Source organism: Acidovorax sp. JHL-9, from assembly GCF_000426205.1.
Lineage (GTDB): Bacteria > Pseudomonadota > Gammaproteobacteria > Burkholderiales > Burkholderiaceae_C > Acidovorax > Acidovorax soli.
This window is the reverse complement of record NZ_AUEX01000001.1, coordinates 57,030-168,688: the sequence shown is the minus strand read 5'-3', so window position 1 is coordinate 168,688 and position 111,659 is coordinate 57,030. Positions and strand designations below refer to the sequence as shown.

Here is a 111,659-nt window from a genome sequence, read left to right as displayed (position 1 = left end):
CGGCTATGGGTTTGCCGCCATCATCGTGGCTTTCGTGGGGCGGTTGCACCCGGTGGGCATGGTGTTTTCGGCCATCCTGATGAGCATGTTCTACATCGGCGGCGAGCTGGCGCAGTCGCGCATGGGCCTGCCCAAGTCGCTCACGGGCGTGTTCCAGGGCCTGCTGCTGTTCACGCTGCTGGCCTGCGACACGCTGATTGCCTTCCGCGTGCGCTGGGCCGGCAACCGCAATATTTCCACGGGAGGCCAGTGATGGAAGCCTATGCACTGCTGATCGGCGCCACGCTCAGCGCGGGCACCGTGCTGGCCATTGCAGCCCTGGGCCTGCTCATCAACGAGAAGGCCGGCATCGTCAACCTGGGTGCCGAAGGCCTGATGCTGTGCGCCGCCATCGCGGGGTTTGCCACGGTGGTGCACACCGGCAACACCTGGCTGGGCTTTGCCGCCGGCATGGCGGCGGGGGCCTTGCTGGCCGCCATCTTTGGCGTGCTGGTGATCTGGCTCAACACCAACCAGTACGCCACGGGGCTGGCGCTCAGCCTGTTTGGCGTGGGGTTCTCGGCCTTTGCGGGCATCCGCTACGTGCAGGCCAAGCTGCCCGAACTGCCCCAGTACGCCATTCCCGTGCTGGGCGATGTGCCGCTGCTCGGGCCCGCGCTGTTCCGGCAGCACCCGCTGGTGTACCTCACCATGTTGCTGGCGGCGGCCCTGATCTGGTTCCTGTACCGCTCGCGCGCAGGGCTGGTGCTGCGTTCGGTGGGCGAGTCGCCCGGGTCGGCCCATGCGCTGGGCTACCCCGTGCGCCGCATCCGGCTGGCGGCGGTGATGGCTGGCGGCGCGCTGTGCGGCCTGGCGGGGGCCTACATTTCCACCGTGTACACGCCGCTGTGGGTGGAGGGCATGGTGGCCGGGCGTGGCTGGATCGCGCTGGCCCTCACCACCTTTGCCACCTGGCGCCCGGCACGTGTCCTGCTCGGCGCTTACCTGTTTGGTGGCGTGACCATGCTCCAGTTCCATCTGCAGGCCACGGGCGTGCAGGTGGCCAGCCAGTTGCTGAGCATGCTGCCGTATGTGGCCACCATCGTGGTGCTGGCGCTCATTTCACGCAATCCGGCGTGGATCCGGGTGAACATGCCGGCATCGCTGGGGAAACCGTTTTATCCTGGCTCCTGAAATTTTGCTTACATTGTTGCCATCCTCTTTTTCACAAGGAAACCACATGACTGATCTGCAGAAACGCTCTTTGCTCAAGGTGGCTGCGCTCTCCGCCGTGGCTGCCGCCGCGCTTGCGGGCTGCGGCAAGAAGGAAGAGTCGGCCCCGGCGCCTGCGCCCGCACCGGCCCCCGCGGCCGAAGCGCCCGCACCCAAGCCCGAGCCTCTGAAGATCGCGTTTGCCTACGTCGGCCCCGTGGGTGATGGCGGCTGGTCTTATGCGCATGACAACGGCCGCAAGGCCCTGGAAAAAGAGTTCGGCGACAAGGTCGTGACCAGCTTTGTGGAAAGCGTGCCCGAGTCGGCCGACGCCGAGCGCGTGCTGCGCGATCTGGCAGGCCAGGGCAACCGGCTGATCTTCGGCACCACCTTCGGCTACATGGAGTCCATGCTCAAGGTCGCGGCCGACAACCCGGGCCTGAAGTTCGAGCACGCCACCGGCTACAAGACCGCCGAGAACCTGCGTACCTACGACAGCCGCACCTACGAAGGCGCCTACATGGCCGGCGTGATCGCTGGCGCCATGACCAAGACCAACACGCTGGGCGTGGTGGGCTCGGTGCCGATCCCTGAGGTGATCCGCAACATCAACAGCTTCACGCTGGGCGCGCAGTCGGTCAATCCGAAGATCAAGACCAAGGTGGTCTGGGTGAACGAGTGGTTCAGCCCGCCCAAGGAAACCGAAGCCGCCACCAGCCTGATCAACGGCGGCGCCGACGTGCTGTTCCAGAACACCGACTCGCCCGCCGTGCTCAAGACCGCCCAGGAAAAGGGCAAGCGCGCCTTCGGCTGGGACAGCGACATGACCGCCTACGGCCCCAAGGCCCACCTGGCGTCGGCCGTCATCAACTGGGGCCCTTACTACATCAAGGCCACCAAGGATGCGCTGGATGGCACCTGGGCCACGGGCCAGGCCTGGTGGGGCGTGAAGGAAGGTGCGATCGACATCGTCTCCATCGCCGAAGACGTGCCTGCCGATACCAAGGCCAAGGTCGAGGCCGTGAAGGCGGGCCTGAAGGACGGCAGCTTCCAGATCTGGAAGGGGCCCATCGTCGGCCAGGACGGCAAGCCCGTGCTGGAAAAAGACGTGGTGGCCGACGACAAGTTCCTGGGTGGCATCAACTTCTACGTCAAGGGCGTGGAAGGCAAGATTCCCGGTGGCGACAGGAAGTAAACCCCGACCGCTTTGTGATGACCTTGACCCTTGAGCAACAAAAAAAATGTCCAATGACCTCGGAAAACTGGTTCTCCGCCTGACCTTGGGGATCCTGATGCTGCTGCATGGCATCGCCAAACTCTCGTCGGGTGCCGATCACATCGCCGGCATGGTGGCCAGCCATGGCCTGCCGGGCGTGCTGGGCTACCTGGTCTATGTTGGCGAAGTGCTGGCACCTCTGCTGCTCATCGTCGGCCTGTGGACGCGTCCGGCGGCACTGGTGGTGGCCATCAATATGGTCGTGGCCATCGGGCTGGCGCATATGGGCCAGCTGGGGCAGTTGGGCAAGTCCGGCGGCTGGGCCCTGGAACTGCAGGGGTTTTTTCTGTTCACGGCGGTGGCCGTCGCCCTTCTGGGCGCGGGCCGGTTCAGTCTGGGCGGTCGGTTCAACTGATTCGGTGCACCGTTCCGCCACGCTGGGCGCCATTTCTGGAGTCTGCTGATGTTTAAAGTGCCCCCCCTTGCCCCACAGCGCCTGCAGAAGCTGCTGCGCGCGATGCCCAAGGCCGAACTGCATATCCACATCGAGGGCTCGCTCGAACCCGAGCTGATCTTTGCCCTGGCGCAGCGCAACGGTGTGCCGCTGCCCTATGCCAGTGTCGAGGCGTTGCGGCAGGCCTATGCCTTCACCAACCTGCAGAGCTTTCTCGACATCTACTATGCGGGGGCCAGCGTGCTGCTGCATGAGCAGGATTTCTACGATATGGCCCGCGCCTATCTGGCGCGAGCTGCCCTGGATAACGTGGCGCATGCGGAAATCTTCTTCGACCCGCAGACCCACACGGCGCGCGGCGTGGCCATGGAGACCGTCATCAACGGCCTGCACCGCGCCTGCGAGGATGCGCGTGCCGAGCTGGGCATCAGCGCCACGCTGATCCTGTGCTTCCTGCGCCACCTGAGCGAAGCGTCAGCCTTTGAAACGCTGGAGCAGGCGCAACCGATGCTCGGCAAGATCGTCGGCGTGGGGCTGGACAGCAGCGAACTGGGCCACCCGCCAGAGAAGTTCGCACGCGTCTTTGCCCGCTGCCGCGAACTGGGCCTGCACCTGGTGGCCCACGCGGGCGAAGAGGGTCCGCCGGCCTATATCTGGAGCGCCCTCGACGTGCTCAAAGTCGAGCGCATCGACCACGGCGTGCAGGCCGTGCACGACGCGGCCCTGATGCAGCGCCTGGCGCAAGACCGCATACCGCTCACGGTGTGCCCGCTGTCGAACCAGAAGCTGTGCGTGTTTCCCGATCTGAAAGACCACAACCTGCGCCAGTTGCTGGACGCCGGCCTGTGCGCCACCGTCAACTCCGACGACCCGGCCTACTTTGGTGGCTACATCAACGAGAACTTCACCCAGGTATTTGCCGCAACGGCCATGACCGCGCGCCACGCCTACCAGCTGGCGTTCAACAGCTTCGAAGCCAGCTTTGCCAGCCAGGCTGACAAGCGCGTGTGGGAGCACCGCCTGAAGGAAGCCTTTGAGCGCTTCGTCGAGCACGACTGAACACACAACCGAGGTCGCCGCGCAGCCCCTGCGCGGGTGCCCCCTCAGCAGGCGGCAAGGGCTTCGCGCAGTTTTGCCGCGTGGTCCAACAGCACCTCGGGCGATGGATTTTTGCGCGGCCATGACAGCGCAATGCCATCGTCTGCATGGCGCGGCACCACATGCAGGTGAAAGTGAAACACCGTCTGGTCGCCTTCGCGGCCATTGGCCTGCAGCAGTGTCAGCCCCGGCGGGTGGAAGACGGCCTGCACGGCATGGGCAACCAGCCGGGCCGTCTGCATCACGGCGGCGGCCTCCTCGACGGTGATGTCCAGCAAGGTGGCCGCGTGGCGTTTGGTGGCCACCAGCACATGACCGGGGTTGACCTGGCCCAGGTCCATGAAGGCGATGGTCAGCGCATCCTCATGCACCCGGGCCGATGGAATCTCGCCGGCCACCAGGCGGCAGAAGATGCATTGGCCGGGAGGGGACGTATCGGCAAACATGGGCATGCGGCAATTCCTTGGCGTGGTGGGTGGATGCTGCCATGGTAGCCCGCAGGGGTGCTGCAGGGGCTGCGGTAAAATCCGGCGCAAAGACCGCTGTCCCGGCGGTCTTTTGCTTTTTGTCTCCGGGACCATGTAGAGGAACACCATGTACAAAAACCTCGCCGCCGCGCTCGCGGCCGCCTGTTTTTTCGCCCCCGTTTTTTCCCAGACCCCCACCCCGTCCCAGGCGCCTGCCGCTGCGGTCGTGAAGGCGGGTTTCGTCTATGTCACGCCGGTCACTGATGCCGGCTGGACGCGCCAGCACGACGAGGGCCGCAAGGCCGTCGAGGCCGCGCTGGGCAGCCGGGTCCAGACCACCTTTGTCGACAACGTGCCCGAAGGGGCCGACGCCGAACGCGTGATCCGCGACCTGGCCGCTACTGGCCACCAGATCATCTTCACGCCCAGCTTTGGCTACATGGAGCCCACGCTCAAGGTGGCGCGGGACTACCCCGATGTGAAGTTCGAGGCCATCACCGGCTACAAGCAGGCGCCTAACGTGGCCACCGCCAATGCGCGCTACTACGAGGGGCGCTACCTGGCCGGCATTGCCGCAGGCCGCATGAGCAAGACGGGCGTGGCCGGCTATGTGGCGGGCTTTCCCATCCCCGAGGTATTGCAGGGCATCAATGCGTTCACCCTGGGAATGCGCTCGGTCAACCCGCAGGCCACCGTCAAGGTGGTGTGGCTCAACGTGTGGTTCGATCCGCCCCGGGAGCGCGATGCCGCCATGGCGCTGTTCAACCAGGACGTGGACGTGATCGCCTTTCACACCGGCTCCACGGCGGTGATGGCGGCCGCGCAGGAGCGCGGCAAGATGGCCGTGGCCTACCACTCGGACATGCGCAAGACCGGGCCGGATGCACAGATCGTGGCCGTCACCCACCAGTGGGGCGCCTACTACACCGGGCGCGTGCGCGCCGTGCAGAACGGCAGCTGGAAAAGCGGCAATGTATGGGGCGGCGTGCGCGAGGGCATGATCCGCGTGGGCGACTTTGGCAGCCGTGTGCCCCCCGCCGTGCAGCAGGAGGTGCTGGCCGCGCAGAAGGCGGTAGGGGCGGGCCGGGTCCATCCCTTCCGCGCGGGCAAGGCCGCGGTGCGCGACAACGAGGGGCATGAGGTTGTCCCCGCCGGCACAACGCTTTCGGATGCGCAGATCCTGCAGATGAACTGGCTGGCCGAGGGCGTGCAAGGCAAGTTGCCGCGCTGACGGCTGCAGAGGGTGCGGCAGCCGCTAAGCTAGCGGCCATGCCTGTATTTCGTTCTGCCCTCTTGCGCTTTGCCGACGACGGCACGGCCCTGTATGACGCCGATGGCCTGCTGGCCGTGGGCCCCGACGCCCAGGGCCGCGAGCGGGTGCTGGCCGCCGGTGCATGGCAGGATCTGGCGCCCCGCTTTGGCAGCGGGCCGGTCGAGCACCTGCCGGGCCGCATCATTGCCCCCGGGTTTGTGGACATGCACCTCCATTTTCCGCAGACCGATGTGATCGGCTCGCCGGCCGATGGGCTGCTGCCCTGGCTGGAGAATTACACCTACCCGCATGAAAAACGCTTTGCAGCGCCCGAATACAGCGCGCAAGTGGCGCGGTTTTTCGTCGCAGAACTGTTGCGCAACGGCGTGACCACCGCGCTGGCATTCGCCACATCGCACCCCGTCTCGGTTGAGGCCCTGTTTCGCGAGGCGCAGCGCCACCAGATGCGCCTGATCACCGGCAAGGTGCTGCAGGACCGCCACTCGCCCGATGGCGTGCGCGACGACACCGCGCAGAGCCTGGTCGACACCGAGGCCCTCATCCGGCGCTGGCACGGTGTGGACCGCCTGGGCTATGCCATCACGCCGCGCTTTGCCCCCACCAGCACGCCCGCGCAATTGCGCGGTGCCGGCGAACTGGCCGCACGCTATCCCGATGTGTGGATCCAGTCGCATGTGGCCGAGAACCTCGACGAGATCCGCTGGGCGCGCGAGCTCTTCCCGGCGTCGCGCAGCTATCTTTCGGTGTATGGCGACTTCGGCCTGCTGCGCGAACGCGCCGTGTATGCCCACTGCATCCACCTGGACGAGTCAGACCGCGCCCTGCTGCGCGACACCGGTGCGGTGGCGGCCGTCAGCCCCACCAGCAACCTTTTTCTGGGCAGCGGCTTTTTCGACTACGCCGAGGCCGACCGCGTGGGCATGCGCTACGGGCTGGCCAGCGACGTGGGCGGTGGCACCAGCTTCAGCCCGTTCCATACCATGCTGGCCGCCTATTACGTGGGCCGTGCCACCGTGGAAGGACAGGGGGGCAAGCGCGGCCTGAGCCTGTCGCCAGTGCACCTGTGGTGGCAGCACACGGCCGGCGCCGCCAGGGCGCTGGGCCTGGCGGGCGTGGTGGGCAACCTGCAGCCCGGTTGCGAGGCCGACTTCGTGGTGCTCAACCCCCAGGCCACGCCGCTGCTGGCGCGCCGCACGGCCCAGGCCGGCAGCCTCGACGAGCTGCTGTTCGCCATGATCGTGCTGGGCGATGACCGGCTGGTGGAAAAAACCGTCATTTCTCAAGCAAAATACGGTTCTTGCGCTGGATGATCAAGCGCTGATAGCTATCAAAAACGTAGTAATGGCGAGGAGGCCCGCACCATGAGCATCAAAAGCGACAAATGGATCCGCCGCATGGCGGCCGAGCACGGCATGATCGAGCCCTTCGAGCCCGGCCAGGTGCGTGAGGTCGAGGGGCGAAAAATCATCAGCTATGGCACCAGCAGCTATGGCTATGACATCCGCTGCGCCCCCGAATTCAAGGTGTTCACCAACATCCACAGCACGGTGGTGGACCCCAAGCATTTCGATGAGAAAAGCTTCGTCGATTTTCACGGCGACAGCTGCATCATTCCGCCCAACAGCTTTGCCCTGGCGCGCACGGTCGAATACTTTCGCATCCCGCGCAACGTGCTCACCATCTGCCTGGGCAAAAGCACCTACGCGCGCTGCGGCATCATCGTCAACGTCACGCCGTTCGAGCCCGAGTGGGAAGGCTATGTGACGCTGGAGTTCTCCAACACCACGCCGCTGCCCGCGCGCATCTATGCCGGCGAGGGTTGCGCGCAGGTGCTGTTCTTCGAGAGCGACAAGGACGATGTCTGCGAAGTTTCCTACAAGGACCGGGGCGGCAAATACCAGGGCCAGGTGGGCGTGACGCTGCCCCGGGCCTGAAAGCCGATGTGCCGGCCGGCGCTGCGCATAGCATGTGATGGATAGGCCTCTTGTGCACAGGGGGCACGGGAGACAGCCATGAAATGGGAAGGCAATCGCGAATCCGACAACGTGGAGGACCGCCGCAGCGGTGGCGGCGGGATGCCCGTGTTCGGGGGGCGCAGCATCGGCATTGGCACCATCGTCATTGTCTTGCTGGGGGGCTGGGCACTGGGCATCAACCCGCTCACCATTTTGAGTTTGCTCAGCGGCGGAGCGCCCACGGCACAGGTGCAGCAGGGCCCCGCCCAGCGCCCGCCCGCCGATGACACCATGGGACGTTTTGTCTCGACCGTGCTGGCCGACACCGAGGATGTCTGGCAGGCGCTCTTTCGCCAGGGCGGCGGCACCTACCAGGAGCCACGATTGGTGCTGTTCCGGGGGGCCACGCCCACGGCGTGTGGCACGGGCCAGGCCGCCATGGGGCCTTTTTATTGCCCGGCCGACCAGAAGGTCTACATCGATCTCGGGTTTTACGAAACGCTCAAGAACCGCCTGGGTGCACCGGGCGATTTCGCCCAGGCCTATGTCATTGCCCATGAGGTGGGCCACCATGTGCAGAACCAGCTGGGCATCAGCGCCAAGGTGGACCAGATGCGCGGCCGCGTGAGCCAGGCCGAATACAACGCCCTGTCGGTGCGGCTGGAGCTGCAGGCCGACTGCTTTGCCGGCGTGTGGGCGCACCACGCACAGAATGCACGCCAGATTCTGGAGCAGGGCGACGTGGAAGAGGCCATGAATGCCGCCGCCAAGATCGGCGACGATGCCCTGCAGCGCTCCAGCGGTGGTGCCGTGGTGCCCGAAAGCTTTACGCACGGCAGCAGCGCCCAGCGCCAGCGCTGGTTCCACAATGGATTGCAGAACGGCAGCGTCAAGGGCTGCGACACGTTTTCCAGCCGCAATCTCTGACCCCCTGGGGCACGGTGGGGGTGCCATATGGACGCCCGCCGTGCCTGCATGCAGGCGTAAAAATTCTGAAAAATGGGCGACGGCGCTTATGGGTAAAGCACCGAACGCTACTGAAAATATAGCTATTGGTGGATGCCAGTGACCACGCGTGGCAACCGCCGTGCACGGGCAACGCGCAAAATTACGCCGCTTTGGCCACCGGTGCGACAATAGCGGGCTAAATGACAAGTTCTTTTTCCAATCTATCGCTGGCCGAGCCGCTGGCGCGCGCCGTGGCCGAAATGGGCTACGAGTCCATGACGCCCATCCAGGCGCAGGCCATTCCGGTGGTGCTCACCGGCCAGGACGTGATGGGTGCCGCCCAGACCGGTACCGGCAAGACGGCGGCGTTCTCGCTGCCCCTGCTGCAGCGCCTGCTCAAGCATGAGAGCAGCTCCACCTCTCCCGCCCGCCACCCGGTGCGCGCCCTGGTGCTGCTGCCCACGCGCGAACTGGCCGACCAGGTGGCCCAGCAGATTGCGCTGTATGCCAAATACACCAAGCTGCGCAGCACCGTGGTGTTCGGCGGCATGGACATGAAGCCCCAGACCATCGAGCTGAAAAAGGGCGTCGAGGTGCTGGTGGCCACGCCAGGCCGCCTGCTCGACCACATCGAAGCCAAGAATGCGGTGCTCAACCAGGTCGAGTACGTGGTGCTCGACGAGGCCGACCGCATGCTGGACATCGGCTTCCTGCCCGACCTGCAGCGCATCCTGAGCTACTTGCCCAAGCAGCGCACCACGCTGCTGTTCAGCGCCACCTTCTCGCCCGAGATCAAGCGCCTGGCCGGCAGCTACCTGCAAAACCCAATCACCATCGAGGTGGCACGCCCCAATGAAACGGCCTCCACGGTGGAGCAGCGCTTTTACAGCGCCACTGACGACGACAAGCGCCGCGCCATCCACCAGGTGCTCAAGACGCGTGGCATCAAGCAGGCGTTCATCTTCGTGAACAGCAAGCTCGGCTGCGCGCGCCTGGCCCGCAGCCTGGAGCGCGAAGGCCTCAAGACGGCCGCCCTGCACGGCGACAAGAGCCAGGACGAGCGCCTGAAGGCCCTGGAAGCTTTCAAGAGCGGCGAGGTCGATCTGCTGGTGTGTACCGACGTGGCGGCGCGCGGCCTGGACATCAAGGATGTGCCAGCGGTGTTCAACTTCGACGTGCCGTTCAACGCCGAAGACTACGTGCACCGCATCGGCCGCACGGGCCGTGCGGGCGCATCGGGCCTGGCGGTCACCCTGGTGTCGGGCAGCGATGCCCGTCTGGTGGCCGACATCGAGAAGCTGCTCAAGACCAAGCTGGATATCGAGGCCCTCGAATACGACGAAGACCGGCCCCGTGGCCGCATCAATGACGGCCGCCGTGCCTGGCGTGAAGCGGGCGAAACGGGTGACCCGCGCGACGGGATTCCCCCGCCGACGCTGCGCGAGCGCCGCGGACCCCGTGAACCGCGTGAAAGCTACCGGGGCTTTCGTCCGGCAGTGGCCTCGCGCGATCCGTTTTTCGAGAAGCCGTACGAGGCGAGCAGTGCCACCGCAGCACCCGCCTGGGAGGCCGCAGCCAAATCACCCACACGCAGCAGTGTGTCGGCCAACATCAAGCCCAAGCGCAAGGTGGCGGCGCTGTTCAAAGCCGCTCAGCCGGAAACCTCCGGCCAGTAATCCCCTGGCCGGGCCGCGGTGCAGGCGTGGGATGCGCCGCGAAACCGGCCTGGCCGTTTTGCAGCGAGTAGGCCACTGGCGCTTGCGCAGCAAGCGTTGCATGCTATCAATCACTTTGCCAACGGTGGTCGGTGCGCACTGTGGGCCAGACTGCGCGCAGGTGCCAGCCGCTCCAGCACGGTGCCATCGACATTCCCAAAAGCGATCACACGCCCGCCCCGCTGGCCGGCAAAGCGCCGTGCCGCCTCGGCCGAGGCGAATGCGGGCAGGTTGCCCGCGCGCATGGGCCCCCGGGCGGAGGAGCCGTCCACATACATTGCTGTGTCGGCGGCAATCCAGGCACCCGTCTCCGTGTCGGTGACATAGCGGGCCACCAGGTCTCGTGCCGTGCGCCCCGGGCTGTACTGCGCCACGCTGGCCAGGTACTGGAACAGGCTCAGCGGGGAATCAAAAAAATGCGCATCCCCATTGGCGAAGATGGCCTGGGCCGCCCATGGGGCAGACCGTGCCGGGTACATGCCGCACACCGGGCAGCGTGCATCCGGGGGGATGGTGCGGGGCGCGTCCAGCGGCAGGCCGGAGGTGGGGTCGAAGGGCGTGGGCGGTGCCACCACGCAGACATCGTCGGGCAGCGGTTGTCCGGCGGCACCCAGAGCTGCACCCGGTGGAGAGAACTTCCAGGCAGCTGCTGCCACCAGTGCGCCCATGCCTGCCAGCCCGGCCAACAGGGCCTGGCGGCGGGTGGGAGGGTGTTGCAGCACGTGCATGGGCCTAGAACCTGTTCAAGATCTTTTCGGTGTCGCACAAGTACCTTGCCGGGATGGGATGCAAGGCGCGGTGCGCAGCCAATAGCGCGGCTATTGGCAAGCGCGGCAACGCCGCAGACCGCCCGGCAAGGCACTTGCCCGAAGGGTTGGAGTGAAATCGGTCGATTGCACGCCCCGGCTGCGGGCATGGGCACCAGCCCATGCCGCACATCCGAAGCATCCACTCATCCCGATTGCACTCCAATGCGATCTCCGAAAAGATTTTGAACAGGTTCCTACATGCGGGTGTCGTGCAGGGCTCCGCCGCTCAGGTCCACCATGTCGGCCGTGATCTCGGCAAAACGCAGCACCTTGCCACCATATTCGGCCGCGAATTTCTGGGCGTCGGCCTCCAGGGCAAAGCTGCCAATGGTGGGCCCCATCGAGCCATGGCGCTTGCCACCCACCACGTAAACAGCGGTTTTGGCGTCGATCCAGTGGCCCTGGGGGGCATTCCAGTCGGCCTGGCCCATGTCCTGCACATACACCGCCTGCACAGTGCGCACCTGCTCGCCCGCCAGCAAGGTGCTGAAGAGTTCGACGGTGTCGCAGAAGAAGGAGGGTTTTTCCTGCCCCGCAAAGCGCACCTGGGCCTTGGGGCCCGGGTAGTCGGCCAACAGCATGCCGTCGAGCTCGCAGCTGGTGGACCGATCGATCTCCACCGGGGCCAGGGCCTGTGCGCTGCTGGACGGGTCCTTGCAGCCGGACAGGGCGCCCAGGCCCAGCGCACCCAGCGAGGCCAGGGCGGCCCAGCCGAGCAGCTGGCGCCGCGTGCCATCGGCGGTGCCGGCACCGGCGTGGCGGCGGCAGGAACACAGATAAGGGGTCATGGTTTGAATCTCCAGCTTGCCAGGCCCAGTGGCACCACGATCCAGCCGAGCATCACGGTCCCCATGAGCCAGGGCTTGGCCAATGCTTCGGGGACGATGGTGGTCAGGCCGTACAGGGTGCGCACGTCTTCCAGCGAGAACACGTTGAGGATGCGGAACACGTCCGCAGGGTTGAGCAGCAACAGATAGGCCATGGCTGCGCCGCCATAGGCGCCGCCGGTGGCCACCAGGGCGCCCAGCAGCAGCAGATCGAACACCAGCACAAAGAAGAACCAGGTGGCGATGGCCAGGCCCGAGGCCCGCGTGCGCTCGCGCGCCAGCACCGACAGCAGCACGGCCATGCTCAGGAATGCCAGGCCCAGCAGCACCGAGCTGAGCATGAAGCCGCCATAGTGGAACATGCCCGCCCAGCTGAACTGCCGGTACAGCAGCACGGCCACCAGCCCGAAGCCCGCCAGGGTGGAGAGGGTGAGCGCTGCAGCCAGGCCCAGGTACTTGCCCAGCAGCAGCTCCAGCCGCGTGATGGGCAGCGACAGCAGCAGGTCGAGCGAGCCGCGCTCGCGTTCACCCACGATGGCATCAAAACCCAGCAGCAGCGCAATCAGCGGGATCAGGTAGATCACCAGGCTGACCAGGCTGGCAATGGTGAATTCGATGGAGCGAAAACCCACCGTGCCCTGCTGTGCGCCGCCAAAGTAGGCAATGGCCAGCGAGAACACGGTGAACACGAGGGCCACCGCCAGCACCCAGCGGTTGCGCATGCGGTCGCGAAACTCTTTCGCGGCGATGGTGAAGATTTGTGTCAGTTCCATGGGGGATCTTGAATCGGTGCGGTGCCCGGTCAGCCGGAGAAGCCGAAGAAAACGTCTTCGAGCGAGGGCTCATGGATGTGCAGGTCCCGCACGCGTGCGCCAAATGGCGCCAGCGCACCCAGCACGGCCATCTTGGCGTCGCGCGGGCAACCCAGGTCCAGCCCGACGGGGGAGGGTGTCGTGGTAATGCCGGGCAGTTGCGCCAGGGCCTGGGCCACGGGCGCGCGGTCGACCTCTGCCAGTGTCAGCGCAAAGGTCAGCGGCATCTGCGTCTGCTCGCGCAGGGCCTGCACGCTGCCCAGCGCCTGCAGCTTGCCCGTGGCCAGAATGGCCAGCCGGTCCACGCGTTCCTGCAGCTCGGCGAGGATGTGCGAGGTGATGATGATGGTCACGCCCTCGGTCTGCAGTTTGCGCAGCGTGGCATAAAAATCGCGGATGGCCTGCGGGTCCAGGCCGTTGGTGGGCTCGTCGAGCAGCAATACGCGCGGGGTGCCGAGCAGTGCCTGGGCAAACCCCAGGCGCTGGCGCATGCCCTTGGAGTATTCACGCACGGCCCGGTGTGCGGCCTGTGCCAGCCCCACGCGGTCCAGCAGCACCGGGCATTGCTGCAGTGGCGCGCCCTTGAGCCGGGCGAAGAAATGCAGCGTCTCCAGGCCGCTCAGGTTGTCATACAGCACCACGTTTTCCGGCAGGTAACCCAGGTGGCGGCGCGCGGAGCGAAAGCCGCGTCCGTGCACCGAGGCACCGCTCACGAGGATTTCGCCCCGGGTGGCGGGCACCAGGCCCAGGATCATCTTGAACAACGTGCTCTTGCCGGCGCCGTTGTGGCCGATCAGGCCAAAAATCTCACCGCGCTCCACGCGCAGGTCGATGCCGTCCACAGCGTGTAGCGCACCGTAATGCTTGTGGGCACCGCGCACTTCGATCGCCGGGGGCGCGGAGGGGTCAGCGTTGTGAGGGTTGCGTGTCACGCCAGTGGTTCCGTTGGGGGTGGTTGGGCTGCATGCGGGGCTTGGGGTCCACCACGGTGGGCACGCGCAGCACGGGAAATTGCTGGCCCACCAGGCGCAGGGCCTGCACGGCGGGGCTTGCCAGCAGCAGCTTGATGGTGGGATGGCGCCAGGTCAGGCGGTCCACCATGTCATTGGCTTCGTAGGGCACGTCGCCCACGCCGTTGCCATCGCGGTCCCAGCCCAGGTAGTTGCTCCAGTAGTTGCCGCGTTGCGTGCCCCAGCGCTCATCGCGGGAACCCACATAGCGGACCTGCTCGCGATTGCCGACGAAGTCGTTGCCCTCCACCGCATTGCGGGTGGAGCCCGCCGACAGGTGCACGCCCACGGCATTGCCTGTCACCAGGTTGTCCTTGAGCTGGATGTATTCGACGTCATAGATGAAGAAGCCACGGCCGTTGTCCGCCACGACATTGTTTTCGATCACCGAGTCCTGCATGGTGCGCAGCATGATTCCATGGTCCGTGTTGCCCCAGGCGCGGTTGTTGCGAACCACCTGGTCGCGCACCTCCATCAGCGCCAGGCCGCCCCGGTTCAGGTAGGTGTCGTTGTCTTCCCACAGGTTGTAGTAGGAGTTCATGTAGTGCGTTCCGTAGCGGCTGTGGTGCAGCTTGTTGCCCCGGAAGATGGCGTGGTGCGACACATCGATGTAGAGGGCGTCGCGCACGAAGCTGATGTGGTTTCTTTCGATGCGCGCGCCCTTGGTGTTGTACAGCTGCACGCCATTGCCGCGCTGCGACGAGTTGACATCGCGCAGCCCGGTGATGGTGTTGGACAGCACCTGCACGTCGTTGGACTTCTCGATCCACAGGCCGAACAGGTTGTAGGTGAGATCGCAGTGGCGCACCACGGCACGGTGCGCGCCGGGGTAGATGTAGATGCCGGCGTTCTGGTCCTTGAGGTTGGTGCCCGAGTCGCGCACGATGAGGCCCTCGATCACCACGTCGGGGGCGGTGACGCGGATGGTGTCGCCCTGGCTGCCGCCGCTGATGGTGGGCCGGTCCAGGCCGCGCAGGGTCAGGGGTTTGTCGATCCGCAGGTTGGCGCGGTACAGGCCGCGTGCCACCTCGATCACGTCGCCCGGCTGTGCCTTGGCCACCGTGGCAGCCAGGTCATCGCTGGGGCGCACGCTCAGGGTGGCTGCCTGGCAGGCCCCGGCGATGCACAGCGCCAGGGCCAGGCTCATGTGGCTCAGTATGTTCATGCGATGAGCCAGCCCAGGGCCTTGAGCACCAGGAAAAGCGCAGCGCCAATCATCAGGTTCTTGAACCCCACATAACTCATCATGTCCATCACACCGGCGACGCGGTACTGGTCACGCCACCAGGGGCCGTCTTTCACATAGCGGCGGCCGGAGAGGCGGATCAGCACCTCGTACACGCTCCAGCCAAACCACCAGCCGATGATAGCGCCCGAGGACAGGTGGCCCAGCGCGCCCTGCACCCAGGCGATGGTGGCGGCAATGGCCAGCGCCAGACCGGCGACCTGCAGCGCGCGCTGGCTGGTCCAGCCCTCGCGGCTCCAGGGCCACAGGTGGTCGCGCAGCTCCAGCCACAGCCAGGCGATCAGGCCCACATCCCGCTTGTGTGCGGGCAGGATGCGCTCGGTCGGCATGCGCGGATCGACGCCGTCCCTGGCCTTGGGCGAGATCTGGTCTTGCACCGTGGCGGGGTGGATGGGGATGAAGTAGCCGTTGGCGCCAATGGGCGTGATCTCCAGGCCGTCTTTTTCGCGGCGCTTGCGCTCCTTGGCCAGGGGCGGGCAGCCCTTGGTGTCGGTGTACAAAATCATGCAGTCAAGGCAGTGCAGGCACTCGCGGTGGTCGATGCGGCCATCGGCATCAATGGCCTGTGCGCCGCAGCCCACGGCGCAGGCCTTGCAGCTGTTGCAGTCCTGCTTGCGCTTGAGGCCAAACCAGCGGAAGGTGCTGGGCATGGCCAGCGAGGCCCCCAGCGGGCAGATGTATTTGCAGTACGGCCGCTCGATGAAGAGGGACACGCCCAGGATGGCGGCCACGAAGAGGCCGTAGGGCCAGGCGCGGTTCATCACACCGACCAGGAAGGTGGTCTTGAAGGGTTCGACCTCGGACAGTTTTTCCGCCAGGCCCATGGAGAACATGGACACGGTAAGCAAGAAGAAGAAAACGGCGTACTTGATCCACTTCAGGCGGTCATGCCACTTCTGCGGCAGCTGGGTCTGGAAGCGCTTGAGGCCCAGCGCCCGGGCAATCTTGTAGACGGCTTCCTGCAGCGAGCCGAACGGGCACATCCAGCCGCAGAACAGGCCGCGGCCAAACAGGAACGCCGTGACGATGATGAAGATCCAGAACAGGAAGATGAACGGGTCGGACAGGAACAGCGACCAGGTCCACTGGAACAGCAGCGCGTGGAACCAGGTCAGCACCTGCGTGATGGAGGGTTGGGCCATGTAGCCAAAGCCCACCCAGAAGATGCTGATGGCCCAGAACGTGTACTTGAAGCCGTTGACCGGCCACTTGTTCTTGTGCGTTGACAGGCGCGTGAGCTTTTCGCGCAATGCATAAACCACCGTGACGGCCACCAGCAGAGTGATGAACAGGGAAATAGGCAGCGCCTGTGACTTCCAGATGCGCACCCAGGGGGCCGCCGGTTCCTCGACCTTGGGGCGACCGCCCTCCAGGCTGCTGGCGGGCAGCCAGTACTTGGACTCGAACACCGCAAAGCTGCGGTGGCCGGTGGCACGATCGACGCGGTTGCCCAGGAAGGCCAGCTTCCAGGGGAAGGCGGCGGAGAAGGCCGAAGAGCGGATCACGAAGATGGCCGATTCGCTGTAGCGCGGGGCACCCGCGGCCTCCAGGCCGTAGAGGTTGTAGGAATCGAGGTCGCGGAAGGTGAACGAGTCGGCGCCCTGCTTGACCTGCACGCGATCGTAGATGCCGCCGCGCACGAAGCCCGAGCCCTTGAAGGACTCCACCCCGGCCGTGCGGATGATGAAAAAGGCGCTCTCCTGCGGCTGCAGACGCGAGCGCAGATTGTCATAGCCCCGCTCGCCCAGCAGGCTGCGCCCCAGGTCCGGGTGGTTGAGATCGCCAAACCACAGCTCAATAAAGGGTTCGGGGTCGCGCGGCAGGCCCACCTGTTCGGGCTTGACCAGCAGCCGCTGCACCAGGCCCAACTGGACCAGTTGCGCCCAGTCGTAACGCTGCCCGCTGGCCGTGAAACGTGCGGGCTCGCGCACGGTGGGTTCGATGATGCCCGTCTGCCGCGCCACGGCAGCACCCGACATCATCATCACCTGGTTCTGTGCGATCACGGTGACGGTGGCGCCGGAAATGGCGTCCACCCCGATCACGTTTTCTTCGGGCCGGGAAGGGCCGACCTCGATCGTGTCTTTGACCGACTTGCCCAGGTACTGGTTGTTGAAATGGACCAGGGCCGATTCGGGAATGCCCAGCAGCAGGATGGGCTCGGAATGCTTGAGCACCTGCACGCCGACAAAACGGCCCTGCAGGTCCATGCCGATCAGCGTCACCACCGGCTTGCCCGAATAGGCGGGCGTGTCGGTGATGTCGGTCGAGAGCATTACATAGCCCAGCAGCTTCTTCTGGGCGGTATCGTTGTCATAGGCCTCCACATACGGTGGCTGGCCCTTGCGTTCAGAAAAATGCCGGGCCCCGGGAAACACCTCGGCGCAAGGCAGCAAGGCGCACATGTCCTTGGCAGTGGCCAGTTCCGCCGGCAACTCCGCCTCATAGGCGCCCGCCTGGGCACGCTGAGCAAACAGCGACAGCACCAGAAAAAAAACGACCCCGAGGATCGCAAACCGTTGGCCTGGCAATGTCATCACGCTTTCCTGTCAAGGGAGGTCCGGCGCACATGCGCCGAAACCTCCCGGTAAACCCGCCTATCAGGCTTCCACGATCATGCGCGTGCGCATTTCAAGGTGGAGCGCGTGGCAGAAATGGGTGCAATAGCACCAGAACACGCCGGGCTGGTCGGCAATGAAGGTCACTGACTTGGTTTCCAGCGGGTTCACGATGAAGTTGACGTTGTAGTTCGGAATGGCGAAACCGTGCGTCAAATCCTCGATCTTGTCGAGGTTGGTCAGGATCAGCGTGACCTCGTCACCCTTCTTCAGCTTGAACTCGCGCAGACTGAAGGCCGGAGCCTGCGAGGTGATCTTCACCGTGACCTTCTTGCCGTTGCGGAACACGCCGGAGTCCTTGGCATCCTTCACCGCCAGCGGGAAGTCGTCCAGGCTGTAGACCTGCTTGGGCTTGACCAGGTCGCGCTTGAAGATGATGAAGTCGTGCGGCTCGCCGCGCACCGGGTGGTCGGCCAGCAGCACCATCTTGTCGCCCGAGATGTCGATCAGCTGTTCGTTCTCGGGGTGCAGCGGTCCCACGGGGAGGAAGCGGTCCTTGGAGAACTTGCAGCCCACGGCCAGGAACTTGCCGTCGGCGGCAATGGTCTCGGACTGTGAGGCATTGATGTGGCCGGGCTGGTAGTGCACGTCCAGGCGGTCCACCACGTATTTGGCGTTCTTGTCACCCGCATGGAACTTGATGGCCGCTTCCACGTTCCACTTCACCACCTGGCTGTCCAGGAACAGCGTGGTGTAGGCGTTGCCGCGGCCGTCGAAGGCAGTGTGCAGCGGGCCCAGGCCGATTTCGACCTCGGCGACGATGGCGTCGTCGACTTTTTCCAGCTTGCCGTCGAACCAGTCGAGCACCTTGGCCAGCTCGATCACGGTGGCGGTGGGCGAGAGCTTGCCGGCGCAGATGAAGTACTTCTGGTCGGGGCTGGCGTTCACGCCGTGCGGGTTCTTGGGCACGCTGACGTAGGCGGTCAGAGCGGTCTTGGGGTCCTTGTTGGCTTCATGCGTGCCATCGACCACGGGTACCTTGGACGAGCCAACGGTCTTGAACTTGCCGGCCTTGACGGCTTCCTCGATGCGCGCAATGTTGAAGAACAGGCAGGCGTCGCGCTCGGCGGACATCATGTCCTCATACTTGGCGCCCATCTCGACGTTGTACTGATTCGTGGCGGCGAGCTTGCCGTCGTACGAGGTGGCCGTCAGGTCGCAGTTGCCGTCGATCAGCACCTGCCAGCGCACTTCCATGGTCTCGGCATCCACGCAGGTGAACATCGAACGGTACTTGCTGGCGTCCTCGCTGCCGGTGTTGGGCAGCGGGATGGAGAACTCGGCGCCGCAGAACACACGCGTGGTGTAGTTGATGGCCGGATCGACCGGGTCGCGCTTGTCGGGGAAGATGCCGTGGAAGCCCTGCACGTTGGGCAGCTGGGTGATCTTGTCGCAGACAAAGTAGTCGAGGCGGATGCGTGCGAGGCGGCTGTTGATCTTGTCGTTGATCCAGGCGTAGCGGCCGTCGTAGTTGCCGTCCTTGTAGGAGGCGTGCGTGTGGTGGGTATCGGCCACCGTGTAACGCAGACTGCCGTCGGCCTTGGTCCCCATGATGGCCTTGGATTCGTTGGTGACACCCCAGCCCACCAGCGCATCCGGCGTGAAGCAGGGAATGCGGTGAATTTCACGGCCCGAGGGCAGGCCCAGAACACGCATGTCGCCGGTATGGCCACCGCTCCACAGACCGTAGTAGGTATCGAGCTCGCCGGGCTTGAGGTGCACATTGGCGCCGCTGTGTGCGGCAGCAGGTGCCGAGGCAGGGCCCGACGCTGCTGCTGCGGGTGCGTTGGCTGGTTTGTCGTTGCAAGCTGCTACGCCGACGGTCAGGCCGGCCAGTGCCGCGGTATTGATGAAACGACGGCGGCCGATGCTGGCGGTTTCTGGTTTGACTTCTCTCTTATCGCTCATGGTTCACCTCTTTAGGATTGGCTTGGAAAAAACGGGGGTGCCCGCGCCGGTGGTGGCGCTGCCGTAGCGGCAGGAGCGCGGGAAAAAGGAGGAAAAACAGGCTGGGCGGCTGCCGCAGGAGTTGTGGGCGGCAGCGCAAGCACGGTGTTGGGAGGTGCCCCGCCCACAAGGCACAGGGGGCAGTGCAGCGCGTCAGCAGCGGCTTGCTCGACAGCTCCGTCGTCGGTGTGGATGATGACCTTCGGGGCTCCGGAAGCGGAGCAGACGGTATCCGTCAACCTGGGCTGGACCATGGGCGCCGCGGTGGCCACGCCGAGCGACATCAGAAACCACGCCAAGACCCACCAACGGGATCGGATCAAGGCTGGATGAACAGTGCACATGGAGGTCGAATATAGATTCATTCAAAATGAATCAAATTGATCTATGTCACATGATGACAACCGAAAGAGCGGCTGCTGTCAAGCCTTCGGGTCTATATTACGCATATTGCATGAACCATTGCATCCTTCTTATGATGCTTGCCAGGCGCACCGTTTCCACGGGTGTGAATGAGGATCGGGTGCCTTGGAAAGTGTGAGCGAACCAAGCCGTTGGTCTGCAGGCCAAGGCGGCGCCTTGGTACCTTGGTGTATAGGGCGCAGCACAGCCCGTGCAGAACCTGCCAGCTGCTTCTTTTATTGACCTTCAGAACAGGAAAACCCCCATGCAAAAACTATCTGGCCTGCTCGCCATCGCGGCAATCTCTTTGGCGCTCGGTGCCTGTGGCGACAAGAAATCGACGGAAGCGGCTGCGCCGGCTCCCGCCCCCACCCCGGCTGCTGCTCCTGCGCCTGCTCCCGCCGCAGCGCCCGCACCCGTGGCCGAGAACACGGTCGGCAAGAGTGTGTTTGGAAAAACCTGCGCCTTGTGCCATGCCGCAGGCGTGGCAGGTGCTCCCAAGCCCGGCGACAAGGCCGACTGGGGTCCGCGCATTGCCCAGGGCAAGGACACGCTGTACAAGCACGCCATCGAGGGCTTCACGGGCGCCAAGGGCATGATGCCCGCGCGCGGCGGCGGCTCCACCCTGACCGACGACGAAGTGAAGGCCGCTGTGGACTACATGGCCGATCAGTCCATCTGACCGCGACGCGCCATGACATCCGCTGAATCGACGGTGTTCAGCCTGACCAGGCGCCGTATGGCCATGGCACTGCCCTTGCTGGGGTGTGTGTCGTGGGCTTCGGCGGCCCCGGTTTTCGGGGCGCCGCAACGGGGATCGCGTGCCCTCATGGGCACGCAGGTCGATATCGTGGCCGACGGCGGCGAAGCGCCCATGCTGCGCCATGCCATCGACCTGGCATATGCCGAGATGGAGCGGCTGCAGGCGCTTTTCAGCCGCTACCGGCCTGACAGCGTAGTCAGCCGCATCAGCCGTGCTGCAGGCATCCTGCCCGTCGCGGTTCCGAGCGAGGTGATGGGCGTGCTGAAAACGGCGCAGCAGATGTTCCGGCTCAGCGGCGGTGCCTTTGACATCACGGTGGGCTCCCTCAAGGGCTGGAACTTTGAAGAAGGCCACCAGACGGTGCCCGCGGCGGGTCTGGTGGCCCAACAACGGCAGCTGGTGGACGCGCGCCGCCTGGTGCTGGACGAGTCCGCGGGCACGGCCTATCTGGCCCGGCAAGGCATGGCCCTGGACCTCGGGGGCATTGCCAAGCTGCCCATCCTCGAAGCCGGCATGCGGGTGTTGCGCCAGCAGGGCGTGGGCAATGCGCTCGTCAACGGTGGTGGCGATGTCCTGGTGATGGGACAGCTGCAGGGGCGTTCATGGCGCGTGGGCCTGCGTGATCCGCGTGCACCCGAGCGCCTGCTGGGGGCGCTCTCTTTGCAGGGGCCGGCGGTGGTGGCATCGTCCGGTGACTACGAGCGCTACTTCTTCGCGGCCGGCAAGCGGGTGCACCATATTCTGGATCCCCGCACGGGATACCCTACCGTCGGTGTGCATGGTGTCAGCCTGCTGGCGCGCGATGTGGCGCAAGTCAATGGGCTGGGCGCTGCCCTGATGGTGCAGGGCGCACAGGCCGGGCAGGCACTGGTAGCGCGCCAGCCGGGGGTGGAGGCGCTGATGGTCGCGGGCGATGGCCGTGCGTGGTATTCCGCGGGCATGGCGGCCGCGCTGGCGCGTGGAGTTGCCTGAGCGCGATTGCTTCAGGCGCCAGGGGCCTGCGCCTGCTCGCAGTGCACCTGCAGCAGTTCGCGCTCGTCCAGAGAGCTGCCAAAGCGCACCGCGCTCAGGCAGCCACCCCACACGCAGCCCGTGTCCAGGCCCAGGCAGTGGGGGCGGTTCAGCCAGCCCAGGGTGGACCAATGTCCGAACGCGACCAGGGTATGGGCCGTGCCACGACCGGGCACGTCAAACCAGGGCATCAGCCCGGGGGGCGCCGCACTGGCGCTCTCGGTGCTGTCGAAATCCATCACCCCGCGCTCCGAGCAAAAGCGCAGTCGTGTGAGTGCATTCACGACCACGCGCAGGCGGTCCGGTCCGGTCAGGGAGTCGTCCCAGTGGTCCGGGGTATTGCCGTACATCTGCCGCAGGAATGCGGGCAGATCGGCGCTCCGCAAGACGCGGTGCACTTCGTCGGCCAGATCCAGGGTTTGCGCGGCATCCCAGGAGGGCAGCACTCCGGCGTGCACCATCAGCAAAGGCTTGCCCCCGTGGTCATGCTGGCGGGCCAGCGGCTGCAGGCGCAGCCATTGCAGCAGCGCATCCCGGTCCGGGGCATCGAGCACGTTGGCCAGTGTGTCGCGCCGCGAGGGTTTGCGGGCGCCATGGGCGGTCGCCAGCAGGTGCAGGTCATGGTTGCCCAGCAGGGGGCGCAGGGCATCGCCGTGCGCCATGCAGCGGCGCAGCACGGCAGCGGAGTCGGGGCCGCGGTTGACGAGATCGCCCAGCAGGAAGGCGGTGTCGCGGCTCGCCGAAAAATCGATCAGATCCAGCAGGCGCCCCAGTGCGCGGTCGCAACCCTGGATATCGCCAATACAGTAAAGTGCCATGGTGTTCTTCTTACCTTTTGATTCATGGATTTTCTGCTGATCACGCTGCTGACACTGCTCAATGGCGTGTTCGCCATGTCGGAACTGGCCTTGGCGTCCAGTCGCAAATCCCGGCTCGTTGCCATGGCAGAAGGCGGCGACAAGGGCGCGCAGGCGGCCCTGACCTTGCTCGACAATCCCACGCAGTTCCTGTCGTCGGTGCAAGTGGGCATTACCTCCATCGGCATGCTCAACGGCATTATTGGCGAGGCCGCTTTCAGCGACGACCTGGGCCTGTGGCTGCAGACGCTGGGGGTGCCGGAAAGCGCTGCCAGCGTGAGCGCCACGGCCATCGTGGTGACGGTGATCACCTTTATCACCATTGTGTTTGGCGAGCTGGTGCCCAAGCGCATTGGCCAGCTTTACCCTGAAACCGTCGCGCGTTTCGTGGCGCGTCCCATGACCTGGGTGGCCCAGGGCGCCAAGCCTTTCGTGCGGCTGCTGTCGCTGTCCACCCAGGGGGTGCTCAAGCTGCTGCGGGTGGACAACGATGCCGGCCGGATGGTGACCGAGGAGGAAATTGCCGCCAGCCTGGAGGAGGGGCGCGATGCGGGGGTGATCGAGCACCATGAGCACCAGATGGTGCAGAACGTGTTCCGTCTCGACGACCGGCCCCTGACCTCGCTGATGGTGCCGCGCACCGATGTGCAATGGCTCGATGCCGGCCTGACAGTGCTCGAAGGCCTGCGCATGGCGGGCACGGGCGGCGAGCATGGCGCCCATTCCTGGTACCCGGTGTGCCGTGCCTCCCTGGACGAAGTGGTGGGCGTGATCAGCGTGGCGCGCATGCTGGAACTGGGCCCCGAGGCGTCCGGAACCGTGGAGTCTTATGCGCAGCCTGCATCCTTCGTGCCTGAAACCCTGAGCGGCATGGAGTTGCTCGAACAGTTCCGCGCCCGGTCGGGCCGCATGGTCTTTGTGGTGGATGAATACGGCGTGGTGCAGGGCATCATGACGCCGCGTGATTTGCTGGAAGCCATTACCGGGGAGCTGCAGCCGGGCGCATCGGCCGATGCCTGGGCAACCCTGCGCGACGATGGTACCTGGCTCCTGGATGGTTTGATGCCCGTGACGGAACTCAAGGCGCGGCTCGATATTCGGGATTTGCCTGAAGAAGACCGCGGCCGCTATAACACGCTGGCAGGCCTTTTGATGGCCGAATCAGGCCATTTGCCGGCGGTTGCAGAGCGTATTGCCTGCGCCGGGTGGATATTCGAAATCCTGGACCTGGATGGCAAGCGTATTGATAAGGTGCTCGCGCAACCCGATCAACAGTTGGAGAGGATTTGAATATCCAGTACCGTTCCCGTGTTGAAAATTACGGGTGAAATCAGCCTCAATGTGACTCGGCGTGTACAAATCCGCGCATTATTCCTATAATGCAGGCTCCTTCGCAATTACCTTTAATCACACACCATGTCCAGCTACAAAGAACTCCTGAAGCAGCGTGAAGACCTTGAGCGCAAGATCAATGAAGCCCGGCGCAACGAGCTGTCTGAAGCTGTTGCGCAGGTTCGCGCCCTGGTCGCGGAGTTTGGCCTGACGGCGCAGGACGTTTTTCCCGCTGGCCGGGCGCGCAGTGCCAGCGCGGGTTCCAAGGTGGCCCCCAAATACCGCAATCCCGCCACGGGTCAAACCTGGACCGGACGCGGCAAACCACCAAAGTGGATTCAGAACGAGAACCGCGAGCAGTTTGCGATTTAATCCAGGCTGCGTATTCGCCCAAAAAAAGCCCGCCGATGCGGGCTTTTTTTATGGGCCATGCACCGCGCCAGAATGAAGGGGCGCGGCGCCTTCTCCGGGGGCAAGCGCAGGGGCGAATTGTCCCTGTGTCGGCCATGTAAATCGTGGCTTCCTGGATGGATTCCACGGCCAGTTCCCGCACGGTGTGGCATCGGTGGGTGCACCCCATGCCGTGGGTGTGCGGATGGATCGCCCGCGCCATGGTGTGTTGGCAAGCAATGGGGCATTACCCTCACCACATATATCGCCGCGAATGGCAGTCGCGGGTTCTGTACAGGCTTGAATGGAATGGGCCTGCAATGGATCGGGTTTTCTATTCAGTGCGCGCATTGCCTTTGATACCAGGTGTTACACCCTGCGCGCGATGGCGGCAATGGGGTATTCATGCAGGATGCCCGATCCGCTCGGGGCGGAATCGGAGGCAGCCCCCGCATGGGTTGGTCGGTACGCGCCCGTCTGCATGACCCCAGGCATTGCGCCGCCATGCGGCGCTGCCAGAATGGCCTCTTGTTGTCCCTCACAGGAGTTCGCCATGGCATCGTCGTCCAAGCCCGCCCGCCACGCTTTTGCGCCCACGCTGAAGAAGTTCAAGACCGCGTCCGGCAAGTCGGGGCAGTTCTATTCGTTGCCCGCACTGGCCAAGCAGTTTCCGCAGGTCAGCCGCTTGCCCGTGTCGATCCGTATCGTGCTCGAATCGGTGCTGCGCAACTGTGATGGCCGCAAGGTGACCACCGAGCATGTGCAGCAGCTGGCCCGTTGGGCGCCGCAGGCTGCGCGCAAGGACGAGATCCCGTTTGTCGTCTCGCGCGTGGTGCTGCAGGACTTCACCGGCGTGCCGTTGCTGGCCGACCTGGCCGCCATGCGCAGCGTGGCCGCCAAGCTGGGAAAGAACCCCAAGAAGATCGAACCGCTGGTGCCGGTGGACTTGGTGGTGGACCACTCGATCATGGTCGATCACTATGGCAAGAAGAACTCGCTCGATCTGAACATGAAGCTCGAATTCGAGCGCAACCGCGAGCGCTACGAATTCATGAAATGGGGCATGCAGGCCTTTGACACCTTTGGCGTGGTGCCCCCGGGCTTTGGCATCGTGCACCAGGTCAACCTGGAGTACCTGGCGCGTGGCGTGCACCAACGCAAGGACGGCGTTTTCTACCCCGACACCCTGGTGGGCACCGACAGCCACACCACCATGATCAACGGCATTGGCGTGGTGGGCTGGGGTGTGGGCGGGATCGAGGCCGAGGCCGCCATGCTGGGCCAGCCCGTGTACTTCCTCACGCCCGACGTGGTGGGCATGGAGCTGAGCGGCCAGCTGCGCGAAGGCGTCACCGCCACCGACCTGGTGCTCACCGTCACCGAGCTGTTGCGCCAGCACAAGGTGGTGGGCAAGTTCGTCGAATTCTTTGGCGAAGGCACGCGCACCCTGGCGCTGCCCGACCGCGCCACCATCGGCAACATGGCGCCCGAATATGGCGCCACCATGGGTTTCTTCCCGGTGGATGAGCGGACCATTGAATACTTCCGTGGCACCGGCCGCACCAAGGGCGAGATCGAAGCCTTTGAGGCCTACTTCAAGGCCCAGGGCCTGTTTGGTGTGCCGCTGGCGGGCGAGGTGGATTACTCGCAGGTCGTCAGGCTCGACCTTGGCAGTGTCACCCCCAGCCTGGCCGGCCCCAAGCGCCCGCAGGACCGTATCGAACTGGGCAAGGTGGCGGGCCAGTTTGCCGACCTGTTCAGCAAGCCCAATGCCGACAACGGTTTCAACCGCCCGGCCGAGCTGCTGCATACGCGCTTTCATATCCACCGCCGTGATGAAATTGCCACCGTGGCCACGCCCGACGGCCAGCCCATTCCTGCAGGCGCGCCGCGCTCCGTGGTCGAGATGGAGGCCAACAAGCCCGCCCTGGCCACCGCGCACGAACAGGCCAGCGTGGCCACGCTGCCCACCCGGGGCGCCGACCCCACGGTGGGCAACGGCGACGTGCTGATTGCCGCCATTACCAGCTGCACCAACACCAGCAACCCCAGCGTGCTGCTGGCCGCCGGCCTGCTGGCCAAGAAGGCGGTGGAGGCGGGGCTGCGGGTAGCGCCGCACATCAAGACATCGCTGGCGCCTGGCTCGCGCATCGTCACCGAATACCTGAGCGAAACCGGCCTGCTGCCGTACCTGGAAAAGCTCGGCTTTGCGCTGGCGGGCTACGGCTGCACCACCTGCATCGGCAATGCCGGCGACCTCACGCCCGAGCTCAACGAGGCCATCACCAGCAACGACCTCGTGTGCGCCGCCGTGCTGTCGGGCAACCGCAACTTCGAGGCGCGCATCCACCCCAACCTCAAGGCCAACTTCCTGGCCAGCCCGCCGCTGGTGGTGGCCTACGCCATTGCCGGCACGGTGCTCAAGGACCTGATGAGCGAGCCGGTCGGCCAGGGCAAGGGCGGCAAGGACATCTACCTGGGCGACATCTGGCCGAGCAGCGACGAAATTCACCAGCTCATGAAGTTCGCCATGAAGGGCAAGGCCTTCCGCGATAACTACGCCAAGGTGGCCAGCGACCCGGGCAAGCTGTGGGGCAAGATCAAGGGCGTGACCGGCAACACCTACGTGTGGCCGGCCAGCACCTACATCGCCGAGCCGCCGTTCTTTGCGGATTTTGATCTGGAATCTGTAGCTTCCAGCGCAGGCGGTGAAAGCGCTGCCGGCCAAAAAGGCGCGGAATCCGTACAGGGTGCCCGCATCATGGCGCTGTTTGGCGACTCCATCACCACCGACCACATCTCGCCCGCCGGCTCCATCAAGGAGAGCTCGCCCGCCGGCCAGTGGCTGCTGCAGCATGGCGTGCAAAAAGCCGACTTCAACAGCTACGGCGCGCGCCGCGGCAACCACGACGTGATGATGCGCGGCACCTTTGCCAACGTGCGCATCAAGAACCTGATGGTTGCACCCACTGCCGACGGCTCGCGCGAAGAAGGCGGCGTGACGGTGTTCCAGAACGAAGGGGTACTGCAGGGCCAGAAGATGTTCATCTTCAATGCGGCCATGCAGTACATGGCGCAGAACACGCCCACGGTGGTGTTTGCCGGCGAGGAATACGGCACCGGCTCCAGCCGTGACTGGGCCGCCAAGGGCACGCAGCTGCTGGGCATCAAGGCGGTGGTCGCGCGCAGCTTCGAGCGCATCCACCGCTCCAACCTGGTGGGCATGGGGGTGCTGCCGCTGCAGTTCAAGGGCGCCGATTCGTGGCAGTCGCTGGGCCTCACGGGCCGCGAGGTGATCGATGTGCTGCCCGATGCCGCACTCACGCCGCAAAGCGATGCCACGCTGGTCATCCACCGCGAGGGCGGGGCGCGCCAGGAAGTGGTGGTCACCCTGCGCATCGACACACCGATCGAAGTGGACTACTACCGCGCGGGCGGCATCCTTCCGTTCGTGCTGCGCCAGCTGCTCACGGACGCGTGACCGGAACGCGCACGCGCGGGCAACTCCAGGCAGATCGCCGGCTGTGCGCGGCACAATGCGGTCATGAGAAAACAGGTGTTGATCGCGGGAGGCGGCATTGGCGGGTTGGCAGCGGCCCTGGGGGCTTCGCGCGCCGGGTGGGAGGTGCGGCTGTATGAGCGTGCTGCCGCATTCAGCGAGGTGGGCGCCGGCGTGCAGCTGGGGCCCAATGTGGTGCGCCGCCTGCAGGCCTGGGGCCTGCAGCGCCCGCTGCAGGAGGTCGCCGCCATCCCCGGGCGGCTGCAGGTGCGCAGCGCGCTCACAGGCCAGGAACTGGCTGCACTGCCCCTGGGCAGCACGGCGGTGGAGCGCTACGGCGCGGCCTACGCCACCATCCACCGCGCCGACCTGCATGGCCTGCTGCTGGCGGCGGTCGAAAAATACACCGACACGCAACTTCATCTGGACCAGGCCATCGACCGTTTCACCGACGCCGACGGCGTGGTGACGGTGCGCACCAGCCGGGGCAAGGACGTGGAGGGGGATGCCCTGCTGGGGGCAGACGGCCTGTGGAGCCGCACCCGCACGCAGCTGCTGGGCGAGCAGCGCCCGCGCGTATCGGGCCACCTGGCCTACCGCGCCCTGGTGCCGCAGCACGCGCTGCCCAAGGGACTGCGCACCCGCCAGGTCACCGCCTGGCTGGGACCGCGCCTGCATGTGGTGCAGTACCCGGTGCGCCGGGGCGAGTTGCAGAACCTGGTGGTCATCGTGCAGGGCACCGCGCCGCAGGACCTGGAAAACTGGGACCACTCGGCCAATGGCGCCGACCTCGAAGCCGCCCTGCTGGGCACCTGCACCGCGCTGCAGCAGGCGGTGCGCGGCGTGGTTGATGCCGGCGGTGGCTGGCGCCTGTGGCCGCTGTGCGATCGCCCCCCTGTGCGCGGGCCCGCCGAGATGGCCCGGGGCGTGGTGGCCTTGCTGGGCGACGCAGCCCACCCCATGCGCCCTTACCTGGCGCAGGGCGCAGGCATGGCCATCGAGGATGCGGCGGAGCTGCAGCGTGCGCTGTCCATGCACGACCTGGATGTACCCCTGCGCCTGACCCGCTATGCGCTCAACCGCTGGCAGCGTAACGCGCGCGTGCAGGCCCGCTCCACGCGCAACGGCCGCATTTTCCACGCCACGGGCCCCGTGCGCTGGGCGCGCGATGTGTCGCTGCGCCTGCTGGGTGAGCGCTTGCTGGACGTGCCCTGGCTTTACCGGGGCGACGGTTCCAGCGCCAGTTCGTTATAGATGGCGCTGTCAAAAATAGCTGCTGGCGCTTGACCCATGGCGCTGGCGTGCCTTTCAGGCAGGTTCTTTGCCAGGCCCGCCGGCTGGCTGCAGCAGCGGCGATACCGGCAGCCAGCGAAACGCGACCGAGCCGAGCGCCAGCAGGGTGGCAATCGCGCCCATCACCGCACTGTAGGGCTCCAACCCCTGGCCCTGCGCCCAGTCGGCGACCCAGCCGGTGAGCCACTGCACCAGGCCCACACCCAGGAACATGGCCATGGTGAACACCGACAGCGCGCGCCCGGTCAGATCGGGCGGGTAGGACGAGCGCACATCCGAATACTGCAGCACCGAGTACCCCGACAGCACCGCAATGCACATCACCAGCGCCAGGTTCAGCGTGGCGTGGTGCACCAGCCCCAGGCACAGGTAGAGCGCCGCCACCAGCAGCGAAAAGTTGGCGATCCAGGCCCGCCGGCGTGCCGGGCCGGGGTCGATGCGGCCAAAGAAGGCCGGGGTGAACAGCGAAACCAGCGACATGGCCACGGCCATGTTGCCGCTCTCGACCAGCGTGAATGCATAGCGGTCGATCAGCATCGGCGCTATCCACAGGCCGCGCAGCGCCAGAAACGAGGCGTAGCCCACCATGCCCAGCAGCAGGATGCCCAGCGTGTGCGGCAACATGAACAGCGCGCCAAAGCGGCGCACGGCCGTGCCCCAGCGCTCGCGCGCGGGCGCCGGGCCGGCCAGGGCCGGCTCGTGCACGCAGCGCCAGATCAGCAGCCAGGCCAGCGCCGACAGCACCGCCAGCAGCATGAAGCCGCTGCGCCAGCCCGAGCGCTGCACCAGCCAGGCCAGAGGTGTGCCGGTGAGCAGCAGGCCCAGTCCGCCCACACCCATCCCCACGCCCGACAGGAAGGCAAAGCGTGAACTGGGGAAATGCCGCGCAATGAACATCGTGCAGGCCAGAAAGGCCGGAGCGCAGCCCACGCCAATCAGCAGCTGGCCCCACATCAGCCAGCCATAACCGGGCGCCCAGGCCGACAGGGCGGCCCCGGCAATGGCCAGCGGAAAGGCGCTGAGCACCGTGCGGCGCAGGCCGTACAGGTCCATGCCGATGCCCATGAAAAATTGCGTCACGCCAAACGACAGGCCAAACAGCCCCGCAAACGCGCCCAGCGATGCCGGCGAGAGCGCAAAGTCGGCCTGCAGCCCCGTGGCCATGATGGCGGTGATGGTGCGGTAGGCCTGGCTCAGCGCAAAGGCCGACAGCAGGGCCAGCAGCATGAACCACAGCGTGGCCTGCGCAGGCGCCACGGGTGCCTCTGGCGGGGAGGGGGGCAAGGGCGGTGGGTGGGGCGGGGCGGCGTCGGGATGGGGCACGGGCGGTGAAGCGGGAGTGGCGGGGTGCAAGGCGGTTGTTGCCGGGAGCCTGCAGCCTACCAGCTGGCGCGTGCGGGCGCTGTCGCCATCGCTGCGGTGGTACTTCGCATTGGATAGCTGCCAGCGCCTGCCACACCAGCGTCGGAGCCATTTTGTGCCTGCAATTTACAGGTCGGTGCGCAGCTTCCAGATTTCGGGAAACAGCACCACGTCCAGCATCTTGCGCAGGTAGCTCACGCCGCCTGTGCCCCCGGTGCCGCGCTTGAAGCCGATGATGCGCTCCACCGTGGTCACATGGCGAAAGCGCCAGAGGCGAAACGCGTCTTCGAGGTCGGTCAGTTCCTCCCCCAGCTGGTACAGGTCCCAGTGCTGCGCGGAGTGGCGGTACACGGTGAGCCAGGCCTGTTCCACCGCATCGCTTTCGGCATAGGGCAGGGTCCAGTCGCGGTCGGTGTGGCTGGCGGGCACGGGCAGGCCGCGCCGGGCCAGCAGGCGCAGGGCTTCGTCGTACAGCGAGGGCGCCTGGTAGGCCGCCTGCACCTGGGCCAGCAGGTCGGGGCGGTGGGCGTGGGGCTGCAGCATGGCGCGGTTCTTGTTGCCCAGGGCGAATTCGATGCAGCGGTACTGGTAGCTCTGGAACCCGCTGGAGCTGCCCAGGTAGGGGCGCATGGCGCTGTATTCGGGCGGCGTCATGGTGGCCAGCACGTCCCAGGCGTGCACCAGCTGTTCCAGGATCTTGCTCACGCGGGCCAGCATCTTGAACGCGGGCTGCAGTTCATCGTGCGCGATATGGCCGATGGCAGCGCGCAGCTCGTGCAGCATGAGCTTCATCCACAGCTCGCTGGTCTGGTGCTGCACGATGAACAGCATCTCGTCGTGCGCGGGTGACAGTGGCTGCTGTGCGCTGAGCACGGCATCGAGCTGCAGGTAGTCGCCATAGCTCATGCTCTGGCTGAAGTCGAGCTGGGCGTGCTCGGCGTGGACGATGGATTCGGGCAGGGCGGATGCCGGGGCGCCGCTGGTGGCGCCGGTGCTGCCGGGGGTTGGCGAAAAGGGGCACATGGCGGGTTTCCTTCTCAAGTCACGGCGTGTTGCCGGTTGAACTCGGGGCGCTGCCATTCGGCGGCCTCCAGCACCTGGTGCAAGTGTTCCACGGCATTCCACACGTCTTCAAAGCCGATGTACAGCGGCGTGAAGCCAAAGCGCAGGATGTCCTTGTGCGCGGTGCCGCCGTCGCCCTTGCCTGCAGCAGGAGCCGCGCCGGACCCGGCGCGGTAGTCGCCAATCACGCCGCGCGCGATCAGCGCCTGCACGATGGCGTAGGCGCCGCTGCCCTGGCCATTCACGCCTGCGCCTTCATCCCGCGTCAAGCAGACTTGCGAGCCACGCCAGGCATGCTCGCGTGGCGTGGCCAGCCCGAGGCTGTGGCCGGCGCAGCGCTCTTCCACGAGGCGGATGAACAGGTCGGTGAGCGCCAGCGACTTGCTGCGCAGCGCGGCCATGCCGCCCAGCGCCTCGGCGGCGGTGAACACGTCGAGCCCGCACTGCAGGGCCGACAGGCTGATGATGGGCTGCGTGCCGCACAGGTAGCGCGCGATGCCGGGCGCGGGCTGGTAGTCGGGGGTGAAGGCAAACGGCGCGGCGTGGCCCCACCAGCCGGACAGCGGTTGCCAGCAACGGCTGGCATGGCGCGGGTGCACCCACACGAACGCGGGCGCGCCGGGGCCACCGTTCAGGTATTTGTAGCCGCAGCCAATGGCGAAATCGGCGCCTGCCCCGTTCAGATCGACGGGTACCGCGCCCGCGCTGTGCGCCAGGTCCCACACGCACAGGATGCCCTGGGCATGCGCGGCGGCGGTGATGGCGGCCATGTCGTGCATGGCGCCGGTGCGGTAGTTCACATGCGTGAGCATGAGCACGGCCACCTCGCTGGTGAGGGCGGCAGCGATGTCTTCGGGCTCCACCAGCACGAGTTCGCGGCCGCGCTCCTGGCAAAGGCCTTCGGCAATGTAGAGGTCGGTGGGGAAGTTGCTGCGCTCGCTCACGATGCGGCGGCGGGCGGGGCTGTCCTCGCGGGCCATGTTCAGCGCCGCGCTCAGCACCTTGTAGAGGTTGATCGAGGTGCTGTCGGTGCACACCACTTCATCCGGGCCCGCGCCGATCAGCGGGGCCAGCTGGTTGCCCAGGCGCTGGGGCAGGTCGAACCAGCGCGCGGTGTTCCAGGACTGGATGAGGTCCGTGCCCCATTCGCGCGTGACCACATCGGCTACGCGGGCGGCGGTGGCCTTCGGCGCCACGCCCAGCGAGTTGCCGTCGAGGTAGATCACGCCGGGCGGCAGCGTGAAGTGCGCGCGCAGGGGGGCCAGCGGGTCTTGCGCATCGAGGGCGCGGCAGGCTTGGAGGGTGATGGTCATGGCGATGCAGTTCGGTTAGTTTTTTTTGGATAGCTGCTGGCGCTGATGAGATAAGCGCTAGAAGCCAAAAAGTCTTGGAATCAGTGCATCACAGAGTCCGCAGCACGGCACGCACGGGCGAGGCATCGGCGCTGGTCAGCTTGAGCGGCAGGGCGATCAGTTCGTAATCGCCCTCGGGCACGTCGTCGAGCACCAGGTTTTCCAGCACGCGCAGGTTGCGGCGGTGGATGACCTGGTGGCTGTCGAGCGTCTTGCTGTCGGCCGGGTCGATGCTGGCGGTGTCGATGCCGATCAGGAACACGCCCCGGTCGGCCAGGCGCGCGATGGTGTCGGGGGCGTAGGCGGTGAGCTGGCCGTCCCATTGCACGGGGGCCCGGGCGTAAGTGCGCACCAGCACGCGCGGAGGGAGGGTGGCGTCCACCGCGTGGGCAATGTGTTCCCAGGTGATCAGCGCGCCGCAATCGATGGCGTGGACCACGCGGCAGGGGCCCAGAAAAGGCGCCAGCGGCAGTTCCCCCACCGCTGCCCCCTGCGCGTCGTAATGCAGTGGCGCATCGGCGTGGGCACCCACATGGGGCGACATCGTGATGGCGCTCACGTTCACCGGGCAGCCGGGCGCGATCGTGGCGCACCACTGTTGCTGGTAGGGCGTGTCACCGGGAAACACCGGCGCGCCGGGGTGGACTGCGGGGGAGATGTCCCAGAGCTTTTGCATGGGCGACAAGGTAGCGCGCTGGCAAATTCGTGGTGTCGCTTTATGGCAACGCCTGGGAAAAAAGGCCGACCCAGCGAAGCAGCCCGGCTGATTTGCGCCGCGTCAAGAGAGCGCGGGTTGCCCCGGTGCCGCTGCCATTTTTACGCCGCAAGCGATAGAATGAGAATTGTTTTCATTTGAAATCTGGTGAAGCCATTGACCGATCTGTCCCGCAGCGATGCATCCGTTCCGTCCCGTGAACACTCCCTGGGCTTGGCCGATCTGCCGCTGCGCGTGGACGCCTGGGTGAGTGCGTTGCACATGGATGCCGCTCCGCAGGATGGCGATGTGCTGCTGCGGTTGCTCGAAATCGGTTTCCTGCCGGGCGAACCCGTGCGCGTGGTGGCGCGGGCCTTTCCGGCAGGCGATCCGATGGCCGTGCGCGTGGGGCGCACCACCTTTGCCCTGCGCCGGCGCGAGGCGGCGTTGGTGCGCGTCAGCACCATGGCGCCCGTTGGTGAGGTGGCGGCATGAATGCACAGGCCACCCCATTGAGCCTGGCGCTGCTGGGCCACCCCAACAGCGGCAAGACGGCGCTGTTCAACCTGCTCACCGGTAGCCGCCAGAAGGTGGCCAACTATGCGGGTGTGACGGTCGAGCGCAAGGAGGGTCAGCTCGTCACCCCCTCGGGCCAGCGTGTGCGCGTGCTCGATCTGCCCGGCGCCTACAGCCTCAATGCACTGAGCGCGGACGAAGCCGTCACGCGCGACGTGGTCACCGGCCAGCGCGCCGGCGAGGCCGCGCCCGGCCTGCTGGTGTGCGTGGTCGATGCCACCAACCTGCGGCTGGGTCTGCGCATGGTGTTGGAGACGCAGGCCATGGGCATCCCTATGGTGCTGGCGCTCAACATGAGTGATGCCGCTCGCCGCGCGGGCATCGCCATCGACCGTGCCGTGCTGGAGCATGAGCTGGGCATGCCCGTGGTGGAAACCGTGGGCATCCGCAAGGGCGGCGCAGCCGAGCTGCTGCAGTGGCTCGATGGCTGGCGCGCCCAGGGCGCGGTGCAGGCCCGGCCCTGGCAGCCCCAGGGCGTGGAGCAGGTACTGCACACGCAGCAGGAGGCGCGCCGCATCCTGCGGCTGGCGGTGCGCGAGCCCGAGGGCCTGGCGGCGGTGGACGACACCCTGGACCGCGTGGTGCTGCACCCGCTGTGGGGCACGCTGCTGCTGGCCTGCACCATGTTCCTGATGTTCCAGGCGGTGTTCAGCTGGGCGGCTGCGCCCATGGACGCCATCACCGGCACGGTCGAGGCGCTGGGCCAGTGGCTGCAGGCGCGCCTGCCCGAGGGTGTGCTGCGCAGCCTGCTGGTCGATGGCATCGTGGCGGGGGTGGGCGGCGTGCTGGTGTTCCTGCCGCAGATCCTGATCCTGTTCTTCTTCATCCTGGCGCTGGAAGACTCCGGCTACCTGCCGCGCGCGGCCTTTCTGCTCGACCGGCTCATGGGCACGGTAGGGCTGTCGGGGCGCTCGTTCATCCCGCTGCTATCGAGCTTTGCCTGCGCCATCCCCGGCATCATGGCCACGCGCACCATCACGCACTGGCGCGAGCGGCTGGTCACCATCATGATTGCGCCGCTCATGACCTGCTCGGCACGCCTGCCGGTGTATGCCTTGCTGATCGCCGCCTTCATCCCCGAGCGCACCGTGGCGGGCTGGTTCAACCTGCAGGGGCTGGTGATGTTTGCGCTCTACCTGGGCGGCATCCTCGGTGCCATGGCCGTGGCCGCCGTGCTCAAGCTCTGGCGCGGCAAAGTGCGGCCCACCCCGCTGCTGATGGAGCTGCCGCCCTACCGCGTGCCGAGCGCGCGCAACCTGTTGCTGGGGTTGTATGAGCGTGCCGCCATCTTCCTCCAGCGCGTGGGTGGCATCATCCTGGCCCTCACGGTGCTGCTGTGGTTCCTGTCCACCTTTCCCGCCCCCCCGGAAGGCGCCACGGGGCCGGCCATCGAGTACAGCCTGGCCGGACAGCTGGGCCGGGTGCTGGAACATGTCTTTGCGCCGCTGGGCTTCAACTGGCAGATCTCCATCGCCCTGGTGCCCGGCATGGCCGCCCGCGAGGTGGTGGTGGGCGCGCTGGGCACCGTGTATGCGCTGTCCGCCTCGGGTGACGATGTGGCGGCGCAACTGGGGCCGCTGATTGCGCAGCAATGGTCGCTGGCCACGGCGCTGTCGCTGCTGGTGTGGTTCGTGTTTGCGCCGCAGTGCCTCTCCACCCTGGCCACGGTGCGGCGCGAGACGAACTCCTGGGGCCTGGCGCTGCTGATGGCCACCTACCTGTTTGCGCTGGCCTATGCGGCCAGCTGGATGACCTACCGGCTGGCGCTGGCGTGGGGAGGGGGTTGACCATGTGGCAAGACATTGCGGTGGGCGCCATCGTGGCGCTGGCAGGGGGCTATGCGGCCTGGTACTGGATGCCCGCTGCGCTGCGCAGGCGTCTGGACGCTTTGCGACCGGGCCTGGGCAAGGCGCCGTCCTGCGGAGCCTGCAGCGATTGCGGGGGCTGCGCCACACCCGCGCGCCCCACCGATGCGCAGGCGCAGACACCGGAGCCGGAGCGCCAGCCGGTGTGGATGCATCCCAAGCGGTGACGGGAGAGGGGCGGACCGGTGGTCCCGTACCTGGCGGTTTTGTTACAGTGAGAAACATTTGCTGCCCGCGATCGTGATGCGATGACAGATGGTGCGGTTCTTCCTGCATCCGTTCTCGGGAGATTTCTTTCCGCTGCCGTCGCCCACTTCATGATCGCCATCCCTGCTGCGCTCACCCACTGGGTGGTTCGAATGAACCACCGCAATCGCAGCGCGTCCTGGCTGATCTTTGCGGTCGTCCTTGCCACCCATTTTCTGGAGCATGGGCATGGCGCCTGGACATGGTGGCTCATGGCGCTGCAGTTCCTGGTCTATCCGCATGTGGTGTATCTGCGGGCCCGCCATGCCGAGGATCCGCTGGCGGCGGAAATCCAGAACCTGTTGCTCGACAATTTCTGTTTTGGCCTCTGGGCCGCAGGGCTCGGGTTTCCGCTCTGGATCGCCTACACCCTGGTCATTTGTGGCGGCATCAACCTGACCGCGTTCCGTGCGTTCAAGGGCCTGTTGCAGGCCTTGGTTGCCGTGGCGGCGGGTGCGGCGCTGATGGTGGCCGTGGCCGGGTGGCGCTTTACCCCCGATACCTCGCTGCGCGTCAGCGCCATGAGCATGCTGTGCCTGTCGATCTACCTGGTCTTGTTTGCCCGCGACGCCCATACCCGCACCGTCGCGCTCAGCGCCACGCGGGCCCGGCTGCGCAAAAGCGAAGCCGCGCTGCAAAGCCAGTTGCAGGCCGTGGAGTCCCTGCAGGAGCAGCTCACCGAGCAGGCCCATCGCGACCCCCTGACCGGCCTGCACAACCGCCGCTACCTGAACACGGCCCTGCCGCGCGAAATCGACGCTTGCGCGCGTGACGGCGCCGCGCTGGCCCTGTTGCTCCTCGATCTCGATCATTTCAAGCAGATCAACGACCGCCATGGCCATGCGGCCGGGGATGATGTCCTGTGCCAGGTCGCGGCCCTGCTGCTGCAGTCCATGCGACCGAGTGACAGCTGTTGCCGCTATGGCGGGGAAGAGTTCTTGCTGCTGCTGCCCGGCATGGGCCTGCAAACCGCCGTGGAGCGCGCACAGGCCCTGCGCCAGCAGGTGGCCGAGCGGCGCTGGCTGGCCGATGGCCAATCGGTGCAGGTCACGCTGTCGATCGGGGTGGCATGCGCGCAAGACGCAGGCATGAAGCCGGCGGCGCTGATTGACCTGGCCGATCGGGCGCTCTACCAGGCCAAGGCCGACGGGCGCAACCGGGTGTGCGCAGCGCCGGCTGAACCGCAGGCACGGGCCGATGGTGTCGCCGCGGCCGTGACGCCAGTCGCGTAGCGCCGGGGGCTGGCGGGACCGTCAGGCCCAAGGCGCGCCGGAGGGATAGGGCGGCAGCCCCTGGCGCATGCGCGCCCGGTCGCAGGCTTCGCTGCCTGCCGCAAATTCGCGGCAAGGCGATGGACGCCATTCGTAGATGCCGCAGGCCGCCCGCGTGCCCACCTGGCCCGTGAGCGCTGCGCAGCGTGGCGGGCTGTGGTCGGTGCCGCGCATGCGGCTGGTTGCGCCCGTTACCTGCACTGCCAGACCATCGGGAACGTCGCCGCCCAACTCCTGCGTTTCATGCACCGAAAAATCCACGCGAAAGCTCGCACAGCAGGCACCGCAGGTGAGGCAGGGGTGGGTCATGCAATACGGCCGAGCAGAAGGTACTCCATGAGTGCCTTCTGGATTTGCGTGCGATTTTGGCTGCGGCACGCGACCTTCGGCCGCTTCACATCCGCGTTGCGGACAGGAGCCTGCGCCGAAACAGGCTGCTGGCGCTGGCGCGCCACCGTATTGCATGTCATGCAATACGGCCGAGCAGAAGGTACTCCATGAGTGCCTTCTGCACGTGCATCCTGTTTTCCGCTTCATCCCACACGACGGACTGGGGCCCGTCGATCACGTCGGCCTCGACTTCTTCGCCGCGGTGTGCGGGCAGGCAGTGCATGAACAGGGCGTCGGGCCTGGCGGCCGCCATCATCTCGGCGTCCACGCACCAGTCGGCAAAGGCTTTTTTGCGTTCTTCGTTCTCGGCTTCGTAGCCCATGCTGGTCCACACGTCGGTGGTGACCAGGTCGGCGCCCCGGCAGGCTTCGAGCGGGTTGCTGAAAAATTGATAGCTGCTGGCGCTTATTCCACCTGCACCGGCGGCCAATTTTTCATCGACTTCGTAGCCACGGGGGGTGCTCACATGCACCTTGAAGCCCAGCAGCGCGGCGGCCTGCAGCCAGGTGTTGGCCATGTTGTTGCCGTCGCCCACCCAGGCCACGGTCTTGCCCTGGATGGAGCCACGGTGCTCGATGAAGGTGAAGATGTCCGCCAGGATCTGGCAGGGGTGGTATTCGTTGGTCAGGCCGTTGATGACGGGCACACGCGAGTCGGCCGCAAAGCGCTCGATTTTTGTCTGCTCGAAGGTGCGGATCATCACCAGGTCCACCATGCGGCTGATGACCTTGGCGCTGTCTTCAATCGGCTCGGCGCGGCCGAGCTGGCTGTCGCCCGTGGTCAGGTGCACCACGGAGCCGCCCAGCTGGTACATGCCGGCCTCGAAGCTCACGCGCGTGCGCGTGCTGGCCTTCTCGAAGATCATGGCCAGCGTGCGGTCGGCCAGCGGGTGGTGCTTTTCGTAGGCCTTGAACTTCTTCTTGATGAGCGCGGCGCGCTCGAACAGGTAGGCGTATTCTTCGGCGCTGAGGTCGTTGAACTGCAGGTAATGTTTCATGGCGCTCTCGTTGCGGGCTGGCTCATTGCGCCAGCAGTGCTTTGACCAGGGGGGTGAGCTTGGCGACGATCTCGTCGGCCTCGGCGATGGTGAGGATCAGTGGCGGTACCAGGCGGATCACGCTATCGGCCGTGACGCTGATCAGCAGGCCGGCCTCGGCCGCCTGGCCCACCAGAACGCCGCAGGGTTGGGCCAGTTCCACGCCCAGCATCAGGCCCTGGCCGCGCACTTCTTTCACGCCAGGCAGGCCGCCCAGCGCGTGTTGCAGCGCAGTCTTGAGGTGCAGGCCCACCGTGGTGGCGTTGTGCAGCAGGCCGTCTTCTTCCATGATGCGGATGGTTTCATTGCCCGCCCGCATGGCCAGCGGGTTGCCGCCAAAGGTGGTGCCATGGTTGCCGGGCTGCAGTACGTTGGCGGCCTTGGGGCCTGCCACCACGGCGCCAATCGGCACGCCCGAGCCCAGGCCCTTGGCCAGGGGCATCACATCGGGCACGATGCCGGCCCACTGGTGGGCAAACCACTTGCCGGTGCGGCCCATGCCGCACTGCACCTCGTCGATCATCATCAGCCAGTCGCGCTCGTCGCACAGCTTGCGCAATTGCTGCAGGTATTCAATGCGCATGGGGTTGATGCCACCTTCGCCCTGGATGGTCTCGAAGAACACGGCCACCACGTTGGGGTTGCCTTCGGTGGCTTTCTTGATGGCGTCGATGTCGTTCACGGGTACGCGCACAAAGCCTTCGACCAGCGGGCCAAAGCCGCTGTAGATCTTGGGGTTGCCGGTGGCCGACATGGTGGCGATCGAGCGGCCATGAAAGGCCTTTTCATACACCACGATCTCGGGCTTGGCGATGCCTTTGTCCACGCCGTATTTGCGTGCCATCTTGATGGCGGCCTCGTTGGCCTCCAGCCCCGAGTTGCAGAAGAACACGTTGGCCATGCCCGAGCGCTCCACCAGCCTGGCGGCCAGCTGCTCCTGGCCGGGCACATGGTAGTAGTTGGACGAGTGGATGATCTTGCTGATCTGGTCCTGCAGCGCCGGCACCAGCTTGGCATGGTTGTGGCCCAGCGTGTTCACAGCGATGCCGCCGAGGGCATCGAGGTACTCCTTGCCGTTCACGTCCCACACGCGGCAGCCTTGCCCGTGCGACAGCGCAATCGGCACGCGGCCATAGGTGTTCATCACGTGGGGCGAGGCGGCCTCAATGAAAGCGGTCATGCAGTGGACTCCAGGCGACAGGGTGAAGGGTCGGCCGTGGTGGCCGCACCCGAAAAAAGCGAAGCACGATTCTAGGGCGAGCGCGTGCATCCGAAGATGACGATTGCGCATCACTGCAATGCCTGGGTGGAGGGGGAGGCGGCCCAGCTCTTATATAAGAGTTAGAATACTTGGCTGCGGTGCCGCACGCAGTGATCCTGCGCTATCCGCCCCCACCACTCAGACCCCCGATGGTTTCCCCCTCCTCCAAAGAAGTCTTCATCCAGGGCATCACCCACGAAGGAAAAACCTTTCGTCCCAGCGACTGGGCCGAGCGGCTGGCCGGGGTGATGAGCGGCTTTCGCCCGGGCGGAGCCAAGCCCGGCAGTCATCTGAGCTACTCGCCCTGGTGCATTCCCACCACGCTCAACGGGGTGAAATGCGTGGTGGTGAACAGCGACTTGCGCGACCACGAGCCCATGGCCTGGGATTTCGTCATCAATTTCGCGCGCGACAACAACCTGCAGGTGGCCGAGGCCTGCCTGCTGCCCGATCCGCCTGCGGCGCCCCTGCAGCGCTGACTGTAGCCCGCTGCTGGGGGGCTGGGGCTTCGCGCACTCATCTTTTGGAGTGTCGGGGACAGGGCGGCTTCGGCTGGAACCGACCCCGGTCTGTCCCCGATTCAGCAGGGTGCCAGCCAAGGCACGCTGCGCGCGCTTGGGCTTTGTCCAACAAAAAACCGCCCGAAGGCGGTTTTTTGCTTTGCTGGCAGCGCACCCGTTACAAACGGCGAACGGTATGACCCGTTCGGGCTGTTGGCCTGCCGGGGCAGGCGGTGAATTAGGCGGCTGCGGGTGCCAGGGCTTTCACCTTGGCAGACAGACGGCTCTTGTCGCGAGCGGCCTTGTTCTTGTGGAAGATGCCCTTGTCGGCCACGGTGTCCACCACGGCTTGCATCTTGGCGAACAGTTCGGTCGCCTTGGTCTTGTCGCCGGCCAGAACAGCCTTTTCGACGTTCTTGACAGCAGTGCGGTATTTGGAGCGCAGCGAGGTGTTCGCGGCGTTGATCTTGACGTCCTGACGGACGCGCTTGCGGCCCGACGCCAGGCGCGGGTTCTTCTTCTTGGGTTTAGCGGATGCCATGGTTTAGTTCCTTGAGTCTGAGGATGATGCCAGCAAAGCCAGCGATTATAGCCCAGAGCGGTTTTAAAGGCCACGCGGGGCATGGCTAGCGCGGCGGCGTCGCCAGTGCCACCGTGGAACTGGCTTTGCCAGGCCACGGGTGGCGTCCCCCCTCGGGGGGGAAGGCGCGCAGCGACTCAGGGGGGCTACACTCCCTGCGGTGTCATTGTTCAAAGCCGCCTCCACCGTCTCCCTGCTGACCCTGGCCTCCCGTGTGACGGGCCTGGTGCGCGACCTCCTGATGGCCTCGATGTTTGGCGCCAACGCGCTGACCGATGCCTTCAACGTTGCCTTCCGCATTCCCAACCTGTTCCGGCGCCTTTTTGCCGAGGGGGCCTTCAGCCAGGCGTTCGTGCCGGTGCTGGCCGCCTCCAAGGCCCAGCATGGCGAGGCCGCCACGCGCGTGCTGATCGCCAGCGTGGCGACGGCGCTGGCCTGGGTGCTGTTGCTCACCTGCGTGCTGGGTGTGCTGGGGGCCCCGCTGCTGGTGTGGCTGCTGGCCAGCGGCCTGCGCCAGAGCCCGGCCAGTTTCGATGCCGCCGTGCTGATGACGCGCTGGATGTTCCCCTACATCGGTTTCATGTCGATGGTGGCGCTGTCGGCGGGTGTGCTCAACACCTGGAAGCGCTTTGCCGTGCCGGCCGCCACGCCGGTGCTGCTGAACCTGTGCATGATCGCTGCCGCCTGGCTGGGCGCGCCGCAACTGGCGGCACGGGGGATCGAGCCCATCTACGCCATGGCCGGCGGTGTGATGCTGGGCGGCATGCTGCAGCTGGCGGTGCAGGTGCCCGTGCTGTACCGCCTGGGCCTGCTGCCGCGCATCGGCGTGACCTGGGGCGCCGTGCGCGCCGCCTGGGCCGAGCCGGGCGTGCGCCGCATCCTCACCCTCATGGCACCGGCGCTGCTGGGGGTGGGCGTGGCGCAGGTGTCACTCATGGTCAACACCCAGATCGCGTCGTACCTTGCACCCGGGAGCGTGACGTGGCTGTTCTACGCGGACCGGCTGATGGAATTCCCCACTGCGCTGCTTGGCGTGGCGCTGGGAGTGGTGCTCACGCCCCAGCTGGCCGCTGCCAAGGCCGCCGGCGACGCACTGCGCTATTCGGCCATGCTCGACTGGGGCCTGCGCATCGTGGTGCTGCTGGCCGTACCCTGTGCCGTGGCGCTGCTGACCTTTGCCACGCCCCTGGTGGCCACGCTGTTCCACCACGGCGCGCTGCTGGACAGCGACGTGGGGCAGATCGCTGTTGCGCTGGCCGGTTACGGCGCTGGCCTGCTGGGGCTGGTGGCCATCAAGGTGCTGGCGCCAGGCTACTACGCCAGCCAGGACATCCGCACCCCGGTGAAGATCGCCATCGTGGTGCTGGTCATCACCCAGTTGCTCAATGCCGCGCTGGTGCCGTTCATGGCCCATGCGGGGCTGGCGCTGTCGATCGGGCTGGGTGCACTGGTGAATGCGCTGTGGCTGCTGGTAGGCCTGCTGCGCCGCGGCAGTTACCAGCCGCAGCCTGGATGGGCACGCTTTGCCTTGCAGGTGGTGGCTGCCAGCGCCTTGTTGGCCGTGCTGCTGGTGTGGGCTGCGCAGTATTTTCCGTGGGTGCAGATGCGCGCGCACAGTGGTCAGCGTTTGGGTTTGCTGGCACTGGTGCTGGGCGCGTCGGTGGCGCTGTATTTTGGCGCGCTGTGGGCCGCCGGATTCCAGCTGCGGAAGATGTTGCGGCGCTGACGCCGCTGTGCCGCGTGCGCGCCGGAATGACCCTGCAATCCGCGCCTGGTGTGGCTTGACGCCACAGGGCGCCCACCGTACAACGCTTCCATGTCCCTGAGCTATTCCGTCCCCACTGCGCTGGAATACTTTGCCGCGCTGGTCCAAAGCGACGAGCATTTCCCGCTGCTCGAAGCCGCCGCCAGCCTGGCGCAGGACGAATACATCGATCTGGATGTGCAGCAGCTGCTGGGCGACATGGACCAGTTGGCGGCGCGCCTGCAGCGCCGCATGCCGGCCGACGCGTCCGCGCTGCAGCGCCTGCATATGCTCAACCAGTTTTTCTTTGCCGACCTGGGTTTTGCCGGCAATGTGAACAATTATTACGACCCCGAAAACAGCTATCTCAACGCCGTGCTGCGCACGCGCCGCGGCATCCCGATATCGCTGGCCGTGCTGTGGATGGAGCTGGCCCAGGGCCTGGGCCTGCACGCGCGGGGCATCGCCTTTCCGGGGCATTTCATGGTCAAGGTGCTGCTGCCCAAGGGGCAGGTGGTGATGGACCCGGTATCGGGGCAGTCGCTCAGCCGGGAGGAATTGTCCGAGCGGCTGGAGCCCTACAAGCGCCAGAGCGGCCTGGTGGACGACTACGACGTGCCGCTGGGCCTGTACCTGCAGGCGGCCACGCCGCGCGACATCATTGCGCGCATGCTGCGCAACCTCAAGGAAGTGCACCGCACGCAGGAAGACTGGCAGCGCCTGATCGCCGTACAGGACCGCCTGATCGTGCTGCAGCCCCAGGCCTGGAGTGAATGGCGTGACCGCGGCCTGGCGCATGCCGAGCGCGGCAACACGGCGCAGGCCGTGGCGGATCTGCAGACCTATCTGGCGCATGTCGAAGACGCGCTGGATGTGGATGCCATCACCGAGCGCATCAGCACCTTGCGCAGCGCGGGCCGCTGATATGGATGGGCCTGCCACCGTATGGCCTCATTGGTTCGCCTTGCCGTGCTACCGCACGGCATGCGGCTTCCCGCCTGGTTGCCCGCCTGAAAGCAGGCCCTGTGAATTGGGGCTGAAATGAAAAAGCGCTTGCCTGGCAAGCGCTTTTTGCTATTGCTGGAATGGCGATTTGTCAGGCGCCCGCAGCCTTGACGCAAAGGACGGGGCAGGACACCGTCATCAGCAGTTCCTGGGCCACGCTGCCCAGGATCAGCTTGCCCACGGCGGTGCGCCGGCGCAGGCCGATCACCAGCACGGAGATGTCGCGCGACTCCACCAGGTCGTTGATCTCGTCCACGGCGCTCTTGCCACGCACAAACTGCTTGAACTCGGCGGTGATGCCTTGCGCGGCCAGCAGCTCTTCCACCTGCTCCACCTCGAAGCCGGCGGCCAGCGAAGTATCTTCCTGCTGGCCACCGGGGCCGGCGTTCACCACCATCAGGGGTTCCTGGCGGCGCTTGGCGATTTCGATGCCCTTGTCCAGTGCGGCCCGGCCTTCGGGGCGGGGTACGTATGCGACGAGGATGGTCATGTCTTGTATCTCCTTGGTATTGTTGGAATGGCGGCTCGCCCAGGTTTGGGCAGGCCGTGCGTGACCGGGGCAGTCTGCGCTCGCAAATGGTAACGCCTGGCGCAGGTGGGGCGGTGTTGTTCCGGTGCTCAATGCGACCGGCTGCCGCACTCCGGCGGTATTCCGGGGGCGCGAACAGGTGCCAGATCTGGCGCACCGGCGTATCTGAGCGGCGCAATGGCGCGATCGCGGGCTGGCCCATGCCGGGTAGAAAGGGATATCGGCGACATGGCGCGGCGCGCAGTCGATTTGCGTGGCCGCGCGCGCCGAAGAAGTGTGACGATCTGCTGATTGGCGTGTTGGCTTGTAAGTCGCGTTGACGGTGCTTCAGGGCATCCGGTAGATTCGCGGCCACGGCGTTGCGCCATCGTGGTGCCATGCTTCACAAAATATACCGATTGGAGTTTTCGATGTCTGCATTCAAACGTGTGGTTGTTTCCTGCCTGGTGGCCGGACTGACGCTGGCGGGCCTGCCGCTCTCAGCCCAGGCGGGCATCGTGGGCACCGACCAGGTACTGGCAACTTCCGCATCGAGTGCCGACCGTGATCGGGTCAGCATTTTCCTGGCCCGTGACGATGTGCGCACCGCCCTGCAGGGTCAGGGGGTGGATGCCAATGCCGCCATTGCGCGCGTGCAGGCCATGTCCGACGCGGAAGTGGCCCAGCTCGCCTCCCGCGTGGACCAGGCGCCGGCCGGCGGTGATGTCTTGGGGGTGGTATTCACGGTCTTCATCGTCCTGCTGGTCACGGACATCCTGGGGTTGACCAAGGTATTTCCGTTCACCCGCTCGGTTCGCTGATGAATCCTCGCCGCGCTGGCTGGAGGACCCCCGCTGCGGCGGGGGTTCTTCTTTGCGCCCTGCTGTTGTCGGGATGTGCGTCGCCGCAACTCACTGCCCTGGACCAGCGCTGGCCGCCGGCCTTGCCGCCCGCAGCGTTGCTGGCCCATGTGCCGTTCTTTGCACAGGATGACCACCTGTGTGGCCCCGCCTCGCTGGCCATGGTGGCGCAGGCTGCGGGCGTCCAGGTGACGCCGGACGAGCTCACCGAGCAGGTCTATGTGCCGGGGCGTCAGGGTGCGCTGCAGCTGGAAATGCTGGCAGCCACACGCCGGCATGGGCTGGTGGCCTATCCCCTGGCGCCGCGCCTGCAGGATCTGCTGCAGGAAGTGGCGGGCGGGCAGCCGGTGCTGATCCTGCAAAACCTGTCGCTGCCGATATCGCCCCTGTGGCATTACGCGGTGGTGATTGGTTACGACCGCGCGCGCAACGAGGTGGTGCTGCATTCCGGTGTCACCGAGCGCATGGTGATGGCGCTGTCCACCTTCGAGCACACCTGGGCGCGTTCCGGGTACTGGGCGATGCGCGCGGTGGCGCCGGAGCGTTTGCCAGTGACGGCCGAGGCGGATGGCTGGGCAACGGCCGTGGCAGCGCTGGAGCGCGTGAACCCACGCGCCGCCCAGACGGCCTACGCCACGGCGCTGGCACGCTGGCCGGACCATCGGGCCAGCTTGCTGGGGGCAGGAAATGCAGCGTATGCGCAGCGCCAGTTGACGCGCGCCGGGCAGGCTTATGCGGCGGCCACGCGGGCGCATCCCGACTTTGCCGATGCATGGAACAACCTGGCGCAGGTACGGCTGGAACAAGGGCAGCGACGTGCGGCCCGCGCTGCCATCGACCGTGCCGTGGCGCTGGGCGGACCACGCCTGGCGCAGTACCAGGAGCTGCAGCAAAAAATCCGGGAACCATGAAGCGTGCTGGAGGCGACCCTCCGGAACGGGGTCGCCACCATGCACCGGAACGCTTCACCAGGCAGCGTACCGCGCAGCTTGCGTCTGCTCACGGACAGGGCGTGCGCTCCGCCGCAGACAAGATGTGATCCATTCAGGTGGATCAAGAGCAAATGACGCGCTGGCCCGTAAGCTGTTATCTTGAACAGGGTCGTTCCAGTGAATGGCCACCGCATCCATGCCCCGCCGCTCCCCCCTGTTTTCCCTGTCTGCCCTGACGCGCGCTTACCGGCGCAACCTCAAGGCCTTTGCGCGCGCCACTCAACCCGTGCGCGCCAGGGCGGTGGCCGTGCCGCGTGCGCCGTCCCCAGCCATACCCGTTGCCCGCACGCCGCGCAAGCCGCTGCCCGCCAGCGGGGAGTGGATGGCCGGCATGGCCCCCGGCCCTGCGGGTGCGCGGCGGTTTCACCTGTATGTGCCGCCGGGGCTGGCGCTGCGTCCGGGCGAAAAGCGGCCCCTCCTGGTGATGCTGCATGGCTGCGGCCAGACCGGGCGCGAACTGGCGGCCAGTTCGCGCATGAACCGCCTGGCGGTGCGCCATCGCTTTCTGGTGCTCTATCCCGAGCAGGAGCGCCTGGCCAATGCCCATGGCTGCTGGAACTGGTTTGACCGCCGAAGCGGCAAGGCCGATGCCGAGGCGGCAACGCTGCTGGCCGCGATCGACCGGGTGGCGCGGCGCCACCCGGTGGACACCACCCGCGTGGGCGTGGCAGGGCTGTCGGCCGGCGCCAGCATGGCCGCGCTGCTGGCGGCGCGCTACCCCGGCCGGTTTTTTGCCGTGGCCATGCATTCGGGTGTGGCACCCGGTTCGGCCGATTCCGCCGCCACTGCCATGGCGGCCATGCGTGGGCGGCGCGCGGCGCATCTGCCCGATCCGCCACCGGCGCTGGCCGCTGAAGGAGCGCCGCTGCCCCCGCTGCTGATCCTGCATGGTGATGGCGACAACGTGGTCTCGGTGCGCAACGCGGCGGCCACGGCCGAGCTGTGGGCCGCGGCATTGGGCGCGCGCGCCGGCGCGGTGCGCACCCTGCAGCGTGGCAAACGCCATGCGATGCGAGTGACCGAGTACAAGGCTCGCGGTCGCGCGCAGGTCACGCTGCGCGAAATCGTGGGCCTGGGCCACGCCTGGAGCGGCGGTGCGTCCGGCATGCCCTACAGCGATTCGGCGGGGCCCGATGCGTCGGCACTGGTGTGGGCGTTTGTCGCGCGGCAGTTCAGAAAATGAAGGGGCATAGCCGTTACCCCTTGTTCTGATATTGCGCGCCGGGCCGGCCGGTGGCGGCTAAACCAGCCGCGCCGCCATCAGCTCTTTCTTGAGGTAGGCGTAAAACAGCGGCGCTGCCACCAGCCCCGCCGGACCGAAAACGGCCTCGGCCACGAACATCACCGACAGCAGTTCCCACACCCCCATCTGCGTGCGCCGGCCCACCACCTTGGCATTGATCAGGTATTCGGCCTTGTGGATGAGGATCAGAAACCCCAGGCAGGCCGCTGCCGCCAGCGGCGACACCGACAGCCCCACGATGGTGATGACCACGTTGCACACCAGGTTGCCCACAATGGGCACCAGCCCCGCGACAAACGTGAACGTGATCAGCACCGGCGTGTAGGGCAGCTCCAGGCCCCACAGCGGCAACACAAAAAGCAGGAACAGCGCGGTGAGCAGCGTGTTGAACGCCGCAATCCAGAACTGCGCCGCCACGATCTGGCGGAATGCCTCGCCAAACAGGGCGATGCGCAGCCTGAGCTGCTGCGCCAGCGGGCCACGCGCCAGCACCGCGGGGCGCACGGCGGCCAGCGCGCCAATCAGCAGGCCCACATACGCAAACAGTACACCGGCCAGCCAGGCGCGCCCGGCCATGGCCAGCGCACCGGCCTTGGCGCCCAGGTAGCTGGCAATGGTGCGCTGGATCTCCGCCGCCCCTTCCGGCAGGTGGGCGGCCATGTCCGCCGGCAATTTCAGGCGCAGCTCCAGCACCGTGCGGGCCATGTAGTTCAGCAGTTCCTGGTATTGCTGCGGGGCGTTCACCAGGTAGCCGCGCGAGTGTGTGAGGCCCACTGCCAGCAACGCCAGCGGCAGCAGCATCACCAGGGCGGCAGCGGCAATCTGCGCAGCCCGCAGGCCAGAGACGGACGGATGGGCCTGGCGCCGCATGCGCCCCAGGCCTTGCGCAAACCAGCGGGTCAACGCCCGTGTCAGCAGAAACCCCAGGCACACGCACAAAAGACCCGGCAGCAGGCCGCGCCACATCACCAGCAGCAACGTGGCCGCCACCAGCAGGTAGCTGGCCACCACGACGCCCTGGCTCAAGGGTCGCGCTGGCAGCTGGGTTGGTGTGGCCTCCACCGAAGCGGAGGCGATGGGGGCCGGGGAGGGGCGCTGCGCCATGCAGGGCGACGGAACGGAGCGAGGCCAGTCGGTCAGGCCACCACCACGGCGGCACCTTCACCGCGCGCGGCAATCGTGCCAATGGCGTAGACCTGCTCGCCCGCAGCGCGCAGCGTGGCGGCCGTGGCTTGCGCCACTGCCGCGTCCACCACTACCACCATGCCGATGCCGTTGTTGAAGGTGCGGTTCATCTCGATGTCGTCGATGCCGGCCGTCTTCTGCAGCCAGGCAAACAGCTCGGTCTGGGGCCAGCTGCCTTTTTTCAGGTGGGCGGCGGTACCCTCGGGCAGCACGCGGGGGATGTTTTCCAGCAGGCCGCCGCCGGTGATGTGGGCCAGGGCTTTGATCGGGTGTTGTGCCAGCGCAGCCAGCACGTTCTTCACATACAAGCGCGTGGGCTCCATGACCGCCTGCTTGAAGGGCTTGCCGTCCAGCGTGGCCGGCAGATTGGCGCCCGCGCGCTCGATGCACTTGCGCACCAGCGAGAAGCCGTTGGAGTGCACGCCGCTGGACGCCAGGCCCAGCACCACGTCGCCGGGCTTCACATCCTTGCCGGTGAGGATCCTGGATTTTTCGACGGCGCCCACGGCAAAACCGGCCAGGTCGTATTCGCCCGCCGGGTACATGCCGGGCATCTCGGCGGTTTCGCCGCCGATCAACGCGCAGCCCGAGAGCTCGCAGCCCTTGGCAATGCCGCCGACCACGGCGGCGGCAGTGTCCACATCGAGCTTGCCGCAGGCGAAGTAGTCGAGGAAGAACAGCGGCTCGGCGCCCTGCACCAGCACGTCGTTGACGCTCATGGCCACCAGGTCGATGCCCACCGTGTCGTGCATGTTCCATTCAAACGCCAGCTTGAGCTTGGTGCCCACGCCGTCGGTGCCGGAAACCAGCACGGGCTCCTGGTAGCGCTTGGGCACCTCGAACAGTGCGCCAAAGCCGCCGATGCCGGCCAGAACGCCCTCGCGCATGGTCTTTTTGGCCAGCGGCTTGATGCGTTCGACCAGGGCGTCGCCCGCGTCAATGTCAACGCCAGCGTCTTTGTAGGACAGGGGGGTGGGGGTGGATGCAGAGGAGCTCATGGCAGGGATGGCACGGACCAGCGTGCGCGGCAGACTAAAATTTGCGCAGATTTTACGGGTTGTGCACCGCACGCCGTCCGTTCACCCTTTCTTCCCGCCCCGTTTTGCTTTTCCAGCCCATGCCGTTTCCTGTCATTCTCCCCCGCGCCGGCCTGCGTGCCCGCGGGCTGCAGCCATGAAGCAGCTGGCCCTGGACATTGGCCTGGCGACGGGCCCGACCCTGGCGCGTTTCTTTGCCGGCCCCAACGAGGCCGCGCTGCAGCACCTGCGGCTGTGGGTGGGGGAGGGCCACCAGCCGGGCACCCGTTCGCCGGTTCCCACGTACCTGTGGGGCGAGGCCGGCAGCGGCAAGACCCACCTGCTGCGGGCGGTGCACCAGGCCTTGAGTGACCAGGGAGCCAGCGTCGGCTGGCTCGATGCGTCGGTGGCCGCGCCCACAGAGTTTGATGAGCGCTGGACCGCCGTGGTCATGGACGATGTGCACCTGTACAGCACCGCCCAGCAGGCCATGGCCTTCAACTGGTTTGTGAACGCCATCAGTCCCGCCAGCGGCATGCCACGCGGGGTGCTTGCTGCGGGCAACCTACCGCCGGCCGACCTGCCACTGCGCGACGACCTGCGCACCCGCCTGGGCTGGGGCCATGTGTTCCAGCTGCAGCTGCTCGATGAAACTGCCCGCCGCGCGGTGCTGCGCCAGGAGGCCGATGCCCGGGGCGTGTTCCTGGGCGACGAGGTGATGGATTTCATGCTCAACCGTTTTTCGCGCGACCTGGGCAGCCTCATGCAGTTGCTGGACCAGCTCGATGCCTATGCGTTGCGCACCCAGCGCGCCATCACCATCCCCTTGCTCAAGGCCATGCTCGAATCGGAATGATGCCGCCATCCGGTGCGCCTCCCCTTTTGCCCTTTTTGTGAATCTGAATGACCTCTGATCCCCGCCGCCCGCGGCTTGCGCTGTTCGACCTGGACCATACGCTGCTGCCCATTGACTCCGACTACGAGTGGGGCGAGTTCACCATCCGCATCGGCTGGAACGATCCCGTGGAGTTCGCGCGCCGCAACGACGAGTTCTATGCCCATTACCAGGCCGGCACGCTCGATGTGCACGACTATGTGCGGTTTGCCACCGAGGCCGTGCGCCAGCGCGGCCCCGAGGCCGCCGCCGCCGCCCATGCGCAGTTCATGCGCGAGGTGATCGAGCCGGCCATCCAGCCGCAGGCGCGCGCGCTGCTGCGCCAGCACCAGGCGGCTGGCGATGACGTGCTCATCATCACCGCCACCAACGAGTTCGTGACGCGGCCCATCGCCCAGGCCCTGGGCGTGCCAGAATTGCTGGCCATGCGGCTGGCCCGGGATGCGCAGGGCTGGTACACGGGCGAGATCGACGGCATTCCCACCATGCGCGAAGGCAAGGTGCGGCGCATGGAACAATGGCTGGCCGAGCGGCGGCTCTCCTGGAGCGATGTCGAGAGCACCTTCTACAGCGACTCCATGAACGACGTGCCACTGCTGGAGAAGGTGAACCACCCCGTCGCCACCAACCCCGACCCGCGCCTGCGTGCGCTGGCCCAGGAGCGCGGCTGGCGCATACTGGACCTGTTCACGGCCTCTGCCAGCCAGGCTGCCTCCTGACACCTGTGCTCCGGCACCCCTGACTACCCATTACCCATGATCAAGAAGTTCATCGACAAGCTGCTCGGCAAATCCACGCCTGGCGCCTCGGGCGGCAAGCCCCATTTCGGCAAGCGCGTAGAGGTACCCGCCAGCGTGCATGGCATCAACCCCGAACTGGTGGATCGCCGCGCCGCCGACGTGGTGGCCACGCTCAAGCAGGCGGGTTTTGAGGCCTACATCGTGGGCGGCGCCGTGCGCGACCTGCTGCTGGGCCTGCGCCCCAAGGACTTTGACGTGGCCACCAACGCCACGCCCGAGCAGGTCAAGGGGTTGTTCCGGCGCGCCTTCATCATCGGCAAGCGTTTTCGCATCGTGCACGTGGTGCATGGCCGGGGGCGCGAGCACGAGGTGATCGAGGTGTCCACCTTCCGCGCCTACCTCGACAACGCTGCGGCAGGCCAGGTCAGTGGCAACGAGAAGACCAGCAAGGCCCAGCTGTCGGGCATGCAGCATGCCGTGGACGCCAGCGGCCGCGTGTTGCGCGACAACGTCTGGGGCCCGCAGGACGAAGACGCCACGCGCCGCGACTTCACCGTGAACGCCATGTACTACGACCCGGTCAGCCAGGTGGTGGTGGACTACCACAAGGGCCTGCAGGACGCCAAGAAGAAGACGCTGCGCATGATTGGCGACCCGGCCACGCGTTACCGCGAAGACCCCGTGCGCATCATCCGCGCCGTGCGCTTTGCGGCCAAGCTCAGCCCGCTGGGCTTCAGCATCGACGCCAAGACCGCTGCGCCGCTGGTGCAGTCGCAGGCCCTGCTGGCCGAGGTGCCGCAAAGCCGCATGTTCGATGAAATGCTCAAGCTGCTGCAAACGGGGCACGCCATCGCCACCATCGAGCAGCTCAAGAAGCTGGGCATGGCCACAGGCATCTACCCGCTGCTGGACGTGGTGGTGGAGCGCGCCGACACGCCCTTCGTGAAGGCAGCCCTCACCGACACCGACCGCCGCGTCGGCGAAGGCAAGCCCGTGGCCCCCAGCTTCCTGCTGGCCTGCGTGCTGTGGGACGACGTGCACAAGGGCTGGACGGAGCGCCAGAACCAGCGCCAGCACCCGCTGCCGGCGCTGCAGGATGCGATCGATGACGTGTTCGACCGGCGCATTGGCGACGTGTCGGGCCGCGGCAAGCTGGCCGCCGACATGCGCGAGATCTGGGTCATGCAGCCGCGCTTTGAAAAGCGTGTGGGCAACGGCCCCTTTGGCATGGTCGCCCAGCTGCGCTTTCGCGCCGGATTCGACTTCTTGCGCCTGCGTGCCGACGTGGGCGAAGTCGAGGAAGCCCTGGCCGAATGGTGGCAGGACTTCCAGAACGCCAGCGATGACCGCCGCGACGACCTGATGGACCAGGCCCGCGAAGAGCAGAAGGCGCGCCAGAAGGCCCAGCCCGTGGTCAAGCGGGTGCCGCGCGCTGCACCGGCAGCCGGGGCGGCGCCCCGTGCTGCGGCGGCTGGCGCTGCACCGTTGCCCGACGATGCTGCGCCGCTGGCCGATGGCGATGCGCCCAAGAAGCGCCGTCGCCGCCGTCGCAAGCCGGGGGGTGGCAATGGCGAAGGCGCTGCCTCCGCAGCCGCCGGCGAATAAGCTTTGCTGATGCAGGCTGCTGGCCCGCCCGTGGCCCCTGCGATTCCTGCGGCCGTGTCGGCCTGGATCGGCCTCGGGGCCAACCTGGGCGATCGGCAGGCCACCTTGCGCGCCGCGCTGGCCGCCGTGGCGGGCTTGCCGGGCACGCGCGTGCAGCGCATCTCGTCCCTTTACCGCAGCGCGCCCGTGGATGCGGGCGGGCCCGACTATCTGAATGCCGTGGTGCAGGTGGAGACCTCCCTGGCGCCCCATACCTTGCTGGCGCAGCTGCAGGCGATCGAGCAGGCGGCCGGGCGCGAGCGGCCCTACCGCAATGCACCGCGCACGCTGGACCTGGACATCCTGCTCTATGGCGACCAGGTGATCGATACCCCCACGCTCACGGTGCCGCACCCGCGCATGCCCGAGCGTGCCTTTGTGCTGCGCCCCCTGGCCGAACTGGCGCCCCAGCGGGTGCCGGCGCACCTGCTGGCAGCCGTGGCGGCGCAGCGTATCGAACGCATCGCGGAATCCGCCTGGGTGGATGCCCAGGGGTGACGTGCGGTGGGCGCGTGGACGCATCCAGGCGAAATCCATGGGGTATTGATGCATCTTTGCGTGCCTGGCGTGCAGCGTTAAGGTCGGCTTAAGTGGTCGTGCGGCAGACTCTCGCGTTGCCCAATTTCCATGGGCCAGGAATGTCTTGTGAACCATTTTTTTCTCGCCCAGGAGTCGGTCGCGCCGCCGGGCGGTTCTGTCGAGGTCGCGGCTGCTGACAGGGGGGAGGGGCCGCGCCCGCTGACGTCGATCTCCTGCGTCGTGCCTTGCTACAACGAAGCCGATAACCTGGAGCGCCTGCTGCCGCGATTGAGCGCTGCCTTGGCCATGCTCGCGCCGCAATGGGAAATCGTGCTGGTGGACGACGGCAGCACCGACGCCACCAGCGCGCGCATGGCCCAATGGACACGCCAGCCGGGCGTGCGTGCATTGCAGCTGTCGCGCAATTTCGGCAAGGAGGCTGCGCTCACGGCGGGCCTGCAGGCGGCTGCCGGTCAGGTCGTTGTGATGATGGATTCCGATCTGCAGCATTCGCCCGCCTTGCTCGATACCTTCGTGCGGCACTGGCGCGCGGGGGCCGATGTGGTGTACGCCGTGCGCGAGCACCGCGATGATGAGAGCGGCTTCAAGCGCCTGGGCGTGTACTGGTTCTACCGCCTCCTCAACGGGGCTGATCGCTTCGAGGTGCCGGCCGGCGCTGGCGATTTCCGGCTCATGGACCGCAAGGTGGTCAAGGCGCTGCTCGCACTGCCCGAGCGCAACCGTTTCATGAAGGGGCTGTACGCCTGGGTGGGCTTCGAGTCGGTGGCCGTGCCCTATGTGCCGGACGCGCGCGCCCATGGCCAGAGCCATTTCAACCCGCTGCGGATGGTGCGCCTGGCGCTGGATGGCCTCACGGCCTTCACGGTCTGGCCGCTGCGCGCGGTGAGCGGATTGGGCTTTGTGCTGGCACTGGCGGCGTTTGGCTATGGCGCTTACCTCAGCTTGGACTATCTGCTGTACGGCCACGATGTGAGTGGCTGGACCACCATCGTCGTGAGCCTGATGCTGTTCGCGGGCATCCAGCTGGTGTCGCTGGGCGTGGTGGGCGAGTACGTGGGCCGCATCTACGAAGAGGTCAAGCGGCGGCCGCTGTACGTGGTCCAGCGCCAACTTGGACAGGGCCTGCGGGAGGACGCATGACCGTGCAGGCCCAGCGACCGGCCTGGCGCGACGGCCTGGCCGTGCTGGCGCTCATCCTGGCCTGGCTGGCGGCCACGGCCTGGATGCGCCCATTGATGCTGCCCGACGAGGGCCGCTATGCCACCGTGGCCTGGGAAATGCTGCGTTCGGGCGACTGGTTGACGCCCACGCTCAACGGGCTGCCGTTCTTTCACAAGCCGCCGCTTTTCTACTGGATCACGGGCGCCGCGCTGTCCGTGCTGGGGCCCTCCGAGATGGCAGCGCGTGCTGCGTCCCTTGCGGGGGCCACGCTGGGGGCGTTGTCGCTGTATCTTTTCACGCGCCGCTGGTGCGGCCCGCAGGCTGCGCGCCGGGCTTTGTGGGTATTGCTGGTGCAACCGCTGTTCTATGTCGGCGGCCAGTTTGCCAACCTCGACATGCTTGTGGCGGGCTGCATCACGGCCACCATCCTGGCGCTGGCGCACGCGGCATTGTGCTTCGAACAGGGGCAGCCGCACCGCCGTGTGCTGCTGCTGGCCTATGGCCTGGCGGCGCTGGGTGTGCTGGCCAAGGGGCTGATCGGCTTTGTGATACCGACCATGGTCGTCGGCCTCTGGCTCGTTCTGCGCAGGCGCTGGCGCACGGTGCTGGCGCTGCTGTCCCTGCCGGGCCTGGCCGTGTTCCTGCTGGTGGCCGCCCCCTGGTTCGTGGCCATGCAGCAGCGCTTTGACGGCTTCGTGCATTATTTTTTTGTGGTGCAGCATTTCCAGCGTTTCGCTGCGGACGGATTCAACAACGTGCAGCCGTTCTGGTTCTACCCCGTGGTGGTGGTGGTGTGCAGCCTGCCGGGCATCTTGTGGGCGCGCCCGCTGTTGGCGCGTGGCTATTTCACGGCCAGTGCGCCGCGCAGTGAAGTGCGATGGCTCATGGTGCTGGCGGTGGGCTGTGTGCTGCTGTTCTTCTCGCTACCGCAGTCCAAGCTGGTGGGCTACATCCTGCCCGCTGTGCCACCGCTGGCGTGGCTGATCGCCGATGCCAGCGTGGTCTCTGGCGATTCCAGCGTGCGCCGGCGCTGGTGGTGGGCCACGCTGGTGCTCAGCGCCCTGCTGGGGCTGGCCGTGGTGGTCGGGCTCGCGCTGGACCAGCACCATTCCAGGCGCAGCCTGGGCCTTGCGCTGCGCGCGCAGCATCAGCCCGGGGTGCCGGTCTTCATGCTCAATACCTACCTTTATGACGTGCCGTTCTACGCGCGCCTGCAGGAGCCTGTGCACGTGGTGGATGACTGGCGCAACCCCGAGATCGCACGGCGCGACAACTGGCGCAAAGAGATTGCCGACGCGGGCCAGTTCGCCCCCGATGTGGCGGCGCGGCTGCTGTTGACACCCGAGGCTTTACCCCAGGCCCTGTGTCGCCAATCCGTGAGCTGGGTGATAGCGGCGCAGGATCAGCGCGGGCGCTACCCTTTTCTGGCGCAGACCGAGGCGGTGTACACGGCAAACGGTGAAACGCTCTGGCGCATCGATTCGCGCCAAGGCGCGCAGTTCACTGCCCTGAACTGTGCAGGAACGCCCAATGGCGACTGAGCAGGTAAGTCGCCCCGGCCACGCCGATGAGCACGCCGGCCAGCAGAACGTCGTAGCGGGCGCTGGTCCAGTGCAGCAACAAGGCGTAGAGGGTTTCGTTGATCAGGAAGCCGCCCGCCGAAATGCTGAAAAAGCGCAAGCCTGCGCGGCCCACGGAGTTGCTATGCCCGCGAAAGCTGAGCCGGTGGTGGCCGGTGAACGACACGCCCAGGGCCACAAGCCAGCCGACCACGTTGGCCAGCAGCGGTGCCCAGCCACCCAGGGCCACCAAAGCGGTGGCCACGCTCCAATGCACGGCGGCGGCGGCGCAACCGACCACGACGAACCAGCCGACGTGGCCCCGTTGTCGATGGCGGCGGTGCAGGATGGGGCGGGAGTGGGTCAGGCGATGCATGGGGCGCAGCAGCATAGCAGCTGGCGCCGCATCAGTGTGTGCGTGGACGATTTTGGCCTGAATCCGGGCATCAACCAGGCGGTGCTGGCGCTCGCACACCAGGGGCGCGTACAGGCGGTGTCCTGCATGGTGGGCGGGCCTGCCTGGGCCGAGGGCGCACAGGCACTGCGTGCCCTGGACCACTGTCGCGTGGAGGCGGGCCTGCATCTGGACCTGACCGAATGCCCGCTGCAGCCCGCGTTGTGCCAGCCCCTGGGGCGCCTGATTGCGCGGGCCTATTTGCACCGGCTGGATATTCCAGCGCTGCGCACCGAAATCCGTGCCCAGCTGGACGCCTTTGAGCAGGCCATGGGCCGTGCGCCCGCGTATGTCGACGGCCACCAGCATGTGCACCAGTTGCCCATGGTGCGTACCCTGCTGCTGCAAGAGCTGGCGCGTCGCTACCCGGCGGGCGGGCTGTGGCTGCGCGCCACCCGCAGCCCGCAGGGCGTGGCGCATGCCGATGCCCGCACGGGCTTCAAAAGCCATGTGATTGCGTCTCTGGGAGGGCGGGCGTTGTCTGCGCTGGCCCGGCGCCAGGGGCTGCGGCAAAACGCACGCTTGCTCGGGGTGTACGACTTCACCGGGGGAGCGCCGGCATACTGTGCGCGGCTGGAGCGCTGGCTGCATGCCGCGCGCGATGGCGACCTGCTCATGTGCCACCCAGGCCTGCCGACTCAGGCCCCCGATGTGCTGGCGGCCGCGCGGCAGGATGAGTGGGCCGTGCTCAGCGCCCCGGGATGGGCGGACGCGTTGGCCGCCGCAGGCGTGCGCCTGCAACCCATGGGCCAGATTTTGGGGTGACTGCCATTCAATAAACAGCTTGTGCCAGCTTCGCTGGTCAGCGCTGTCGGCATGTTTGGCCCAGAGTTTCCGGGGTATTGCCGTTGGCGGCGCCGGGCTGGACGAATCGCGGTCAATCCACCTTGGCGCCCGAGGCCTTCACCAGTTGCTGGTACTTGGCGCGCTCGCTGGCCATGAAGGCGTCGAACTGCTCGGGCGTGGTGGGCACGGGTTCGGCCAGCAGGGTGCCAAAGCGGGTCTTGGTTTCGGGCGCATTGAGCGCTGCCACGAAGGCCTTGTTCAGCTTGGCGATCACCGGCCCGGGCGTGCCGGCGGGGGCCACCAGGCCCCACCAGGTGTCGATAGCAAAGCCCTTGAAGCTGCTGGACAGCGGCGGCACGCCGGGCAGGGCGGGGCTGGCCTGCAGGCTGGTCACGGCCAGGGCCTTGAGCTTGCCGGCGCGGATGTTGGGCGCGGCGGTGGCGAGGTTGTCGATGTTGAAGTCCACCTCGCCGCTCAGCAGGGCCAGCTGGGCCGGGTTGCCGCCCCGGTAGGGGATGTGCAGGGCAAAGATGCCGGCACGCTGCTTGAACATCTCGCCCGCCAGGTGGCCCGCGCTGCCGTTGCCGCCACTGCCGTAGTTGAGCTTGGCCGGGTTGGCCTTAGCGTAGGCGATCAGGTCGGCCACGCTGTTGATCTTGAGCTGCGCCGCCTTTTCGGCGTTCATGACCAGCACATTGGGCACGCGCACCATCTGGGTGATGCCGGCAAAGTCCTTGGCCGCGTCGTAGGGCATCTTGGCGTACAGCCAGGGGTTCACGGCATGCGTGGCGGTCGCGGCGATGCCGATGGTCAGGCCATCAGGCGCCGCCTTGGCGATGGCGTCGGCGCCGATGTTGCCGCCGGCGCCGCCCTTGTTGTCGATGATCACCGTGCCCAGTGATTCGCGCACCCGCTCGGCCAGCGCGCGCGCCGTGATGTCCAGCGGGCCGCCGGGGGCGTAGGGCACGATCAGGCGGATGGGCGCGCCTGCGTCCTGCGCCAGGGCCAGGGAAGAAGAGAAAACCGCTGCGGCAGCGGCACTTGCGAAGAGGATGTTTCGGCGGTTCATGGCCCCATTGTGCAAAAAATGGAACCGCCATTGCGCAAAAAAGGCCGCGGGCCGGTGCGGTGCGCACCCTGCCGGCGGCCTGCATTGGCGCGCACCGGGGGGTGTTCAGCCGTGCTTGTCGGCCTCGGAGGTGAACGAATCGGCAAAGAACTCCTCGGGCGGCAGGCCGCGCTCTGCGCTGTAGGCGGCGCGCGCCGAGTCCACCACGATGGGCGCGCCACAGGCATACACCTGGTGGCCCGAGAGGTCGGCAAAGTCCTGCAGCACGGCCTGGTGCACAAAGCCGGTGCGGCCCGTCCAGCCATCCTCGGGCAGGGCATCGGACACCACGGGCACGTAGGTGAGGTGGGGCATTTGCGCGGCGTGCGCCAGCATCCAGTCATGCAGGTACAGATCGCCCGGCCGGCGGCCACCCCAGTACAGCGTGGTGGGGCGTGTGATGCCCTTGAACTGCATGTGCTCGATCAGTGCCTTGATGGGGGCAAAGCCGGTGCCCGATGCCAGCAGCACGATGGGCTTGTCCACATCCTCGCGCAGGAAGAAGCTGCCGAACGGGCCTTCGATGCGCAGGATTTCCTTTTCCTTCAGGGCGCCGAACACATGGTCGGTGAATTTTCCGCCCGGCATGTGGCGGATGTGCAGCTCCAGCCCCGGTGCCTCGGCCTGGGTGTGCGGGGCATTGGCCATGGAGTAGGCCCGGCGCGCGCCATCACGCAGGATGAACTCGATGTATTGCCCTGCGTGGTAGCGGAAGGTGTCGGCGGCGGGCAGCTGCAGGCGTAGCTGCATGACATCGTGTGATTTTTTCTCGAAGGTGGTCACGCGCACGGGCAACTTCTTGACGGGGTAGGCGCTTTCGTCGGTGACCTGGCGCGATTCGAGCACCACGTCGGTCAAGGGATGGGCGCAGCAGGTCAGCACGAAGCCCGCGGCTTCCTCGTCGGCCGTCAGGGCCTTGGACTGGTGCTCGCCATGGTGCACGGCGCCGCTGATCTTCTTGCACTTGCACGAGCCACAGGCACCGTCCTTGCAGCCGTAGGGCAGGCCCACGCCGCTGCGGATGGCCGCCGCCAGGATGGCTTCGCCGGCATGGGTGCTGAAAGCGCGGCCGCTGGGCTGGATGGTGATCTGGAATGCTGCGTTGGCAGTCTCGGTGCGGGTCATGGGGTGGGTATCCTTGGGCTATTCTTCCAATTGTCTTCAAACGAATGGCCCCGATTTTGCCTTTAGTACCTGATCGTCCCCTTAAGGCCTGCCGCCGCGTGGGGCTGCCGTGCATGCCTGCTGCGTGCCCGCGCCACGGTGTGCGCAACCCCCGTTCCTGGCAGGGGGCTGCATGAGCACCGTGTCCCTGACCAGCGGCCTGGGCGCGCTGCCGTCCCGGTTTCGCCGCGAGCGCCTGCTGATCGTGGGCTATGGCGATGTGGGCCAGCGCGTGGCGTGCAATCTGCTCACCGGCCCGGGGGCGCAGCGCCTGCGTGTGCTGGCGCTCACCTCCCAGGCCGAACGCGTGGGCAGCCTGCGTGCGCAGGGGGTGGTGCCGCTGGTGGGCAATCTGGACCACGCTGCCACGCTGCGCCGCCTGTCGGGCCTGGCCACGCGGGTGCTGCACCTGGCTCCGCCACCGGGCGAGGGCGGTGGGGGCGCAGCCTGGTGGCGCGATCCGCGCACGCTGGCCCTGGCCCGGGCCTTGCGGCTGCGCGGCCTGCCCATGTCGCTGGTGTATGCCTCGACCAGCGGCGTGTATGGCGACTGTGCGGGCGCCCGCGTGCCCGAAACCCGCACCGTGGCCCCAGGCACGCCCCGGGCCCAGCGCCGCGTGGATGCCGAACGTGCCGTGCGCCACCTGGGGCGTGCGGGCGTGCGCGCCAGCATCCTGCGCATCCCCGGCATCTACGCGCCCGACCGCGAGGGCGGGACGCCCGAGGCGCGGCTGCGCAAGGGCACCCCCGTGCTGGTGGCGCAGGACGACGTGTACACCAACCACATCCACGCGGACGACCTGGCGCGGGCCTGCCTGGCGGCGCTGTGGCGGGGCCGGCCGCAGCGGGTCTACAACGCCAGCGATGCCAGCGACATGAAGATGGGCGACTATTTCGACCTGGCAGCCGACCTGTATGGCCTGCCGCGCCCGCCCAGGGTGCCGCGCAGCACGGCGCAGGATGCGCTGCCGGTGATGCTGCTGAGTTTCATGAGCGAATCACGCCGGCTCGACAACCAGCGCCTGCTGGGCGAACTGGGCCTGCGGCTGCGCTATCCCACCGTGGCAGAGGGGTTGCGCGCCTGACCTGCACCGGGGCGGCGTTCAGCGCGGGTAGCTGTTGCCCTGGCTGTCGTAACAGCGGAACACGTTGCACTGCGTGATTCTGCGCGGTGGCGGTGGTGGTGCAGGCCGGGTGTAGACCGGATGGTGCGGCGGAACCAGCACCACTGCAGGCGAGGTCTGCGCCCGGGCCGCGCGGGCTTTTTCCAGTTCGGCATAGGCCTCGGGGCCCAGGCAGTCCAGGTCCACCTGGCGCTGCGCGGTTTCGACGCGCAGGTTCTGGTCATAGCTGCCGCTGGCGCTGCTGACGACCACATCGAGGTTGCGGCGCGAGCGGACGCATTCGGCGGACCGTGCGTAGTCCTGTGGGCGCGCTGCTGAGCGGGCGGTGCGCTCCGCCTGCTCGCGTTCACGCCGGGCGTCGCGGTCGGCGTCGATTTGCCGGGTGGCCGCTTCGGCCTGCCGTTGCTGCTGCTTGCGTGCCAGGGCCTCGGCAGCCTGGTCGCGCTCCCGCTGGATTTCTTGCGCGGTCTTGCGGGGCTCGACCTCGCGCACCGTTGCGGCGCCCGCGCAGGCACCGTCGGTGTAGGTGACCTGCCCGGTGCGCGCATCGGTGCAGCGCAGCACCTGCGCCTGCGCGGCCAGACACAGCAGCGCCACACCGGTGACCAGGCAGTTGCGCACCAGTGGCATGGCAGGTACTTTCACAGGTTCTCCGTTTTCAGTTGTCCTGTCCACGCGGGGCGTCGCTTCTCCCGCGGGGGTGGTCCGGGCGATTTTGGCGCGGCTCCTGGTCCCGGCGGGCTTCATCGCGCTGGGCCTGCACGCCACGCTGGTGCTGCTCGCGTTGGACCTGCTCGCGCTGGGCCTGTTCACGGCGGGCCTGGTCGCGGGCCTGATTGCGTTCCCAGTCCCGCCGGGCATCCTGCTCGCGGCGGGCATCCTGGGCCTGGCGGGCTTCGCGCTCGCGCCGGGCCTCCCGGTCACGCAGGGCTTCGCGCTCACGGTGTGCCTCGCGCTCGCGCTGGGCCCGCTCGCGTTCGCGCCAGTCATTGCGGTCGTCGTACCTGCGTCCGTAGTAGCCGGGCGGCGGGGCCACCGGGTAGCCGTAGACGGCAGCAGGACTGCCGTAGATGTAGGTGGACTGTTCGTACACGCCGTAGCCGATGGGCTGCGGCGTGTAGTAAGGGTCGCCAGGAACCACGGCGCAGCCCGTGGCCAGCGCGGCGAGCGCCAAGGCGGAAACAAGACGGGCAGGTAGGTGTGTCATGGTGATCAGACTCTGGCGGTGCACAACGCGTTCCGTGCGCTGCGTAAAGCCCTTGAAAAGCGCCCCGGCGGGGCGTTACAAATTGGCCGCCGGTACCCTCCATTAGACGCCCGAGCATGCCATTTGGTTGACCTGGCACCGCGGCCCCTGCCGGCGCGACCCGTCTGCATGGCGTGGTGAAACCCGGGTAATCCCGGTCGGGGTGCCAGAAAAAGTCTGAAAAACGCTATTTTTGTATAGCTATCAGCGCTTTTGGGGCATGCGATGGAGTCGGTTTTCATGGCGAATTGGCTTGATTTTCCAACTCTGCGGGCAGCGCCGGCCGGATGGTATCCGCCAGGTCTTCCGCCACACACTTGCTTACATGGCCGTCCGTACCGACATTGTGCGCACGGTCTTCGATATCTTGCCGCACTGCTTCTGCAGCTTCCCGCCTCGTTATCCGTTTGAATGCAAAACCGTATCAGTCCCGTGCCCCTGGTACTTGGCGCAGGTACTGGTGCAGCGCGCTGATGGCCTGGCGAACCTTGGCGGGCTGCGCATCGCGCTGGGGTGTGACGGCCCAGATGTCCAGCGTGCCGAACGACCAACCGGGCAACAGCCGTACGAGCCGCCCGGCCTGCAGCGCATGGTGCGCATCCATGCTGCCCACCAGCGCCATGCCCAGCCCCGCCTCGCACATCTGCTGGATGGAGAGCTGGTTGTTGCTGGCGATGCGGGGCTCCACGCGCAGCATGTGCGGCTCGCCCATGGGGCTGTGCAGATCGACCAGCAGTTCGCTGTGGTCGCGTGCCAGCCCCAGCCAGCTATGGGCCAGCAGGGCGTCGGGGTGCTGGGGCATGCCATGGGCCGCCACCCAGTCGGGCGATGCGCACAGCCACCACTGCATGCCGCACAGGCGCCGAGCCGCCCAAGTGGAGTCCTGCAGGCGCCCGAAGCGCACGGCCAGGTCGATGCGGGCGTTGATGAGGTCGATGGGCGCATCGTCCACCAGCAGCCGCAGCCGCAGTGCCGGATGGGCGGCCAGCAAGTCGCCCAGGGCCGGTGCGACGTGGCGCGCGAAGCCCACGGGGGCCGACAGGCGCAGCTCGCCGCTGGGGGCATCGCGCGCGGCGGCGAGTTCGGCACGCGCGTGTTCGGCGGCGGCACACATGGCCGCACAGCGGGCGTGGTAGCGCTGCCCCGCCTCGGTGAGTGCCAGCTTGCGGGTGGAGCGGTGCAGCAGCGTCACCCCGCCATCGCTTTCCAGTTTGCGCACCTGCTGGCTCACGGCAGACGTGCTCATGCCCAAAGCGCGGGCCGCCCCGCTCATCGAGCCGTGCTGCACCACGGCGGCAAACACGGCCATGCGTTTGAGGTCTTCCATGCGAATTATGGCTGGATTGTGAAGTTTAACTTCAAATAGAAGGCGATTTTTGCCATCTAGCTCAGGTTATGACAACCTTTTATTCTCACTCCATCGCCACTTCTTGTGAATGAGGAACCGTTATGAACATCGCCCTGATTGGTGCCACCGGCTTTGTCGGCTCGGCCGTGCTGAATGAACTGCTGCAGCGCGGCCACTGCGTGACCGTGCTGGCCCGCCATCCGGCTAAGCTCACTGCCCGCGAGGGCCTCACGGTGGTCGCCGCCGACGCACGGGACGCCGACCAGGTGGCCAAGGCCGCCGCTGGCCATGATGCCGTGGTCAGTGCCTACAACCCCGGCTGGAGCAACCCCGACATCCACGACGAATTCCTCAAGGGCACCCGCGCCATCATTGACGGCACCAAACAGGCCGGCGTGCGCCGGCTGCTGGTGGTGGGCGGTGCGGGCAGCCTTTTTGTGGCGCCCGGCGTGCAGCTGGTGGACACGCCCCAGTTCCCCGCCGAATGGAAGCAGGGCGCCCTGGCCGCGCGCGAGGCCCTGAACTGGATCCGCACCGAAAACACGCTGGACTGGACCTTCCTCTCGCCCCCCATCCTGCTGCAGCCCGGCGAGCGCACCGGCCAGTACCGCGTGGGCGGCGAGGCGCCGCTGATGAATGGCGAGCAGCCCGGCGGCATCAGCGTGGCCGACCTGGCGGTGGCCATCGTGGACGAGCTGGAAACGCTGCGCCATGTGCAAAAGCGGTTCACGGTAGCGAACTGAGGGCCAGCGCAGGGCGCGTGGCGGTCTGCGCGTATGCTCTGCGCCTTTTTCCGTATTCTTGCGCCCCATGACCGACTTCCACGACGACACCCCCACGCCCATCCAGGAACCGCGCCGGTGGAGCGACGGCCGCTGGACGGCGCAGGTCATCAAGAACGAGGACGACGATGGCTGGGCCGTGGCCATGACGCTGCAGGGCGAGGCCGAGCCCGCGCTGGTGGGCCCGTGGACCATGGGGCGTGACAAGAAGAACCCCAAGCCGCTGGATGTATCGGCCTTCAACACCCTGGTGAAAACGGCCAGCGAGGTGCTGCGCCGCCACGAGCAGCAGCTGCATGCGCAGCTCAACAAGAGCGTCACCATCACCGTGCAGGGCGAGCGCCTGCGTGTGGCCCTGGCCATCGTGCCCGACGAGGAGGGCGCCACCGCCACCCTGAGCGCGCACAATGCCTTGGGTGAAGAGCTGGCGCGGGTTCCGGTGCCGCCCAGTTTCCAGCTCACCGCCGCCCGCGCCACGGACTGGGCCGAGAGCGGGTTTGAGCGGCCGCGCTGAAAATCGATGCTGCCGTTGCCGGCCAATCGGGCGGCAGCCTGGTGCAGCCTCCACCCGCGCTGCGCTGCAGTGCGTGAAAGCGCCTTGGCTGCCATGAAAAATATGGCATCAAGCGCATGACCTGATGGCGCTATAGGCTGTCTTCTTGCCGGTCTGTGCTTTGCCGGGCCATGCGGGCAACGGAGGGCATGGCCGGTTCTTTCACATCCTCAGTCCAGGCTGAGCTTTTGCTTGGCCACCACATCCTTGTACACCGCCAGTTCCTCGCGCATCTGGCGGGCGAAGGCTTCGGGGGTGTCGGCCATGATGATGGAGCCGGTTTCCTCGATGCGCTTGCGGATGGCGGGGTCCTGCAGCACCTTGCGGGTGGCGGCGTTGATCCTGTCCACGATGTCCCTGGGCAGGCCCTTGGGGCCGATGAGGCCGTAGTAGGCCATGCGGTTCACGCTTTCCAGGCCCACTTCCTTGAAGGTGGGCACGTCGGGCAGGGCGGGCACGCGCTGTGGTGCGGCCACCACCAGCGCCGTGAGGCGCTTTTCCTTGATGAAGGGCAGGGCCGAAGGCAGGTTGTCGAAAATCAGCGGCACCTGGCCGGCCACGGCGTCGTTGAGGGCGGGGCCCGAGCCGCGGTAGGGCACATGCACCATGAAGGTCTGGGTGCTCAGCTTGAACATCTCCATCATCAGGTGCGTGATGCTGCCGTTGCCCGGCGAGGCGTAGGCGTACTTGCCGGGCTCCTTCTTCACGGCGGCCAGCATGCCCTTGTAGTCGCGGAAGGGCAGGTTGGGGTGGGCGGCGATCACGTTGGGCGTGGCGGCAATGTTGATGATGGGCGCGAAGTCGGTGGCGACGTTGTACGGGATCTTGGGGTTGATGGCCGGATTGGTGGCCGTGGTGGACACGGTGGCCATGCCCAGGTTGTAGCCGTCGGGGTTGGCGCGTGCGGTTTCGGCCGCGCCAATGCTGCCGCCGCCACCGCCCTTGTTCTCCACCACCACGGGCTGTCCCAGTTCGCGGCCCAGCGGCTCGGCCACGATGCGCGCGATCAGGTCGGTGGTGCCGCCTGCGGCAAAGGGCACGAGCAGGCGGATGGGTTTTTGCGGGTAGCTTTGTGCGTGGGCGGTGGTACCGAAAATGGCGAGGAGGCCCAGGACGAGGGCGCTGCAACGGATCATGCTTTTATCTCCTGTTGTTGAAATGGTGAAGCAGGTGGCAAGGAGCGCCGTATTCAGAGAACCTTTTTCTCGCGCAGGGTGGCAATGGCCTGCGCGCCCAGACCAAGCTCGGCCAGCACCTCATCGGTGTGCTGGCCCAGGGCCGGCGGGGCGTTGCGCAGCACGGGCGGGTTGCGCGAGAGGCGCAGTGGGCTGGCCACCGTGGCCACCTGCGCGATGCCGTCGCCCGCGTCACGCGGCAGGCTCACGCGCAGGCCGCGTGCCTTCACCTGCGCATCGTCAAACGCCTGGGCAATGGTGTTGATGGGGCCGCAGGGCACGGCCTTGTCTTCGAGCAGCGCGATCCAGTCGGCGGTGGTGCGCGTGCGGGTCACGGCCTCCATGGCGGGGATGAGGTCGCTGCGGTGCTGCACGCGCAGCGGGTTGGTGGCAAAGCGCGGGTCGGCGGCCCACTGGGGCTGCTCGGCCGCCGTGCAAAAGCGCTGGAACTGGCCGTCGTTGCCGATGGCCAGCAGCATGTTGCCGTCGGCGGTGGGGAAGTCCTGGTAGGGTGCCAGGCTCGGGTGGCTGTTGCCCATGCGGCCGGGCGCCCTGCCGGTGGCCAGGAAGCCCGAGGCCTGGTTGGCCAGCACGGCCATGCCCACGTCGAGCAGCGCCATGTCGATGTGCTGGCCCTGGCCGGTGCCGTTGGTGGCGTTGTCGCGCACATGCAGCGCGGCCAGGATGGCATTGCTCGCATACAGGCCGGTGAACAGGTCGATCACCGCCACGCCCACGCGCATGGGGCCGCCGCCGGGTTCGGTGTCGGCCTGGCCGGTGATGCTCATGAGGCCCGTCATGGCCTGCACCATGAGGTCGTAGCCGGCGCGCTCGGCATACGGCCCGTCCTGCCCGAAGCCGGTGACCGAGCAGTAGATGAGGCGCGGGTTCAGTGCGCGCAGGCTCTCATGGTCCAGGCCGTACTGCTTCAGGCCGCCGACCTTGAAGTTCTCGACCACGATGTCGGCCTGCTGCGCCATCTGGCGGATGAGCGCCTGGCCCTCGGCCGTGGCCATGTCGATGGTGACCGAGCGCTTGTTGCGGTTGCAGGCCGTGAAATAGCTGGCTTGGTGGGTGTCGTTGCCGGCTTCGTCCTTCAGGAAGGGCGGGCCCCACTGGCGTGTGTCATCGCCCATGCCGGGGCGCTCCACCTTGACCACGTCCGCACCCAGGTCGGCCAGCATCTGGGTGCACCAGGGGCCGGCGAGCACGCGGGAAAGGTCGAGCACCTGGATGCCTGCCAGGGCGCCTTGAGAGGAGGGGATGGTGGTCATGGGTGTAAGTTACTATGAAATGAATAGCTGTCAGCGCTTGCTGATCAATCGCCAAAAGGCAAAAACACCGCAAGTGCGGTGTTTTTGTGCCGGACTGCAAACGCTCAGTTGGCGAACGCTGCGATGCCCGTCTGTGCGCGGCCCAGAATCAGCGCGTGCACGTCGTGCGTGCCCTCGTAGGTGTTCACCACCTCCAGGTTCACCAGGTGGCGGGCCACGCCAAACTCGTCGCTGATGCCATTGCCACCCATCATGTCGCGTGCCAGGCGGGCAATGTCCAGGGCCTTGCCGCAGCTGTTGCGCTTGATGATGGAGGTGCCTTCCACGCTGGCCGTGCCCGCGTCCTTCATGCGGCCGAACTGCAGGCAGGCCTGCAGGCCGATCGCGATCTCGGTCTGCATGTCGGCCAGCTTCTTCTGGATGAGCTGGTTGGCTGCCAGGGGGCGGCCAAACTGCTTGCGGTCCAGCGTGTACTGGCGGGCGGTGTGCCAGCAGAACTCGGCCGCACCTAAAGCGCCCCAGGCGATGCCGTAGCGCGCGCTGTTCAGGCAGGTGAAGGGGCCCTTGAGTCCCTGCACTTCAGGAAACGCGTTTTCCTCGGGCACGAACACGTCGTCCATCACGATCTCGCCGGTGATCGACGCGCGCAGGCCCACCTTGCCGTGGATGGCGGGGGCCGTCAGGCCCTTCATGCCTTTTTCGAGCACGAAGCCGCGAATCGGGCCCACAGCGCCGCCTTCGGAGACTTCCTTGGCCCAGACCACGAACACGTCGGCCACGGGGCTGTTGGTGATCCACATCTTGCTGCCCTTGAGCTTGTAGCCGCCGGCCGTCTTGTAGGCGCGCGTGGCCATGCTGCCGGGGTCGGAGCCGTGGTCGGGCTCGGTCAGGCCGAAGCAGCCAATCCACTCGCCGCTGGCCAGCTTGGGCAGGTATTTCTGCTTTTGCGCTTCGGTGCCGAATTCATGAATGGGCACCATCACCAGCGAGCTCTGCACGCTGGCCATCGAGCGGTAGCCCGAGTCCACGCGCTCTACCTCGCGGGCGATCAGGCCATAGGCCACGTAGCTCAGGCCCGGGCCGCCATACTGCTCGGGGATGGTGGGGCCCAGCAGGCCCACTTCGCCCATCTCGCGGAAGATGCTGGTGTCCATCTTCTCGTGGCGGAAGGCGTCGAGCACGCGCGGGGCCAGCTTGTCCTGGCAGTAGGCGGCGGCGGCATCACGGACGGCGCGCTCGTCGTCGGTCAGTTGCTGGCTCAGGAGGAAAGGGTCGTCCCATTGAAAAGCGGCGTGGGCCATGGCGGTCTCCGATAAAAAATCATGAATGTGTGCATCGTAGTGACCGTGCTCACCTTGAGCAAACGATGAGTTTTCATCCAGATATGCGTTTGAGGAATGTATAGGCTAGAGTTCGAGCATGCGCCGCCACATCCCCTCCACCCAGGCCCTGGCCTGTTTCGAAGTCGCCGCCCGGCACGAAAGCTATACGCGCGCCGCGCAAGAGCTGTCGCTCACGCAAAGCGCCGTATCGCGCCAGATCCAGGCGCTGGAAGAATTCCTGGGCGTGCAGCTGTTTCGCCGCACGCGCCACGGCGTGGTACTCACGCCCGCGGGCGCGCACTACGGCCGCCAGGTCGCGCGCTGGCTGCAGGGGCTGGAGCGCGACACGCTGGACATGATGGCGCACCAGGGCGAGGGCGGCACCATCTCGCTGGCGGCAGTGCCCACCTTTGCCACGCGCTGGCTCATCCCGCGCCTGCCGCAGCTGGCGCAGCAGCACCCCGACATCGTGGTGCACATCGACACGCAAACGCGGCCCTTTCTGTTTGCCGACACCACCTTTGATGCCGCGCTGTACGCGGGCACCCCCGAGCAGGTCGCCCACTGGCCCGGCGTGCAGGCGCAGCTCCTGATGCACGAAGACGTGGTACCCGTGTGCAGCCCGCGCCTGCTGGAGGCCACCACGCCGCGCGGTCGTGGCCGCGCGCACCAGCCGGTGGCGCCGCAAGCCTTGACCGAACTGCCGCTGTTGCAGCAAAGCACGCGCCCCTATGGCTGGCGCCAGTGGTTCGATGCCATGGGCGTGGACGCGCCGCATGCGCTGGACGGCCCGCGCTACGAGCTGTTCTCCATGCTCGCCGTGGCCGCCACGCATGGCATGGGCGTGGCGCTGATACCGCCCCTGCTGATCGAGGCCGAGCTGGCCAGCGGCGAACTGGTGGTGGCCTGCGCGCGCCCGCTGCGCGGCGAACGCGGCTACTACCTCGTCAGCCCCGCGCAGGCCCAGCCACCGGTACTGGCGGCGTTTGCGCAGTGGCTGCTGGGCATGGCGCAGGGCATTGCGCCAAGCGATGGGCCTGCGCCATGAAGCGTGCAGCGCCGCTGCGCTTGCTGGCGGGCGCCCCGGTGCTGCACCAGGTTTTCAGCGGGGGCGCTTGCGCTGCGCTGGCCATCGGTCTAATCTGGTGGCGTCAGTGGCATGTGGCACTGCCAGTTGGAGGACGACCATGACGAACACCTACCATGCAGCGCATTTCGACCCCACCGTGGACGAAATCGATGTACTCAAGCGGCTGGAGATGGGCGAACTCATCACCCAGGACGGCGCGCTCAGGGAGCACCTGTCGGGGCGGCTGCTGGAGTGGGGTCTCATCAGCAAGAACGCGGGCGGTGAAATGGCCATCACGCCCTCGGGGCGGCAATTGATCCGGCGCCAGGACAATTAGCGCCAGGAGCCGTTGCGCCAGCGCGGCGCAGGTGCCGGGTTTTCAGCGCAGCACCAGCACCCGCGGTGCTGGGTTGTCTGCCAGGTGGGATGTGGCGCATGCAGCCCTGCGGTACAGCCGTGGGGTGTGCACAGCGTTGGGTGGGCAGATCGTTCCGCGCATCGGGTTGCGGATCGCCGAAGCGGTCAGGAGCGCGGGCAGCATGCGATGGCTGTGCGCTGCACAATCGCTCCGTTCTTTCCAACCCGCCCACCAAGGAAAATCCTTCATGAAACTGTTCATCAAGCCCGGCGCCTGTTCCCTGGCATCGCACATCGTGCTCGAAGAAACCGGCCTGCCTTACGCGACCGAGGTGGTTGACCTCCAGACCAAGCAGACCGCCAGCGGCCAGGACTTCTGGGCCATCAACCCCAAGGGTTACGTGCCCGCGCTGCAGCTGGACGACGGCACCCTGCTCACCGAAGGCCCGGCCATCGTCCAGTACCTGGCCGACCAGGTGCCCGCCAAACCCCTGGCCCCGGCCAACGGCACGCTGGCCCGCTACCAGCTGCAGGGCTGGCTCACCTTCATCGGCACCGAGCTGCACCGCAACTTCGGCGCCTTCTTCAACCCCGCCGGCACGCCCGAATGGAAAGAGGTCTCGCGCAGCAACCTGCAGCGGCGTTTTGCCTACGTCAACGACCAGCTCGCGGGCCGCGACCACCTGCTGGGCGCCGACTTCAGCGTGGCCGACGCCTACCTCTTCACCGTGCTCGGCTGGACCGGCCGCATCGGCCTGGACCTCGCACCGTGGCCCAACCTGGTTGCCTTTCGCGCGCGGGTGGCAGCGCGTCCAGCGGTGCAGGCCGTGCTGAAGGACGAAGGCCTGGCCTGACGGATATGCCGCCACCGGCAAGGCTTTGTCGGGGTGACACGGGGCGGCGGTAGTATCCGGTAACAACTACACGCCACCCCTGCATGCCCAAGGTGGGTGCAACCATGCCGAATGGACAAGAAAAACCTCTCCGAAAGCGACATCTGCGACAAGTTCATCCGCCCGGCCATGGAGCGCGCCGGGTGGAACGGTCTGGACCAGATCTTTCGGGAGTACCCGTTGCGTGCTGGGCGTGTGGTGGTGCGCGGCAGCAAGGCCTACCGCGACAAAAGCTCGGTGCTGCGCGCCGACTACGCCCTGTTCTACAAGGCCAACATTCCCCTGGCGGTGGTCGAGGCCAAGGACAACCAGCACGCCGTAGGCGCAGGCATGGGCCAGGCGCTGAACTACGCCCAGCTGCTGGATGTGCCGTTCAGCTTTGCCAGCAATGGCGACGGTTTCGTCTTCCGCGATGCGACCCTGGCCACCGGCGTGCTGGAGCAGAACCTCACCCTCGAAGAATTCCCCTCGCCACAAGAGCTGTGGAACCGCTACTGCGCCTGGAAGGGCTGGACGGCCGAAGAAAGCCGCGTGGCTGGTTTTGACTACGCCCCCCACAAGACCCCGCGCTACTACCAGCTCAACGCCGTCAACCGCGCGGTCGAGGCCATCGCTGCCGGGCAAAACCGCGTGCTGCTGGTCATGGCCACCGGCACCGGCAAAACCTACACCGCGTTCCAGATCATCTGGCGTCTGTGGAAGAGTGGCGCCAAAAAGCGCATCCTGTTCCTGGCCGACCGCAACATCCTCATCGACCAGACCATGGTCAACGACTTTCGTCCTTTCAAGGGCGCCATGGCCAAGCTCAGCCCTAACGCCAAGGGCGTGGAGCGGGTCGATGCGCAGGGCGTGGTGTCGGTCGAAGACGTGGCCCTGGCCGTCCACAAAACCACCAAGCTGGTGGACAAGAGCTACGAGATTTACCTGTCGCTCTACCAGGCCGTCACCGGCACCGAGGAAGAGCGCAACATCTACAAGCAGTTCAGCCCCGACTTTTTCGATCTCATCGTGGTGGACGAATGCCACCGGGGCAGCGCGGCCGAAGACTCGGCCTGGCGCGACATCCTCACCTACTTCGGCAGCGCCACGCAGATCGGCCTCACGGCCACGCCCAAGGAAACCAAGGACGTTTCCAGCACCGACTATTTCGGTGAGCCCGTCTATACCTACAGCCTCAAGCAAGGCATCGAAGACGGCTACCTGGCCCCGTACAAGGTCATCCGCGTCGATTTGGATAAGGACACCTTCGGCTGGCGCCCCACGGCAGGCATGGCCGACAAGCACGGCCACGCCATCGAAGACCGCATCTACACCGGCGCCGACATGAACCGCAAGCTGGTGCTGGAGCAGCGCGACGTGGCCGTGGCCGCCAAGATCACCGAATACCTCAAGGCCACCGACCGCTACGCCAGGACCATCGTCTTTTGCGAAGACATCGACCACGCCGCGCGCATGCGCCAGGCGCTGAGCAATGCCAACGCCGACCTGTGCGCCACCCAGCCCAAATACGTGGTGCAGATCACCGGCGACAACACCGAGGGCAAGCTGGAGCTCGACAACTTCATCGACCCCGAGAAAACCTACCCGGTCATCGCCACCACCTCCAAGCTCATGAGCACCGGGGTCGATGCCCAGACCTGCAAGCTCATCGTGCTGGACCAGGGCATCCAATCCATGACGCTGTTCAAGCAGATCATCGGCCGGGGCACCCGCCTGCGCGAAGACCTGGGCAAGACCTGGTTCACCATCCTCGACTTCAAGCGCGCCACCGAACTGTTTGCCGACAAGGACTTTGACGGCGAGCCCGTGCAAATCTACGAGCCCGGCAGCGGCGACCCCGTGGCGCCGCCCGATGCGCCCGCGATCTCAGATCCATCCCAACCCGTTCAGCCTGAGCCTGTCGAAGGCCACCACCAGGACCCGTTAGGCCTCTTCGCGGGCGGCGGCGAAGCCCCGGACGGCCCCAAGAAATACATCCTCGGCAACAACGTCACCGTGGCCGTGGCCCGCGAGCGCGTGCAGTACCTCAACGCCCAGGGCAAGCTCATCACTGAAAGCCTGCGCGACTACACCCGCATCAACCTGCTGAAGAAATACGACTCGCTCGACCAGTTCCTGCAGGCCTGGCAACAGGCCGACCGCAAGGCCGCCTTGCTACAAGAGCTGGAGGGGCAGGGCGTGCTGCTGGAGGCCCTGGCCGACGAAGTCGGCAAAGACCTCGACCCGTTCGACCTGCTGCTGCATGTGGCCTACGACCAGCCCCCGCTCACCCGCAGCGAGCGCGCCCGCCGCGTGCAAAAGCGCAACGTCTTCACCCAGTACGGCCCCGTGGCCCGCAAGGTGCTGGAGGCTTTGCTCGACAAGTACGCCGATGAAGGCATCGCCACCATCGAGAGCAACGAAGTCTTCAAGCTCCAGCCCTTTACCGACATGGGCAGCCCCGTGGAGCTGGTGCGCAGCTTTGGCGGCCGGGCACAGTATCTGGGCGCTCTGCGTACTCTCGAACAAGCACTCTACCAATCCAACCCGTTTTGATAAGCGATGACCCTTCAGATTGACCAAATTGAAGCCCTGCTGATCTCACGCGGCTACCGTGTGATCCACGAAACCAGCAAGAAGCGCGGATTTCGACTCGGCCAACACCAACCCGTCTATCTCAATCTCACATCGAAAACCGGTGAAACCGCGCTCATCGCGCATCCTGAATCCGGCATTGACGCACTGCGCGACCAGCGGCCAGACCTGCGGGTGAGCAGCGACTACTTCCACTCCAGCAACATGGTGCAGTTCCCAAAGCGGATGCACGGGGGCGCACAGCCCATCTCTTACGGCTGGGGACTGACGTTTGAATCCCTGCTCGCCATCGAAGCATGTCTGGACCACCTTGAGGGCAAGCCCGACGTTACATCAACGCTCAGCAAAGAAAGCCCCCACGCCGAAGCAAGCCCCGCCAAGCTACCTCTTGGCGCGGACCTACTCACCACCACATCGAGGCGGAGCGGTCACGACCAGTTCAGGGATGCCCTGCTGGACTACTGGCGTGGCTGCGCCATCACGGGCTTGACCACACCCCGCCTGCTGCGCGCATCTCACATCAAACCTTGGGCCAGCGCCGAGCCAGATGAAAAGACGGACCCCTTCAATGGTCTGCTGCTGGCGCCGCATTTCGATGCTGCCTTCGATGCGGGCCTCATCGCCTTTGACGACGAAGGTCAGCTGCTCCTGTCCCCCGAATTAAGCTCGGAGGACGCAGCACGGCTGGGCATCCGCACCGGCTTGCAACTGAGCCGTGTCGATGCCCGGCATCGGCCTTACCTAGCCTTCCATCGCCAAGAAATTTTTGTCAGTTGATATGTCCAACCTCACCCCCGTCATCAAATCCATCCAGGACATCATGCGCCAGGACAGCGGCGTCGATGGCGACGCCCAGCGCATCAGCCAGCTCACCTGGCTGTTGTTCCTGAAGGTGTTTGACGCGCTCGAAGAAGAGCTGGAGCTGACCCGCGACCACTACGCCAGCCCCATCCCCGAGGCCATGCGCTGGCGCAACTGGGCGGCCGACCCCGAGGGCATGACAGGCGACGCGCTGCTCGACTTCGTGGACAACCAGCTCTTTGCCACCCTCAAGAGCCTGAGTGCCGACCCGGCCCGCAACCCGCGCGGCTATGTGGTGCGCGGCGTGTTTGAAGACGCCTACAACTACATGAAAAGCGGCCACCTGCTGCGCCAGGTGGTTAACAAGCTGGGCGCCATCGACTTCAACCGCCAGGCCGAGCGCCACCAGTTCAACGACCTCTACGAAAAAATCCTGAAGGACCTGCAAAGCGCAGGCAACGCGGGCGAGTTCTACACCCCCCGCGCCGTCACCCAGTTCATGGTGGACATGGTCAACCCGCAACTGGGTGAAATCTGCCTGGACCCCGCCACCGGCACCGGCGGTTTTCTTGTCTGCGCCATCGAGCATTTGCGCAAGCAGGTGCACAACGCAGAACAAGAAACCGTGCTGCAAAACAGCATTCGCGGTGTCGAGAAAAAGCAGATGCCCCACATGCTGTGCGTCACCAACCTGCTGCTGCACGGCATCGAGGTGCCCAGCCAGATCCGCCACGACAACACCCTGGCCCGCCCCCTGCGCGACTACACCGCCGCCGACCGCGTGGACGTGGTGCTCACCAACCCGCCCTTTGGCGGCGTAGAAGAACCCGGCATCGAGCAAGGCTACCCCGCCGACGTGCGCACCAAGGAAACGGCCGACCTGTTCCTGGTGCTCATCAAGCACCTCCTCAAGACCAACGGCCGCGCCGCCCTGGTGCTGCCCGACGGCACCCTGTTTGGCGAAGGCGTCAAAAGCCGCATCAAAGAGCAGCTGCTCACTGAGTGCAACCTGCACACCATCGTGCGCCTGCCCAACGGGGTGTTCGCGCCCTACACCGGCATCAAGACCAACCTGCTGTTCTTCACCAAGGGCCAGCCCACGCAGCATGTCTGGTACTACGAGCACCCGTACCCGCCGGGCGTCAAAAACTACAACAAGACCAAGCCCATCCGCATTGAAGAATTCGACGCCGAAAAGGCCTGGTGGGGCACCGAGGCCGACGGCTTTGCCGCCCGCGTGGAAAACGAACGTGCCTGGAAGGTCAGCATCGACACCATCCGCGCTGCCAACTGGAACCTCGACCAGAAGAACCCCCATGTCGGCGAGCAGCAAAGCCACGACCCTGACGCGCTGCTGGCCGACTATGCCCGCCGGCAGGCCGAGGCCCAGGCCCTGCGCGATGAGCTCAAGGGCATCCTCGCCCAGTCTTTGGCTAAAACGGCCGCTAGCGCTTGAGGAATAAGCGCATGCTGCTATCAAATTTGGATTTACTGGCCACTGCCCCCGGTGGCGTCGCCAAGCTGCGCGAACTCATCCTCACCCTGGCCGTGCAAGGCAAGCTGGTGCCGCAAGAACCTGCCGATGAACCGGCGAGCAGGCTGCTACAGAATATTCGGGCGGAGAAGGATCGGCTGATTGCCGAGGGCAAGATCAAGCGGGACAAGCCGCTGGCGGTGATTGTGGAGGACGAAAAGCCGTTTGAGTTGCCTGAGGGGTGGGAGTGGTCACGGCTTGGATCTCTTGCATCAAAACTGACAGACGGCTCTCACAATCCGCCGCGTGACTCGGGAGCTGGCTACCCAATGCTGAGTAGTCAGAACGTACGGGAAGGTGGGATTATTGATTTCACCTCGCCAACTCGTTATGTGGATGAGGCTGATTTCCTGATCGAGAACAGTCGAACGACCGCGGCCCCAGGCGATGTTCTTTTGACAATAGTGGCTTCGCTGGGGCGTTCTGCTGTTGTTCCGAATGGTGCTCCTGAGTTTGTGCTTCAACGTAGCGTAGCTGTTATCCGCTCAGGTTTAAATTCGGCCTTTTGCTCACTGTACTTGCGCGCGCCTATTGCTCGGGCCTACTACGATTTGCATGGAAAGGGAACTGCGCAAAAGGGTATCTACCTAGGGAAGTTGGGCGCAATGCTGATTGCCGTCCCTCCCCTCGCCGAACAATCCCGCATCGTCACCCGCGTCGAAGCCCTCATGCGCCTGTGCGATGCGCTGGAGGCCAAGGGCCAGCTGGAGGCCGCGCAACACGCCCAGCTGGTCAGCACCCTGCTGGGCACGCTCACCACCAGCACCACGGCCGAGGAACTGGCCGACAACTGGCAGCGCGTGGCCCAGCACTTCGACCTGCTGCTCGACCGCCCCGAAGCCATCGACGCTCTGGAGCAAACCCTGCTGCAACTGGCCGTGCGCGGCCTGCTTGTGCCCCAAGACCCCACCGACGAACCCGCCAGCGTGCTGCTGCAGCGCATCCGCGCCGAGAAGAACCGGCTGCTCGCCGAGGGGAAGATCAAGCGGGACAAACCGCGAGTAGAGCCGGCAGTTGCTGTCGAAGCGTTCACGACACCAGCAGGATGGACGTGGGCATGCTTCCAGGACTTGTGCACCATTTCGGGCGGAGCGACTCCGAGCAAAGCGGACCCTAGGAATTGGGACGGGACCATTCCCTGGGTCAGTCCGAAAGACATGAAGGTTTCGCAGATTTCGGATGCACAGGATCACATTTCCGAGGCCGCGGTCAGAGGTAGTCTCGCGCTGATACCTTCCGGCAGTCTGCTGGTAGTGGTGCGAGGGATGATCCTCGTGCATTCATTCCCGGTTGCGGAGACGCTGGTCCCCGTGACCATCAATCAGGACATGAAAGCCCTGACGCCGCATGTGCCAGCCACGTTGCCGTTTCTTGCCTTGATCTGCAAAGGCATGAAGTTGGAGATTCTTTCTCTGGTGGACCGTTCCACGCACGGCACCTGCAAGCTGGAGTCGCCAAAACTATTTGGCCTTCCGCTACCCGTCCCCCCGCTCGCTGAACAAGCCCGCATCGTCGCCCGCGTCGAATCCCTGCGCCGCCTCTGCGCCGACCTGCGCCAGCGCCTGGCCGAGCGCCAGTCCGTGCAGGCCCGTCTGGCCGAGGCGCTGCTTCAGGCCGCCTGAAGGCCTGGCACGCGCGGTAGCTGTGCGCCGCGCGCATGCGCATGCGGCCCGGCGCCGATTGCTCAGTCGTCGTGCCGCTTCCCGTGCTTGCCCCCATGGCCGCGGCCGCGCCAGCCGCGGTTGCCTTGGTCGTCATCGTCGTCACGCTCGCGCTGGATGTAGACGGGCCGCGGGGCCACGTAGACGGGTTGCGGTGCATACACCGGGGCCGGCTGGACGTAGACCGGAGCCGGCTGGACATAGACCGGTGCGGGGGCGTACACGGGGGGCACCGGGACGACCGCCACGCCGGGCAGGTTCACGCCGATGCCCACGCTGACATTGGTGCCGGCGCTGGCGGCGGTGCTGAGGAGGAACAGGGCGCCGCCGATCAGGCCGCTGGCAGAGATTCGATTCATCGTCATTCGCTCTTTCATTCTTGTGCGGGAAACCGCAGCGTCAGTCAATCAGCACGTCGATGGTCGCGACCTGCGTGGCACCGAGGGTCAGGGTGACCACCAGGCGGATCGGCACCGGGCGGCTGAGCGCGTCGGGTGCGCTGGTGTCCACGGCGATGGTGGATGCTGCGGACGCATCCGCGCCCCCTGCCGTCCAGGGACCATAACCGAACAACGGCGGGCCGGAGGGCCGCGTTGACGCGCGAGGTGTAACCAACTGCACAGCTGCGCGCGGGCGTGAAAAAACCCGCAATGCAGGCGGGCAGGCGGGTTGCTGGGGCTCATGGCGCTGACGGCCAGAGCCATCTGACAAGGTCAGATGGTGCCCGGGGCCGGAATCGAACCGGCACGCCTTGCGGCGGGGGATTTTGAGTCCCCTGCGTCTACCAATTTCACCACCCGGGCGGGCAATTTGTGAAGACGCAAATTATGGCACAGTAGGGCGTATGAAATATCCGACGATTGAAGACGCGGTAGGCCAGACGCCGCTGGTGGCGCTGCAGCGCATTGGGGCCCAGGACAACGCAGCGCGGGGCAATGTGGTGCTGGGCAAGCTGGAGGGCAACAACCCGGCCGGGTCGGTGAAAGACCGGCCTGCGCTGTCCATGATCCGCCGCGCCGAGGAGCGTGGCGACATCCGCCCCGGCGACACGCTGATCGAGGCCACGTCGGGCAACACCGGCATTGCGCTGGCCATGGCGGCGGCCATCAAGGGCTACCGCATGGTGCTGGTGATGCCCGAGGACCTGTCCATCGAGCGCGCGCAGACCATGAAGGCTTTTGGCGCCGAGCTGGTGCTGACGCCCAAGAGTGGCGGCATGGAGCATGCCCGCGACCTGGCCGAGGCCATGCAAAAGCGTGGCGAGGGCAAGGTGCTGGACCAGTTCGCCAACCCCGACAACCCGCGCATCCACTACGAGACCACCGGCCCCGAGCTGTGGGAGCAGACGGGCGGGCGCATCACCCACTTTGTGAGCGCCATGGGCACCACGGGCACCATCACCGGGGTGTCGCGCTTCCTGAAAGAGAAGAACCCGGCCATCCAGATCATCGGCGCGCAGCCCGAAGAAGGCTCGCGCATTCCGGGCATCCGCAAGTGGCCGCAGGAGTATTTGCCCAAGATCTACGACGCCACGGCGGTCGATGAAATGGTCTATGTGAGCCAGGACGACGCCGAGGAAATGTGCCGCCGCCTGGCACGCGAGGAGGGCATCTTCGGGGGCATTTCGGCGGCGGGCGCCTGCTGGGTGGCGCAGCAGATCGCACAGCGCGAGAGCAATGCCACCATCGTCTTCATTGTGTGCGACCGGGGCGACCGCTATCTTTCCACCGGCGTGTTTCCTGCGTGATGCCATCGGCCATGGTGGCAACCGGTTTTTGATGAAATCGGCCTCTGACGATTGATTGATGGATAAGCGACAGTAGCTATAAAAATAAATAGTCTATGCATTACGAAGCACGCCACTGCACGCACTGCGGTACCGCCCTGCAAGCCATCATCCTGGCGGAAGATGGCGGCTACAAGGAGCGGCTGCGCTGCCCCGCCTGCGGCTGGACGCACTGGAACAACCCCACGCCCGTGCTGGCGGCCATTGTGGAGATGGACGGCAAGGTGCTGCTGGCCCGCAATGCGGCCTGGCCGGGCAAGATGTTTGCGCTGATCACTGGCTTCATGGAGGCGGGCGAGTCGCCGCAGGAAGGCATCGCGCGCGAGGTCAAGGAAGAGACCAACCTCGATGTGCGCTCCACCACGCTGGTGGGGGCCTACGAGTTTCTGCGCATGAACCAGATCATCATTGCCTACCATGTGGTGGCCGAAGGGGAGGTGCGGCTGTCACCCGAGCTGGTGGACTACCGGCTGTACGATCTGCCAGACCTCAGGTGCTGGCCTGCGGGCACGGGCTACGCGCTGGCCGACTGGTTGCGTACGCGGGGGCACGAGCCGGTGTTTTTCACGGCCGAGGAAAATGCAGAACGGCGGCGCGGGCTGGATGACCCACAACTGCAACTGCCAAAGGATTGAAGACCATGGAAATTCACAAAGAAATCGACACCCGGGGCCTGAACTGCCCCTTGCCCATCCTCAAGGCCAAGAAGGCCCTGGCCGACATGGCCAGCGGCCAGCTGCTCAAGGTGCTGGCCACCGACGGCGGCTCGCTGCGTGACTTCCAGGCGTTTGCCAAGCAGACCGGCAATGAACTGGTGGAGCAGAAGACGGAGGGGGTGGAATACATCCACGTTCTGCGACGGCGCTAGCCGGAATGGCTGCCAGCGCTTTTCTGGAAAACGCTGGCAGCTATTGAAAGTGAAGCGCGAGGGTTACAGCGCCAGGGCCTTGAGGTATTCGCGAAACTGCGCGCCCACCTGCGGGTGCTGCAGGGCCAGCTCTACCGTGGCTTCCAGGAAGCCTTCCTTGCTGCCGCAGTCGTAGCGCTTGCCTTCGTATTGAAAGGCATACACCGCCTCGTTCTGCATCAGGCGGGCGATGCCGTCGGTGAGCTGGATTTCGCCGCCCACGCCGCGCGGCTGGTTGCGGATCTCGTTGAAGATGCCGGGCGTGAGGATGTAGCGGCCGGCCACGCCCATGCGCGAGGGGGCCACGTCGGCCTTGGGCTTTTCGACAATGCGCTCGATGCGGATCAGCGGGCCGCCGGCGGGCTCGCCCGCCACGATGCCGTAGCGGTGGACCTGGTCGAGCGGCACCTCCTGCACGGCAATCACCGAACGCCCCTGCTGGCGAAACGCGGTGGCCATCTGCGCCAGCACGGCTTCGCCACCGGGTGGGCCCACCATCAGGTCGTCGGCCAGCAGCACGGCAAAGGGCTCGTTGCCCACCAGCGCCTCGGCGCACAGCACGGCATGGCCCAGGCCCAGCGAGCGCGGCTGGCGCACAAAGGCGCAGTCCATGTCGTCGGGCTGGATGGAGCGCACCAGCTCCAGCAGCTCTTTCTTGCCGGCGGCTTCCAGCTCGGCCTCCAGTTCGTAAGCGGTGTCGAAATGGTCTTCGATGGCGCGCTTGCTGCGGCCGGTGACGAAGATCATGTGGCGGATGCCGGCTGCGTAGGCTTCTTCCACGGCGTACTGGATGAGCGGCTTGTCCACCACGGGCAGCATTTCCTTGGGCGATGCCTTGGTGGCGGGCAAAAAGCGGGTGCCAAGGCCCGCCACAGGGAACACGGCTTTGCGGACGGGGGTGTTGTTGGGCTGGATCATGGTGCGTGCGGTGGGTGGTGAAAAGAGCCTTAGCCCAGGCGGGCCAGCTGGTCGCGCAGGCGGGCCAGCGTGGCGCCAAAGTCGGCGATGCGCTTTTTCTCCTGGTCGATCACGGCGGGCGGGGCCTTGGCCACAAAGGCCTCGTTGGAGAGCTTGTTGTGGGCCTTGGTGATCTCGCCTTCGATGCGGGTGGCTTCCTTGGACAGGCGGGCCTTTTCGGCGGCCACGTCGATCTCCATGTACAGGCACATACGGGCCTCGCCCACCACGGCCACGGGCGCGGCCTGCGCGGCGGCGGCCCAGGCGGCCTCGTCATCAAACACCTTGACCTCGCTGAGCTTGGCCAGGGCCTGCAGCACGGGGGCCACGCCGCGCATGAAGGCAGTATCGCCCACCACGAACAACGGCAGGCGGGTGGAGGGCGAGACATTCATCTCGCCGCGCAGGGCGCGGCAGGCGTCCACCAGGCCCTTGACGCGGCCCATGTGGGCCATGGAAGCCTCGTCGATCTTCTCGGGCTGGGCCTCGGGGTAGCGGGCAATGCTGACCGACTCGCCCTTCAATCCGGCCACGGGTGCCACCGTCTGCCACAGGGCTTCGGTGATGAACGGGATGATGGGGTGGGCCAGGCGCAGGATGGCTTCGAGCGTGCGGATCAGCGTGCGGCGCGTGGCGCGCTGCTCGGCCTCGGTGCCGTTCTGGATCTGCACCTTGGCGATCTCCAGGTACCAGTCGCAGTACTCGTTCCAGACGAAGTCGTAGATCGTGTTGGCCACATTGTCCAGGCGGTACTCGGCAAAGCCCTTGGCCACCTCGGCCTCGGTCTTTTGCAGCAGCGAGGTGATCCAGCGGTCGGCCTGGCTGAAGTGCATGTAGCTCTCGGTGCAGCCCTGGCTTGCGTCCAGCCCGCAATCCTGGCCTTCGCAGTTCATCAGCACAAAGCGGCTGGCATTCCAGAGCTTGTTGCAGAAGTTGCGGTAGCCCTCGCAGCGCTTGCTGTCGAAGTTGATGCTGCGGCCCAGGCTGGCCAGTGCCGCGAAGGTGAAGCGCAGCGCATCGGCGCCATAAGCCGGAATGCCCTCGGGGAACTCCTTTTGCGTGTTCTTGCGCACGGTGGGCGCGGTCTCGGGCTTGCGCAGGCCGGTGGTGCGCTTGTCGAGCAGGGGCTCCAGCGCGATGCCGTCGATCAGGTCCACCGGGTCGAGCACGTTGCCTTCGGACTTGCTCATCTTCTTGCCCTGCGCGTCGCGCACCAGGCCGTGGATGTAGACATGCTTGAACGGCACGCGGCCCGTGAAGTGCGTGGTCATCATGATCATCCGGGCGACCCAGAAGAAGATGATGTCGTAGCCCGTGACCAGCACGGAGGAGGGCAGGTAGAGGTTGTAGTCGTCGGTGGCCGCGTCACCCTGGTTCGGCCAGCCCATGGTGCTGAAGGGCACGAGGGCGGAGGAGTACCAGGTGTCCAGCACGTCCTCGTCGCGGCGCAGCTGCTTGCCCGGGGCCTTGGCCTGGGCCTCGGCCTCGTTGCGGGCCACGATCACGTTGCCGTCCTCGTCGTACCAGGCGGGAATCTGGTGGCCCCACCACAGCTGGCGCGAGATGCACCAGTCCTGGATGTTGTTCATCCACTGGTTGTAGGTGTTGACCCAGTTCTCGGGCACAAAGGTCACCTCGCCGCTGGCCACGGCGTCGATGGCCTTTTGCGCAATGCTCTTGCCGGTGGCGTCGCCCGCGCCCACCTTGCTCATGGCCACGAACCACTGGTCGGTGAGCATGGGCTCGACCACCTGGCCGGTGCGGGTGCAGATCGGCACCATGAGCTTGTGCTTCTTGGTCTCGACCAGCAGGCCCAGGGCTTCGAGGTCGGCCACCACGGCCTTGCGCGCCACGAAGCGGTCCATGCCCTGGTATTTGGCCGGGGCGTTCTCGTTCACCGTGGCCTGCAGCGTGAGCACGCAAATCATGGGCAGCTGGTGGCGCTGGCCCACGGCATAGTCGTTCTGGTCGTGCGCGGGCGTGACCTTGACCACGCCGGTGCCGAATTCCTTGTCCACATAGTCGTCGGCAATCACCGGGATCTGGCGGTTGCACAGCGGCAGGTTCACCATCTGGCCGATCAGGTGCTGGTAGCGCTCATCCTCGGGGTGCACCATCACGGCCACGTCGCCCAGCATGGTCTCGGGGCGCGTGGTGGCCACCACGAGCTGGCCCGAGCCGTCGGCCAGGGGGTAGGCGATGTGCCAGAGCGAGCCGTCTTTTTCTTCGTTCTCGACTTCCAGGTCGGAGACGGCGGACTGCAGCTTGGGGTCCCAGTTGACGAGGCGCTTGCCGCGGTAGATCAGGCCCTGCTCGTACAGCTTCACGAAGGTGTCTGTGACCACCGCGCTCAGCTTGTCATCCATGGTGAAGTATTCGCGGCTCCAGTCCACGCTGTCGCCCATGCGGCGCATCTGGGTGGTGATGGTGTTGCCGCTCTTTTCCTTCCACTCCCACACCTTGGAGACGAAGTTCTTGCGCGCCTCGGGAGGCGTGGGGCCCATGTCGTAGCGGCTGATGCCCTGCTCCTGCAGCTGGCGCTCCACCACGATCTGCGTGGCGATGCCGGCGTGGTCGGTGCCCGGCACCCAGGCGGTGTTGAAGCCGCGCATGCGGTGGTAGCGCGTGAGGCTGTCCATGATCGTCTGGTTGAACGCATGGCCCATGTGCAGCGTGCCCGTCACATTGGGGGGCGGCAGCTGGATGGCAAACGACGGTGCGCCGGCCTGGGGCGTGCCCGTGCCCCGAACGCCCGCTGCGCCGTAGCCGCGGCGCTCCCACTCGGGGCCCCAGTGGGTTTCCAGGGCGGCAGGTTCGAAGGACTTGGAGAGGCTGTCGAGGCCGGGTTGGGCAGTGGTGTCGCTCATGGCGGAATGGCAAATGAAAACGGCATCCCCAAAGGATGCCGTCAGGTTGACTGGGGCGGGATGTGCTGATTTTACCGGCCCGCCCGCACAGGTCGCCCATACCGTGTGGTTTTGAGTTTTTTTGGCCGCTAGCGCTTATTCATAAAGCCCCAATAGCTATCAAATGAAGAGCGACCTTGCTGTGCGCGCAAGCAGCCCTGGCGGGTCGTCGCCAGGCTGCTTTCCGCGTGCAATCAACGCAGCTTATTGCTTGACGGCTTCGACCTGGATCACCAGGCGCACGTTCTTGGGGAAGCCCCAGTCCACGCCGTAGTTGATGCCGAATGCCGTGCGGTCAATGGTGGTCTCGAAGTCGCCACCGCAGACTTCGCGCTTGAGCATCGGGTTGTCGTAGCAGGCGAACTGGTTGGCCTTGAGCGTGACGGGCTGGGTTTTGCCGGCGAGCGTCAGCTTGCCATCGACCGCAGTGACCTTGTCGCCGTTGAAGTGGAATTTGTCCGAGACAAACTTGGCCGTGGGGTACTTGGCCACGTCAAAAAGCTCGGCACTTTGCAGGTGCTTGTCAAAGGCCGCGGTGCCCGTGTTGACCGAGGCGACGTCAAGAGTGATTTCCACCTTGCCGCTCTTGCCCGCCTTGTCAAATTGCACGGTGCCTTCCTTCTTGTCGAAGCGGCCGCGGTTGGTGGTGGCGCCAAAGTGGCCGATCTCGAAGGTGGCAAAGGTGTGCGTGGGGTCAATGGCGTAGGTAGCGGGGGCTGCTTGGGCGGCAGTGGCCAGCACGGCGGTGGCGGCAAGGGCGAAAAGGGATTTGCGCATCAAAAAACTCCTGAATGAAAAGGATGGGGAAACAGGGGGAAGCGGAAGAAAAACGATCAGAGCTTGCCTACGCCGGAGAGCGCAAGCTTGAATTTCACCTGCACATCGTCGGCCACCATGGAGGTGTCGGCCCATTCGTTCTCGCCGATCTTGAACGCCAGGCGCTTGAGTGGCAGCGCGCCGGTGGCCATGGTGGTGGCGCCGTTTTGCACCAGCGTGACCGGCACCACCACGTCGCGGGCTACGCCCTTGATGCTGAGCTTGCCGGTCACCTCGAATTTGCCTGCGCCCAGGGCCTTGATGGCGCTGGACTGGAACGTGGCCTGCGGGAACTGGGGCACGTTGAACCAGGTGGGCTTGGGCAGTTCGGAGTCGGTTTCGCGCGAGCCCATGGTGGCGCTGCCGGTGTCCACCGTGAAGGCGATCTTGCTGGTGGCCAGCTTGGCGGGGTCAAAACTGACCTGTGCGTCGAACTTCTTGAAATGGCCTTGCAGTGGCACGCCCATCTGGCGCGCGGTGAACTGCACTTCGCTCTGGGCGGGCACCAGCTTTTGCTGCGCCAGTGCAGGCTGGGTCGCCAGCAGGGCGGCGCTGCCCAGGGCCAGGGCCGAGAAGAAGGAAGAAACTTGCATGGGAGGCACTCCTGAAAAATGGGGCGACGGGGATCAGCGGCGGCCCGGCAGCATGCGCTGCAGCAGCCCGTCGCGGTCGATGAAATGGTGCTTGAGCGCGGCAGCCACATGCGCCATCACGAGTGCGGCCATCGCCATGGCGCTGAGCTTGTGCAGTGGTTTCAGTGCCTCGGCCAGATCCGGGTTGACCGGGGCGAAGTCGGGCAGTTGCCACAGTCCGAGAAACACGATGGGAAAGCCTGCCGCCGAGCTGTAGGCCCAGCCCAGCAGGGGCACGGCGAAAAACAGCAGGTACAGCAGGTGGTGCGCGCCTTGGTGCGCCACCTGCTGCCACCGGGGCATGGCGTTTTGCACGCGGGCAGGCAGGTGCGGTGGCCGGTGCACCAGACGCCAGGCCAGGCGCAGCAGCGACAGCACCAGAATGCTGATCCCGGCCCACTTGTGCCAGTTGTAGAGCTTCAGGCGCTGGGGTGAAAAGGGCAGGTCGGCCATGTACAGGCCGACGCCAAAAAGGGCGACCAGCGCCATGCCCAGCAGCCAGTGCAGCAGCATGGCGGTGTGGGTGTAGCGTGGGGCGGCGAGCGCCTGGCCGGGGTCGGAGGAAGGCATGTCGGTGAAAGCGTTGGGGGGTTGTCCGTGGCGTGAGGCTGCACGGTGTGCAGCACTTGCCAGGTGGACGTCGTGCAGGAATGGCTCCAGTTTAGGGAGTCATGGGACGGCCGGGTTTCAGATGGATTGACGGTTCAATTCAAAAAAACTGAATTGATCGACTGTCTGCGCTCAAAGTTCCCCAATGCCCGTTGCGCAGAGAGGCTGGCCGCCAGGGCGGCGGCCCACTGCGCCAGTGCCGCTTCAATGCGCGAGCGCGGCCTTTTTCCAGGCGGCTGCGGCAGCTTCGCTGTCGTTGCGGTGCTCGGCCAGCTCGGCGAGATGGCGCCAGGCGCTGGCGCGCAGGCTGGCGTCGGGCAAATGCGGGGTGGCCTGGGTCAGCAGTTGCTGCGCCTTGCCCCACAGCTCGCGTTGCAGGCAGGCCACCCCCGCCAGGTATTGCAGGCGGGCATCGCGCGGGTTGGCCTGCTGGGCGGATTCGATGCGTGCCAGCCAGGGGGCATCGAGCGTATCCAGGGCCGATTCGAGGGCCCGCACCAGTTTGAGTGCATGCTGGTCGGGCAGGGCATGCGGCTGCTTCACCATGAAGTCCCAGGCCGGCTGCAGCCAAGCCCTCACCTGTGCCGGTTCGCCCCCCAGGGTTGCCAGGCGCTGGGCAGCGTGGATGGCCAGCTCCGGCATGCTGCGCTCGGACTGTTCCAGGTGCAGCCAGGTCTGTTGCAACTGGGCTGTGTCGTGCGCGCCATTGATGAGCTCGATGGCCAGGCCGCGCACAATGCTTTGCGCGGCGCTGGCCGAGAAGGCGTGGTGCTTGCACAGCAGGCGCGCGGTGTCCAGCGCGTCTTGCGTCTGCCGCGCCAGGCGGGTGGCCTTGAGCCGGATGCGCAGCGCCAGCGTGCGCCGGGCGGCGCCCTGCGGCAAAACGGCGAGTCGTTCGAGTGCGGCAAGGGCGTCGCGGTCATCCAGCAGCCAGCGTGCGGCACGCATGTGCACGCCTTCACGCAGTTCCTGCTCGTGCGCGGTGCCGCCTGCCGCCACCTGGCCCAGGGCCTGCTGCAAATGGGTGTCGCGCGTGGTGCGGTCCTGCAGCGCGTGGGAGCTTTCGGCGGCCACCATGTGCGCCATGGTCCTCAGGTGGAGGCCGTGGGGCACTGTTTCACCGTCGGTGGTGAGTGCTGCTTCCTTGGACAGGGCCGTCAGTGCCGCCTTGCGTGAGCGGATGAAGCGACCGGCGAGCATGTGCGTCAGGGCATCCAGCATGGCGCCGTGCATGGCGCGTTCTTTTTGCTGCACGCGCCACCGCAGGGCCTGGCGCGGCAAATCCAGCAGGGCGGCCAGCGCGCTCATCGCGGCATACACCGTGACAAAGGTGCTCACCAGCAGCAGCACCACCATGTTCAGGGACAGGTCGATGCGGTAGGGCGGCCAGTACAGCGTGATGGTGCCCTGGTTGTTGCCCGCAAACAGGGCCGCGGCCACGGCCACGCCAAACAACGCCAAAAGCCAAAGTGCAGCACGCATGTCAGTGATCCAAAGCGTCGCGCACACCCACAGCCCGGGCAAGCGGCGCGCACCCATGCCAGTGCCACCGTGGAACTGGCTTCGCCAGGCCACGGGTGGTGCCCCCCCTTGGGGGGAAGGCGCGAAGCGACTCAGGGGGGCTCATCATCTTCCGGCGGCCGCCGTGGCCAGTGCAGAGAGGGTTTCATCCAGACGGGGCTGCTCGGCGGCCTTCATGCTGGCCTGGGCGGTCTGCAGCAAGGCGGCGGCGGCCTGCGTGCGGCGCGATGCAGGGTCGAAGTACTTGTTGAGTGCCGCGGTGGCGGCGGCCAGGTCGGCGCGGGCCGATTCGAACTGGCGCGCCAGCACCCCCAGACGGGCGTTGAGCAGCTTGAGCTTGAGGTTCTCGCGCAGGAAGAAAGTCTGCTCGGGGGCCAGCAAAATGGCCTCGGGCTGGTCGATGCGGCTCACGCGCACCAGGTTGCGGGCCTCGTCGCGCACGACCTCCCAGCTGCGCCGCAGCGTGGTCTGCCACCAGGCTTGGTCACCCTGCGGGGCTGCCCCCGCGTTTGCCGGGCCGGGGGCTGCGGCTGCCAGGCGGCGCGTGGCGGCGGCCTGTGCCACGGCGTTCTGCACGGGCAGTTCATCCACCTGGCGCACCAGGTCGTCGAGGCGGACCAGCAGGCCGGCGGTGTCGGTGACGGTGGCGCGGGTGAGCCGGTCGAGGTCACGGCCGATGGCGCGCTGCACCGGGGCCAGGCGGGGCTGTGCCGCGCGCTCGATGCGCTGGTTTGCGCTCTTGAGCGTGGCCACCAGGGGTTCGAGGCTGCCCGTGAGCTGGGCCTGCTGTTGCGCCAGGCGGATGGCCGATTCAATATCGACCACGAGGTTTTCGTCGCGCGATCGCGACAGGCTTTGCATGAGTTCTTCGAGCTGGCTGCGCTGCAGTGCCACCTCGCCCACCCGGGCTTCGGTCACCGAGAGGCGGGCGGCCGTGTCGCGCACCAGTTCTTCGGCCTGGCGGGCCACGGTCCGCGCTTCGACGGCCTGGGCGCCTGCATCGGCCGACTGGCGCGCCAGCTGCTCCTGGATGGTGTTGAGCTTTTGCCACAGCAGCCCGCTGCTGACCAGGGCCGCGATGGCCACCGCGCCCAGCAGGTAGGTGCCGACGCCGGTGTGTCGCGGCGTGGCGACCGGGGCGACGCCCCCCGCCGGGCCCGCGCCGGATGCGGCGCTCACCGGGGTGCCGGGGGCGGCTGGGGTGGACGGATCGATGGAGGGCTCGGGGCTCATGCCGCCGATTCTATCGAGGCCATCACGTCGTCCAGTGCGGGCCGGCATTCCTGTACCTGGCCAAAACCGGCGGCGCGTGCCGCTTGCGCAATGCGCGGGTGCGTGGCCAGGGCGCGCGCTGCCTGCAGAGCCAGGCCTGGCACGGCGCTGGCCAGGTGCGTGAGGGCTTCCGAGCTGCTGAGCAGCCACCACGATCCGTCGCTCGCGGCCGCATGGGCCAGCGCGGTCTGCTCGGGCGTGAGGTGCGGGGCGCCGCGGGTGTAGGCCACCACAAAATCCACCGTGGCACCGGCCTGCTCGATCTGGCGTGCCAGCCAGTCCCGGCCCTGGCCCGGACCGGGAGCCGAGCCCTCGGAGCAGCCGCGCACAATGAGAATGCGGTCGCCTGCGCGCACCTGCGGCGCCACCCGCTGCCACAGTGCTTCCGAATCAAACTGCAGGGCATCGGGCGCAGGGCTGTCGATGCGCTCGCGCGGAACCCCCGCATGCACCAGCGCCTGCACGGTTCCGGGGCCAGGTGCCCATGCTCTTGTTTTGATGGCCGATGGCGCAATCGCATCAGGCGCCAGAGGCTCTTGTTGTGCAAAGAAATAGTCCGCGGCATTGCCGCTGACAAACATGGCGGCGCGGTAGCGGTCGAGCTGTGCGCGGGCCTGGGCCAGCGCGGCCCGGGCAGCGGGGTCGGCACAGGGCCCAATGGCAATCAGGGGCAGCGCCGCGGCGGCATGGCCGCGCGCGCCCAGTTGCTCCACCCAGCGCACTGCCTCGCGCGCCGGTCGGGTGACGATGATGCGGGCGCCGGCCACCGCAATATCAGCCGGCCACCGGGTCCACGCCCCGGGCACCACCGGCGCGCAGGCGGGCGGCGATCTCGACGCCCAGGGCATCGGCCGCCGCCAGCGTGGCCACCGGGGCGCTGGCGCTGGCGCGCACCAGCGGCGTGCGGCCGTCGGGGTCGCCCCAGGCGGCGTCCAGGTGCAGGGTGCCCTGCTCCAGCCGGCCATGCGCGGCCAGCGGCATCGAGCAGCTGCCGCCCATGGAGCGGCTGACGGCACGTTCGGCCGTCACGGTGAGCCAGGATTCCTGGTGCGCCAGCGGCGCCAGCGCCGCCATCAGGTCCTGGCGGTCGCTGCGGATCTCGATGCCCAGGGCGCCCTGGCCTGCGGCGGGCAGCATGTCGGTGGTGGCGAATTCGGTGCGGATGCGATCCTGCAGGCCCAGGCGCTTGAGGCCCGCGGCCGCCAGCACGATGGCGTCGTAATGGCCTTCATCGAGCTTGCGCAGGCGCGTGTCGAGGTTGCCGCGCAGGGGCTCGATCCTGAGGTCGGGCCGCAGGGCCTGCAGCAGCACCTGGCGGCGCAGGCTGGAGGTGCCGACCACCGCGCCCTGGGGCAGGGCGTCGAGCGATGCATAGCGGGGTGAGACAAAGGCATCGCGCGGGTCTTCGCGCTCCATCACGCAGGCCAGGGCAAAGCCTGCGGGCAAATCCATGGGGACGTCCTTGAGCGAGTGCACGGCGATATGGGCACGGCCTTCTTCGAGCGCCACCTCCAGTTCCTTGACGAACAGGCCCTTGCCGCCCACCTTGGAGAGGCTGCGGTCCAGGATCTGGTCGCCCTGGGTGGTCATGCCCAGCAGCGATACGGAGTGGCCGCGTGCGCGCAGCAGGGCCTGCACATGTTCGGCTTGCCACAGGGCCAGGCGGCTTTCGCGCGTGGCGATCACCAGGGAGAGGGGTTGTGTCGGGCTCAATTTCGTAACCTATTTGTAATCATCGGGCAAGCAGCAATGCTAGCATCGCGCCGCACCGGTGGCTGGTGTCCGCACAGGCCTGCGCAGCAGGCCGGCAGCGGCCGGCTGCCCCCTCAATCCGGAGACACCTGCATGAAACGATCCGACAAGGACCAGCCCCTGATAGACGACATCCGCCTGCTGGGGCGCATTCTGGGCGACGTGATCCGCGAGCAGGAGGGCGTGGATGCCTACGAACTGGTCGAGCAGGTGCGCAAGCTTTCGGTGGCTTTCCGGCGCGATGCCGACCAGGAGGCCGACCGTGCCCTGAAGAAACTGCTCAAGTCGCTGTCGGGCGACCAGACGGTCAGCGTGATCCGCGCCTTCACCTACTTCAGCCACCTGGCCAATCTGGCCGAGGACCGCCACCACATCCGCCGCCGCGCCGTGCACGAGCGCGCGGGCGACACGCAGGAGGGCAGCATCGAGGTGGCCCTGTCGCGCCTGCGCTGGGCCGGCATTGCGCCCAAGACCATTGCGCAGACGCTGGCCAGCAGCTACGTGGCGCCGGTGCTCACGGCCCACCCCACCGAGGTGCAGCGCAAAAGCATCCTGGATGCCGAACGCGACATCGCCCAGCTGCTGGCCGTGCGCGACGATATCCAGGTGCGCGCGCAGCTGTACAACAGCGCCAAGGACGCGCTCACCCCGCGCGAGCTGGCGGCCAACGAAGCCCTGCTGCGCGCCCGCGTGGCCCAGCTGTGGCAAACGCGGCTGTTGCGCTACAGCAAGCTCACGGTGGCCGACGAGATCGAGAACGCACTGTCGTATTACGAAGCCACTTTCCTGCGCGAGATCCCCAAGATCTACGCAGACCTGGAGCGCGAGCTGGGCCAGTATCCCGTGCACAGCTTCTTGCGCATGGGCCAGTGGATCGGCGGCGACCGCGATGGCAATCCCAACGTGACGGCGCAAACCCTGCAATATGCCTTGCGCAGCCAGTCGGACATGGCGCTGCGCCACTACCTCACCGAGGTGCATTTTCTGGGCGGCGAGCTGTCGCTGTCGGCGCGCCTGGTGGCGGTGTCGCCCGAAATGCAGGCGCTGGCCCAGCGCTCGCCCGACACCAATGAGCACCGCCAGGACGAGCCCTATCGCCGCGCCCTGACCGGCATCTACGCGCGCCTGGCGGCGTCGCTCAAGGACCTGACCGGCGGCGAGGCCGCGCGCCATGCGGTGGCGCCGCAGAATGCCTATGCCAGTGCGCAAGAGTTCCTGGCCGACCTGCGCGTGATCGAAGCCTCGCTCCAATCCCACCACGGCGCAGCCATGGCTGCAGAGCGCCTGCACCCGCTGATCCGGGCGGTGGAGGTGTTCGGCTTTCACCTGGCCACGGTGGACCTGCGCCAGAGCTCCGACAAGCACGAAGAGGTGGTGGCCGAATTGCTGGCCACGGCCCGCATCGAGCCCAGCTACAGCAGCCTGCAGGAGGCCGCCAAGCGCGCGCTGCTGATCAAGCTGCTCAACGACGCGCGTCCGCTGCGTGTGGTGGGCGCCCAGTATTCCGCCCACACACAAGGCGAGCTGGCCATCTTTGAAACGGCCCGTACGCTGCGCCAGCGCTTTGGCCACGAGGCGATTCGCCACTACATCATCAGCCACACCGAAACGGTGAGCGACCTGCTGGAAGTGCTGCTGCTGCAAAAGGAAGTGGGCCTGATGGACGGCACGCTCGATGCCGAGTCGCGCAACCACCTCATCGTGGTGCCCTTGTTCGAGACCATCGAAGACCTGGCGCAGTCCGCGCCCATCATGCGCGAGTTCTATGCCTTGCCGGGCGTGGCTGCGCTGGTGCAGCGCAGTGGTGGCGAACAGGACATCATGCTGGGCTACAGCGACAGCAACAAGGATGGCGGCATCTTCACCAGCAACTGGGAGCTGTACCGCGCCGAGATCGCGCTGGTGGAACTGTTCGACGAACTGGCCACCAGCCACGGCATCCAGCTGCGCATGTTCCATGGCCGCGGCGGCACCGTGGGGCGGGGCGGCGGCCCGAGCTACCAGGCCATCCTGGCGCAGCCCCCGGGCACCGTGCGCGGCCAGATCCGCCTGACGGAGCAGGGCGAGGTGATTGCCTCGAAGTACGCCAACCCCGAGATTGGCCGGCGCAACCTCGAAACCCTGGTCGCCGCCACGCTCGAAGCCACGCTGCTGCAGCCCACCAAGTCGGCCACCAAGGCGTTTCTGGACGCCGCCGCGCAGCTGTCAAAGGCCAGCATGGACGCCTACCGCGCGCTGGTGTATGAAACCCCGGGTTTCACCGACTATTTCTTCAATTCCACGCCCATCCGCGAGATTGCCGAGCTCAACATCGGCTCGCGCCCGGCATCGCGCAAGGCCAGCCAGAAGATCGAAGACCTGCGCGCCATTCCCTGGGGCTTCAGCTGGGGCCAGTGCCGCCTCACGCTGCCCGGCTGGTACGGCTTTGGCGCTGCGGTGGAAGCGTTCGTCCATCTGGAAGGCAAGGACCCCAAAATCCAGATGGCTTTGCTGCAGCGGATGTACCGCCAGTGGCCGTTCTTTCGCACCCTGCTGTCCAACATGGACATGGTGCTGGCCAAGAGCGACCTGGCGCTGGCCTCGCGCTACAGCGAACTCGTCACCGACGCCCGCTTGCGCAAGAAGGTGTTCAGCGCCATCGAGGCCGAGTGGCACCGCACGGCCGACGCGCTGACCCGCATCACCGGCGACAAGCAGCGCCTCACGCACAACACGGCACTGGCGCGCTCCATCAAGCACCGCTTTCCGTACATTGACCCGCTGCACCACCTGCAGGTGGAACTGGTGCGCCGCTGGCGCGCAGGCCAGGGCGACGAGCGGGTGCAGACGGGTATCCACATTTCCATCAACGGGATCGCGGCGGGGTTGCGCAACACCGGCTGACGTGGATGGGTCCCCCACGGGGAGCGTGGCAGTTCAGTCGCCCAGCAGCTCCCCGATTGCCTTCAGGTCTTCCACCCGGTCACACACGGCTTTTACGGCCATCATCACCGGGATGCCCAGCAGCAGCCCCCACAGGCCCCACAGCCAGCCCCAGGCGAGCACGCTGACGAACACCGCCACGGGGCTCATGCTGCTGGCACGGCTGGTGAGCCAGGGGGTGAGCAGGTTGCCGACGATGGTGTGGATGACGAGCGAGGCGCCGCCGATCGCCAGGGCCATGTCCAGCGTGCCGAACTGCAAAAAGGCCACCAGCCCCGACGCCCCCGTGACCAGCGCCGAGCCGATGTAGGGCGCCAGGTTGAGCACCGCAGCCACCACGCCCCACACCGCGGCGTTCTCCAGGCCCAGCGCCCAGTAGGCCGCACCGGTTGCCAGCCCCACCAGCACACTCGTGAAGACCTGGACCAGCAGGTAGCGCTGGATCTGGCTGGTGATGTCTGCGAGCACATGGATGGTGATCTTGCGCCGCTCCAGGCTGGTGCCCGCGATGCGCACCAGCTTGTCGCGCAACAGGTTGCCCGATGCCAGCGCAAAGTACGTGAGAAAAATCACCACCATGAGCTGCCCCAGCGCCGACATGAGCCCCATGGTTCCGCTCCAGAGGTAGTCGCGGATATTGAAGGGCGGGCGTTCGATGATGACCCGTTGCACGCCGCGGCGCGCCGGGGTGCTGGCGCCCGTGTCAGTGGTGGCCTGCTCGATCTGCGTTGCAGCCTTTTGCACGGTGTCCAGGGGGCTGCTGGCGCCCGTGCGGCTCTTGAGGCTGTCGCGCACTTTCTTGGCCGCAACGGGCAGCGAGTCCACCAGCTGCGCTGCACCGTCGCTGAGCGACCAGGCCGTGGCTGCCAGGCCCGAGACAATGGCAATCAGCAGCACGCCCGCCCCCAGCCAGCGCGGCACATGCCAGCGCCACAGGGCTTCCACCGTGGGCCTGAGGGCGGTGGTCAGCAGCAGGCTGAGCATGATGGGAATGAACACCGCGCTGGCCCAGTGCAGCAGTGCCACGCTGGCAAACAGCGCCAGCAGCACCAGCGACAGGTTGCGCACATCCACCGGCATCTGCAGCATCACCGGCGCCCGCTGGCGGGGTGCGGTGGCGGCGGGCTGCGCGGGTGCAGCCAGTGTGGGCGCGGGCTCGCTGGCGGCGGTGGGCTGTGCATCGGCGGGATGGGGCGACGAGGCAGGCGGCACCGGCGAAGCCTGCGGTGGGGGCGGGATGGGCTCTGTGGGCTCGGTCATGCGCGGATTGTGCGGCAGCCGCAACCCCTGCCCTGTAGGCGGCCATCGCTTGTCGGCGGGGGCAAAGTGCACGCCAAAATCCTCGTTGCCGACCTTCCTGGCCGAGTGCTGGGTCAGCAGGCTCCCAGGCGTTGCCCCCTGCATTCTGCGCCGGGTTTTGACAGCGGCTACAAACCCTCTTTCTTGCGCTTTGGCAACCCAGGTTGCCGAATCTCGCCTTTTCAGCCTTTTTCGACGGGGCGGGCGGGGTCGGAGCACCATTCGCTCCAGCTGCCGGCAAACAGTGCGGTGGTGCCCAGGCCCGCAACTTCCATGGCCAGCAGGTTGGGCACGGCACTCACGCCACTGCCGCACTGGTGCACCACGGTGGCCGGGTGGCGACCAGCGAGCAGTGCGTCAAACTCTGCACGCAGCACGGCCGCAGGCTTGAAGCGGCCATCGGTGCCGATGTTGTCGGCGAACGGACGGTTGAGGGCGCCCGGAATGTGGCCCGCCACGGGGTCCAGCGGTTCCACCTCTCCGCGGTAGCGGGCGCCTGCGCGGGCGTCGATGATGGTCTGGCCGGGTTGCCCCAGGCGTGCCAGCACGTCGCTGGCCGTGGCCAGCTGGCGCAAGGGGGTGCCCAGCTGAAAGTTGGACTGGAAGTGCGCGGGTTCCGCACCGCTGGCGACCGCGCCGCCCGCTGCCTGCCAGGCCTGCAGGCCGCCATCGAGCACCGCCACGGCATCGTGCCCCGCCCATTGGAGCATCCACCACAGGCGGCCACAGTAGTTGGCGCCGTTGCGGTCGTACACCACGGCCTGCATGCCGTTGGCAAAGCCCACGCTGGAGAGCCAGATGGCAAAGCGCTCCCGGCTGGGCAGCGGGTGGCGGCCACCCGATGCGGGCTGGTCGGCTTCCTGCGCGGTGACGGTGCCGTGCGTACCGGGTGCGCCGTGTTTGGCGCTCAGGTCGTTGTCGAGGTGGACGTATACGGCGCCCGGGATGTGGGCCTGTGCGTACTGCTGTGCACCGGCCGTTGGTTGCGTCAGGTCAAAGCTGCAGTCAAACACCATCAGCGGCGCGCCGCTGGCGATCAGGGATTGCAGGTCGGGGGCGGATACCAGGGTGGTGTAGGTCATGGGCTGTCGGGTACGCGCAGGCACCGGGCGAAGGTGGAGGGCAGTGGAGTGCCTCCATTGTGTCAATGTTCCTCGGCCGGTGCCCCGGGCGCGGCGCGGGTGCGCAGCACGGTGGCCACGATGCCGCTGCCCACGATCAGCACCATGCCGATCCAGCCCATGGGCGGAATCTGGTCGCCAAACAGCGCCACGCTGTAGATGGCCGCAAACACGATGCCCGAATACTGCAGGTTGGCCACCACCAGGGTGCCGCGCTGGGTCTTGGCGCTGGCGTAGGCGCGGGTCATGCACAGTTGCCCGCCCGCCGCCAGCACCCCGATGGGCAGCAGCCACAGTGCGGGCCAGCCCGGCCAGGGCGAGGTGCCGGTCAGCAGCAGGGCGGCGCCGCCAGCCACGGCCGAACCCACGGCGAAATAGAACACCGTGCGCGATTCGGGCTCGCCCAGCCGCGACAGGGTCACCACCTGCATGTAGGCAAAGGCGGCCGTCATGCCCGACATGAGGCCGATCAGTCCGGCAAATGCCTGGTTCTGGTCGAGGCTGGGGCGCAGCATCATCACCACCCCGACAAAGCCGGTCAGCACCGTCAGCACCAGCGGACCCTGGAATGCCGGACGTGGCGACGCCGCCGACGGGCGCCAGGCCAGCAGCGCGCCGCCCACCAGAAAGGCGGCAATCCACACGCTGCTCATGTAGTTGAGCGTCATGGCCGTGGCCAGGGGCAGGTGGGCAATGGCATAGAACCAGGCGCCCAGCGATGCCACGCCGACCAGGCTGCGCCATGCGTGCATGCCGGGGTAGCGCGTGGCCAGTGCCACGCGCTGGGAGCGCGCCAGCAGCCAGAGGATCGCGATGCCGATCAGGCCGCGGTAGCAGACCAGCTCGGCGGCGTTGAAATGGGCCGAGGCGATCTTGACGCACACGCCCATGCTCGCAAACAGGAACGCGGCCAGCACCATCCAGAGGGCTTGCATGGGATCAGTCGGGGAAAAGTGGGTTGAGCAACAAAAATAGCTGCCAGTGCTTGGAAAGAGCACTGGCAGCTATTGTAATGAGAGCGCCTGTGGGCTGTCGGGCTTATTGGGTGGGTTGGCCCGCCATGGTCAGGCCTTTGGCGTCGCCGGACCCATGGCCTCGCGGTACCACTCGTGAAAGTGCTGCATGCCGTCTTCCATGGGGCTCTGGTAAGGGCCCACCTCATTGTCCCCGCGCGCCAGCAGGGCCTTGCGGCCAGCGTCCATGCGCTCGCCGATCTCGTCGTCCTCGATGCAGGTCTCCATGTAGGCGGCCTGCTGGGCCTCGACAAACTCGCGCTCGAAGGCGGCGATTTCCTCGGGGTAGTAGAACTCCACCATGTTCAGCGTCTTGGTGGGGCTGACCGGGTGCAGCGTGGAGACGGTGAGCACATGCGGATACCACTCGACCATGATGTGCGGGTAGTAGGTGAGCCAGATGGCACCGCGCTCGGGCATCTTGCCGCCGCGGTAGTTCAGCAGCACCTCATGCCACTTCTTGTACACGTCGGAGCCGGGCTGGCCGAAGGCCGACGACACCCCCACGGTCTGCACCGAGTATTGCTTCTGGAATTCCCAGCTCAGGTCGTCACAGGTGACGAAATGGCCCAGGCCCGGGTGGAAGGGGCCGACGTGGTAGTCCTCCAGGTAGACCTCGATGAAGGTCTTCCAGTTGTAATTGCACTCGTGCAGCTCGATGCGGTCGAGCGCATAGCCCTCGAACGAGAGCTCGGCACGCGGGCCCATGCCTGCGAGGTCGGCCCCGATGTCGCGGCCGTTGTCCTCGAAGAGCAGGCCGTTCCACTCGCGCAGCTGGTAGTTGTTGAGATTCAGGCAGGGGTCGTGCGCGAAATGGGGCGCGCCCAGCAATTCGCCGCTGGCCTTGTAGGTCCAGCGGTGCAGGGGGCACACGATGTTGCCGCCCGCGCTGCCTTTTTGCTGGGTGTTCAGCGAACCGCGGCCCTTGAGCATGACCGCCTGGCGGTGGCGGCAGACGTTGGAGATCAGCTCCACGCCGCCCTGGGCGTTGCGCACCAGCGCACGGCCTTCGCCCTCCTGGGGCAGGGCGTGGTAGTCGCCCGGATGGGGCACGGAAAGCTGGTGCCCCACATAGCGGGGCCCGCGCTGGAAGATGGTTTCCAATTCGCGCTGGAACAGCGCCTCGTCAAAGTAGCTTGAAACTGGTAGTTGGCTTGCGGCCTGCTGCAGTCGAAGACTTAAATCAGACATGGGTGACCTGACCTAAAGACTCCCCACAGGGAGGTTGTGGGAGGTGCGCCGGGGCGCATCTGGAAAAAGAAAACCGGCTAGGTGACTAGCCGGCTCGAAAGGAATGGGATTATAGGCGGTGGGGTTATTCCCGCACCCCCCTTACGTGTATTGCCAATCGCGTTAGCGCATGTGGCGGCTGCATGGTCCGGGAGGGGGCGGGACGTGCTGGCAGCTTGGTCTCCGGCGGGGTGCCAGGGCCTGTCGCGGACGTGTGGCAGCGCCGTCTCATGGGTAGGCCTAAAATCGTTTGTTTTATCTGCGCAACTTCTGCCGTCCTGCCCATGCCCAAGGCCTCTGCCTCCACCGCCCCACCCGCCGAACCTGCCAGCTATGAAGCGGCGCTGGAAGAGCTGGAGCAGCTCGTCGGCCGCATCGAGTCGGGCCAGCTGCCGCTCGATCAGATGCTGGCCGGCTACCAGCGCGGTGCGGTATTGCTGGCGTTTTGCCGCCAGCGGCTCGAAGCGGTGCAGGACCAGATCAAGGTGCTCGATGAAGGCACGCTGCAGCCATGGGCGCAGGAATGATGGCGGTGCACGGCATCTCCACGGCTTTTGATCTGGCCGGCTGGAGCGGCCAGCACCTCGGTCGTGTCGAGCAGGCCCTGGGGCAGTGGGTGGGCCGTGATGCGCCCGCCGGCCTGGGCGAGGCCATGCGCTATGCGGTGCTCGACGGTGGCAAGCGCCTGCGGCCGCTGCTGGTGCTGGCGGCCTATGAGGCCGTGCAAAGCGGGGCGGGCGAAGCGGCCCCATGCGCCGGCATGGACCAGGCGGCCCTGCGTGCCGGCATGGACCAGGCCGCCCTGCGTGCCGCGTGCGCCGTCGAGCTGATCCATGCCTATTCGCTGGTGCACGACGACATGCCCTGCATGGACAACGATGTGCTGCGCCGCGGCAAGCCCACGGTGCATGTGCAGTTTGGCGAGGCGCAGGCCTTGCTGGCGGGCGACGCGCTGCAGGCGTTTGCCTTTGAATTGCTGACACCCGACGACGAACGCATTGCTCCGGCCGTGCAGGCCACGCTGTGCCGCCAGCTGGCGCGGGCTGCCGGATCGGCGGGTATGGCGGGCGGGCAGGCGATCGATCTGGCCAGCGTGGGGCTGGCCCTGACGCAGGACCAGTTGCGCCAGATGCACCGCCTCAAGACCGGTGCGCTGCTCCAGGCCAGCGTGATGATGGGTGCGGCCTGTGGTGTGTCAGGTGCCGCAGCGCACAAGGCGCTGGCGGATTACGGCGCGGCGCTCGGCCTGGCATTTCAGGTGGTGGACGATATCCTGGATGTGGTTGCCGACTCGGCCACCTTGGGCAAGACCGCCGGCAAGGATGCAGCCAGCGACAAGCCCACCTATGTCTCCCTGCTGGGGCTGGCCCCTGCGCAGGCCCATGCGCAAGAGCTGCTGGCGCAGGCGCAAGCCGCGCTGGCCGCCTCGGGCCTGGCCGACACGCATGCGCTGGCGGCGCTGGCCGACATGGTGGTGAACCGGTCGTACTGACGCCCTGTTCTTGTCCGAATCCCATGCTTTGAATGTCAAATTGGCCTCTGGTGCTTTTGTATAAAGCGTCAGCAGCTATTCCATAAATAGTAAATGTCCATGACATCCTTTCCCCTGCTGCAGACCATCAACGACCCCGCTGACCTGCGCAAGCTGTCCCGCGCCGACCTCAAGCAGCTGGCCACCGAGCTGCGCGCGTTCGTGATCGACAGCGTGTCCCGGACGGGGGGGCACCTCAGCTCCAACCTGGGCACCGTCGAGCTCACCGTGGCGCTGCACCATGTGTTTCACACGCCCGAAGACCGGCTGGTGTGGGATGTGGGCCACCAGACCTATCCGCACAAGATCCTGACCGGGCGGCGCGACCGCATGCACACGCTGCGCCAGCTGGGCGGTATCTCGGGCTTTCCACAGCGTGCTGAAAGCGTCTATGACACCTTTGGCACGGCGCATTCGAGCACCAGTATTTCGGCAGCACTGGGCATGGCGCTGGCTGCGCAGCGCAAGGGCGAAGAGCGGCATGCCGTGGCCATCATCGGCGACGGCGCCATGACGGCCGGCATGGCCTTCGAGGCCTTGAACAACGCCGGCGTGGCCGATGCCAACCTGCTCGTCATCCTGAACGACAACGACATGAGCATCAGCCCGCCCGTGGGCGCGCTCAACCGCTACCTGGCCCAGCTCATGAGCGGCCAGTTCTATGCGGCCGCCAAGAACGTGGGCAAGAGCGTGCTCAAGAACGCGCCACCGCTGCTGGAGCTGGCCAAGCGACTGGAGCAGCAGGCCAAGGGCATGGTGGTGCCGGCCACCCTGTTCGAGAAATTCGGCTTCAACTACATCGGACCCATCGACGGACACGACCTCGATTCGCTCATCCCCACGCTGGAAAACATCAAGGGCCTCAAGGGCCCGCAGTTCCTGCATGTGGTCACCAAGAAAGGCCAGGGCTACAAGCTGGCCGAGGCCGATCCCGTGGCCTACCACGGCCCCGGCAAGTTCGACCCGGCCGTGGGCCTGGTCAAAAGCACGGCGGTGCCCAAGCAGACCTTCACGCAGGTGTTCGGCGAGTGGCTGTGCGACATGGCCGCGCAGGACGACCGGCTGGTGGGTATCACCCCCGCCATGCGCGAGGGCTCGGGCATGGTCGAGTTTGAAAAGCGCTTTCCCGGCCGTTACTACGACGTGGGCATTGCCGAGCAGCATGCCATCACCTTCGCTGCCGGCATGGCCTGCGAAGGTGTCAAGCCGGTGGTGGCGATCTACTCCACCTTCCTGCAGCGCGGCTATGACCAGATGATCCACGACGTGGCGCTGCAGAACCTGCCGGTGGTGTTTGCGCTGGACCGCGCCGGCCTGGTGGGCGCCGACGGCGCCACCCATGCGGGCGCCTACGACATCCCTTTTGTGCGCTGCATTCCCCACATGAGCATGGCCTGCCCGGCCGACGAGCGTGAATGCCGCCAGCTGCTGAGCACTGCGTTCGAACAGGATCACCCTGTGGCCGTGCGCTACCCGCGCGGCAGTGGCGCGGGCGTGCCCACCCTGCGCGGACTGGAAGGCCTGCCGTTCGGCAAGGGCGAGATCCGCCGCGAGCGCAAGGCCGGCGAGGCTGTTCCCGGTGCGCCGCGCATTGCCATTCTGGCCTTTGGCACCTTGCTGTATCCCGCGCTGCAGGCCGCCGAGGCATTGGATGCCACCGTGGTCAACATGCGCTGGGCCAAGCCGCTCGATACCGAGCTGCTGCTGGAGGTGGCGGCACGCCACGATGCCCTCGTGACGCTGGAGGAGGGCGCCATCATGGGCGGCGCGGGCAGTGCCGTGCTGGAGGCGCTGGCCGCCGCCAAGGTGGTGCTGCCCGTGTTGCAGCTGGGTTTGCCCGATGCCTTCATCGAGCATGGTGATCCGGGCAAGCTGCTGTCGCTGCAGGGGCTGGACGCGGCCGGTATCCAGGCGTCGATTGCACGGCGGTTTCTCGCTTGAACGGCGCACCTGGGTAAGACCCGCGCGGCGGCGCTCGCGGGGTTGATCCCGCAGCGGGGGAGCCGCCATTCCTACAATGCTGGCGATGGCAAGACCATGGGCCTGCGCTGGGCCCCTGGTACGTGGCCGATTGAGGCGTCTTGTTCCTTTCCTCCGGAGACAACTTCATGAATCCCATGGATCGCCGCAAACTCATCCAGCATGCAGGCATGGCTGGCGTGCTGGCTGCAGGTGCTGCGCCTGCGATTCACGCACAGCCGGTCCTGCGCTGGAGGCTGGTGTCGAGCTTTCCGCGCTCGCTCAACACCATCTACGGTGTGGCGGAGGTCTTTGCACAAGCGGTGCGGGTGATGTCCAACGGGAAGTTCCAGATCTCGGTGCACGCTGATGGCGAACTCGTGCCGGCATTCGGTGTGGTGGATGCCGTGCAGTCCGCCGCGGTCGAGGCTGCGCACACGGCGCCGTATTACTTCTATGGCAAGAGTCCCGCTTTCGCGCTGGGTTCTGCCATACCGTTTGGCTTCAATGCCCGGCAAATGAATGCCTGGATGCTGCATGGCAATGGCCGCAAGCTCATGGATGAGTTCTATGCGGGCTACAACATGCGCAGCTTTGCAGGGGGCAACACGGGCACGCAGATGGGGGGGTGGTTCCTCCAGGAGGTCCGCAGCCCGTCGGATTTCAAAGGCCTGAAGATGCGCCTGGGCGGTGGGCTGGTGGGCGATGTCCTGGCCCGGCTGGGGGTGATCCCCTCCAATCTGCCGGGGGGCGATATCTACCAGGCATTGCAGAAAAGGGAGCTCGATGCCGCGGAATGGGTCGGCCCCTACGACGACCAGAAGCTGGGGCTCCACAAGGTGGCACCGTACTACTACTACCCTGGTTGGTGGGAGGGCGGCCCGGAAATGGACTTCTACATCAACCTCAAAGCCTTCAACGCACTCTCGGCCGATTACCGGGGCATCGTAGAGGCCGCCGCAGCTCTGGCGCACACCGACATGCTGGCGAAGTACGACGCACTGAACCCCGCGGCGCTCAAGCAGCTGGTGGTGGCCAAGACCAAGGTGTCACCGTTCTCGCAAGGCATCATGGATGCCGCATTCAAGGCTTCGATGGAGGTCTTTGCCGGCAACGATGCCAGAAGCCCCGAGTGGAAAAAAATCCATGCAGACATGCGCAATTTCCAGCGCGACCAGATCCTCTGGTTCCGCTTTGCGGAGGCGCGGTACGACAGCTTCATGTCGGCCCAGAAAATCTGAAGCCCGTCCGTTGCTGGCCGCCATGCCGCCGATGCTTGCAAAAGCCTGAATACATGGCCTCATCGCGGTCTTGCGCGGGAAAACCCGCAAGAATAGCGGGGGGGGGTATTTCTACAATGATCGATGGCTGAAAGAGCCCCTGGAGCACGTCCGCACAACGGGCGCAACTGAGTTTCGCAATCAATATTTCGGAGATAACCCTCATGGATCGTCGTTCCATCATCAAGCACGCCGGCATTGCTGGCGTTCTGGCGGCAGGTGCCGCACCTGCGGTACACGCGCAGGCAGCGGTCCGCTGGCGTCTCGCTTCGAGCTTCCCCAAGTCACTGGACACCATCTTCGGCAGCGCTGAATTGCTCTCCAAGACGGTCAAGGCCATGTCGGGTGGCAAATTTGAAATCTCCGTGCACCCTGCGGGTGAACTGATGCCCGCTTTCGGCGTGGTCGATGCGCTGCAATCAGACACCATCGAAATGGCCCAGTCGGCGGCTTATTACTTCACCGGCAAGGACCCTGTCTTTGCTTTCAGTTGCGCCGTGCCGTTCGGCCTGACCGCGCGCCAGAACACCTCCTGGAAGAAGTACGGCAATGGCAGCAAGCTGCTGGATGCCTTTTTCGAGAAATACAACTTCCGCACCGCCAGCGCGGGCAATACCGGCACCCAGATGGGCGGCTGGTACCGCAAGGAAATCAAGACCGTTGCGGATCTCAAGGGCTTGAAGATGCGCATGGGCGGCGGCGTTTTCGGTGAGGCCATGGCCAAGTTGGGCGTGGTGGCGCAGAACATGCCCGCCGGCGACGTGTACCAGGCCCTCGAAAAAGGCACGCTGGATGCCGCCGAGTTCGTGGGCCCCTACGATGATTCCAAGCTGGGCATCAACAAGGTGGCACCTTTCTACTACTACCCCGGCTGGTGGGAAGGCGGCGCCGACCTGGAATTCTTCGTCAACAACAAGAAGTTCGCTGCCCTGTCGGACGAAAACAAGGCCATCCTGAACGCCGCCATGACGGTGTCCGCCACCGACATGACGGCCAAGTACGATGCCTACAACCCGATTGCACTGAAGAAGCTCGTGGCAGAGAAAACCAAGCTCACCGCTTTCCCCAAGGCAGTGATCGATGCCGGTTTCAAGGCCTGCATGGAGGTGTACGAAGAGCACACCTCCAAGTCGCCCGAGTTCAAGAAGATCTATGACGACATGCGTGCCTTCCAGCGTGACCAGATTCTCTGGAACCGCTTCTCGGAGTATCCATACAACCAGTACATGAACGGCGTCAAGATCTGAGAGCTGTTGCTGCAGGTGGCCCGCAAGGGTCGCCACAGTCATTCAAGAAGCCGCGCATGTCGCGGCTTTTTTGCGCCTGGGCACATCTGCTCTGCCAGACGCACAAAAGGCGGCTGGCGGCGGTGATCCCTTTGGGATCCATCGGGGGGATGGCTGCAGCCAAAGAAAAAGGCCCCGAAGGGCCTTTGAGAGAGGTGCGCCGTTGCGCGCGCAAGCCTGGTCATTTCGCCGGTTTTTTCAGCGCATCCTGCATCGCCTTCATCGGATCGTCTGCGGGGGCTTCTGCGGCCGGTGCGGTCGGGGCGGGTGCATCGGCTGCGGTGTCAGGGGCCGGTGCCGCAGGTTCCTCGCTGGCGCCAAACGGTTCTTCGCCGTAGCTCTCGCTGCTGCCTTCCGGTTGGCCCAGTGCATCACGCATCTGGTCGCCAATGCTTTCCATGTTGTATTTCACCTTCGCATCCAAGGCGCCCGTGACGATCTGTGGGAAGGCGATCAACACGCCCACCATGGTCAGCTGGATCAGCAGGAACGGGATGGCGCCACGGTAGATCTGCATCGTCGTGACGGGTTCCATGGTCTTGCGCGTCACGCGGTCGACGTAGGGCTTGTCGGGCGCCACCGAGCGCAGGAAGAACAGCGCAAAGCCGAACGGCGGGTGCATGAACGAGGTCTGCATGTTCACGGCCAGCAACACGCCGAACCAGATCAGGTCGATGCCCAGCTTGTCGGCCACGGGCGCCAGCAGGGGCACCACGATGAACGACAGCTCGAAGTAATCGAGGAAGAACGCCAGGAAGAACACCATGATGTTCACGGCGATCAGGAAGCCGACCTGGCCGCCGGGCAGGTTGGTGAGCAGATGCTCCACCCAGACCGGGCCGTCGGCGGCCTGGAACACCAGGCTGAACGTGGTGGCGCCAATCAGGATGAACATCACGAAGCTCGACAGCTTGGTGGTGGAGGCGAGGGCCTGCTTGAGCAGCTTCATGTCCAGGCGCTTGCGGCTCCAGCCCATGATCAAGGCGCCCATGGCACCCATGGCGCCCCCTTCGGTGGGGGTGGCGATGCCCAGGAAGATGGTGCCCAGCACCAGGAAGATCAGCAGCAGGGGCGGGATCAGCACAAAGGTCACACGTTCCGCCAGGCGCGAGAGCAGGCCCAGCTTGAAGCCCTTGTTGATCAGCGCAATGACCAGTGCCACCGCCGTGCCACCGCACATGGCCACCACGATTTTTTCGTCGGTGGCCACGGAGGTGACCAGCTTGCCTTGCCACCAGCTGTGCACCTCGGCCATGTGGCGTGCCAGGAAGACCGACACGGTGGCCGACAGCGCGGCCAGAACGGTCAGCGAGGTGTAGCCACCACTGCCATCGGGTTCGCGGTAGGTGCGGGCTTCCGGCGGCAGGGCGGGCACCTGGTGGGGCTTGAAAATCGCCAGAAACATCACGTAGGCCACGTACATGCCCATGAGGAGGAAACCGGGGAGGAAGGCGCCCTTGTACATGTCGCCCACGCTCCTGCCCAGCTGGTCGGCCATCAGGATCAGCACCAGCGATGGCGGAATGATCTGTGCCAGCGTGCCGGACGCTGCAATCACACCGCTGGTCAGCCGGCGGTCGTAGCCGTAGCGCAGCATGATGGGCAGCGAGATCAGGCCCATCGAGATCACCGACGCGGCAACCACCCCTGTCGTTGCAGCGAGCAGGGCGCCGACAAAAATCACAGCCAGGGCCAGGCCACCACGCATGGGGCCAAACACCTGGCCCACGGTATCGAGCAGGTCCTCCGCCATGCCGCTGCGCTCAAGAATCAAACCCATGAGCGTGAAAAACGGGACCGCCAGCAAGGTGTCGTTGGCCATGATGCCAATCAGGCGCTGGGGGAGCCAGGCCAGCACCGAGCTGGGGAAAATGCCCATCTCGATGCCCACGAAGCCGAAGAACAGGCCGCAGGCGCCGAGGCTGAAGGCCACGGGGAAACCCAGCAGCAGGAACATGATCAGCCCCGCAAACATGAAGGGGGCGAAATTGGCAGCGAAGAATTCCATGATGAAGATGCTCCGTGGGCTCAGCGTGCGGGCGTGGCAGGTGGGGTGGTGCCCGCGGCACTGGCGGCAACCGCGGCGTCTTGCTGCTGGCGCAGGATTTCGACCAGTTCTTCCTCGGAGGACTTGTCGACGAGGCGGCCCATGGGGTCGGGGCCCTGGCCGCGCAGGAAGGCGATGCGCTTGATGAGTTCAGACCAGCCCTGCAGCATCAGCAGCGCGAAGCCGACCGGCAGGGCCACCCACACGGGCCAGCGGATCAGGCCACCGGGGTTGCCCGACATTTCGCCGGTCTGGTACATCTGCACGACCATGGGCCAGCTCAGGTACAGCACCACGATGCACAAAGGGGTGAGAAAGAGTGCAAAGCCCACGATGTCGATCCATACCTGCACGCGCTTGGGCAGGCGGCTGTTGACCACGTCGATGCGCACATGCTCACGGTGCAGCAGCGTGAACCCGGCAGCCACCAGGAAAGACCAGGCAAACAGGTACCACTGTGCTTCCAGGAACGCATTGGAGCTGACCCCGAAAACCTTGCGCACCAGCGCGTTGACGGCGCTGACAGCGGTGGCGGCGAAGATCAGCCAGATGACGTATTTGCCGACAAAGGCATTGAGCCCGTCGATGGCGCGTGAAAATTTGAGAAGAGCCTGCATGGTGTCTCCATTGGAAAGGCTGTGCGTGCGACATCCCTTCCGCCCCGCGGGTGGGCGGGATGGCGGGACACATTTTTACAAAGGCGCGATTCTACGTAGCACTATAGTGGGAGCCTGACGGGAGTGTGACGGTGTAATCCCTTTGCTCCGACTTGGCTTTTGTGCTCTTATATATATAGCAATCAGGGCTGCTTCCGGGGCGGCGAAGCGCGTTTCTTGCTTGCAAATTGCCACCATGGAAGCACCGTGCTCATGGCCAGCACTTCGCCGCAGTGCAGGGGGGTGTAGCCCGGCAGTGCCTTCATGTGCGCCCGCCACTCGGGTGTTTGCAGCAGGCGGCGCAAGGCCTGCGTGGCGGGTTGGTCCAGGCTGGCCTTCAGGCAGGCCAGGTGGTAGCGCTCCTGCACCAGCGGCACGAAATCCAGCCCCCGGGCGCGCGCAACCACCTCGATGCCCATGCCCACATCGGCCGCACCGGCCGCCACCGCCTGGGCAATGGCGGTGTGCGACGGTTCGTTGCGCGTGTAGCCCGGGATGGCCTGGGCGTCCACACCCGCCTGGGCCAGCAGGTCATCGAGCAACACGCGCGTGCCGGTGCCGAGTGGCCGGTTGATGAAGCGGGCGCCGGTGCGCACCACATCCGCCAGGCTTCGGAGGCCGATCGGATTGCCCGGGGCCACGATGAGGCCTTGCGTGCGCTGGGCAAAGCCGATGATCTTGTGCAGCCCGGGTTGCAGCAGGGGCTTGTAGGAGCGCGCTGCCACCGAGTCGGCGGCGGGCTGATCCACCGTGTGAAAGCCGGCCAGCGTGCAGCGCCCCTCGTTGAGTGCGCGGATCGCGTCCACACTGCCGGTGAAACGGATATCGAGGTGCAGCGCTCCGGCATCGGCCTGCGTGGCCGCATGGGCACGCAGCGCCACCAGGGCATCGTCGTGGCTGGCGTACAGGGTGAGCACATGGGCGTCGGGGTCGAAGGCCACGGCAAAGGCGCGCTCCAGGTCGGCGTGCAGGGCGGCGATCTGCGGCGCCAGGCGGGCCTGGGCCTGGCGCTCGGCCCACAGCAGCTTGGTGCCGAATTCGCTCAACTGGGCCGACTGGCCCTTGCCCCAGGTGACGAGTTCCCCACCGAGCTGGTCTTCCCAGCGCTTGAGGGCCCCCCACACATGGCGATAGGACAGCCCCAGCGCGCGCGCGGCGGCCGAAATCGAGCCTTGCTGCGCCACGGCCTGCAGCATCTCGGGCAAGGGGTTGCGGATCAGGGCGTCGCCGGCATCGCGGCTGAGCGTGTAGTGGAGTTGGACCCTATGCACAGCTGTTCATATCGCTGGAGATTGATTCGGTGCATACGATAGTCGAATCCATGTCCACTCTCTCTGAAAGCGTCTTCACGGCGCTGCATCTCACGGTTTCGGCCGACCCTGTTTTGTGGGCCATCGTGGGCCGCTCCCTTGCGGTCAGCGGGATGGCCTGCCTGCTGGCCTGCTGCGGCGGTCTGGTGCTGGGCGCGTGGCTGGGCGTGGCGCGGTTTGCGGGCCGGGGGGCCGTGCTGGCCTGGCTCAACACCCTGCTGGCAGTGCCTTCGGTGGTCGTCGGACTCGTGGTCTATCTGCTGCTGTCGCGCAGCGGTCCCTTTGGCGCCTTGGGGTGGCTCTTCACCTTCAAGGCCATGGTCATTGCCCAGACCCTGCTGGTGCTGCCGGTCGTCACCGCCCTGACCTGCCAGTCGGTGGCCGATGCCGAGCGCAGCCATGGCGAGCAGTTGCAATCGCTTGGCGCGGGCCCCGTGATGCGCAGCCTGTTGCTGGCCTGGGACGAGCGCTATGCCCTCCTGACGGTGCTGATCGCATCGTTCGGGCGCGCCATTTCCGAGGTGGGCGCCGTGATGATCGTGGGCGGCAACATCGACGGTTTCACGCGCGTCATGACCACCGCCATCGCCCTGGAAACCAGCAAGGGCGATCTGCCGCTGGCCCTGGCCCTGGGCCTGGTGCTGCTGGCCGTGGTGCTGGCACTCAACGTACTGATTGCCGTGCTGCGGCGCTGGCGGGAAGGCGTGGACGGTACCTCGCAGGGCACCATGCCGAGGGTGCTGGCATGAGCGCAGTGCCTGCCGTGGGCGCGGCTCTGTCCTGGCCTGATGGTGTGACGGTGGCGCGGGCGTCGTTGCGCCCACCCGATCATCCCCCCGTTTTCTCCCTGCACGGCGTGGGTGTGCGCTATGGCCGCGTGCAGGCGCTCCTGGGGGTGAATCTGTCGGTGGCTCCGGGCGAGCGCGTGGCGTTGATCGGTGCCAATGGCTGTGGCAAGAGCACGCTGCTGCGCGTGCTGCACGGCCTGGCGAAACCCAGCAGCGGCCAGCTGCTGCGGGGCGATGGCCGCCGCCAGGCCATGCTGTTCCAGCGCCCGCACATGCTGCGCGCCAGCGCCCAGCACAACGTGGCGCTGGGCCTGTGGCTGCAGGGTGTGCGCTGGCGTGACGCGCGCGCGCAGGCGTTGCTGGCATTGCAGCGCGTGGGGCTGGAGGGCATTGCGGCGCAAGGCGCGCGCACGCTTTCGGGCGGGCAGCAGCAGCGGGTGGCGCTGGCGCGGGCCTGGGCGCTGCGGCCCGATGTGCTGCTGCTCGACGAACCCACCGCCAGCCTCGACCCGCACGCCAAGCGCGAGGTCGAGCTGCTGATGGCCGGCCTGGCCGCCAGCCACGGCCAGGCGGGCCCGACCCACCCCGTGACCATGGTCTTTAGCAGCCACAACCTGGGCCAGGTCAAGCGACTGGCCAGCCGGGTGATTTATCTCGAACACGGCGCTGTGCTGGCCGATTTGCCAGTGCACGATTTTTTCAACGGCCCTCTGCCCGACGCCGCCCGATTGTTTGTCAAAGGAGAAATGGGATGAGGAACATGCGGTCTTTGGGGTCTTTGACGCTGACTTGTCAGGCGCTTGCAGCCATTGTTTTGGCCGTTTGTGGAGTTGCCAACGCGCAGTCCATCACCATGGCGTCCACCACCTCCACCGAGCAGTCGGGCCTGTTCGGCTATCTGCTGCCCGAGTTCAAGAAGGCCAGTGGCCTGGACGTGAAGGTGGTGGCCCTGGGGACGGGCCAGGCGCTGGACACGGCGCGCCGCGGTGACGCTGATGTGCTGTTCGTGCACGACCAGGTGGCCGAGGAAAAGTTTGTGGCCGATGGCTGGGGCGTGAAGCGCTATCCCGTGATGTACAACGACTTCATCCTGGTCGGCCCCAGGAACGATCCCGCCGGTATCCAGGGCAAGGATATCGTGGAAGCGTTGAAAAAGCTGGCCGCTGGCAACGGTGAATTTGTCTCGCGTGGTGACAAGAGCGGCACCCACGCCGCCGAACAGCGCTACTGGAAGCTGGCGGGCGCCGATGCCGCCAAGGGCCGCGGCTACAAGGAGTGCGGCTGCGGCATGGGCCCGGCGCTCAACATTGCCGCCTCCAGCGGCGCCTATGTGCTGGCCGACCGGGGTACCTGGCTCAACTTCAAGAACCGTGCTGACCTGGCCGTGCTGGTGGAGGGCGACACGCGCCTGTTCAACCAGTACGGCGTGATGGTGGTGAATCCCGCCAGGCACCCGCATGTGAAGGCGCAGGCTGCGCAGAAATTCGTGGACTGGGTGGTTTCGCCCGCGGGCCAGACGGCAATCGCCAACTACAGGATCGGTGGCGAGCAGTTGTTCTTTCCGAACGCAGCGAAGTGACCCCCTGGGCTGTGTCGCGCCATCCGGTATAACTCCCTGCGGTCTGTGGCAGTGCGGCCTCTGGCGATGCGCCGCATTTTTGCCAATGGCCTGGCTGCAGGCCGCAAAAAAACGCCTTGCGTCCCGATCCGCATTGGCACCGACGCGCGAGGGTCATGCCCCCTTAATCGTCGTCTCTATGGTGGCTGCTGCGCCAGATGGCGCGCACCAGCCACAGCCCGCAGACCACGGCACCAAAAAAGCCCAGGAAACCAAAGGCCGGCAGCCCGAACAGCGTGGGCCCGCCCTGCACGGTCATCACGATGGATGAGCCGATGATGAGGGCCGCGATGATGAGCGCCATCGACAGCCGGTTGGCAGAGCGGTCGATCTGGTCGCCCACCCGCTTGAGATGGGCCAACTCGATGCCCACCTGCAGGCGGCCCCGGCGCGCGTTGCGCAGCAGGCGCGCCAGGTCGTCGGGCAATTGCTCGGCGGTGGCCAGCGCCCGGCGCAAGGCTTGCCAGGCACGGCCGGCCAGTGCGCGCGGTTCATAGCGTGTGCGCACCACCTGGCGCAGCAGCGGCAGGGCCTCGGTCGCCATGTGAAAGTCCGGGTCCAGGTTGCGGCCCATGCCTTCCAGCGAAATGAAGGCCTTGATGAGCAGGGCCAGGTCGGGTGGCAGGCCCAGGTGGTGCTCGCGCAGGATGGAGGTCACATCGGCCAGCATCTGGCCCAGCTGCAGTTGGGCCAGGGGCACGCCGTGGTACTGGTCGACAAAGGCCTCCACCTCCACCTCCAGTTGCCCCAGGTCCACGCCGTGGGCGTCGCCCGCCCAGTCCAGCAGCACCTCGGCC

General features: G+C 66.3%; 104 protein-coding genes and 1 tRNA gene (2 of these 105 cut by a window edge). 55 read left to right on the top strand and 50 right to left on the bottom strand.

The window, feature by feature from the left end; translation table 11 throughout:
• The 5 genes in view from K225_RS0100775 to K225_RS0100755 are tightly spaced (at most 48 nt apart) and all read left to right on the top strand, a layout consistent with a single transcriptional unit that may run on beyond the window.
• Nucleotides 1-253, top strand: partial view of an ABC transporter permease gene (locus tag K225_RS0100775; RefSeq protein WP_026434623.1) — the 3' portion only. It extends 830 nt beyond the left edge of the window; 253 of the gene's 1,083 nt are visible here — the last part of the coding sequence; its start codon lies off the left edge, out of view; the stop codon is at nucleotides 251-253.
• The gene (locus K225_RS0100770) at nucleotides 253-1,173 is read left to right on the top strand and encodes an ABC transporter permease (RefSeq protein WP_026434622.1); all 921 of its coding nucleotides are present in this window, start codon (nucleotides 253-255) and stop codon (nucleotides 1,171-1,173) included. The genes K225_RS0100775 and K225_RS0100770 overlap by 1 nt, the downstream gene beginning before the upstream one ends.
• Nucleotides 1,174-1,219: 46 nt before the next feature.
• Entirely contained in the window at nucleotides 1,220-2,386 is a 1,167-nt protein-coding gene (locus tag K225_RS0100765) for a BMP family ABC transporter substrate-binding protein (protein ID WP_026434621.1), read from the top strand.
• 46 nt (nucleotides 2,387-2,432) lie between these two features.
• Nucleotides 2,433-2,822 carry a DoxX family protein gene (locus tag K225_RS0100760; protein ID WP_026434620.1) on the top strand — a complete coding sequence of 130 codons (390 nt, stop codon included), beginning with the start codon at nucleotides 2,433-2,435 and terminating at the stop codon, nucleotides 2,820-2,822.
• Between the two features lie 48 nt (nucleotides 2,823-2,870).
• Nucleotides 2,871-3,920, top strand: a complete 1,050-nt coding sequence (locus tag K225_RS0100755) for an adenosine deaminase (protein ID WP_026434619.1) — start codon at nucleotides 2,871-2,873, stop codon at nucleotides 3,918-3,920.
• A gap of 44 nt (nucleotides 3,921-3,964) precedes the next feature.
• Here K225_RS0100755 and K225_RS0100750 read toward each other — a convergent pair whose 3' ends face one another.
• Complete coding sequence (locus K225_RS0100750; RefSeq protein WP_026434618.1) at nucleotides 3,965-4,411, bottom strand: HIT family protein; 447 nt, start codon at nucleotides 4,409-4,411, stop codon at nucleotides 3,965-3,967.
• Nucleotides 4,412-4,553: 142 nt separating this feature from the next.
• On the opposite strand from K225_RS0100750, the gene K225_RS0100745 reads away from it, so the two are divergent.
• The 5 genes from K225_RS0100745 (at nucleotide 4,554) to K225_RS0100725 (ending at nucleotide 10,278) form a co-directional block, all read left to right on the top strand.
• Nucleotides 4,554-5,657: a BMP family ABC transporter substrate-binding protein gene (locus K225_RS0100745; RefSeq protein ID WP_026434617.1), complete on the top strand. Its 1,104-nt coding sequence runs from the start codon at nucleotides 4,554-4,556 to the stop codon at nucleotides 5,655-5,657.
• A gap of 38 nt (nucleotides 5,658-5,695) precedes the next feature.
• Nucleotides 5,696-7,009, top strand: a complete 1,314-nt coding sequence (gene guaD, locus K225_RS0100740; protein WP_026434616.1) for a guanine deaminase — start codon at nucleotides 5,696-5,698, stop codon at nucleotides 7,007-7,009.
• A gap of 51 nt (nucleotides 7,010-7,060) precedes the next feature.
• Nucleotides 7,061-7,633 (top strand): dCTP deaminase, encoded by a 573-nt coding sequence (gene dcd / locus K225_RS0100735; RefSeq protein WP_026434615.1) that lies wholly within the window; start codon nucleotides 7,061-7,063, stop codon nucleotides 7,631-7,633.
• A gap of 78 nt (nucleotides 7,634-7,711) precedes the next feature.
• Nucleotides 7,712-8,581, top strand: a complete 870-nt coding sequence (locus K225_RS0100730; protein ID WP_026434614.1) for a neutral zinc metallopeptidase — start codon at nucleotides 7,712-7,714, stop codon at nucleotides 8,579-8,581.
• 221 nt (nucleotides 8,582-8,802) lie between these two features.
• The gene (locus tag K225_RS0100725; protein WP_026434613.1) at nucleotides 8,803-10,278 is read left to right on the top strand and encodes a DEAD/DEAH box helicase; all 1,476 of its coding nucleotides are present in this window, start codon (nucleotides 8,803-8,805) and stop codon (nucleotides 10,276-10,278) included.
• A 110-nt stretch (nucleotides 10,279-10,388) separates the two neighbouring features.
• Here the strand turns inward: K225_RS0100725 and K225_RS20095 are convergent, their stop codons facing one another.
• The 8 genes from K225_RS20095 to K225_RS21515 all read right to left on the bottom strand — a co-directional run bounded on the left by K225_RS20095 (nucleotide 10,389) and on the right by K225_RS21515 (nucleotide 19,930).
• Nucleotides 10,389-11,045 carry a nitrous oxide reductase accessory protein NosL gene (locus tag K225_RS20095; protein WP_238323155.1) on the bottom strand — a complete coding sequence of 219 codons (657 nt, stop codon included), beginning with the start codon at nucleotides 11,043-11,045 and terminating at the stop codon, nucleotides 10,389-10,391.
• 275 nt (nucleotides 11,046-11,320) lie between these two features.
• Complete coding sequence (locus K225_RS0100715; protein ID WP_051248547.1) at nucleotides 11,321-11,914, bottom strand: nitrous oxide reductase accessory protein NosL; 594 nt, start codon at nucleotides 11,912-11,914, stop codon at nucleotides 11,321-11,323.
• Nucleotides 11,911-12,726: an ABC transporter permease gene (locus tag K225_RS0100710; protein WP_026434611.1), complete on the bottom strand. Its 816-nt coding sequence runs from the start codon at nucleotides 12,724-12,726 to the stop codon at nucleotides 11,911-11,913. The genes K225_RS0100715 and K225_RS0100710 overlap by 4 nt, the downstream gene beginning before the upstream one ends.
• 29 nt (nucleotides 12,727-12,755) lie before the next feature.
• On the bottom strand, nucleotides 12,756-13,697 hold the full coding sequence (locus tag K225_RS0100705) for an ABC transporter ATP-binding protein (protein WP_026434610.1): 942 nt from the start codon (nucleotides 13,695-13,697) through the stop codon (nucleotides 12,756-12,758).
• A complete protein-coding gene (locus tag K225_RS0100700; protein WP_026434609.1) occupies nucleotides 13,672-14,940 on the bottom strand; it encodes a nitrous oxide reductase family maturation protein NosD in 1,269 nt (422 codons plus the stop codon). Before K225_RS0100700 ends, K225_RS0100705 begins: the two co-directional genes overlap by 26 nt.
• Entirely contained in the window at nucleotides 14,937-17,558 is a 2,622-nt protein-coding gene (locus tag K225_RS0100695; RefSeq protein WP_026434608.1) for a NosR/NirI family protein, read from the bottom strand. Before K225_RS0100695 ends, K225_RS0100700 begins: the two co-directional genes overlap by 4 nt.
• Nucleotides 17,559-17,621: 63 nt before the next feature.
• Nucleotides 17,622-19,547: a TAT-dependent nitrous-oxide reductase gene (gene nosZ, locus K225_RS0100690; protein ID WP_026434607.1), complete on the bottom strand. Its 1,926-nt coding sequence runs from the start codon at nucleotides 19,545-19,547 to the stop codon at nucleotides 17,622-17,624.
• Between the two features lie 11 nt (nucleotides 19,548-19,558).
• Nucleotides 19,559-19,930: a DUF2946 family protein gene (locus tag K225_RS21515; RefSeq protein ID WP_081679564.1), complete on the bottom strand. Its 372-nt coding sequence runs from the start codon at nucleotides 19,928-19,930 to the stop codon at nucleotides 19,559-19,561.
• A gap of 323 nt (nucleotides 19,931-20,253) precedes the next feature.
• Here K225_RS21515 and K225_RS0100680 point away from each other — a divergent pair, with 323 nt between their 5' ends.
• A complete protein-coding gene (locus K225_RS0100680; RefSeq protein ID WP_026434606.1) occupies nucleotides 20,254-20,670 on the top strand; it encodes a cytochrome c5 family protein in 417 nt (138 codons plus the stop codon).
• Nucleotides 20,671-20,682: 12 nt separating this feature from the next.
• The gene (locus K225_RS0100675) at nucleotides 20,683-21,723 is read left to right on the top strand and encodes an FAD:protein FMN transferase (protein WP_026434605.1); all 1,041 of its coding nucleotides are present in this window, start codon (nucleotides 20,683-20,685) and stop codon (nucleotides 21,721-21,723) included.
• An 11-nt stretch (nucleotides 21,724-21,734) separates the two neighbouring features.
• Here the strand turns inward: K225_RS0100675 and K225_RS0100670 are convergent, their stop codons facing one another.
• Nucleotides 21,735-22,580, bottom strand: coding sequence for a symmetrical bis(5'-nucleosyl)-tetraphosphatase (locus K225_RS0100670; protein WP_026434604.1), 846 nt, complete (start codon nucleotides 22,578-22,580; stop codon nucleotides 21,735-21,737).
• Between the two features lie 24 nt (nucleotides 22,581-22,604).
• On the opposite strand from K225_RS0100670, the gene K225_RS0100665 reads away from it, so the two are divergent.
• From K225_RS0100665 to K225_RS0100650, 4 genes are all read left to right on the top strand, one after another.
• The gene (locus K225_RS0100665; protein WP_026434603.1) at nucleotides 22,605-23,909 is read left to right on the top strand and encodes a hemolysin family protein; all 1,305 of its coding nucleotides are present in this window, start codon (nucleotides 22,605-22,607) and stop codon (nucleotides 23,907-23,909) included.
• Between the two features lie 126 nt (nucleotides 23,910-24,035).
• Nucleotides 24,036-24,323, top strand: coding sequence for an H-NS family nucleoid-associated regulatory protein (locus K225_RS0100660; protein WP_026434602.1), 288 nt, complete (start codon nucleotides 24,036-24,038; stop codon nucleotides 24,321-24,323).
• A 571-nt stretch (nucleotides 24,324-24,894) separates the two neighbouring features.
• Nucleotides 24,895-27,822: an aconitate hydratase gene (locus tag K225_RS0100655; RefSeq protein ID WP_026434601.1), complete on the top strand. Its 2,928-nt coding sequence runs from the start codon at nucleotides 24,895-24,897 to the stop codon at nucleotides 27,820-27,822.
• A 63-nt stretch (nucleotides 27,823-27,885) separates the two neighbouring features.
• On the top strand, nucleotides 27,886-29,094 hold the full coding sequence (locus K225_RS0100650) for an FAD-dependent monooxygenase (protein ID WP_026434600.1): 1,209 nt from the start codon (nucleotides 27,886-27,888) through the stop codon (nucleotides 29,092-29,094).
• A 54-nt stretch (nucleotides 29,095-29,148) separates the two neighbouring features.
• On the opposite strand, the gene K225_RS0100645 is transcribed toward K225_RS0100650, so the two are convergent.
• From K225_RS0100645 to kynB, 4 genes are all read right to left on the bottom strand, one after another.
• Nucleotides 29,149-30,360 carry a nitrate/nitrite transporter gene (locus K225_RS0100645; protein ID WP_026434599.1) on the bottom strand — a complete coding sequence of 404 codons (1,212 nt, stop codon included), beginning with the start codon at nucleotides 30,358-30,360 and terminating at the stop codon, nucleotides 29,149-29,151.
• A 261-nt stretch (nucleotides 30,361-30,621) separates the two neighbouring features.
• Entirely contained in the window at nucleotides 30,622-31,518 is an 897-nt protein-coding gene (gene kynA / locus K225_RS0100640; protein ID WP_026434598.1) for a tryptophan 2,3-dioxygenase, read from the bottom strand.
• A gap of 14 nt (nucleotides 31,519-31,532) precedes the next feature.
• Entirely contained in the window at nucleotides 31,533-32,870 is a 1,338-nt protein-coding gene (gene kynU / locus K225_RS0100635) for a kynureninase (RefSeq protein WP_026434597.1), read from the bottom strand.
• A gap of 88 nt (nucleotides 32,871-32,958) precedes the next feature.
• Nucleotides 32,959-33,585, bottom strand: coding sequence for an arylformamidase (gene kynB, locus K225_RS0100630; protein ID WP_034711458.1), 627 nt, complete (start codon nucleotides 33,583-33,585; stop codon nucleotides 32,959-32,961).
• A 186-nt stretch (nucleotides 33,586-33,771) separates the two neighbouring features.
• Here kynB and K225_RS0100625 point away from each other — a divergent pair, with 186 nt between their 5' ends.
• From K225_RS0100625 to K225_RS0100610, 4 genes are all read left to right on the top strand, one after another.
• Nucleotides 33,772-34,098 (top strand): ferrous iron transport protein A, encoded by a 327-nt coding sequence (locus K225_RS0100625; RefSeq protein WP_369794824.1) that lies wholly within the window; start codon nucleotides 33,772-33,774, stop codon nucleotides 34,096-34,098.
• Entirely contained in the window at nucleotides 34,095-35,966 is a 1,872-nt protein-coding gene (gene feoB, locus K225_RS0100620) for a ferrous iron transport protein B (RefSeq protein WP_026434594.1), read from the top strand. Before K225_RS0100625 ends, feoB begins: the two co-directional genes overlap by 4 nt.
• Nucleotides 35,967-35,968: 2 nt before the next feature.
• Nucleotides 35,969-36,211 (top strand): hypothetical protein, encoded by a 243-nt coding sequence (locus K225_RS20090; protein WP_034711456.1) that lies wholly within the window; start codon nucleotides 35,969-35,971, stop codon nucleotides 36,209-36,211.
• 150 nt (nucleotides 36,212-36,361) lie between these two features.
• Nucleotides 36,362-37,522 (top strand): diguanylate cyclase, encoded by a 1,161-nt coding sequence (locus tag K225_RS0100610; RefSeq protein WP_026434593.1) that lies wholly within the window; start codon nucleotides 36,362-36,364, stop codon nucleotides 37,520-37,522.
• A 21-nt stretch (nucleotides 37,523-37,543) separates the two neighbouring features.
• Here K225_RS0100610 and K225_RS0100605 read toward each other — a convergent pair whose 3' ends face one another.
• The 3 genes from K225_RS0100605 to K225_RS0100590 all read right to left on the bottom strand — a co-directional run bounded on the left by K225_RS0100605 (nucleotide 37,544) and on the right by K225_RS0100590 (nucleotide 40,167).
• Entirely contained in the window at nucleotides 37,544-37,870 is a 327-nt protein-coding gene (locus K225_RS0100605; RefSeq protein WP_026434592.1) for a YkgJ family cysteine cluster protein, read from the bottom strand.
• A 157-nt stretch (nucleotides 37,871-38,027) separates the two neighbouring features.
• Nucleotides 38,028-38,948 carry an ornithine carbamoyltransferase gene (argF, locus tag K225_RS0100595; RefSeq protein WP_026434591.1) on the bottom strand — a complete coding sequence of 307 codons (921 nt, stop codon included), beginning with the start codon at nucleotides 38,946-38,948 and terminating at the stop codon, nucleotides 38,028-38,030.
• 22 nt (nucleotides 38,949-38,970) lie between these two features.
• On the bottom strand, nucleotides 38,971-40,167 hold the full coding sequence (locus K225_RS0100590) for an aspartate aminotransferase family protein (protein WP_026434590.1): 1,197 nt from the start codon (nucleotides 40,165-40,167) through the stop codon (nucleotides 38,971-38,973).
• Nucleotides 40,168-40,397: 230 nt separating this feature from the next.
• Here K225_RS0100590 and K225_RS0100585 point away from each other — a divergent pair, with 230 nt between their 5' ends.
• Entirely contained in the window at nucleotides 40,398-40,727 is a 330-nt protein-coding gene (locus K225_RS0100585; RefSeq protein WP_026434589.1) for a DUF3579 domain-containing protein, read from the top strand.
• Nucleotides 40,728-40,986: 259 nt separating this feature from the next.
• Here K225_RS0100585 and rpsT read toward each other — a convergent pair whose 3' ends face one another.
• Entirely contained in the window at nucleotides 40,987-41,289 is a 303-nt protein-coding gene (rpsT, locus tag K225_RS0100580) for a 30S ribosomal protein S20 (RefSeq protein WP_015015385.1), read from the bottom strand.
• Nucleotides 41,290-41,488: 199 nt separating this feature from the next.
• Here rpsT and murJ point away from each other — a divergent pair, with 199 nt between their 5' ends.
• Complete coding sequence (gene murJ, locus K225_RS0100575) at nucleotides 41,489-43,054, top strand: murein biosynthesis integral membrane protein MurJ (RefSeq protein ID WP_026434588.1); 1,566 nt, start codon at nucleotides 41,489-41,491, stop codon at nucleotides 43,052-43,054.
• Between the two features lie 90 nt (nucleotides 43,055-43,144).
• On the top strand, nucleotides 43,145-43,996 hold the full coding sequence (locus K225_RS0100570; RefSeq protein WP_026434587.1) for a SirB1 family protein: 852 nt from the start codon (nucleotides 43,145-43,147) through the stop codon (nucleotides 43,994-43,996).
• A 172-nt stretch (nucleotides 43,997-44,168) separates the two neighbouring features.
• Here the strand turns inward: K225_RS0100570 and K225_RS0100565 are convergent, their stop codons facing one another.
• A complete protein-coding gene (locus K225_RS0100565; protein WP_026434586.1) occupies nucleotides 44,169-44,567 on the bottom strand; it encodes a universal stress protein in 399 nt (132 codons plus the stop codon).
• Nucleotides 44,568-45,016: 449 nt separating this feature from the next.
• Here K225_RS0100565 and K225_RS0100560 point away from each other — a divergent pair, with 449 nt between their 5' ends.
• The 3 genes from K225_RS0100560 to K225_RS0100550 all read left to right on the top strand — a co-directional run bounded on the left by K225_RS0100560 (nucleotide 45,017) and on the right by K225_RS0100550 (nucleotide 47,620).
• Nucleotides 45,017-45,406 carry a PA2779 family protein gene (locus tag K225_RS0100560; protein WP_026434585.1) on the top strand — a complete coding sequence of 130 codons (390 nt, stop codon included), beginning with the start codon at nucleotides 45,017-45,019 and terminating at the stop codon, nucleotides 45,404-45,406.
• The gene (locus K225_RS0100555; protein ID WP_026434584.1) at nucleotides 45,406-46,356 is read left to right on the top strand and encodes a PA2778 family cysteine peptidase; all 951 of its coding nucleotides are present in this window, start codon (nucleotides 45,406-45,408) and stop codon (nucleotides 46,354-46,356) included. Before K225_RS0100560 ends, K225_RS0100555 begins: the two co-directional genes overlap by 1 nt.
• A gap of 217 nt (nucleotides 46,357-46,573) precedes the next feature.
• Nucleotides 46,574-47,620, top strand: a complete 1,047-nt coding sequence (locus K225_RS0100550; RefSeq protein ID WP_026434583.1) for a PHB depolymerase family esterase — start codon at nucleotides 46,574-46,576, stop codon at nucleotides 47,618-47,620.
• 57 nt (nucleotides 47,621-47,677) lie between these two features.
• Here the strand turns inward: K225_RS0100550 and K225_RS0100545 are convergent, their stop codons facing one another.
• Both K225_RS0100545 and purM read right to left on the bottom strand, forming a co-directional pair.
• The gene (locus tag K225_RS0100545; RefSeq protein ID WP_081679563.1) at nucleotides 47,678-48,784 is read right to left on the bottom strand and encodes an AI-2E family transporter; all 1,107 of its coding nucleotides are present in this window, start codon (nucleotides 48,782-48,784) and stop codon (nucleotides 47,678-47,680) included.
• A 32-nt stretch (nucleotides 48,785-48,816) separates the two neighbouring features.
• Entirely contained in the window at nucleotides 48,817-49,863 is a 1,047-nt protein-coding gene (purM, locus tag K225_RS0100540; protein WP_026434581.1) for a phosphoribosylformylglycinamidine cyclo-ligase, read from the bottom strand.
• 175 nt (nucleotides 49,864-50,038) lie between these two features.
• On the opposite strand from purM, the gene hda reads away from it, so the two are divergent.
• From hda to K225_RS0100510, 6 genes are all read left to right on the top strand, one after another.
• On the top strand, nucleotides 50,039-50,737 hold the full coding sequence (gene hda, locus K225_RS0100535) for a DnaA regulatory inactivator Hda (RefSeq protein ID WP_026434580.1): 699 nt from the start codon (nucleotides 50,039-50,041) through the stop codon (nucleotides 50,735-50,737).
• Between the two features lie 47 nt (nucleotides 50,738-50,784).
• Complete coding sequence (locus K225_RS0100530) at nucleotides 50,785-51,495, top strand: HAD family phosphatase (RefSeq protein WP_026434579.1); 711 nt, start codon at nucleotides 50,785-50,787, stop codon at nucleotides 51,493-51,495.
• Nucleotides 51,496-51,531: 36 nt separating this feature from the next.
• The gene (pcnB, locus tag K225_RS0100525; protein ID WP_026434578.1) at nucleotides 51,532-53,121 is read left to right on the top strand and encodes a polynucleotide adenylyltransferase PcnB; all 1,590 of its coding nucleotides are present in this window, start codon (nucleotides 51,532-51,534) and stop codon (nucleotides 53,119-53,121) included.
• A 9-nt stretch (nucleotides 53,122-53,130) separates the two neighbouring features.
• Entirely contained in the window at nucleotides 53,131-53,658 is a 528-nt protein-coding gene (folK, locus tag K225_RS0100520) for a 2-amino-4-hydroxy-6-hydroxymethyldihydropteridine diphosphokinase (RefSeq protein WP_051248543.1), read from the top strand.
• Between the two features lie 147 nt (nucleotides 53,659-53,805).
• Complete coding sequence (locus tag K225_RS20085; protein WP_051248567.1) at nucleotides 53,806-54,840, top strand: glycosyltransferase family 2 protein; 1,035 nt, start codon at nucleotides 53,806-53,808, stop codon at nucleotides 54,838-54,840.
• Nucleotides 54,837-56,402 (top strand): glycosyltransferase family 39 protein, encoded by a 1,566-nt coding sequence (locus K225_RS0100510; protein WP_026434576.1) that lies wholly within the window; start codon nucleotides 54,837-54,839, stop codon nucleotides 56,400-56,402. The genes K225_RS20085 and K225_RS0100510 overlap by 4 nt, the downstream gene beginning before the upstream one ends.
• On the opposite strand, the gene K225_RS0100505 is transcribed toward K225_RS0100510, so the two are convergent.
• Complete coding sequence (locus K225_RS0100505) at nucleotides 56,362-56,796, bottom strand: GtrA family protein (protein ID WP_051248541.1); 435 nt, start codon at nucleotides 56,794-56,796, stop codon at nucleotides 56,362-56,364. The two genes, K225_RS0100510 and K225_RS0100505, sit on opposite strands and share 41 nt — an antisense overlap.
• A gap of 42 nt (nucleotides 56,797-56,838) precedes the next feature.
• On the opposite strand from K225_RS0100505, the gene K225_RS0100500 reads away from it, so the two are divergent.
• Nucleotides 56,839-57,639, top strand: a complete 801-nt coding sequence (locus K225_RS0100500) for a ChbG/HpnK family deacetylase (protein ID WP_238323154.1) — start codon at nucleotides 56,839-56,841, stop codon at nucleotides 57,637-57,639.
• A 112-nt stretch (nucleotides 57,640-57,751) separates the two neighbouring features.
• On the opposite strand, the gene K225_RS0100495 is transcribed toward K225_RS0100500, so the two are convergent.
• The gene (locus K225_RS0100495) at nucleotides 57,752-58,729 is read right to left on the bottom strand and encodes a tripartite tricarboxylate transporter substrate binding protein (protein WP_026434573.1); all 978 of its coding nucleotides are present in this window, start codon (nucleotides 58,727-58,729) and stop codon (nucleotides 57,752-57,754) included.
• 105 nt (nucleotides 58,730-58,834) lie between these two features.
• Complete coding sequence (locus K225_RS0100490; RefSeq protein WP_026434572.1) at nucleotides 58,835-59,893, bottom strand: CDP-6-deoxy-delta-3,4-glucoseen reductase; 1,059 nt, start codon at nucleotides 59,891-59,893, stop codon at nucleotides 58,835-58,837.
• A 172-nt stretch (nucleotides 59,894-60,065) separates the two neighbouring features.
• Here K225_RS0100490 and K225_RS0100485 point away from each other — a divergent pair, with 172 nt between their 5' ends.
• Nucleotides 60,066-61,016, top strand: a complete 951-nt coding sequence (locus K225_RS0100485) for an NAD-dependent epimerase/dehydratase family protein (protein ID WP_034711451.1) — start codon at nucleotides 60,066-60,068, stop codon at nucleotides 61,014-61,016.
• Nucleotides 61,017-61,034: 18 nt separating this feature from the next.
• Here K225_RS0100485 and K225_RS0100480 read toward each other — a convergent pair whose 3' ends face one another.
• From K225_RS0100480 to K225_RS0100470, 3 genes are all read right to left on the bottom strand, one after another.
• Nucleotides 61,035-61,685, bottom strand: a complete 651-nt coding sequence (locus K225_RS0100480; protein WP_026434570.1) for a DUF4124 domain-containing protein — start codon at nucleotides 61,683-61,685, stop codon at nucleotides 61,035-61,037.
• A gap of 28 nt (nucleotides 61,686-61,713) precedes the next feature.
• Nucleotides 61,714-62,262, bottom strand: a complete 549-nt coding sequence (locus K225_RS20080; RefSeq protein WP_155885197.1) for a hypothetical protein — start codon at nucleotides 62,260-62,262, stop codon at nucleotides 61,714-61,716.
• Nucleotides 62,263-62,725: 463 nt separating this feature from the next.
• Complete coding sequence (locus K225_RS0100470; RefSeq protein ID WP_026434569.1) at nucleotides 62,726-63,628, bottom strand: LysR family transcriptional regulator; 903 nt, start codon at nucleotides 63,626-63,628, stop codon at nucleotides 62,726-62,728.
• 122 nt (nucleotides 63,629-63,750) lie between these two features.
• Here K225_RS0100470 and K225_RS0100465 point away from each other — a divergent pair, with 122 nt between their 5' ends.
• On the top strand, nucleotides 63,751-64,392 hold the full coding sequence (locus tag K225_RS0100465; protein ID WP_026434568.1) for an NAD(P)-dependent oxidoreductase: 642 nt from the start codon (nucleotides 63,751-63,753) through the stop codon (nucleotides 64,390-64,392).
• 67 nt (nucleotides 64,393-64,459) lie between these two features.
• On the top strand, nucleotides 64,460-64,945 hold the full coding sequence (locus tag K225_RS0100460; protein ID WP_026434567.1) for a hypothetical protein: 486 nt from the start codon (nucleotides 64,460-64,462) through the stop codon (nucleotides 64,943-64,945).
• A 209-nt stretch (nucleotides 64,946-65,154) separates the two neighbouring features.
• On the opposite strand, the gene K225_RS0100455 is transcribed toward K225_RS0100460, so the two are convergent.
• The 3 genes from K225_RS0100455 to K225_RS0100445 form a co-directional block, all read right to left on the bottom strand.
• A complete protein-coding gene (locus tag K225_RS0100455) occupies nucleotides 65,155-66,120 on the bottom strand; it encodes a tripartite tricarboxylate transporter substrate binding protein BugE (protein ID WP_026434566.1) in 966 nt (321 codons plus the stop codon).
• Between the two features lie 53 nt (nucleotides 66,121-66,173).
• A complete protein-coding gene (locus tag K225_RS0100450) occupies nucleotides 66,174-67,433 on the bottom strand; it encodes a CaiB/BaiF CoA-transferase family protein (protein ID WP_026434565.1) in 1,260 nt (419 codons plus the stop codon).
• 104 nt (nucleotides 67,434-67,537) lie between these two features.
• On the bottom strand, nucleotides 67,538-68,734 hold the full coding sequence (locus K225_RS0100445) for an acyl-CoA dehydrogenase (protein ID WP_026434564.1): 1,197 nt from the start codon (nucleotides 68,732-68,734) through the stop codon (nucleotides 67,538-67,540).
• A gap of 118 nt (nucleotides 68,735-68,852) precedes the next feature.
• Here K225_RS0100445 and K225_RS0100440 point away from each other — a divergent pair, with 118 nt between their 5' ends.
• The 7 genes from K225_RS0100440 (at nucleotide 68,853) to K225_RS21510 (ending at nucleotide 77,605) form a co-directional block, all read left to right on the top strand.
• On the top strand, nucleotides 68,853-69,803 hold the full coding sequence (locus K225_RS0100440) for a LysR family transcriptional regulator (protein ID WP_026434563.1): 951 nt from the start codon (nucleotides 68,853-68,855) through the stop codon (nucleotides 69,801-69,803).
• A gap of 139 nt (nucleotides 69,804-69,942) precedes the next feature.
• The gene (locus K225_RS0100435) at nucleotides 69,943-70,161 is read left to right on the top strand and encodes a hypothetical protein (RefSeq protein WP_026434562.1); all 219 of its coding nucleotides are present in this window, start codon (nucleotides 69,943-69,945) and stop codon (nucleotides 70,159-70,161) included.
• A gap of 268 nt (nucleotides 70,162-70,429) precedes the next feature.
• Nucleotides 70,430-71,035 carry a glutathione transferase GstA gene (gene gstA / locus K225_RS0100425; protein ID WP_026434561.1) on the top strand — a complete coding sequence of 202 codons (606 nt, stop codon included), beginning with the start codon at nucleotides 70,430-70,432 and terminating at the stop codon, nucleotides 71,033-71,035.
• A gap of 111 nt (nucleotides 71,036-71,146) precedes the next feature.
• A complete protein-coding gene (gene hsdR / locus K225_RS0100420) occupies nucleotides 71,147-73,609 on the top strand; it encodes an EcoAI/FtnUII family type I restriction enzme subunit R (protein WP_026434560.1) in 2,463 nt (820 codons plus the stop codon).
• Between the two features lie 6 nt (nucleotides 73,610-73,615).
• Nucleotides 73,616-74,425 (top strand): DUF2002 family protein, encoded by an 810-nt coding sequence (locus K225_RS21420; protein WP_051248539.1) that lies wholly within the window; start codon nucleotides 73,616-73,618, stop codon nucleotides 74,423-74,425.
• Between the two features lies 1 nt (nucleotide 74,426).
• Nucleotides 74,427-75,905: a class I SAM-dependent DNA methyltransferase gene (locus tag K225_RS0100410; RefSeq protein WP_026434559.1), complete on the top strand. Its 1,479-nt coding sequence runs from the start codon at nucleotides 74,427-74,429 to the stop codon at nucleotides 75,903-75,905.
• Between the two features lie 11 nt (nucleotides 75,906-75,916).
• Entirely contained in the window at nucleotides 75,917-77,605 is a 1,689-nt protein-coding gene (locus K225_RS21510; RefSeq protein WP_081679561.1) for a restriction endonuclease subunit S, read from the top strand.
• Nucleotides 77,606-77,667: 62 nt separating this feature from the next.
• On the opposite strand, the gene K225_RS0100400 is transcribed toward K225_RS21510, so the two are convergent.
• From K225_RS0100400 to K225_RS0100390, 3 genes are all read right to left on the bottom strand, one after another.
• On the bottom strand, nucleotides 77,668-78,003 hold the full coding sequence (locus K225_RS0100400; RefSeq protein WP_034711448.1) for a hypothetical protein: 336 nt from the start codon (nucleotides 78,001-78,003) through the stop codon (nucleotides 77,668-77,670).
• Between the two features lie 40 nt (nucleotides 78,004-78,043).
• A complete protein-coding gene (locus K225_RS22065) occupies nucleotides 78,044-78,259 on the bottom strand; it encodes a hypothetical protein (RefSeq protein ID WP_155885196.1) in 216 nt (71 codons plus the stop codon).
• A gap of 103 nt (nucleotides 78,260-78,362) precedes the next feature.
• Nucleotides 78,363-78,447, bottom strand: a tRNA-Leu gene (locus K225_RS0100390).
• 41 nt (nucleotides 78,448-78,488) lie between these two features.
• Here K225_RS0100390 and cysM point away from each other — a divergent pair.
• The 3 genes from cysM to K225_RS0100375 all read left to right on the top strand — a co-directional run bounded on the left by cysM (nucleotide 78,489) and on the right by K225_RS0100375 (nucleotide 80,298).
• Nucleotides 78,489-79,391 carry a cysteine synthase CysM gene (gene cysM, locus K225_RS0100385; protein WP_026434557.1) on the top strand — a complete coding sequence of 301 codons (903 nt, stop codon included), beginning with the start codon at nucleotides 78,489-78,491 and terminating at the stop codon, nucleotides 79,389-79,391.
• 95 nt (nucleotides 79,392-79,486) lie between these two features.
• Nucleotides 79,487-80,065 carry an NUDIX domain-containing protein gene (locus K225_RS0100380; protein WP_026434556.1) on the top strand — a complete coding sequence of 193 codons (579 nt, stop codon included), beginning with the start codon at nucleotides 79,487-79,489 and terminating at the stop codon, nucleotides 80,063-80,065.
• A gap of 5 nt (nucleotides 80,066-80,070) precedes the next feature.
• Nucleotides 80,071-80,298, top strand: a complete 228-nt coding sequence (locus K225_RS0100375; RefSeq protein ID WP_026434555.1) for a sulfurtransferase TusA family protein — start codon at nucleotides 80,071-80,073, stop codon at nucleotides 80,296-80,298.
• A gap of 63 nt (nucleotides 80,299-80,361) precedes the next feature.
• Here the strand turns inward: K225_RS0100375 and galU are convergent, their stop codons facing one another.
• The 9 genes from galU to hemC all read right to left on the bottom strand — a co-directional run bounded on the left by galU (nucleotide 80,362) and on the right by hemC (nucleotide 90,763).
• A complete protein-coding gene (galU, locus tag K225_RS0100370; RefSeq protein ID WP_026434554.1) occupies nucleotides 80,362-81,255 on the bottom strand; it encodes a UTP--glucose-1-phosphate uridylyltransferase GalU in 894 nt (297 codons plus the stop codon).
• Between the two features lie 29 nt (nucleotides 81,256-81,284).
• Nucleotides 81,285-84,161, bottom strand: a complete 2,877-nt coding sequence (locus K225_RS0100365; protein WP_026434553.1) for a valine--tRNA ligase — start codon at nucleotides 84,159-84,161, stop codon at nucleotides 81,285-81,287.
• Between the two features lie 243 nt (nucleotides 84,162-84,404).
• Nucleotides 84,405-84,977, bottom strand: coding sequence for a YceI family protein (locus K225_RS0100360; RefSeq protein ID WP_026434552.1), 573 nt, complete (start codon nucleotides 84,975-84,977; stop codon nucleotides 84,405-84,407).
• A 56-nt stretch (nucleotides 84,978-85,033) separates the two neighbouring features.
• Nucleotides 85,034-85,609, bottom strand: a complete 576-nt coding sequence (locus tag K225_RS0100355; protein ID WP_026434551.1) for a YceI family protein — start codon at nucleotides 85,607-85,609, stop codon at nucleotides 85,034-85,036.
• Nucleotides 85,610-85,642: 33 nt separating this feature from the next.
• Nucleotides 85,643-86,218, bottom strand: coding sequence for a cytochrome b (locus tag K225_RS0100350; RefSeq protein ID WP_026434550.1), 576 nt, complete (start codon nucleotides 86,216-86,218; stop codon nucleotides 85,643-85,645).
• Nucleotides 86,219-86,461: 243 nt separating this feature from the next.
• Nucleotides 86,462-87,739, bottom strand: coding sequence for a heme biosynthesis HemY N-terminal domain-containing protein (locus K225_RS0100345; protein WP_026434549.1), 1,278 nt, complete (start codon nucleotides 87,737-87,739; stop codon nucleotides 86,462-86,464).
• Nucleotides 87,740-87,883: 144 nt separating this feature from the next.
• On the bottom strand, nucleotides 87,884-89,011 hold the full coding sequence (locus K225_RS0100340) for a uroporphyrinogen-III C-methyltransferase (protein ID WP_026434548.1): 1,128 nt from the start codon (nucleotides 89,009-89,011) through the stop codon (nucleotides 87,884-87,886).
• Entirely contained in the window at nucleotides 89,008-89,817 is an 810-nt protein-coding gene (locus K225_RS0100335) for a uroporphyrinogen-III synthase (RefSeq protein ID WP_238323153.1), read from the bottom strand. Before K225_RS0100335 ends, K225_RS0100340 begins: the two co-directional genes overlap by 4 nt.
• 7 nt (nucleotides 89,818-89,824) lie before the next feature.
• Nucleotides 89,825-90,763 carry a hydroxymethylbilane synthase gene (gene hemC / locus K225_RS0100330; RefSeq protein ID WP_026434546.1) on the bottom strand — a complete coding sequence of 313 codons (939 nt, stop codon included), beginning with the start codon at nucleotides 90,761-90,763 and terminating at the stop codon, nucleotides 89,825-89,827.
• Between the two features lie 132 nt (nucleotides 90,764-90,895).
• Between hemC and ppc the strand changes: the two genes are divergently transcribed.
• Nucleotides 90,896-93,685 (top strand): phosphoenolpyruvate carboxylase, encoded by a 2,790-nt coding sequence (gene ppc, locus K225_RS0100325; RefSeq protein ID WP_026434545.1) that lies wholly within the window; start codon nucleotides 90,896-90,898, stop codon nucleotides 93,683-93,685.
• A 33-nt stretch (nucleotides 93,686-93,718) separates the two neighbouring features.
• On the opposite strand, the gene K225_RS0100320 is transcribed toward ppc, so the two are convergent.
• The 4 genes from K225_RS0100320 to K225_RS0100305 form a co-directional block, all read right to left on the bottom strand.
• Nucleotides 93,719-94,984, bottom strand: coding sequence for an AI-2E family transporter (locus K225_RS0100320; RefSeq protein WP_026434544.1), 1,266 nt, complete (start codon nucleotides 94,982-94,984; stop codon nucleotides 93,719-93,721).
• A 221-nt stretch (nucleotides 94,985-95,205) separates the two neighbouring features.
• Complete coding sequence (locus K225_RS0100315; protein ID WP_026434543.1) at nucleotides 95,206-96,105, bottom strand: sulfurtransferase; 900 nt, start codon at nucleotides 96,103-96,105, stop codon at nucleotides 95,206-95,208.
• Between the two features lie 62 nt (nucleotides 96,106-96,167).
• A complete protein-coding gene (locus K225_RS0100310; protein ID WP_026434542.1) occupies nucleotides 96,168-97,079 on the bottom strand; it encodes a DMT family transporter in 912 nt (303 codons plus the stop codon).
• Between the two features lie 129 nt (nucleotides 97,080-97,208).
• Nucleotides 97,209-98,348: an aromatic ring-hydroxylating dioxygenase subunit alpha gene (locus tag K225_RS0100305; RefSeq protein WP_026434541.1), complete on the bottom strand. Its 1,140-nt coding sequence runs from the start codon at nucleotides 98,346-98,348 to the stop codon at nucleotides 97,209-97,211.
• Between the two features lie 323 nt (nucleotides 98,349-98,671).
• On the opposite strand from K225_RS0100305, the gene xseB reads away from it, so the two are divergent.
• The 5 genes from xseB to K225_RS0100280 all read left to right on the top strand — a co-directional run bounded on the left by xseB (nucleotide 98,672) and on the right by K225_RS0100280 (nucleotide 104,404).
• The gene (gene xseB, locus K225_RS0100300) at nucleotides 98,672-98,914 is read left to right on the top strand and encodes an exodeoxyribonuclease VII small subunit (RefSeq protein ID WP_026434540.1); all 243 of its coding nucleotides are present in this window, start codon (nucleotides 98,672-98,674) and stop codon (nucleotides 98,912-98,914) included.
• On the top strand, nucleotides 98,899-99,879 hold the full coding sequence (locus K225_RS0100295; protein ID WP_081679559.1) for a polyprenyl synthetase family protein: 981 nt from the start codon (nucleotides 98,899-98,901) through the stop codon (nucleotides 99,877-99,879). The genes xseB and K225_RS0100295 overlap by 16 nt, the downstream gene beginning before the upstream one ends.
• Before the next feature lie 93 nt (nucleotides 99,880-99,972).
• Entirely contained in the window at nucleotides 99,973-101,859 is a 1,887-nt protein-coding gene (gene dxs / locus K225_RS0100290) for a 1-deoxy-D-xylulose-5-phosphate synthase (protein ID WP_026434538.1), read from the top strand.
• Nucleotides 101,860-102,035: 176 nt separating this feature from the next.
• On the top strand, nucleotides 102,036-103,118 hold the full coding sequence (locus tag K225_RS0100285; RefSeq protein ID WP_026434537.1) for a TRAP transporter substrate-binding protein: 1,083 nt from the start codon (nucleotides 102,036-102,038) through the stop codon (nucleotides 103,116-103,118).
• Nucleotides 103,119-103,321: 203 nt separating this feature from the next.
• On the top strand, nucleotides 103,322-104,404 hold the full coding sequence (locus K225_RS0100280; RefSeq protein ID WP_026434536.1) for a TRAP transporter substrate-binding protein: 1,083 nt from the start codon (nucleotides 103,322-103,324) through the stop codon (nucleotides 104,402-104,404).
• A gap of 220 nt (nucleotides 104,405-104,624) precedes the next feature.
• Here K225_RS0100280 and K225_RS0100275 read toward each other — a convergent pair whose 3' ends face one another.
• The 3 genes from K225_RS0100275 to K225_RS0100265 form a co-directional block, all read right to left on the bottom strand.
• On the bottom strand, nucleotides 104,625-106,451 hold the full coding sequence (locus tag K225_RS0100275; protein WP_026434535.1) for a TRAP transporter large permease subunit: 1,827 nt from the start codon (nucleotides 106,449-106,451) through the stop codon (nucleotides 104,625-104,627).
• Nucleotides 106,452-106,471: 20 nt separating this feature from the next.
• A complete protein-coding gene (locus K225_RS0100270) occupies nucleotides 106,472-107,107 on the bottom strand; it encodes a TRAP transporter small permease subunit (RefSeq protein WP_026434534.1) in 636 nt (211 codons plus the stop codon).
• 182 nt (nucleotides 107,108-107,289) lie between these two features.
• Complete coding sequence (locus tag K225_RS0100265) at nucleotides 107,290-108,417, bottom strand: substrate-binding domain-containing protein (RefSeq protein WP_026434533.1); 1,128 nt, start codon at nucleotides 108,415-108,417, stop codon at nucleotides 107,290-107,292.
• A gap of 50 nt (nucleotides 108,418-108,467) precedes the next feature.
• On the opposite strand from K225_RS0100265, the gene K225_RS0100260 reads away from it, so the two are divergent.
• From K225_RS0100260 to K225_RS0100250, 3 genes are read left to right on the top strand one after another with little or no spacing between them, the layout of a single operon-like run.
• Nucleotides 108,468-109,205 (top strand): ABC transporter permease, encoded by a 738-nt coding sequence (locus K225_RS0100260; protein ID WP_026434532.1) that lies wholly within the window; start codon nucleotides 108,468-108,470, stop codon nucleotides 109,203-109,205.
• A complete protein-coding gene (locus tag K225_RS0100255) occupies nucleotides 109,202-109,999 on the top strand; it encodes a phosphate ABC transporter ATP-binding protein (protein ID WP_026434531.1) in 798 nt (265 codons plus the stop codon). Before K225_RS0100260 ends, K225_RS0100255 begins: the two co-directional genes overlap by 4 nt.
• Complete coding sequence (locus K225_RS0100250) at nucleotides 109,996-110,823, top strand: extracellular solute-binding protein (RefSeq protein ID WP_026434530.1); 828 nt, start codon at nucleotides 109,996-109,998, stop codon at nucleotides 110,821-110,823. Before K225_RS0100255 ends, K225_RS0100250 begins: the two co-directional genes overlap by 4 nt.
• Before the next feature lie 163 nt (nucleotides 110,824-110,986).
• On the opposite strand, the gene K225_RS0100245 is transcribed toward K225_RS0100250, so the two are convergent.
• Nucleotides 110,987-111,659: the final stretch of an AarF/ABC1/UbiB kinase family protein gene (locus K225_RS0100245; protein ID WP_026434529.1), read on the bottom strand. 1,025 nt of this gene lie beyond the right edge of the window; only the last 673 of its 1,698 coding nucleotides appear in the window; its start codon lies beyond the right edge, outside the window; it ends in the stop codon at nucleotides 110,987-110,989.

Excerpts from the sequence above, each read along its gene's own strand:
- K225_RS0100770 (WP_026434622.1), top strand. The coding sequence starts at position 253 with ATGGAAGCCTATGCACTGCTGATCGGCGCCACGCTCAGCGCGGGCACC.
- K225_RS0100765 (WP_026434621.1), top strand. The coding sequence starts at position 1,220 with ATGACTGATCTGCAGAAACGCTCTTTGCTCAAGGTGGCTGCGCTCTCC.
- K225_RS0100760 (WP_026434620.1), top strand. The coding sequence starts at position 2,433 with ATGTCCAATGACCTCGGAAAACTGGTTCTCCGCCTGACCTTGGGGATC.
- K225_RS0100755 (WP_026434619.1), top strand. The coding sequence starts at position 2,871 with ATGTTTAAAGTGCCCCCCCTTGCCCCACAGCGCCTGCAGAAGCTGCTG.
- K225_RS0100750 (WP_026434618.1), bottom strand. The coding sequence starts at position 4,411 with ATGCCCATGTTTGCCGATACGTCCCCTCCCGGCCAATGCATCTTCTGC.
- K225_RS0100745 (WP_026434617.1), top strand. The coding sequence starts at position 4,554 with ATGTACAAAAACCTCGCCGCCGCGCTCGCGGCCGCCTGTTTTTTCGCC.
- guaD (WP_026434616.1), top strand. The coding sequence starts at position 5,696 with ATGCCTGTATTTCGTTCTGCCCTCTTGCGCTTTGCCGACGACGGCACG.
- dcd (WP_026434615.1), top strand. The coding sequence starts at position 7,061 with ATGAGCATCAAAAGCGACAAATGGATCCGCCGCATGGCGGCCGAGCAC.
- K225_RS0100730 (WP_026434614.1), top strand. The coding sequence starts at position 7,712 with ATGAAATGGGAAGGCAATCGCGAATCCGACAACGTGGAGGACCGCCGC.
- K225_RS0100725 (WP_026434613.1), top strand. The coding sequence starts at position 8,803 with ATGACAAGTTCTTTTTCCAATCTATCGCTGGCCGAGCCGCTGGCGCGC.
- K225_RS20095 (WP_238323155.1), bottom strand. The coding sequence starts at position 11,045 with ATGCACGTGCTGCAACACCCTCCCACCCGCCGCCAGGCCCTGTTGGCC.
- K225_RS0100715 (WP_051248547.1), bottom strand. The coding sequence starts at position 11,914 with ATGACCCCTTATCTGTGTTCCTGCCGCCGCCACGCCGGTGCCGGCACC.
- K225_RS0100710 (WP_026434611.1), bottom strand. The coding sequence starts at position 12,726 with ATGGAACTGACACAAATCTTCACCATCGCCGCGAAAGAGTTTCGCGAC.
- K225_RS0100700 (WP_026434609.1), bottom strand. The coding sequence starts at position 14,940 with ATGAACATACTGAGCCACATGAGCCTGGCCCTGGCGCTGTGCATCGCC.
- K225_RS0100695 (WP_026434608.1), bottom strand. The coding sequence starts at position 17,558 with ATGACATTGCCAGGCCAACGGTTTGCGATCCTCGGGGTCGTTTTTTTT.
- nosZ (WP_026434607.1), bottom strand. The coding sequence starts at position 19,547 with ATGAGCGATAAGAGAGAAGTCAAACCAGAAACCGCCAGCATCGGCCGC.
- K225_RS21515 (WP_081679564.1), bottom strand. The coding sequence starts at position 19,930 with ATGTGCACTGTTCATCCAGCCTTGATCCGATCCCGTTGGTGGGTCTTG.
- K225_RS0100680 (WP_026434606.1), top strand. The coding sequence starts at position 20,254 with ATGCAAAAACTATCTGGCCTGCTCGCCATCGCGGCAATCTCTTTGGCG.
- K225_RS0100675 (WP_026434605.1), top strand. The coding sequence starts at position 20,683 with ATGACATCCGCTGAATCGACGGTGTTCAGCCTGACCAGGCGCCGTATG.
- K225_RS0100670 (WP_026434604.1), bottom strand. The coding sequence starts at position 22,580 with ATGGCACTTTACTGTATTGGCGATATCCAGGGTTGCGACCGCGCACTG.
- K225_RS0100665 (WP_026434603.1), top strand. The coding sequence starts at position 22,605 with ATGGATTTTCTGCTGATCACGCTGCTGACACTGCTCAATGGCGTGTTC.
- K225_RS0100660 (WP_026434602.1), top strand. The coding sequence starts at position 24,036 with ATGTCCAGCTACAAAGAACTCCTGAAGCAGCGTGAAGACCTTGAGCGC.
- K225_RS0100655 (WP_026434601.1), top strand. The coding sequence starts at position 24,895 with ATGGCATCGTCGTCCAAGCCCGCCCGCCACGCTTTTGCGCCCACGCTG.
- K225_RS0100650 (WP_026434600.1), top strand. The coding sequence starts at position 27,886 with ATGAGAAAACAGGTGTTGATCGCGGGAGGCGGCATTGGCGGGTTGGCA.
- K225_RS0100645 (WP_026434599.1), bottom strand. The coding sequence starts at position 30,360 with ATGCTGCTGGCCCTGCTGTCGGCCTTTGCGCTGAGCCAGGCCTACCGC.
- kynA (WP_026434598.1), bottom strand. The coding sequence starts at position 31,518 with ATGTGCCCCTTTTCGCCAACCCCCGGCAGCACCGGCGCCACCAGCGGC.
- kynU (WP_026434597.1), bottom strand. The coding sequence starts at position 32,870 with ATGACCATCACCCTCCAAGCCTGCCGCGCCCTCGATGCGCAAGACCCG.
- kynB (WP_034711458.1), bottom strand. The coding sequence starts at position 33,585 with ATGCAAAAGCTCTGGGACATCTCCCCCGCAGTCCACCCCGGCGCGCCG.
- feoB (WP_026434594.1), top strand. The coding sequence starts at position 34,095 with ATGAATGCACAGGCCACCCCATTGAGCCTGGCGCTGCTGGGCCACCCC.
- K225_RS20090 (WP_034711456.1), top strand. The coding sequence starts at position 35,969 with ATGTGGCAAGACATTGCGGTGGGCGCCATCGTGGCGCTGGCAGGGGGC.
- K225_RS0100610 (WP_026434593.1), top strand. The coding sequence starts at position 36,362 with ATGATCGCCATCCCTGCTGCGCTCACCCACTGGGTGGTTCGAATGAAC.
- K225_RS0100605 (WP_026434592.1), bottom strand. The coding sequence starts at position 37,870 with ATGACCCACCCCTGCCTCACCTGCGGTGCCTGCTGTGCGAGCTTTCGC.
- argF (WP_026434591.1), bottom strand. The coding sequence starts at position 38,948 with ATGAAACATTACCTGCAGTTCAACGACCTCAGCGCCGAAGAATACGCC.
- K225_RS0100590 (WP_026434590.1), bottom strand. The coding sequence starts at position 40,167 with ATGACCGCTTTCATTGAGGCCGCCTCGCCCCACGTGATGAACACCTAT.
- K225_RS0100585 (WP_026434589.1), top strand. The coding sequence starts at position 40,398 with ATGGTTTCCCCCTCCTCCAAAGAAGTCTTCATCCAGGGCATCACCCAC.
- rpsT (WP_015015385.1), bottom strand. The coding sequence starts at position 41,289 with ATGGCATCCGCTAAACCCAAGAAGAAGAACCCGCGCCTGGCGTCGGGC.
- K225_RS0100570 (WP_026434587.1), top strand. The coding sequence starts at position 43,145 with ATGTCCCTGAGCTATTCCGTCCCCACTGCGCTGGAATACTTTGCCGCG.
- K225_RS0100565 (WP_026434586.1), bottom strand. The coding sequence starts at position 44,567 with ATGACCATCCTCGTCGCATACGTACCCCGCCCCGAAGGCCGGGCCGCA.
- K225_RS0100560 (WP_026434585.1), top strand. The coding sequence starts at position 45,017 with ATGTCTGCATTCAAACGTGTGGTTGTTTCCTGCCTGGTGGCCGGACTG.
- K225_RS0100555 (WP_026434584.1), top strand. The coding sequence starts at position 45,406 with ATGAATCCTCGCCGCGCTGGCTGGAGGACCCCCGCTGCGGCGGGGGTT.
- K225_RS0100550 (WP_026434583.1), top strand. The coding sequence starts at position 46,574 with ATGCCCCGCCGCTCCCCCCTGTTTTCCCTGTCTGCCCTGACGCGCGCT.
- K225_RS0100545 (WP_081679563.1), bottom strand. The coding sequence starts at position 48,784 with ATGGCGCAGCGCCCCTCCCCGGCCCCCATCGCCTCCGCTTCGGTGGAG.
- purM (WP_026434581.1), bottom strand. The coding sequence starts at position 49,863 with ATGAGCTCCTCTGCATCCACCCCCACCCCCCTGTCCTACAAAGACGCT.
- hda (WP_026434580.1), top strand. The coding sequence starts at position 50,039 with ATGAAGCAGCTGGCCCTGGACATTGGCCTGGCGACGGGCCCGACCCTG.
- K225_RS0100530 (WP_026434579.1), top strand. The coding sequence starts at position 50,785 with ATGACCTCTGATCCCCGCCGCCCGCGGCTTGCGCTGTTCGACCTGGAC.
- pcnB (WP_026434578.1), top strand. The coding sequence starts at position 51,532 with ATGATCAAGAAGTTCATCGACAAGCTGCTCGGCAAATCCACGCCTGGC.
- folK (WP_051248543.1), top strand. The coding sequence starts at position 53,131 with ATGCAGGCTGCTGGCCCGCCCGTGGCCCCTGCGATTCCTGCGGCCGTG.
- K225_RS0100510 (WP_026434576.1), top strand. The coding sequence starts at position 54,837 with ATGACCGTGCAGGCCCAGCGACCGGCCTGGCGCGACGGCCTGGCCGTG.
- K225_RS0100505 (WP_051248541.1), bottom strand. The coding sequence starts at position 56,796 with ATGCATCGCCTGACCCACTCCCGCCCCATCCTGCACCGCCGCCATCGA.
- K225_RS0100495 (WP_026434573.1), bottom strand. The coding sequence starts at position 58,729 with ATGAACCGCCGAAACATCCTCTTCGCAAGTGCCGCTGCCGCAGCGGTT.
- K225_RS0100490 (WP_026434572.1), bottom strand. The coding sequence starts at position 59,893 with ATGACCCGCACCGAGACTGCCAACGCAGCATTCCAGATCACCATCCAG.
- K225_RS0100485 (WP_034711451.1), top strand. The coding sequence starts at position 60,066 with ATGAGCACCGTGTCCCTGACCAGCGGCCTGGGCGCGCTGCCGTCCCGG.
- K225_RS0100480 (WP_026434570.1), bottom strand. The coding sequence starts at position 61,685 with ATGCCACTGGTGCGCAACTGCCTGGTCACCGGTGTGGCGCTGCTGTGT.
- K225_RS20080 (WP_155885197.1), bottom strand. The coding sequence starts at position 62,262 with ATGACACACCTACCTGCCCGTCTTGTTTCCGCCTTGGCGCTCGCCGCG.
- K225_RS0100470 (WP_026434569.1), bottom strand. The coding sequence starts at position 63,628 with ATGGAAGACCTCAAACGCATGGCCGTGTTTGCCGCCGTGGTGCAGCAC.
- K225_RS0100465 (WP_026434568.1), top strand. The coding sequence starts at position 63,751 with ATGAACATCGCCCTGATTGGTGCCACCGGCTTTGTCGGCTCGGCCGTG.
- K225_RS0100460 (WP_026434567.1), top strand. The coding sequence starts at position 64,460 with ATGACCGACTTCCACGACGACACCCCCACGCCCATCCAGGAACCGCGC.
- K225_RS0100455 (WP_026434566.1), bottom strand. The coding sequence starts at position 66,120 with ATGATCCGTTGCAGCGCCCTCGTCCTGGGCCTCCTCGCCATTTTCGGT.
- K225_RS0100450 (WP_026434565.1), bottom strand. The coding sequence starts at position 67,433 with ATGACCACCATCCCCTCCTCTCAAGGCGCCCTGGCAGGCATCCAGGTG.
- K225_RS0100445 (WP_026434564.1), bottom strand. The coding sequence starts at position 68,734 with ATGGCCCACGCCGCTTTTCAATGGGACGACCCTTTCCTCCTGAGCCAG.
- K225_RS0100440 (WP_026434563.1), top strand. The coding sequence starts at position 68,853 with ATGCGCCGCCACATCCCCTCCACCCAGGCCCTGGCCTGTTTCGAAGTC.
- K225_RS0100435 (WP_026434562.1), top strand. The coding sequence starts at position 69,943 with ATGACGAACACCTACCATGCAGCGCATTTCGACCCCACCGTGGACGAA.
- gstA (WP_026434561.1), top strand. The coding sequence starts at position 70,430 with ATGAAACTGTTCATCAAGCCCGGCGCCTGTTCCCTGGCATCGCACATC.
- hsdR (WP_026434560.1), top strand. The coding sequence starts at position 71,147 with ATGGACAAGAAAAACCTCTCCGAAAGCGACATCTGCGACAAGTTCATC.
- K225_RS21420 (WP_051248539.1), top strand. The coding sequence starts at position 73,616 with ATGACCCTTCAGATTGACCAAATTGAAGCCCTGCTGATCTCACGCGGC.
- K225_RS0100410 (WP_026434559.1), top strand. The coding sequence starts at position 74,427 with ATGTCCAACCTCACCCCCGTCATCAAATCCATCCAGGACATCATGCGC.
- K225_RS21510 (WP_081679561.1), top strand. The coding sequence starts at position 75,917 with ATGCTGCTATCAAATTTGGATTTACTGGCCACTGCCCCCGGTGGCGTC.
- K225_RS0100400 (WP_034711448.1), bottom strand. The coding sequence starts at position 78,003 with ATGAATCGAATCTCTGCCAGCGGCCTGATCGGCGGCGCCCTGTTCCTC.
- cysM (WP_026434557.1), top strand. The coding sequence starts at position 78,489 with ATGAAATATCCGACGATTGAAGACGCGGTAGGCCAGACGCCGCTGGTG.
- K225_RS0100380 (WP_026434556.1), top strand. The coding sequence starts at position 79,487 with ATGCATTACGAAGCACGCCACTGCACGCACTGCGGTACCGCCCTGCAA.
- K225_RS0100375 (WP_026434555.1), top strand. The coding sequence starts at position 80,071 with ATGGAAATTCACAAAGAAATCGACACCCGGGGCCTGAACTGCCCCTTG.
- galU (WP_026434554.1), bottom strand. The coding sequence starts at position 81,255 with ATGATCCAGCCCAACAACACCCCCGTCCGCAAAGCCGTGTTCCCTGTG.
- K225_RS0100365 (WP_026434553.1), bottom strand. The coding sequence starts at position 84,161 with ATGAGCGACACCACTGCCCAACCCGGCCTCGACAGCCTCTCCAAGTCC.
- K225_RS0100360 (WP_026434552.1), bottom strand. The coding sequence starts at position 84,977 with ATGCGCAAATCCCTTTTCGCCCTTGCCGCCACCGCCGTGCTGGCCACT.
- K225_RS0100355 (WP_026434551.1), bottom strand. The coding sequence starts at position 85,609 with ATGCAAGTTTCTTCCTTCTTCTCGGCCCTGGCCCTGGGCAGCGCCGCC.
- K225_RS0100350 (WP_026434550.1), bottom strand. The coding sequence starts at position 86,218 with ATGCCTTCCTCCGACCCCGGCCAGGCGCTCGCCGCCCCACGCTACACC.
- K225_RS0100345 (WP_026434549.1), bottom strand. The coding sequence starts at position 87,739 with ATGCGTGCTGCACTTTGGCTTTTGGCGTTGTTTGGCGTGGCCGTGGCC.
- K225_RS0100340 (WP_026434548.1), bottom strand. The coding sequence starts at position 89,011 with ATGAGCCCCGAGCCCTCCATCGATCCGTCCACCCCAGCCGCCCCCGGC.
- ppc (WP_026434545.1), top strand. The coding sequence starts at position 90,896 with ATGAAACGATCCGACAAGGACCAGCCCCTGATAGACGACATCCGCCTG.
- K225_RS0100320 (WP_026434544.1), bottom strand. The coding sequence starts at position 94,984 with ATGACCGAGCCCACAGAGCCCATCCCGCCCCCACCGCAGGCTTCGCCG.
- K225_RS0100315 (WP_026434543.1), bottom strand. The coding sequence starts at position 96,105 with ATGACCTACACCACCCTGGTATCCGCCCCCGACCTGCAATCCCTGATC.
- K225_RS0100310 (WP_026434542.1), bottom strand. The coding sequence starts at position 97,079 with ATGCAAGCCCTCTGGATGGTGCTGGCCGCGTTCCTGTTTGCGAGCATG.
- K225_RS0100305 (WP_026434541.1), bottom strand. The coding sequence starts at position 98,348 with ATGTCTGATTTAAGTCTTCGACTGCAGCAGGCCGCAAGCCAACTACCA.
- xseB (WP_026434540.1), top strand. The coding sequence starts at position 98,672 with ATGCCCAAGGCCTCTGCCTCCACCGCCCCACCCGCCGAACCTGCCAGC.
- K225_RS0100295 (WP_081679559.1), top strand. The coding sequence starts at position 98,899 with ATGGGCGCAGGAATGATGGCGGTGCACGGCATCTCCACGGCTTTTGAT.
- dxs (WP_026434538.1), top strand. The coding sequence starts at position 99,973 with ATGTCCATGACATCCTTTCCCCTGCTGCAGACCATCAACGACCCCGCT.
- K225_RS0100285 (WP_026434537.1), top strand. The coding sequence starts at position 102,036 with ATGGATCGCCGCAAACTCATCCAGCATGCAGGCATGGCTGGCGTGCTG.
- K225_RS0100280 (WP_026434536.1), top strand. The coding sequence starts at position 103,322 with ATGGATCGTCGTTCCATCATCAAGCACGCCGGCATTGCTGGCGTTCTG.
- K225_RS0100275 (WP_026434535.1), bottom strand. The coding sequence starts at position 106,451 with ATGGAATTCTTCGCTGCCAATTTCGCCCCCTTCATGTTTGCGGGGCTG.
- K225_RS0100270 (WP_026434534.1), bottom strand. The coding sequence starts at position 107,107 with ATGCAGGCTCTTCTCAAATTTTCACGCGCCATCGACGGGCTCAATGCC.
- K225_RS0100260 (WP_026434532.1), top strand. The coding sequence starts at position 108,468 with ATGTCCACTCTCTCTGAAAGCGTCTTCACGGCGCTGCATCTCACGGTT.
- K225_RS0100255 (WP_026434531.1), top strand. The coding sequence starts at position 109,202 with ATGAGCGCAGTGCCTGCCGTGGGCGCGGCTCTGTCCTGGCCTGATGGT.
- K225_RS0100250 (WP_026434530.1), top strand. The coding sequence starts at position 109,996 with ATGAGGAACATGCGGTCTTTGGGGTCTTTGACGCTGACTTGTCAGGCG.